This window comes from Desulfuromonas sp. KJ2020 (genome assembly GCF_024197615.1).
Classification (GTDB): Bacteria; Desulfobacterota; Desulfuromonadia; order Desulfuromonadales; family SZUA-540; genus SZUA-540.
In genome coordinates, this window is sequence record NZ_JAKUKE010000003.1 from 457,434 (window position 1) to 572,776 (window position 115,343).

A 115,343-nucleotide genomic window follows, 5' to 3' on the forward strand; every position below is an offset into this window, starting at 1 on the left:
GGAGGAGCCGCTGCTGGTCAGTGGGACGCTGGATGTGGGGGAAGATACCTGCAAGCTGATGGCCAACGAGGTTGTTTCGCTGCGCGAGGTCAAGGAACGGCAGACGAAGAAGGTGCATTTTCGCGTCAGCAGCCCCGGCCTGGAGGAAAACCAGCTCCGTGCGTTGCGCGGTATTATGGAGCGGCATCGTGGCGAGTGCGAACCCTTGGTGCATCTGGTCATCCCCAATCGCAGTGAAACGACCATTCGCCCTGTCGAGCGCCTCAAGGTGGCGGCCAGCGACCAATTGATGGAGGAGGCCGAGAAGCTTTTCGGCTATAAAGTGGTGACCTTCGAGTAGGAATCGTATTTTAGGGAAAATCCAGGTTTTTACTTGGGTTTTGGTGCCGGCGGGCGATAAGGCATTGTTATTTTGGCCTTGTTGGTATATACATAGACGCTTGCGACCCAAATGGACAAGTCAGGAGATGTGGCTATGCAATTCTACCTTGATTTTGAAAAGCCCCTTGTCGACCTGGAACAGAAGATCCGCGAGCTGCGTGATTACTCCACCGACAAGGTCGATTTTTCCAGCGACCTGAAAAAGCTGGAAAAAAAGGCCCAGAAACTGCGCGAAGAGATCTTTTCCAACCTGACCCGCTGGCAGCGCACGCAGCTGGCGCGGCATATCAACCGCCCCTTTACCCTCGACTATGTGCAGCATATTTTCACCGACTGGTTCGAGGTTCACGGCGATCGCAATTTCCGTGACGACCCGGCCCTGGTTTGCGGGTTTGCCCGTTTCGAGGGCCAGCCCTGCGCCGTCATCGGCCATCAGAAGGGGAGGGACACCAAGGAAAAGGTCTACCGCAACTTCGGCATGCCCAATCCCGAAGGTTACCGCAAGGCCCTGCGCGTCATGCAGATGGCGGAGCAGTTCGGTCTGCCGATCTTCACTTTCGTCGACACACCCGGGGCCTTTCCCGGTATCGGTGCCGAAGAGCGGGGCCAGGCCGAGGCCATTGCCCGCAACCTGAGAGAAATGGCGGCTTTGACCGTGCCGGTCATCGTCACCATTACCGGTGAAGGCGGTTCCGGCGGGGCGCTGGCCATCGCCGTCGGCAACCGGGTGCTGATGATGGAATATTCGGTTTACGCCGTTATCTCCCCCGAGGGCTGCGCCGCCATCCTGTGGAGTGATGGTACCAAGGGACCGCAGGCGGCCGAAGCGTTGAAACTGACAGCGGCGGACATCGCCGAACTCGGGTGCGTCATCGACGACGTCGTGGAAGAGCCTGTCGGCGGGGGGCACAACGATCACAAAGCCACCGCCGAGAATCTGAGGAAATATCTGAAGAAACACCTGGATGAACTTAACCAGCTTTCCCCGGAAGAGCTGGTAGAGCAGCGCTATCAGAAATTCCGTGCCATGAGCCGCGTGGCGGAATAGCCTGTCGATCCGGGCAAACTTTAGACGTTAAAAAGTACACTGAATACGCAGGGCGGTAGGCCGCAAAGGTCGCCGCCCTGTTCTTTATCGGATAGCTCTTTTGGTGAGGTTTTCATGAGCAAAAAAGTCTTTGTTGTCTTGGGCGTTTTGTCGCTGTTAGCCGGCTGTGCCGGTCAGCCGACCTACGATACCCGCGTGATCGATACCCCGCAGACCCGTGAATTGAAGGGGCACCAGAAACCCTACACGGTTAACGGGGAAAGGTATGATCCGCTGCGTTCCCATCACGGTTTTATCGAGGAAGGGTTGGCCAGCTGGTACGGCAAGGATTTTCACGGCAAAAAGACCAGCAATGGCGAAATCTACGACATGTACGCCATGACCGCGGCTCACAAAACCCTGCCCCTGGGCGTCTACGTACGGGTCCACAACAAGAATAACGGCCGACAGACGGTGGTGCGGGTCAACGATCGCGGGCCCTTTGTCAAGGGCCGGATTATCGATCTCTCCTTTGCGGCCGCCAAAGAACTGGAAGTGGTAGGGCCGGGCACGGCGCCTGTTCGGATCGAGGCACTGGGTTACCAGGTGACGGGTTCATCCGGACAGGTGACGTACCGTGAGCCGGTGAGCTATGCCCCGGCGAGCTATGCTGTGCAGTTGGGAGCCTTTACCCAGGCGGAGAACGCCCGCCGGTTCGCTGCTGAGCTGAAAAACCGCTATGGGGTGGCAACGGTGGCCGAATCGGTGGTGAACGGACAACTCTTCTACCGGGTGCGGGTCGGCCGTTACGCATCCCTGCCGGCGGCGGAGTCGGCCCAGCGGGATTTTGTGGCCCAGGGATACGGCAGTGGATTTATCGTGGCGTTTGACTGAAAAAGGGAGACATCAGGGTTAGCGTTTTTGGCGCCTGCGCAGCTCTTCCTGAACGATGGCGCGCTGAGCGGGGCTCAGGTTGGGGTTGGCCAGCAGCTGTTGGATCTCCGTCGGCCGGAGGCGGGGAAGCAGCACCGTATACCAGATGGATGGGGTTTTACGGTTCTTCATAATAGCCATCTGCAGATTGGGGCGGTGCTTCCAGCGGGGATGGCGGGCTACGCAGGAGATGGTCTCGGCGGTGGCCTTGGCGCCGTTCAGAAACTGAAAAATAGCGGCTTCCTTTAAGCGCGGATTCGTCAGACACGCATCCAGTAATCGAGTATCCCCTTCTTTGAGCAGTTCACCGACAATCAGGGCTGTTCCCCGGCGGGCCAGGGTCATTTTTTGGCCTAATGGCGTGGTGGGTAGCCGTTGCACAATCACCCGTTCCGCCGCCAATTTCTGGTCGCTGGTGGTGCCGGGCAGTACGCAGAGGTTGAGCAATTCGAAGGTAAAGAGTTGCGGCAGCAGGGTCTGCATCAGGTGCCCCGGTGTAGCCGGATTTTGGGCCAGAGCCAATTTGAGTCGGTGACTGTCGGCGCTGTGTTTGTGCTGATAAAGTGCTTTGATGAGATCTTCCGGCAGGTCGCGCCGCCTGAGCAGCGTGAGCAGATGCTCTTCCGCTAGTCGGGGATTTTTAAGGGTGGCGCGCAGCACCTCGCCATCAGCATCCTGCAGCAACGCAAAAAGCTCGTCGGCCGTGGCTGTCAGCGCTTGCCGGAGCTTTATGGCCTTGTTCGCATCCAAGCTGCTCATCCTTCCCGTTTATCCGCTCCGGTTATTCCTCGTCTTCGTTAAATCCGTACTGGCCGAGGAATTCCCGTTTGTAATCGAGGTATTCCCCATTTTCAATCGCTTTTCGGGCCCCTTCGACCATGGTCAGGTAAAAGCGGACATTGTGGATGGCCGCCAGGATCGCTGACAGAATTTCGTTGGCGTTATACAGGTGGTGCAGGTAGGCACGGGTGAAGTTGCGGCAGCAGTAGCAGTCACAGGCGCGGTCCACCGGATAGAAGTCGCGACGATAGCGGCGGTTGGTCAGGCGTATCTTGCCTCGGCTGGTGAACAGGGTGGCGCTGCGGGCGTAGCGGGTGGGAATGACGCAGTCGAACATGTCCATGCCCCGCTCGATGCTCTCCAGAATGTCCTCGGGCAGACCGACCCCCATGAGGTAGCGCGGCTTGTTTTCCGGCAAAAAGGGAGCCGTATAGTCCACGACCTTTTTCAGCAGTTCCAGCCCCTCGCCGACACTGACGCCGCCAATGGCGTAGCCGGGAAAATCCATGGCCGTCAGGGCTTTGGCGCACTCGCGGCGTAGATCCTCATAGACGCTCCCCTGTACAATGCCGAAGAGAGCCTGGTCGGCGCGACCGTGGTTCTGCAGGCACTGTTCGGCCCAGCGCAGGGTCTTCTTGATGGATCTGGCGGCATAGTCGTGGGTGGCCGGGTAGGGGATGCACTCGTCGAAAGCCATGATGATGTCGGCACCAAGGGCATTCTCGATGGCCATGGCCTCTTTGGGTCCCAGAAATATCTCATCACCTGAATATTCATGGCGAAAGAAAACGCCATCCTCGGTAATTTTTTTCTTGGGCAGGGAAAAGACCTGAAAGCCGCCGCTGTCGGTGAGAATGGGCTTGTGCCAGTTCATGAAGGTGTGCAGCCCGCCGGCTTTTTCCACTAGGCCTTCGCCAGGCTTGAGGTGCAGGTGATAGGTGTTGGACAGGATGATCTGGGCGCCGGTCTCTTCGACCTGGGCCGGGGTCATGGCCTTGAGGGCGGCGTGGGTCCCCACGGGCATAAAGATGGGCGTCTCGATGACGCCGTGAGGGGTGGTGACGCGGCCGCGTCGGGCCGCCGTCTGCTTGTCCTTGGCCAGAAGCTCAAATTGCAGCATGGTATGTGTGTTGTCCTTGGGGAATAATATTGTGTCGTGTGGGAAACAGGTCGTCGGAGTTAGTAAAAGGAGCCTGCTTCGGCTCATTTTGGGGCCAACTTTAGCAGAAGGAGGATGGTGGCGCAACCAATTGCTTTACGGTGGTTCAAGGAACACTCCTTTTGGCTTCCCCCTTGGAATGCCCGGCGGTTGCGGGTATGATTGGACATTCAGGGCCAGAGGGCTAACAGGAGATGAACCATGTTTCTACCGGAAATTCCCGCGGGATTGGAGAAGGCTGAATTCGCCCGGGCGGTATTTGTCCTGGAATTTCAGGACCCCTGCGATCTGACAATCGCCCATCTGCTTCGACTGCGTCGGGAACTTCTGCAGGCGACTGCCGTCCTTGCGGCCCTCGAGGGTTCGGCCGAACGTTTCCGTCAACTCTTTTCGCCTCATGTCAGCGCCGATGTTCAGGGGCGCCGCCGACACCAGAAACCCACTCCCCCTTTTGTCCTGCTGCCTGAGGAGACCCAGGCCTCTCTTTATGAGGCGGGTGACCTCCTGCGTCTGCCGGTGATTTTCTGGGGCAAGGGGATTGCGGCCATGGGGGATTTTCTGCGGGCGCTGCAGGAGTTGGGGCGGCAGGGGATCAGTCGGGGTGAGGGGAGTTTTGAGGTGATTGCCCTGGAGACGGCCGATCCGGCCGGCCACTTTAAAAAAATCTGGCGGGAGGGACAGCCGGTCGAACTCCTGTGTCCCGCTATTTCTTCGGCTTCCTGGGAGCTGGATCGTCATGGGGGGGTGCCGTCCCATCTCACCCTGCAATTGTTGACGCCGGCCCGGCTGCTTTCCCATGGGCGACCCCTGTTTCGGCCGGAGTTTGCCCGCCTCTTCCCTTTCGTGCTGCGGCGGGTGACCTCGGTACTCTTTTCCCACTGCGGCGTTGAACTTGAAACGGATCCCAGGGAACTGCTCGCTCAGGCCTCCCTGGTGCGAGAGTCCGAGTCCACCCTGCGCTGGGAGGATTGGCGTACGCTCGAAGGGCAGGACCATGCCATCGATCTCGGCGGCGTGGTCGGCACTACCACCCTGGCCGGCGCCCCTCTCAATCACCTTGCCTGGGTGTTGCGCCTCGGCGCCCTCATGAACATCGGCAAGAGTGCCTCCTTTGGGCAGGGTCACTACCGCCTGGGGGAGTGATGTTCCGGCGCCTCCTGCCTTGCCAAGCACTTCCCCTCGGTTATACTTTTACAAAATCCAATGATTCTGGGGGGGTGCGCTATGACAGATCTGTGGGAAGAGCGAAAAAAAGCCCTGGAGAACAGTTATTTCTACAAACACGAAAAAGAATTGATCGAAAAGATGCGCGACGAGCATCGCGAACAGCTCATTCGGGAACTGTGCCGGAATCGCTGTCCCAAATGTGGTCATGAGATTGTTCCCATGGAATTTCGCGGTGTCCCGCTTGATAAGTGCGTAAAGTGCGGCGGTGTCTGGCTGGGTCCCAAAGACTTGCAGATTCTGGCCGAAAAGGACCATCGCACCTGGTTTGAACACTGGTTCAAGTCGGAAGAAGAATAACGCGGTTGCTGCAAGGCGAAATCAGTCGTTCACCGGTCTGGAGGTGAGAGTGGCCGTACAGGCCGGATCGCGTTGACTGTCTGCCTTTTGCGTAGTCCCGGGGAACACCATGCCCAAGCTTGTCTGGCGTCAGATTCTTATCCTGGCCCTGGTAGCCTTTGCCTTCAACGCCTACCTGATCTACCGGGCGCCGGTTGTACCAGAACGGGTTGCTACCGTCAGCTACAGCCTCCTCAAGGAGGAAGCCCGCCGGAGCAATATCCAGAAGATCACCTTTCAGGATAAATCGATTGAGGGCGTTTTCAGAGAGCCCATTGCTTTGGATGCGGAAAAGACGGCCCCAGATTCTACAGTCCTCTACCCGCGGTTTTCGGCCACCCTGCCGCCTTTCGATGATCCCGAACTGCTTGAGCTTTTGCAGAAAGGCCAAACCGAGATCAACGTTCTTCCCGAGGAAGAACCCTCCGCCTGGTCTTCCGTTCTGGTGTACCTGGTTCCCTGGCTGCTCATTATCGGTTTCTGGTGGTTTATCATCAAGGGGCTGCGTAGCCGCGGCGGCGTCGGCGGCAGCGGTCTGATGGGAAACTTTTCCAAGTCGGGCGCCAAACTCTATTCGCAGGAGCATTCGCGGGTTACCTTCGATGACGTCGCCGGTTTGGACGAAGCCAAGCAGGAACTTATGGAGGTGGTGGAGTTTCTGCGCTCCCCCAAGAAATTCGCCCGCCTCGGCGGCAAGGTGCCTCGCGGCATCCTGTTGGTCGGTCCGCCGGGGACGGGCAAGACACTTATGGCCAGGGCAGTGGCTGGTGAGGCCGGGGTTCCCTTCTTCTCTATTTCGGCTTCCCAGTTTATCGAGATGTTTGTCGGCGTCGGCGCCAGCCGGGTGCGCGATCTGTTCTCCAATGCCAAGAAAAATGCGCCCAGCATTATCTTCATCGATGAACTCGACGCCGTTGGCCGGTCGCGTGGTACGGGCCTGGGGGGCGGCAATGACGAGCGGGAACAGACCCTGAATCAGCTGCTGGCCGAACTTGACGGTTTTGAGCCCCACGAGGAAGTCATCATCATGTCGGCGACCAACCGGCCCGATGTGCTTGATCCCGCCCTGCTGCGGCCGGGCCGCTTTGATCGCCAAGTCGTGGTGGAACGCCCCGACTGGCGGGCCCGTGAAGCCATCCTGAAGGTGCACACCCGCAAGGTGCCGCTGGCCGATGATGTCGACCTGCAGGTAATTGCGCGCGGGACGCCGGGAATGTGCGGAGCGGACCTGGAAAGTCTGGTCAACGAAGCGGCTCTCATTGCCGCCCGGGAGGATCGCGATCAGGTCAGCATGGCCCATCTGGAAACGGCCAAGGACAAGATTCTCATGGGGGCCGAGCGCAAACTTTTTCTCTCGGAAGAAGAGAAAAAGATTACGGCCTATCATGAAGCCGGGCATACGCTGGTGGCCAAACTGCTGCCCGGCGCCGATCCTATTCATAAGGTCACCATCATCCCGCGCGGGCATGCGCTGGGTGTTACCCAACAGTTGCCCGATGATGACCGCTATCACTATACCCGGGATTACCTGATGACGCGCATCACCGTGTTCCTTGGGGGGCGGGCGGCGGAAAAGGCCGTTTTCGGGGTGGTGTCGACGGGGGCGCAGAGCGATCTCAAGGAGGTGACGGAACTGGCCGAAAAAATGGTCTGCCAGTGGGGGATGAGCGATAAGATCGGACCGGTTACTTTCAGTCGGGGCGAAGAGCACCCTTTTCTGGGGCGCAAACTGGCGGTTGAGAAGACCTTCAGCGAACAGATGGCCTGGCTGATCGATCAGGAGATCGAAAAGATCATCAAAGAGGGAGAAAAGGGCGCCGACGAAATTATCGAAAAGCATAGGTCCGCTTTGGAACGATTGGCCGCGGCCTTGCTGGAGGAAGAGGTGCTGGAGAGGGGCCGGGTGGAGAGCATTATGAAATCGGCCGAAACGGCTGAGCAGGAAGATCCGTCAGGCTGAAATCAACGTACCGAGGAGACTTTTTCCTGAAGGGAGGCAAGACATGGGGTTGGGATTTACGGTGTTTCTGGCGGGTGTGGCTGCGGCGGGCTATCTGGGCGTGAAGAAGCTCAAGGAGATCGAACGGGAGATTCGCCAGGAGGCGCGGTCTGTCGCCGAACCCGACCAAGAGAAGCGTCCGTCGGATGTTCAGGTCGAGCCTGAACCAGTACCCCTCGCTGTCGAGACCGAAGAGGGCCTCCCCCTGGAAACCCGAATCCTCCAGTGCCTGGCCGGGCGCCAGGGGATGCTCCAGACGGAGCTTTATGATGATTTCCCCGAGCAGGATCGCAAGACCATGCAGGGGATTCTTCTGGAGATGGATCGCGGCGGCCTGCTGCGGAGGGAGAAGGAAGGGAGCACCTACCGGCTCTTCGTGCCCTGACAAATAGAGCGCGGTTCAGAGCACAAACAGAAAGGGCCCGCGCATCATGCCGCGGGCCCTTTCTGTTTTTCTAACGATCTTTCAATTATTTCTTGCGCAGATTGTAAAATACCCCTTTGCCACTGAACAGGGCGACTTCGTCAAGCTCGTCCTCGATGCGCAGCAGCTGGTTGTATTTGCAGATGCGGTCGGTGCGGCAGAGGGAGCCGGTTTTGATCTGGCCGGCGTTGGTAGCCACCGCCAGGTCGGCGATGGTGGTGTCTTCCGTCTCGCCGCTGCGGTGGGAAACGACCGCGGTGTACCCGGCCCGTTTGGCCATCTCGATGGCTTCGAGGGTTTCGGTCAGAGTGCCGATCTGGTTCACCTTGATGAGGATGGAGTTGGCGATCCCTTTCTCGATGCCCTCTTTAAGGATACGCGTGTTGGTCACGAAAAGGTCGTCGCCGACGATCTGGATGCGCTGGCCCAGGCGTTCGGTCAGCAGTTTCCAGCCGTCCCAGTCGTTTTCGGCCATGCCGTCCTCAATCGAGATGATGGGGTAGCGGTTGACCAGATCTTCGTAGAAATCGACCAGTTCGGCAGCCGTCTTGACGGGCTGCTTCTCGTTTTCGAGATGGTATTTGCCGTCCTTGAACAGCTCGGAGGAGGCGACATCCAGGGCCAGTAGGATATCCTCGCCGGCCACATAACCGGCTTCCTTGATGGCTTCCATGATGACCTGCAGGGCTTCTTCGTTGCTCTTGAGGTCAGGGGCGAAGCCGCCTTCATCGCCGACGGCCGTATTGTAGCCTTTGGCCTTGAGCACTTTTTTCAGGGCGTGGAATATTTCAGCGCCCATGCGCAGCGCCTCTTTAAAAGAGTCGGCCCCGGCGGGCATGATCATGAATTCCTGAATGTCGACGTTGTTGTCGGCATGGGCGCCGCCGTTGATAATGTTCATCATGGGCAGGGGCAGTTCTTTGGCGTTGGCGCCGCCGATGTACTGGTAAAGCGGCAGGCCTGCTTCTTCGGCCGCGGCCTTGGCGCAGGCCATGGAGACCCCGAGCAGGGCGTTGGCGCCGAGATTGCTCTTGAAATCGGTGCCGTCGAGTTCGAGCAGTTTGCGGTCGATGCCGGCCTGGTCTGAGGCCTCCCAACCGACCAGGGCTTCGGAGATGATCTCGTTGACGTTGTCGACGGCCTTGGTGACCCCTTTGCCCAGATAGCGCCCTTTGTCACCGTCCCGCAGTTCGAGGGCTTCCCGTTCCCCGGTGGAAGCGCCGCTGGGTACGGCCGCCCGCCCCATGGCGCCGCTTTCGAGGTATACTTCCACTTCAACGGTGGGATTTCCACGGGAATCGAGAATTTCCCGGGCATAGATGTCGATAATTTCACTCATGGCGTCCCCCTTGAATCAAAAGAATGAGATAGGCCGGCGTGCCGGCGACAGGGTCTTTATATAGCACAATGGGGGCAATTTGAAACCCCTTTTTCGATCGGCCCAGCGGAGGCAGGGGGTGTTGAAATGATTTGATTTTATTTTGGCCCGGTGATATTCTGCGCGTTCGAATATATGTGCCAGCAAAGGGACATTTTTTGGATACGAGCAACATGCGAAAGAGGTTCGTCGCTGAGGATCAGCGCCTGGCGAACCTCTTGTTCGGTCAACAGAATAAGAATCTGAAGCAGGTAGAGCGTTCTCTGGGGGTCCGTATTGGCTCCCGGGGGCTGGAGCTCACCATCGAAGGGGAGAGGTCTCAGGTCGACCTTGCTGTCCGGTTGATGGCGGAACTGCACGCCCTGCTGCAGGAGGATTATCCCCTGTACCCTACGGACATCGATTACGCTGTCCGCATCCTCAGCAGTGACTCCAAGGCTTCCTTGAAGTCCATCTTCCTGGATACCATTTTCGTTTCCGCCCGTAAAAAGATCATCTCCCCCAAGAGTCTGGCGCAAAAGCAGTATATTGACGCCATTCGGACCCATGACATCGTTTTCGGTATCGGTCCGGCCGGCACGGGAAAGACCTATCTGGCCATGGCTATGGCGGTCTCCTTTTTGCTCAAGAAAGAAGTCAGCCGCATCGTGCTCGTTCGCCCGGCCGTGGAAGCTGGAGAAAAGCTCGGGTTTTTGCCGGGAGATCTGGCCGAAAAAGTGAACCCCTATCTGCGCCCCCTTTACGACGCTCTTTTCGATATGATGGGGATCGACAAGGGTCAGGAACTTATCGCGCAGGGGATTGTCGAGGTGGCGCCTTTGGCTTTCATGCGGGGAAGAACCCTCAATGACGCTTTCGTCATTCTGGATGAAGCTCAAAACACGACCACCGAACAGATGAAGATGTTTCTGACCCGCCTGGGGTTCGGCAGTCGCGCGGTGGTGACCGGCGACAAGACGCAGATCGATCTTCCCGCCGGTCGTCTCTCGGGACTGGTGCAGGCCGCCGATTTCCTGCAGGGAATAGATGGTATATTCCTGCAGTATTTTTCAGACCGTGATGTCGTTCGTCATCCCATCGTCCAGAGTATTGTGCAGGCCTATGATCGGGCCACCAGGGGTGCTGTTTCTCAACGGGTCGCGGAAAAGGACTGAATTAATCTTTCTATGACTAAAAACGAACGTAAAAACGAGTCGCCCCCCCGAAAGGCGAAGGGGCTGGCCACTGGATTCCGATTTTCCCTGGAGGAGCGCTATGTCCGTATGCTGCTTCTCTTTGCGCTGGCCGTACTGCTGACCGTGGTCATTATCCCCAAGGGGGGATTCGTCCCCGATTACTACGCGCCGGGGGATATCGCTTCGCGGGATATCAAGGCGCCTCGGGACATGCTGATCCCCGACCTGGAACTGACCGAAAAAAAGCGACAGGAAGCCCATGATGCCACCCTGGCTCTGTACGACTTTGATCCCAAGGCCGGCCAGGAGATTTTTGATCGTCTCCTGCAGGCCCTGAAGGCCATTCAGGGCGCCAAGGGAAAGGCTGGTGAATTCGAGAGCCTGCTTAAGGAGGTCGAAGGGCTTGTCGGCATCAGTCTGAGCGCTGATGAAGTGCGCGCCCTGTCCGACCTTTCTCCTCTGGAGGTGTACCAGGTCCCCCTGCGTAATATCCTTATCCAGACCCTGAACCGTCAGGTAGTCGGTAATCTGCAGCTCTTTGAAGCCGACCGGGAGAAGGGAATCGTCATTCGCGACCTGATGAGCCAGAAAGAGGCGCCCGGACAGAATCTCGATCAGGTAATCGGGTTGGGTGAGGCTCAGGATTTTGCGCGTTCCAAGCTCAAAACCCTTGACGGCGTGTCGGAAAAAGACCGAACCCTGGTCTTTGCCGTTATTCAGAAACTGCTGCGTCCCAACCTCACCTTCAACAAGAGCGAGACCGAGGCGAGAAAACGCAAAGCCGCCGAGGAGGTCAAGCCCGTCCTTTTTCAGGTGAAAAAAGGCGAGATGATTGTGCGCGAGGGCGAGAAGGTTACCACCGACCAGATCAAGAAACTCAGGGCGCTGCGTGAACTGGGGGGAGATCTGAGCGTTTTTCGCATGGGCCTCGGCATGTTGGGGGGAATTGCCCTGCTCATCGTGGCCGCCCACAGCTTCGCCCAGGTCAACATTCGCAAATACCGCCCCAGAACGCGGGATTTTCTCTTTCTCACGGCGGCTTTTCTGGGTCTGTTTCTCCTGATCAAGATCGCCATCTTTATTTCCACCGCCCTGGAAACGTCTTTCCCGTACATCGAGTCGCCGACCTACTACTATGTTTTTCCTTTCGCCGTCGGCGCCATTCTGGTCCGTATCGTGCTCAACTCGGAAATCGCCCTGATTTTCACCCTGGTCTTTTCCGTGCTGATGGGCCTGCTGTTCGGCAACAGCCTCTTCATCACCATGTACACCCTGGTCGGCAGCCTTACCGGCGCGCACTGGGTGCGCCAGTGCAAACAGCGTACGACCCTCTATCGGGCCGGCCTGTGGGTCTCCATCGCCAACGCCCTGATGATTCTGGCCCTGCATTTCATGGCAGGGCGGGCCATGGATATCCAGCTCCTCTACAAACTCGGTTTCGGCCTGGCCGGCGGTTTCTTCTGCGCGGTGATCGTGACGGGCACCGTGCCGCTGGTGGAGCACCTTTTCAAATATACGACCGACATCAAGCTGCTGGAATTGGCCAACATGAATACACCGGTTCTGCGGGAGCTGATGATTCAGGCGCCGGGAACCTACCATCACTCCATCATTGTCGGCAACCTGGTGGAGGCTGCCGCCGAGGCCATCAACGCCAATCCCCTGCTGGCCCGAGTGGCCGCCTACTACCACGACATCGGCAAGATCCGCAAACCGCTCTACTTTGTGGAAAATATCGGCAATCTGGAGAACAAGCATGACAAGCTGGCCCCATCCATGAGCGCCCTGATCCTTATGGCCCATGTCAAGGACGGTGTCGAGCTGGCCCGTGAAATCAAATTGGGTGACCCGTTGGTGGATATCATCCGCCAGCATCACGGCACCGCCCTGATCAAATTCTTCTACGACAAGGCCAAGAGCAAGGAAGATCCCGGTGTGCAGCAGGTGGACGAGCGCGAATACCGCTACCCCGGGCCCAAGCCGCAGACGCGGGAAGCGGCCCTGATCATGCTGGCGGACGCGGTGGAGGCGGCCAGCCGCACCCTGACCGATCCGACACCAGCCCGTATTCAGGGGATGGTGCAGAAGATTATCAACAACATTTTCATCGACGGCCAGCTGGACGAATGCGAACTGACCCTCAAAGACCTCCACAATATCGCCAAGAGCTTCAACCGCATACTGTCCGGCATTTTTCATCATCGCATCGACTATCCCGAGCCTGCGTTCAAGGAGAGGGATAAAGATCCGAGTAAAAGGAAAAACGTTGAAGATACAGATCGAGAACCGCCAAAAGAGGCAAAAGATAAGGAAGCTGGACCTGCGAAAAGTGGCTCGGAAGATCTTAAGCGTCTCGGGATGTCCTGACGCCGAACTCTCCATCGTCATTCTCTCGGATGAAGAGATCCGCGAGGTCAACCGCGATTATCTGCACAAGGACCGCCCCACCAACGTGATCTCTTTTGCCATGCAGGAGGGGGAGGGCGCCGGGCTGAATCCCCTGTTGCTCGGCGACGTCCTCATCTCTGCCGACACGGCCGCCCGCGATGCCGCCGAGGCCGACGTGAGTTTTGAGAGCGAGCTGTATTTCCTCCTGATCCACGGGATTCTGCATCTGCTCGGCTACGATCATGAGCGTGGCACCGAGGAACAGGCCAAACTCATGGAAGCAAAAGAACGGGAAATATTCGCCGTCATCCGGAAAGAGTTCCTGGCGGCGTGAGGCGGGGGTCGGTTTGAAAGAGGAGATGAAGCCTTCCGGGTGGATTCAGAGCGTCAACTGCGCAATCGAAGGGATTATCTGGGCAGCCCGTTCCCAGCGACACATGCGCTATCACTTTGTCGCGGCGCTGGTGCTGCTCTTTCTGGCCCTGTTTTTTCAGGTGACGGCCCTTGAGTTCATCCTGCTCGCCTTTGCCGTCACCCTGGTGCTCTTCGCCGAAATGATCAATACGGCCCTGGAAGTCTTCGTCGATCTCGTCTCGCCCCAATATCATCCCCTGGCCGGCCGGGTCAAGGACGTCGCCGCCGGCGCCGTGCTTATCGCCAGTATCGGGGCGGTGGTCATGGGGTATCTGGCCTTGTCCCATTACCTCTTCCCTGTGCTGGGCCAGGGGCTGAGTCTGCTCGGACACCCTCCGGGGGAGCTGGCCGTGGTGTCCGTGCTGGTGGTCACCATTCTGGTGGTTCTGCTCAAGGCTCTGTTGGGCAAGGGAACGCCCCTGCACGGCGGCATGCCCAGCGGACATGCGGCGATCTCCTTTTCCATTGCCACCTCCATCGTGCTGGCCCAGGTCGGTCCGGTGATTGCCCTGCTGACTCTGGGGCTGGCGGTCATGGTCAGCCAGAGCCGTCTGCTTCTTAAGATTCACACGCTGCGCGAGGTGGTGGCCGGTGCCCTGCTGGGGGCCGGTGTGACCTGGCTGCTGTTCTGGCTTTTTGCCTGACCGCCCGCAGGCGGTCATAACATCATAGATTCAAGGAGAATTTCCGTGGACGATGACAGTCCCCATGACAAACCGCCTTCGTGGGTGACAGGCCTTCGCGGCCTGCTGTTCGGTCGCCGGCGGCCCATGACCGAAAAAGATCTGCAGGACATTATCGAACAGTCCGAAGAAGAAGGGCTGATCAACGAAGGGGAGGGGGACATGCTCCACTCCATCTTCGAGTTTGGCGACACCATCGTGCGCGAGGTCATGGTGCCGCGCACCGATATGGTCTGCTGCAGTCTGACGGCGAGCCTCGATGAACTGCTGGAGGCCATCATTTCCTCAGGGCATTCGCGTATTCCCATCTACGAAGGGAGCAATGATCGCATCGTCGGTATGGTTTACGCTAAAGACCTTTTACGTTTTTGGGGGCGTAGCAGCGAAGATCTCGACATTGCGCAGGTGATGCGCACACCCTTCTTCGTGCCGGAAACCAAAAACATTGAAGACCTTTTGCAGGATTTCCGCTCGCGGCGGGTCCATATTGCCATCGCCATCGATGAATACGGCGGGACCTCCGGACTGATTACCATCGAAGACCTGCTGGAAGAGATCGTTGGTGACATCCAGGACGAGTATGATCTGGAGGAGGACTGGCTGGTCGAAGAGGATGAGTCGACTGTTCTTGTTGACGGCCGCCTGAATATTGAGGAAATCGAAGAGCATTTCGATATCGAGATTCCTCGGGACAAATTCGATACCGTTGGCGGCTATGTTTTCAACCTGCTTGGGCGCATCCCGGTGCGCGGGGAGGAGTTGCGGGACGGCGATCTGCACATGACGGTGGTCGAGTGTGATTCACGCAAAATCGGCAAGGTGCGCGTTTACCGGGAGTCTTCCGAATTTCTGCAGGAAAGCGGCGAATGAGCCGGATGAAGCATCTGCTGCCCGATCGGGTGACGGTGATATCGGCGCTCTCCGGCGGTCTGCTGGCTTTGTCTTTTCCTCGTCCTTCCCTGTCTCTGCTCGCCTGGGTGGCTTTGGTGCCGCTCTTTCTGGTCATGGACAAAAGGCCCTTCCGGAGCGGTTTTGCCGCAGGAATGGCCTTTTTTGGGGTGGTTCTCTACTGGCTCAATATCGTCATGACCACCTACGGAAGGCTGGCCCCAGTTTTTTCCCTGGTCGCCTATCTGCTGCTGGTCGCCTATCTGTCCCTTTTTTTTGCGACCGTCACCTGGGCGGCCTGCCGCCTGCGCGAAAAGAGTGGTTTGTCTATCGCACTGACCCTGCCCGTGCTGTGGGTGGCGCTAGAATTTGTCCGCTCTTTTCTGCTTTCCGGCTTCCCCTGGGCCTCCCTCGGTTATTCCCAGAACCATCTGCTTGTCATGCAGTCGGCGGATCTTTTCGGACTCTATGGAATCAGCTTTCTGCTTGTTCTGAGCAATGCCCTGCTGGCGCAAACCCTGGGGCGTCGCGGCCTGGGGCTTTTTGCGGCTCTGCCCTGGCGTGCCTGGGGGGTCTTTTTTCTGTTGCTGGGGCTGAATTTGGGGTACGGCTATTTTCGTCTGCAGGCCTTTGATCGCCCCCCCGAAAAGGTACTGCGGGTCGGGCTGATTCAGGGAAATATTGACCAGTCACTTAAGTGGGACCCGGCCTATCAGGCTGAAACGGTGGCCCTGTACGGCCAGCTGTCCCGGCAGGCGGGCAAGGACGACCTCGACCTGATTATCTGGCCCGAAAGTGCCACCCCCTTCTATTTTCAGGAAGGAGAGAAGCTGGCGGCGCAGGTCGCGGCAGTGCCGGTGGACACCGAGGCTTTCCTGCTGTTCGGCAGCCCCGCCTATCAGGTTGTCAACCGCTCTTTCCGCTATCTCAACAGCGCTTTTCTGCTCGATGCGCAAGGCGAAACCCTCGGCCGCAGCGACAAGGTCCATCTGGTGCCCTTCGGCGAATATGTCCCTTTCGGCGCTTATCTGCCTTTCATCGACAAACTGGTGGTGGGTGTCGGGGATTTTTCTCCCGGCATCATCAGCCCTCTGCCCATGAACGGCGCCCGCCTTGGCACGCTCGTCTGCTTTGAGGGGATCTTTCCGGAATTGGCTCGCGACTACGTACGCCGAGGTAGTGACCTGCTGGTCAATATTACCAACGACGCCTGGTTCGGTCGCTCTTCCGCCCCTTATCAGCACCTCGCCATAACTCGTTTCCGGGCCATCGAAAACCGCGTCTGGGTGGCGCGGGCCGCTAACACCGGCATTTCAGCGGTAATCTCACCCCTCGGCGTCATCGACCGGCAGACCCCGATTTTCGAAAGGGGCTATCTCAATGCAGAGGTCGGTCTGGGCAGTACACCTACCGTCTATACCCGCTACGGCGATGTTGGTCCCGTCCTGGCCCTGATTCTTAGCGCCTTCTGGCTCTTGCGTACCCGCCGGAAGATGCGCGGTTGAGCAGTCAGAAAACGGGGAAAGAAACCTTGTGGAAATGATTATCAGCGGCTATAATCCCCCTCCTGAATTTTTAAAAGGGGTTTACCATGTTTCGTGATGAAAAAGAGGGACTCAAAGAGATCAAGCTCAAGCTCGAAGAGCTGAGGAGGTATCTTTGACGTTGACACCAAGAAAGAACGCATTGCCGAGCTGGAAGCGGAAATAGCCCAGCCCGATTTTTGGAACCGGGGAGAACAGGCCCAGGAACGCCTCAAGGAGCGCAACTCTTTGCAGAAATGGGTCGACGCCTGGGAGGAAGCGGCCCAGGAACTGGAGGATCTCCAGGTACTGGTGGAACTTGGCGAAGCCGAGGAGGACGAGGCGACCCTGCAGGAAATCAAAGGAATACTCCCCGATCTGCAGCAAAAAGTCGCCAAGATGGAATTTGCCCGCATGCTTTCTGGCGAGCATGACGCCAACAACGCCATCGTCAGCATCAATGCCGGCGCCGGCGGCACCGAAGCCCAGGATTGGGCCGAAATGCTGCTGCGCATGTACCTTCGTTACTGCGAGCGCAAAGGGTTCCGCACCGAGATCACCGATTATCAGCCCGGCGACGAAGCCGGGGTCAAAGGAGCCACTTTCAATGTCGAAGGGGAATACGCCTACGGTTACCTGCGGGCCGAAATGGGCATCCACCGCCTGGTGCGCATTTCTCCCTTTGATGCCAACGCCCGTCGTCATACCTCCTTCTGTTCGGTCTTTGTCTTTCCCGAGCTCTCCGACGATATCGAGATCGAGATCAACGAAAAAGACCTGAAGGTCGACACCTACCGGGCCAGCGGCGCGGGCGGCCAGCACGTCAACAAGACCGATTCGGCCATCCGCATCACCCACATTCCTTCCGGTATTGTGGTGGCCTGCCAGAACGAACGCTCCCAACATAAGAACCGGGCCGTCGCCCTCAAGCAGCTCAAGGCCCGTCTCTATGAGATGGAGGTGAGCAAGAAGGAAGAGGAGGCTTCGGTCATCGCCGGCGAAAAGAAGGAAATTGGCTGGGGAAGCCAGATCCGCTCCTATGTGCTCCACCCCTACCGGCTCGTCAAGGATCATCGAACCGGCTACGAGGTGGGCAATACCGACGCGATTCTGGATGGGGAGCTGGACGACTTTATCGAAGCCTATCTTTTGAGTAAAAAATAAGCCGGCTCAGGCTGAGGGTAGCGCACTTTTTAGGGAGAGTTCAGTGGTCTTTGGGCGTAATGGGTCGACGGGCCCTTGCTCCTTGACTTGAAGGCGCCCTGAGTATATCGTACCCCCTCGCCAAGCCGGGATGAAAGGTGTTGAAATCCATGGAAGAACTGAACGATCTGCTGCTTCAGCGGCGTACGAAGATAGACGACCTGCGTCAGCAGGGGGTCAACCCCTACGCCAATGATTTTCCGGTGGCCCATACCTCCGCTGACGTGATGGCCGCCCATGAAGGCCAGGATGCCGAGGCGTTGAAAGACTGCCCGCAGCATTACACGCTCGCCGGCCGCATCATGGCCCGCCGTGATTTCGGCAAGGCTGCTTTTATCCAGGTGCAGGATCGCAAAGGCCGCCTGCAGGTCTATGTCGGCCGCGATACGGTGGGGGAAGAGGCCTTTGAACAGTTTCGGCGCCTCGATATCGGCGATATCGTCGGCTTTTCCGGCAAGCCTTTCCGGACCAAGACCGGCGAGCTGTCCGTCCGCGCCGAGCAGATTCGCATCCTGACCAAATCCCTGCTGCCGTTGCCGGAAAAGTGGCATGGCCTGACTGATCTCGAGACTCGCTATCGCCAGCGCTACCTCGACCTCATGGTCAACCCCGAGGTCCGGGAGGTCTTCCAGAAACGCACGCGCATCATCCGCCTTATCCGTGAATACATGGAGCAGCACGACTTCCTCGAAGTCGAAACCCCCATGATGCAGCCCATTGCCGGCGGCGCCACGGCCAAGCCTTTCGTCACCCACCACAACACCCTCAAGATGGATCTCTTTCTGCGCATCGCTCCCGAGCTCTACCTTAAGCGACTGGTGGTCGGCGGTTTTGAGCGCGTCTTCGAGATTAACCGCAATTTCCGCAACGAGGGAATCTCCATCCAGCACAACCCCGAGTTCACCATGATGGAGTTCTATCAGGCCTATGCCACCTACCGGGAACTGATGGATTTCACCGAGAAACTCATCTGCCATGTGGCTCAGGAAGTGGTCGGCAGCCTGGTCTTCACCTACGGCGGCCGTGAGGTGAATCTGACGGCGCCCTGGGATCGTCTGACCCTGAAGGAGTCCATCGTCAAGTACGGGAAGATCGATCCGGCCATTCTTGAGGACCGCGATCGTTCCCTGGCCTATGCCAAGAGTCTGGGCCTTGAACTCGACGATCAGATCGGCTTCGGCAAGCTGTTGACCGAGATTTTCGACGAGGTCGTCGAACCCAACTTGTGGAACCCGACGTTTATCACCGAATATCCCACCGAGGTCTCGCCCCTGTCCCGGAAAAACGAGCAAAACCCGGAGGTCGTGGACCGTTTCGAACTGTTCATCGTTGGCCGGGAGCTGGCCAACGCCTTCTCCGAGCTCAACGATCCGGTCGATCAGAAGGATCGTTTCACCAAACAGCTTGCCGAAAAAGAGGCCGGCGACGAGGAGGCGCATGCCATGGATGAAGACTATGTCCGCGCCCTCGAATACGGCCTGCCGCCCACAGCCGGTGAAGGGATCGGTATTGACCGCCTGGTGATGCTGCTCACTGATTCCGCCTCGATCCGCGACGTGATCCTCTTCCCCCAACTGCGGCGGGAAAGCAAGTAATCCAGCAAGGAGCAAGGCGCGGGCAGAGGTGTGAACCTTTTCCCCGGACGCCTTGCTCCTTGCTCCTTACCCCTCACGGAATTCTTCATGGGCTACGAATGGTTTGTCAGTCTGCGTTATCTGCGGGCGAAGCGCAAACAGACCTTCATATCGGTAATTTCCTTTATCTCCATCGCCGGGGTTACGCTGGGCGTGGCGGCACTTATTGTCGTGCTGGCGGTTATGACCGGTTTCCACGACGGGGTCCGCCAGCAGATCCTGGGCAATGTTCCCCATGTGCTCATCCAGTCGCATGGTAAGGAGATTCGGGATTACGGCCAGGTCACCGAAAAAGCTCTTTCGGTCTCTCCTCACGTGGTCAGCGCGGCGCCCTTCGTGTCGAAGGAGGCCATGCTGCTGGCCCGCGGCAACGTCGCGGCCGTCAATGTCAAGGGAATCGAACCGGGCAACAAGATTTTCGTGCAGAAATTTCTCACGGTCGATGACCAGGATGTGGAAGATCTCCTCTTCCACGACGACCGCCTCATTCCCGGTATCGTCATTGGCCTCGACACCGCCACTTCCCTGGGGGTGGCCGTCGGTGATCGCCTCAACGTCATCCCGCCCATGTTTACCATCACGCCCTTCGGCATGATCCCCAAGATGAAGCCCTTTGAGATCGTCGGCATTTTCCGGCATCGCGGTGGCTTCATGGATACCTACTTCGCCTACGTCTCCCTTGGCCAGGCCCAGACCTTCTTCGATTTGCCGGAAAGTGCGAGCGGCATTGAAGTTGAGGTTGACAGTTTCGATAACGCCCGCCTGGTGGCCTCGGAGCTGCGCCAGGATTTTACCTATCCCTACATGGTGCGTTCCTGGGAGGAGCTGTTCGGCTCCTTTCTCTCGGCTCTAAAGCTGGAAAAACTAGGCCTTTTCATCGTGCTGGGAATCATCGTGCTGGTCGCGGCTTTCAATATCGCCACCACCCTGATTATGGTGGTGATGGAAAAGCATAAGGATATCGCGGTCCTGCGAGCCATGGGCGCCACCTCCCGCAGCATCATGAAGATCTTTGTCTTAGAAGGCCTCATCGTCGGGACTGTGGGCACCGCCCTGGGGACAGTGCTGGGGCTCTTTCTGGCCAAAAACGCCGATCCGATCATCAAATGGTGCGAACAGGTCTTTAAGGTGAAGATTTTCGATCAGTCGGTCTACGGCATGGACCGATTCCCATCTGTGGTCCATTCCGCCGATGTGACGGCTGTGGTCCTGGTGGCCATGACCATTTCGCTGCTGGCCGCTATTTATCCCGCCTGGCGGGCGGCCAGGATGGATCCGGCGGAGGCTCTGCGCTATGAATGATCTGCGTTCGAACGTATTGATCCAGGTCGACGGCCTGCAGAAATCGTTTCAGACCGCCAGTGGCCGGGTGGATGTTCTGCGCGGCATCGACCTGAGGATCCATCGGGGCGAAAGGGTGGCTATCGTCGGTTCCTCGGGAGCGGGCAAGACCACTTTCATGCATATTCTCGGCGGTCTCGACCAGCCGACGGCCGGACGCGTCGCTGTTGAAGGGCGCGACGTCTTTTCTCTCAAGGGCGGCGATCTCGATGCGTTCCGCAATCAGACGGCGGGATTCGTCTTTCAGTTCCACCAGCTGCTTCCCGAATTCACCGCCCTGGAAAATGTCATGATGCCGGCGCTTATCGCCCGTCGATCCAAGGCTGAAGCCAGAACCCTGGCGGCGGGGCTGCTGGAAGAGGTCGGCCTGTCTCATCGGCTGACGCACAAGCCGGGGCAGCTGTCGGGAGGGGAGCAGCAGCGGGTGGCCATTGCCCGGGCGCTGGTCATGGGCCCCCGTCTTCTACTGGCGGATGAGCCTACCGGTAATCTCGACAGTGGCACCAGTGATGAAATTTACCGGCTTCTCAATCATCTACACCAGACCAGAGGATTGACCATGATTATTGTCACCCATAGCGAGCCCCTGGCCTCGCGTCTTGACCGCGTGGTCTGCATGGAAGACGGCCGCATACGGGAATAGTTTTTGATTTACACCCTTTTTGGACTTAATCTATAATGCTCTATTTTTCGAAGGCTTTTAGTGAGGATGTGATCTGGATGACCAGAAGAGCGCTGATCGGACTTGTCCTGTTGTTTCTGTTGCCGATGGGGGCCTGGGCTGAGGATTACCAGGTTGACCAGGTCAACGTCAGCGGAAACCAGCGGGTGCAGCTCTCGACGATCACGGCCGTTCTCTCGGCCCGGGCCGGTGACACCGTTGCTGCCGAGACGATCGACCGGGACGTCAAGGCCATTTTCAAGCTGGGGCATTTCTCCGACATTACCGCGGAACTGGATCAGGAAGGGGATCGCCAGGTTCTTTCCTACCGGGTGGTCGAACGCCCCTTGGTTCGGCGCATCGTTTTTTCAGGGAACAAGAAGCTCAAAGAAGAAAAACTGCGTCCCCTGGTCACCTTTCGCTCCGCCAGCATCTTCCATCCCAAAACTCTGGAGCAAAGCGTCGAAGCCATTCGCAATGCCTACATTGAAGAGGGCTATCACGGCGTGCGCATCGAGCCCCGGGTAGAAACGGGTGAGCGCAATGAGGCCACGGTCCACTTCGAGATTACCGAAGGGCAGAAAGTTCTGGTTCGTCAAATCCAGTTGCAGGGGAACACCGTCTTTACCGACAAGGAGCTCAAGAAAGCCATCCAGACCAAAGAGAAATGGTGGCTTTCCTGGCTGACCGATCGGGGGACCTACCGCGAAGAAGTTCTGCAGATCGACCTGGAAATCATCGCCGATCAGTACTACAACAAGGGCTATGTCCAGGTGAAGGTCATGCAGCCCCAGATCACCTTCAGCGGCGACAAAGAGTACATGGACGTGCTGATCGAGATCGAGGAGGGCGAACAGTACCGGGTGGGCGAGATCAGCCTGCAGGGGGATCTCCTTCGCGAAAAAGGGGAACTTTTTTCTCTGTTCAAGCTCAAGCAGGGTGATATCTTCAGTCGCGAAATCCTGCGTGGCGACGTGACGGTGCTCAACGATCTGTACGCCAATCAGGGCTATGCCTACGTGAATGTCTCGCCCGTCACCCGACTTGATCATGAGGAGCGCCTGGTCAATATTCTCTATGATATCGAGCAGGGGATTCAGGTCACCATCGACCGCATCCGCATCACGGGCAATACCCGGACGCGGGACAAGATCATCCGGCGACAGATGCATCTGCTTGAAGGCGATCTGTACAACGCCAGCCTGATCAAGTCGAGCCGCAGCAAGGTCAACAACCTCGGGTTTTTCGAAGAGGTGAATGTCTCTACCAGTAAAGGCAAGGATGAGGCTCATCTCGATGTGGACGTGGAGGTCAAGGAGAAGCCGACGGGCACCTTCAGTATCGGTGGCGGCTACTCGTCCGTAGATGGTTTTATCGCCCAGGGCTCTGTTTCTCAGGAGAACTTTTTGGGACGGGCGCTGCGCATGAACCTCTCCGCTTCGCTGGGGGGCACGACGACCACCTATCAGTTCGGCCTCCTCGACCCCTATTTTCTTGACACGGATTTTGCTTTGGGTGGAGATGTTTATAACACCGACCGTGAATATACCGATTTCTCCAAAAAAACGACCGGGGGAGATATCAAACTCGGCATCCCACTGACCGAAAACACCCGCCTCTTTTTCGTCTATCGTTACGAAGAGAAAGAAATATACGATATCGACCCCCTTGCCAGCATCTACTGGCAGGAGCAGGCCGGCCGCTCCACCCTGTCGTCCCTCTTTTCCTCCTTTTCCCTCAATACGACGGACTACCGTCCCGATCCGACCCGCGGTCACCTCGGGGAGATTTCCTGGGAAATTGCCGGCCTGGGGGGAACGGAATATTTCAGTAAATACATCGCCGACCACCGGGTCTTCTTCCCCTGGAAATGGGGTTCCGTCTTCTCGCTCCACGGCCAGGTCGGCTATGTCCACAAGCTGCGCAGCACCGAAGAGATCCCCATCGACGAAAAGTTCTTTCTGGGCGGCATCAATACCCTGCGGGGTTTCGCGACGCGGGAAGTCGGTCCCCAGGACGAAAACGGTGACTTTATCGGCGGCGAAAAAGAGGCGTTCTTTAACGCCGAATACACCTTTCCCCTCATCCGGGACCTCGGCTTTAAGGGGCTGCTCTTTTTTGATATCGGCAACGCCTGGAGCAAGGATGAAGAGTATTTCTCCAGCATGCGCTACAGCGCCGGCTGGGGTATTCGCTGGAACAGCCCTATGGGGCCTTTGCGGCTCGAATGGGGATACAATCTGGATCCGAAAGAGGATGAGGATCGCTCACGGTTTGAGTTTTCCATTGGTCGGTTTTTCTAAGCCTATTATCTAAAAGGAGTTTTACATGAAAAGATTGCTCGTACCCCTTCTGTTGGTTTTTGCTCTGCTCGCCGCCCCCGCCTTTGCCGAGGTCAAAGTCGGCTATGTCGATCTGCAGAAAGCCCTGAATCTCTCCGAGTCCGGCAAGGCCGCCAAGGAAAAAATTGCCGCCTCGGTGAAAAACTATGAAGGGACGATCCAGATCCGCCAGGAAGAGATCAAGAAGCTCAAGGACGAACTGGAAAAACAGTCCATGGCCTTAAGTGCCGATGCTCGTTCCGCCAAGGAGCGTGACTATCAGCAGAAACTCAAGGAGTTCCAGCGTTTCACCAAAGACATCCAGGAAGAACTGCAGCAGAAGGACGCCGACTTCACCCGTCAGATCATCGAAGATCTGCTCAAGATCGTGCAGGAGATCGGCGCCAGCGAAGGGATGTCCATGGTTTTTGAGAAATCGGAAAGCTCGGTCCTTTACGCCGATAAATCGGCGGATCTGACCGACAAGGTCATTGAGCGCTACAACGCCCAGTTCAAAAAGCAGGGCGGCAAGTAATCATGGCGACGACGGCAACTCTTCGAGAGCTTGCCGATCTGGTTGGAGGCTCTGTCCTCGGGGATGAATCGATCCGGATCGGCCAGGTCGCGCCCATCGACGCCGCCCGTGAGGGCGATATCACGTTTCTCGCCAATCCCAAATACGCCGCCAAGGCCAAGGGAACCCGCGCCTCCGCGGTCATTGTGGCTCCTGGCGTCGAGGTCCCGGGACTCAATCTGCTAGTGGTCAAGAACCCCTATCTGGCCTTCGCCAAGATCCTGACCCATCTGAAGGTGGTTCGGCCGGAGCCCAAAGGGGTGATGGAAGGAGCCTGGATTCATCCGTCCGCAATCCTTGAGGAGGATGTAACCGTTTATCCCGGCTGCACCATCGGTGAAGGAGTCAGGGTCGGTCGTGGCACGATCCTTTATCCCCGCGTCACGCTCTATGACCGCGTTCAGGTTGGCGAGGAGTGTGTCCTGCATGCCGGGGCGATTGTGCGGGAAGAATGCCGTTTGGGCAATCGGGTTATCCTGCAGCCTGCCGCCGTTATTGGTTCCGATGGTTTCGGCTTTGCCCCCGACGGACCGCGATATTTCAAAATTCCCCAGGTCGGCATCGTTGTCGTGGAAGATGACGTGGAAATCGGCGCCTGCAGCTGTATTGATCGCGCTGCTATGGGAGAGACCCGCATCCGCCGTGGTGTCAAACTCGACAATATGGTGCAGATCGGCCACAACGTCACCGTCGGTGAAGATACGGTGATGGCGGCCCAGGTGGGTATCGCCGGCAGTACGGTTATCGGCAATCACTGTACTTTCGGCGGACAGGCCGGTACGGCCGGCCACCTGCGGATTGGCGACAATGTCATGATTGGCGGGCGCGGAGGGATCACCAGCCACACCGAAGGAAATCAGGTGCTTTCAGGGGCGCCGGCCATTCCCCATAAGGACTGGCTCAAAGCGTCCATGAGTTTCGCCAAATTGCCCGAAATGCGTCGTGAGCTGAGCCGACTTAAAAATCAGGTGGAAGCTCTTGAAAAGCTCTTAAAGGAGAAATAGAGACCATGGTTCTCACAACTCAGGAAATCATGAAGCTCCTTCCCCATCGCTACCCGTTCTTGCTGGTCGATCGCATTGTGGAGCTGGAGGAAGGCAAAAAGGCTGTCGGCATCAAGAATGTCACCATAAACGAGCCCTTTTTTCAGGGGCATTTCCCGGGGCATCCTATTATGCCGGGCGTGCTCATTATCGAGGCGATGGCTCAAGTGGGTGGTCTTTATGCCATGGTGGTCAACAAGATCGGCGACGACAAGGTGACCTACTTCGCCGGCATCGACAACGCCCGTTTCCGCAAACCGGTCGTTCCCGGTGACGTGTTGCGTATTGAACTGGAGATGATCAATTGCAAGCGCGGGCTTTACTGCTTTTCCGGTAAGGCCTACGTCGAGGATGTTCTGGTCGCTGAAGCTGAATTGAAGGCCACTTTTGCCCCCCGTCAGGAGGCCTGATACCGTCATGATTCATTCAACTGCCATTATCAGCCCGGGCGCCCAGCTGGATCCTACTGTTGAGGTCGGGCCTTACGCCGTCATCGGCGAATATGTCCGCATCGGTGCCGGCACTGTTATCGGCCCCCACACCGTCATCGAAGGATGGACGGAAATCGGTAAAAACAACCGGATTTTTCAGTTCGCTTCCGTGGGAGCTGTCCCCCAGGATCTCAAGTTCCATGGCGAAAAATCTTCTCTGCGTATCGGCGACGGCAATACGATCCGCGAATTTGCCACGCTGCACCGTGGTACCGAGGATGGCGGCGGCGAGACGGTCGTGGGAAATCAATGTCTGCTCATGGCCTATTCCCATGTAGCCCATGACTGCGTTGTCGGCAACCAGGTCATTCTGGCCAACGGCGCGACCCTGGCCGGGCACGTTCAGGTCGATGACCATGCCATTCTGGGTGGACTTTCCGCCGTTCATCAGTTCACCCGGGTCGGCTGCCATGTCATGGTCAGTGGCGGCTCCATGGTGGCTCAGGATATACCACCTTACACCATTGCTCAGGGCGATCGGGCCAAGACCGTCGGCCTTAACCTTATCGGTCTCAAGCGCCGCGGTTTTTCCGATGAAGCCGTTCGCGGCATCAAGCAGGCTTACAAGCTGATCTTCCGTTCCGGTTTGCGCATGGAAGACGCCTTGACGAAGATTGATCAGGATATTGCCAAAACGCCGGAGCTGCAGGTCTTTATCGACTTTATTCAGAACAGCCAGCGCGGCATCGCCCGTTGATCGGACAGGCCACTGTCGGGAGAGATTTTGAGCAGTCAGGACGGTAAGCGCAGGGCCCTTATTGTAACCGGCGAAGCATCCGGGGATCTGCATGGCGCCAACCTCATCAGGGCGGCCGCCAAGGTGGACCCCGGACTGTCTTTTTTTGGGGTGGGTGGCAAGCGCATGGCCGAAGCCGGCTGTGATATCCTGATCCCCAGTGAAGAGTTAGCGGTCATGGGGGCGGTTGAGGTGTTGGCCAATATTCGGGTCATCGCCAGAGCCATGCGTAAACTGCGTACCGTTATAGATGCAGAGTCCAAGCCAGATCTCGTTGTCCTCATTGACTACCCCGGCTTCAATCTTCGACTGGCCCGGCATGCCAAAGCGGCCGACATACCGGTTCTTTACTACATCAGCCCCAAGGTCTGGGCCTGGAAAAAGGAGAGGGTGAAGACCATCGCCCGTTTTGTTGACAGGCTGGCTCTCATTTTCCCCTTTGAAGAAGCTTATTTTCAGGGGCTTGACCTGGAAGCCGTGTACGTGGGCAATCCCTTGATGGACGAAGTGCAGGATCTGGAGAGCCGGGAACTTTTCCGTAACCGCTACGGCATCGAGACCGCTGCCCCCGTAATCGGCCTTTTCCCCGGCAGCCGCCGCAGCGAAATCCGGTACAATTTCCAGACGCTGGTGCAGAGCGCGCGCCTCATTCTCCAAGACAAGCCCTCGGCCAGATTTCTGCTGCCGGTAGCGTCATCACTTCCCCGGGCGCTGTTTGACGAGCTGCTGGCCGAAGAAGACCTGCCGGTGACCCTGGTCGAGAATGAGAGTATTTACGATTTGGCCCACGCCTGTGACGCCGTGGCCTGCGTATCCGGGACAGTGACTCTGCAGACCGCTCTGGCCGGAACCCCTATGGTGGTGGTCTACCGTATGTCGCCGGTGAGCTTTGCCATTGCCAGGCTGCTGGTCAAGGTTCCCTATGTCAGCCTGGTCAATATCGTGGCTGGCGAGGAGGTCGTCAGGGAACTCCTGCAGGAGGAGGCGAAGCCCGAGAATATTGCTGCCGAGCTTCTGCGCATTCTGGACGACAGCGGCTATAACCAGCAGATCCAGCGCGGTTTGGTCGCGGTCAAAGAAAAGATGGGCGCTCCCGGTTGTTCGATCCGGGTGGCGAAGATGGCGTCGGAAATGAGCCAGGGAAAGGTGCGGTCATGAAGAGCAAGGGAACCCAGGTCTATCTGCGGCTGCTCGGCTATACCCGCACCTGCCGATGGCGAATCATCCTCTCCATGGTGGCCTCCCTCGGGGTGGCTGGATCGGATGCGGCCGCCGCCAAGCTGATTCAGCCCTTTATCGATCGCCTCGTCGTGGCAGGAGATGTCTCTCTGGTCAAACTGGTGCCTTTTTTTGTACTCGGATTGGCCACCATCAAAGGCGTTTCCCGTTTTGTGCAGGAATACTACATCAAGACAGCCGGTCAGCTGGTCATGCAGGATCTGCGCAACGATCTGTTCGGCCACTCCCTCAACCTGGGCATGCGCTACTACTCCAAAACCTCCTCAGGGACGTTGATGTCGCGCATTCTCAACGATGTGACGGTAATGCAGGCCGCTGTCGCCGAAGTGCTGGTTGGCCTTCTGCGCGAGGGGCTCACTCTGGTTGCCCTGACCCTGGTCGCCTTCTACGGCGACTGGCAACTCACCCTGATGGCTTTTGTTGTACTCCCCCTGGCGGCCTGGCCCGCCTCGGCCATTGGCAAAAAAATCAAGCAGTACACCCGCAGTGGTCAAAGTGCCATGGGTACCCTGACCCAGGTGCTGGAACAGACCTTCTCCGGCATCAAGGTCATCAAGGCTTTCGGCACCGAAGAGAGGGAAGTCGGCCGTTTTCGGGATCGCAACCTCTTCTATTACCGCTTCCTCCGTAAAGTCATCAAATATGACGCGGCTTCCTCACCCATGATGGAAATCATGTCTTCTTTCGGCGTGGCGGCGGTGCTCTGGTTCGGTCTGCACCGGGTCATGTCCGGGGCCATGACCCAGGGGGAACTCTTTTCCGTCATTGGGGCTATCATGTTCATGTACACCCCCGCCAAACGGCTGTCTAAAATGTACAACCGGATACAGCAGGCCATCGGCGCGGCAGAGCGGGTTTTTGAACTGCTGGAGACACCCCATGAGATCGTCGACCGTCCCGGTGCCAAGACTCTGACCAATGTCCGGGGAGAGGTGCGCTTTGATCATATATCCTTTTCTTATGGCGATGAACCGATCCTGCAAGATGTCAGCCTGACCGCCCGGCAGGGGGAAGTCGTGGCCCTGGTGGGGCCCAGCGGCGCCGGCAAGTCGACCATTGTTTCCCTGCTGAATCGCTTCTACGACCCCCAGTCCGGTGCCGTGCTGATTGACGGTCAGGACATTCGAGACCTGACCCTGGACAGCCTGAAGGCCCATATCGCCATGGTGGATCAGGAAACCTTCTTGTTCAACGATTCCCTGGCGAACAACATTCGTTACGGGCGCCCCGAGGCGTCTGACCAGGAAGTGGCCGAGGCGGCTCGGCAGGCCTATGCCGATCAGTTTATCCAGACATTGCCCGAAGGGTTTGAAACAGAGATCGGCGACCGCGGCCTGCGTCTTTCCGGCGGCCAGCGGCAACGCATCTGTATCGCCCGCGCCATTCTCAAGAATGCGCCCATTCTCATTCTTGACGAAGCGACCAGCGCCCTGGATACGGAAAGCGAAGCCATGGTACAGCAGGCCCTGGCCAACCTGATGCAAAACCGCACAACCTTTGTTGTGGCTCACCGACTTTCAACCATCCTGCATGCCGATAAAATCGTGGTGCTGGAGCAAGGTCGTGTCTGCGAAGTCGGTCGCCATGAAGAGTTGCTGGCCCATGGCGGATTGTATAAAAAACTTTACGATATGCAGTTTCAGGCCTGAGCATGTTCAAGCGCGTTCTCGACAAATTATTGCTGGCCGTGGTGCCTTTTGCGGGCGCCGGGCTGATCCGCTTTCTGTATTGGTCCCTTCGCATCGATATGGTAGGCGCGGAGCATCCCCAGGGTTTCTGGGATCGAGGGGAGCAGGTTATCCTCTCCTTCTGGCACGACCAACTGCTGCTTATGGCTTGTGGCTACCATGGACCGGGGGCCAAGATCCTCATCAGCGCCTCCAAAGATGGGGAACTGATCGCCCGTACTATGGCCTATTTCGGCCAGGATGCTGTGCGAGGTTCCTCCTCCCGCGGGGGGCGGGCGGCCTTTCGGCATCTGCTGAGCCTGGCCAGGGAGCCCTTTGATCTGGTCATTACCCCCGATGGTCCGCGTGGCCCGCGCCATGAGGTAAAAGAAGGGGTCGTCCAGTTGGCCCGCCTGAGCGGTCGCCCCGTCGTCCCCATGGCCTTTGCCGCCAGTCGGGGGCATCGTTTTCGCTCCTGGGACCGTTTTCTGCTGCCTTACCCTTTTGGCCGCGGCGTCTACTCATTTGGCGAACCTCTGATTTACGAGGGTGATGAATCGATCGAAGTCTTCGGACAGCGACTGCAGGCCGCCATGGAAGAAAATGACAAAAAAGCCCGTGCCTACTTGGAGAGCTGTGGTGTATCTGCTGTATGACATCATACTGCTGCTGGCCAGCGTGGTGCTGCTTCCCTATGCGCTGCTCAAGGGGATAAGACACGGCAACAGCTGGCGTGGACTGGGGGAGCGTATCGGCTTCTACTCCCGCGAGCGTCTGGCCGATCTGCAGGGGAAGCCGCTCATCTGGGTCCATGCCGTCTCCGTGGGGGAAGTGCGGGCGGCCATGCCACTGCTGCGCCAGGTCAAGGAGGCCTATCCCCAGTCTTCTCTGATTCTGTCCACCATGACCTTCACCGGCCAGGCCATCGCCAGGGATTCCGGCCTCGCTGATCTGTGCGTCTTTTTCCCTTACGACCTTTCCTGGATTGCCCGCCGCATATTCCGGAAACTTCCTCTTGACCTGCTCGTCATCGTCGAGACGGAAATCTGGCCCAACTTCATTCACCAGGCCAAAAAAGCGGGCATCCCCATTGTTCTTGTCAACGGCCGTATCTCTGACCGTTCCTTCCCTCGCTATCAATTCATTCGACCGTTGCTGCGGCCCGTTCTCCAGAACTTTTCCTCTTTCTGCATGCAGAGCGAGACCGACGCGCAGCGTATCCGCTATCTTGGTGCGCCTTCCGAGCGTGTTGGCGTCCCCGGTAATCTCAAATTCGATATGCAGGTTGTGGCACCCGAACCAGCCCGCATCATCTCACTCAAGGAAAAATTTCGGCTACCTGAAGAGACGATGATCTGGGTGGCCGGCAGCACCCGTTCAGGCGAACACGAGATTCTTGTCGAAGCCTATCGGCAACTGGTCACTGAGGGGATTGCTGTTGTTCTGGTGCTGGTGCCACGACACGTAGAGCGGTGCAAGGTCGTGGGAGAATTGCTGGCCAGCGAAAAGATCCCCTATGTTCTGCGAAGTTCCCTGCAGAAAGATACGCGATGGGTGCAGCCCGGTGAAGTCCTGCTGGTCGATACGATGGGAGAAATGCTCGATCTTTATGCGACGGCCGACTTGGTTTTTGTGGGCGGCAGCTTGGTACCTGTTGGTGGTCACAATATTCTGGAACCTGCTCTGCTGAAAAAACCTGTGCTCTTTGGACCCTACATGCACAATTTCAAGGAAATCTCCCGTCTGCTGCTTTCCGCCAAAGGCGGCGTCCAGGTGGCGGACCGGCAGGACCTGGTTCTTCAGATCCGCAACCTTCTGAAGGACAGCCGCGCCCGCCGCGTCCTGGGGAATAATGGCAACAGCGTGCTGGCCAGCAATGCCGGCGCTACGCGCAAGACCCTCGACGTGATGAAATCCTTCCTGGAATCTTAAACGTGAAAATCGTGTTCTGGCATAGACACCTGGTGTTGCAGGGGCCTGAGGGGTTTCTTGACCGTCTTCTGCTTGGTGTGCTTATTCCCCTCGGCTGGCTCTATGGCCTGGTGGTGCTTTTTCGGGCCGCCCTATACCGGTGGGGCATTCTCCCGTCTTTTCGCGCTTCGGTACCGGTTTTGTCGGTGGGTAACATTACCGCCGGCGGTACCGGCAAGACACCGGTGGTCGATGCTCTTCTCAAGCACTTTCTCGCCCAGGGTTTGCGGGTGGCTGTCGTCAGTCGGGGGTATGGCGGTTCGCTGAGGGAAGGGGTAGGGGTAGTGAGTGCCGGCGAAGGGCCGCAACTGGCCGCCGACCTGTGTGGAGACGAACCCTTTCTGCTGGCCCGGCGAAACCCGCAAGCGCTGATTCTTGTCGCGCGCAAAAGGGCTGATGGCATCCGCACCGCCGTAGAACGCTACCAGGCTGAACTGATCATTCTTGATGACGGTTTTCAGCATCTCGCCGTGCAGCGCGATGTGGATATCCTGCTTCTTGACGGCAACAACCCCCTGGGCAACGGCCAGGTTTTACCGGCCGGTCTGCTGCGGGAGTTCCCTCCTGCTTTGAAAAGAGCCAACCTGCTGGTTTTTACCCGCTGTCCAGAAGGTACAAGTCGTCCTCAACCATCCCGCCTTTGTGCTGAAAAACCCTTTTTTTACAGCCGGCACGTGCTCGCCTCTGAGGCAATCAGTCTAGCCGGCGAAGTCGTTCCGCTGACGAGTCTGGAGACAAAAAAAGGCGTGGTCTTTGCCGGCATTGCCGATCCGGCATCCTTTTTTGAGGCGCTCGGCGCCAAGGGGCTGCGACTCGCCGAAAACCTTGCCCTGTCCGATCATGTGGTTTATGATAACCAGTTGCTGAAACGGTTAAGAAGTCTCGCCGAAGGCGCGGATTATCTAATCACCACCGAAAAGGACGCCGTGAAGTTGGGCCGGACTGATTTTTCCGTTCCTTGCTATCAGGTTCCGTTGGCGGTGCAACTTTTTGATGAGGAAGGCTTCTTCCAAAAACTCCACCAACTCATCCCCGGGAGAGATCATGACCCTGAATAAAGAACTGCTGGAACTTCTCGCCTGCCCGCAATGCAAGGGGGAGGTGCGCTATGAAGAAACCCAAAGTCGTCTGGTCTGTGAGCCTTGCCGTCTGGCTTTTCCCCTCCGGGATGACATCCCGGTGATGCTGATGGATGAGGCTGAACCTCTCTGATGGTCATCGCAAAGCCGTTCTCAGGAAGATGGCTGACCTGGACGGCGGCAGGGTCCGTTTTTCTTTTCCCCGGACTCGTGGCGACCGTTGATCACGCCGGTTCCCTTCTTTTTGTTCTCCTGCTTCTGGTTGGATTTGCTGGCTGCAAGGGAGGTTGGAGAGATCTGGGTTTTTGGGAAAAGGCCATGCTTTTGGGAATGCTGACTTTTTTCGCTGTCTGCGCCCTGAGTCTTGCGAATGCGGAAGATCTGAAGAACGGTTTCAGTCGCCTCGAAAAGGTGGCACGATTGTTGGCCCTCATTCCCATTTATCTTACACTCCGGCAGTTGAATGTCAGTCTGGTGCGCCCTTTTTTCTGGGGATGTCTTTGGGCCGGACCCTGGATGTTGGCCGTTTCTCTTTACCAGGCCGTCATTGAAACAGCTCCCCGCAGTGCTGGGGCCTATCACCCTATTGTGTTCGGTGACCAGGCCGTATTGATTGCCGGGGTGCTTGGCGCTTCGCTCTGTTTTTCTCCCCGCTCCCGCATGCTCTGGGTTTTAACACTGCTATCCCTGGGTAGCGCTCTCATCGCTTCCGGTCTCTCGGGGTCGCGCGGTGGTTGGCTGGCGTTGCCAATTTTGGTGGCGCTGTATCTCTGGTTTTTCCGTTCATCTCTGGCCCACCGGGTCCGTGTCCTCGTTCTGGCCGTTTTTTTCGTTACGGCAGCAGGCGTAATGGTCAGTCACAATCCAGTCAGGGAGAGGATAACCCACGCCTATGAAGATATCGTCAACTATCGCTCAGGAGACAAGGTAAACACCTCTCTTGGTTCACGTTTTCTCTTATGGGACCTCGCTATTGATATCTGGAAGGAACATCCGCTTATGGGAACGGGGCTTGGCGACTATTCCCACGATATCGACCAAATAATCGATGCGGGCGAAACACGGCTGAATACAGTATGGCCCCATGCCCACAGCATCTATTTCGAGCTGCTGGCGACCACCGGCCTGGTTGGTCTGCTGGCTCTGGTGGGGGGACTGTTCGTTGTCCCCTCTGCGGTGTATTTTCGGAAAATTCAAGCAGGTAAAATGAGCGCAGTGACCTTCCCCATGGCAGCGGGGTTGGGCTGTTTGCTCAGTTTTGCCGTTTTTGGACTGAGTGAGGCCTGGACAGCGCGTTCTCCTCTGCTCACCTCGTATGTGGTATGCCTGCTCGTTTTTTCATCCGGCATGTATGCAGGCCCTGATATGTCAAACAACGTTTTTGATTCTGAACCAATGAAGGAGCCTGCATGACAAAGCGCCGCCAGTCCCTTTCGGTCACGGTCATCACCAAAAATGAAGAAGACCGTCTTGGCAGCTGTCTTGATTCTGTCCAGGAGTTGGCGGATGAGATTATCGTTCTTGACAGCGGAAGCACGGATCACACCGTTGACGTCGCCCGCCGTTATACAGACCAGGTCTGGGTCACTGACTGGCCCGGCTATGGGCCGCAAAAACAGCGCGCGCTCGAAAAAGCCACGGGCGACTGGGTTCTGGCCATCGATGCTGACGAGGTACTCACGCCTGAACTCCAGCAGGAAATAGCGGCAATGCTCGATGGGGATCGGCGAGAAGTGGCTTACTGTCTGCCCTGGGCCGTCACCATCTTCGGCAAGCGCCTGGACCATGGTCGCAGCGCCCGCGCCCCTTTGCGCCTGTTTCGGCGCGAAGGGGCGCGCTTCACCGATGCCCAGGTCCATGAAACGGTGTTGTTGCCACCCGGTAAGGTCGGCACCATGAAGGGGCGACTCCTCCATTTCACTCACCGGCATTTCGGGGAGACGCTTTACAAAAATGCCCATTACGCCTGGCTGGGCGCCAGACAACGTCATGAATCTGGGAAAAAGGGTGGAGGGCTGGTCGGTGCCACCGCGAGGGGCATCCTCGTTTTTCTGCAGGTCTACATTCTGCGTGGGGGCTTTCTTGACGGGTCAGTTGGTTTTTTGATGGCGGTGATGTACAGTCAGGTAGCATTCAACAAATATGCGGGGCTCTGGACGCTGCAGCGTCAGGATCGACTGCAGGGCAAAACTCAGGACAGATGACGGGTTGCATGAATATCCTTGTTTTTACGGACTCCAGAAGTTCTCTGAACAGCATCCGTCCTGAGGCCGAGATGTTTATTCATTTTGCCAAAATGGGGCATCAGGTCACCATTCTCACCGGCAAGGACTCTGAATACGGCCGTATATACCAGTCTCATGGCATCCGGGTTGTCGATTGCCAGCCCCGCAAAAAGATTTCCTGGAGGGCCATCCAAACCGTGCGGGAGGAGCTGAAGCGTACAAGGTACGACATCCTTTATGCTACCAATTCCAAATCAATTCCCAATGGCGCTTTTGCCGCCATCGGGTCAGATGTCAAGGTCGTCACCTATCGTGGTACAACGGGTGGGCTTTACCGCCATGATCCTTCGGCCTATCTGACCCACCTGCATCCTCGCGTGGACGGTATCGTCTGTGTTTCCGAGGCGGTGCGGGAAGATATGCGGCGGCGGGTCTGGAAAAACAGAGACAAGGTGGTGGCGATCCACAAGGGACACAACCTCGCCTGGTACGATGTGCCGTCCGCCGATCTGGCAGAGTTCGGGATCACCTCACGGGATTTTGTCGTCATCTGCGCCGTAAATGCCCGCCCCAGCAAGGGGGTTCCCGTCCTGCTGCAGGCAGCCGATCAATTGGCTGACATCGCCAATCTGCACGTGCTGCTGGTGGGTAAAAATATGGAGGGTTACCGTGACCTTATTTCCCGGAGTCGCATGGTGGATCGCATCCATGTGACGGGATATCGTCAGGATGTGCCAGCTCTGATCACCGCCAGTGACGTACTCGTGCAGCCATCCATCAGCGGGGAAGGGCTGCCGCGGGCCGTCATGGAGTCCATGGGATGTGGCACGCCGCCAATCATCACCACGACGGGGGGCGGCAAAGAGGTGGTCGAAAATGGCGTGACCGGCTTTGTTGTGCCGACGCATGACCCGGAGTCCATAGCGGCTAAAGTCCGTGAGCTTTACGAGAAACCGGAATTGCTCAAGGATATGTCCAGACGATGCCGGGAAAAGATAGGAAGCGATCTCTCCTGTCAACGCACGGCGGAGCACTATCTTGCGTTCTTTCAATCACTGCTTGCGGGCCAGGCAGCTCGGTCTGAACAGTGACTTTAGTCCTCGCCGATTGGATATGAAATGGTCATGACCAAAAAACGCTACCTGATGTACGGCTCCCAACTCTACGCCTTGGCCATTCTACGGCCCCTGCAGAATGCCATTATAGAGCGTGGGGATGAGGTGGCCTGGTTCTTTGATGGACCAGGGGCTGAGCATCTGCAGGCGCACGAGCGCCACCTGCAAAGCGTGGAAGAGGTCAAAACGTTCGACCCGCAGGCGGTATTTGTGCCCGGCAACGTTGTACCTGACTTTTTTCCCGGCATCAAGGTGCAGGTCTTCCATGGCCTCGCCACAGACGATACCGGCAAAAAGGGACACTACCGTATTCGTGGCTTTTTCGACCTGTACTGCACGCGGGGGGATGAAGAAACCTGCCGTTTTCAGCAATTGGCCGAAAAATATAAACATTTTCGCGTCGCCCAGACCGGTTGGCCCAAGCTCGATCCCTTATTCTCCGAAACGCAAGACGCCGATCTGCGCACCCAAGTCGGTATCGATGTCAAACAGCCGGTGGTGCTCTACGGCTCCACCTTCAGTCCCTCGCTGACTTCAGCACCTTATCTGTATGAGACAATCCGCCAGCTTTCCCAGCAGGGGGATTTTTTCTGGCTGGTGACGCTTCATCCGAAAACAGACCCGGAGCTGGTAGCCCGCTATCGGGGGCTTGCCGGTAAAAACCTGCGCTTCTTTGAAAGTCACCAGGATATCATGCCGCTGCTACGTGCGGCGGATGTCATGCTCTGCGATACGTCCTCCATTGCCATTGAATTTCAGATGCTCGACAAACCCTTGGTTACTTTCCGGGCCAAGTGTCCAGGCCACCAGCAGATCGATGTACACGCGTGCGAAAAGGTGGAAGCGGCGCTGAAAAAGGCACTCCAGCGACCAGAAGAGCTTATGAAAGCGACGCGGGAATTTACTCAGTCGCTGCATCCTTGGAACGATGGGCGGTCGAGCCAGCGTGTTTTGGCGGCGGTCGACCAGTATCTTGCCCGCGGCAGAGCAGGGTTGAAATCGAAACCCCTCAACCTGCTGCGCAAATGGAAAATGCGCAGAAAATTGGGATATTACCGTCTATTTTGACAGACTTTTACTTTGCGAGGAGATCGTCATGCTTAATGGCAAATCCATTTTGGTTACCGGCGGAACCGGGTCTTTTGGTAAAAAATTTACCGAAACCATCCTGACCCGCTACCCGGAGATAGAGCGCATCGTGGTTTTTTCAAGGGACGAGCTCAAGCAATTCGAAATGTCCCAAGAATTTCCCCCCGATAAATATCCCCAAATTCGTTATTTTATTGGCGATGTCCGGGATCGTGATCGTTTGCAGCGCGCGATGGAAGGAATCGACATTGTTGTTCATGCTGCAGCTCTTAAGCAGGTTCCTGCCGCCGAGTACAATCCCTTTGAGTGTATAAAGACCAACGTCATGGGGGCACAGAATGTGATAGAGGCCTGTCTCTCGAGCCAGGTGAAGCGGGTTGTCGCCCTGAGCACCGACAAGGCTGCTGCTCCCATCAACCTCTACGGTGCCACCAAACTCTGCTCTGACAAGCTTTTTGTAGCCGCCAACAACATGAAGGGCAAGAGGGATTTGAAGCTTTCCGTGGTACGCTATGGCAATGTCATGGGGAGCCGGGGAAGCGTGATCCCATTTTTCCTGAACAAGCGCAGTGATGGGGTTTTGCCGATTACCGATACCGCCATGACCCGGTTCAATATCTCACTTGAAGAAGGTGTTGCGCTGGTTCTTAAGGCCCTTGAGATCATGTGGGGCGGCGAGATATTCGTGCCTAAGATTCCCAGCTACCGTATTACCGATGTGGCTGAAGCGATCGGCCCAAACTGCCGCCAGGAAATCGTTGGTATCCGCCCGGGCGAAAAGCTGCATGAAGAGATGGTTACTGAGACAGATGCGATTAATACCATCGAGTTCAAAGATTATTTTGTTATTCTTCCTGCCATGCGGCTTTGGGATGTCGATGCCTTTATCAAGTCATTCGATGGAAAGCGTTGCTTGGCCGGTTTTGCCTATAATAGCGGGACAAACACAGACTGGTTGGACGTTGGGCAGTTGCGCGAACTGATCCGCCAGCATGTCGATCCGAGTTTTGAGGTTTAGCGAAAATGAACCAGAAGCGTTTAATCCCTTATGGCCGCCAGGATATCAGCGAGGATGATATTGAGGCTGTTGTCCAGGTCTTACGTTCGGACTGGTTGACTCAAGGGCCAGCTGTGGAAAACTTCGAGAAGGCCATCGCGTCGTATTGTGGTGCACGTTACGCTGTGGCGGTATCTAACGGCACTGCGGCCCTTCATCTGGCTGCATTGGCCGCGGGTTTTGGTCCGGAAGATGAGGTGATTACCTCACCGATTACTTTCGTAGCGTCGGCTAATTGTATTGCCTATACAGGGGCAAAGCCGGTATTTGCCGACATTGACCCTCGCACCTATTGTGTCAACCCTGCGCAAGTCCGTAACAAACTGACATCAGCAACCCGTGGTATCATACCGGTTCATTTTGCTGGTCAACCCTGTGATATGGAAGCGATTTATAGCATTGGCCGTGAAAAAGACCTCGTCATTATTGAGGATGCAGCGCATGCGATAGGGGCCTGTTATGAAGTCGATGGTCATGTGTACAAAGTAGGCTCTTGCGCACATAGCGACATGACTATTTTCTCTTTTCATCCCGTCAAGCATATGACTACAGGGGAGGGGGGAGCGATTACCACAAATAGCCCGGAGCTTTATGAGAAACTTCTTCTTCTTCGAACGCACGGAATAACGAAAGATTCAGCAAAGCTTCAGAGGGACGAGGGGGCTTGGTACTATGAGCAGCAAACCCTCGGCTATAACTATCGTATCACCGACATGCAATGTGCCTTGGGTTTATCCCAGCTGAAGAGGCTTGATATTTTTGTGGAAAGGCGCAGGGAAATTGCACAGACCTATAGCAAAGCTTTCAGAATACATAGTAGCCTGATAATACCTTTTGAACGCCCCGGTAGCCATTCTTCCTGGCATCTTTACATGCTGGGGTTCAAAGGATTTGATCGTAGAGAAGTCTTTGATCAGCTTCGGGCAAAGGGACTGGGTGTAAATGTTCACTATATTCCTGTTACCTGGCAACCCTTCTATCAGGTCAATTATGGGACAGCGCTTGGCGATTGCCCTGTTGCAGATAAGTATTATGCTGGCATCGTGACCTTGCCTTTGTTTGCATCCATGACAAAAGATGATGTGGATTACGTGATTCATGCTGTTCTTGATATCGTAAAGGAACCAGTTTGATGAAAACGGTTGCCATCATTCAGGCCCGCATGGGGTCGGTCCGTTTACCGGGAAAGGTCCTGATGCCAATCCTGAATCAACCTCTTCTGAAATTGCTTATCGATCGAGTTCGATGCGTTGGAAAAATTAGCAGGATTGTTGTCGCTACTTCCCTGAATCGCTGTGACGACCAGATTGAAGAATTCGTGAAAGGCATTGAAGGGATTGTTCTTTTCAGAGGAAGCGAGAAGGATGTTCTCTCCCGTTTTGTTGGAGCCGCAAAGTTAGTAAACGCAGAAATTATAATTCGGATTACCGCTGACAATCCCTTCTTTGACTGCAAACTTGCCGACCTGGCTATTATGAAGTTCAGATCGGGGGAATTCGATTATCTTTCGACACCAGGTTATCCTCTTGGGGTCGGTATAGAGGTCTTTTCCGCGGAGGCTTTATTTGAGGCTGATAGAGAGGCCTTTGATCCCTATGACCGTGAACATGTCACCCCCTATTTTTATCGAAATCCAAGTTTATTCAAGCTTGCTGAAATGAGATGTCCCGAGGATCTTTCTCATCTCCGATTGACTGTCGATACCCCTGAAGATATGGAGCGAGCGAAGAGTTTATTCGTGCGTTTTGGGGTCGATGTGACCTTTCGTGAGGTCGTCGATGCCAAAGACTGATTTAACATTGGGTGCTGCCCAGTTGGGAATGGCTTATGGTATTGCCAACCACCGTGGGAAGATGGGCGATGATGAAGTTTTTGAATTTTTAGATGAGGTTTATCATTTAGGCATCGAAAAGATTGATACTTCTCCAGCCTATGGGGATAGCGAGCAACTCATCGGCCGCTTTTTAAAACAAAGCGGGAGGAATATCAAACTCGTAACCAAGCTGCCGCAGCTTGGTTTCTCTTCTCCTGCGAAAACGGATCAACTAGCCCCTCGCGTAAGGGCGGCACTCGAATCTTCGCTTAAAACCCTCGAAGTGGCAGCAGTTGAGGACTATCTCATTCACTCTGAAGAAGATTTTATCCTTCATGGTGAGGCCTTGGTTGAGGCGTTACGTTGCTGCAGACAAGAAGGTTTAGTGCGGCGGATCGGGGTATCTGTCTATACACCAGAGGCAGCCTTGAAAGCACTTGACCTTGGTATGGATTCGATTCAACTCCCCTGCAATATTCTGGATCGCCGATTTGACAAAGTCGATTTCTTTACAGCTGCCCTTAGTCGGTCCATGATGGTCTATGCCCGCAGTATTTATTTGCAGGGACTGCTGTTGTTGCCCCTGGAAAAAATACTTGGATGGCTTCCTGATGCCGAAAAACCCTTATGTCAATTCCGTGATCTTGCGCATGACCTTGGGCGACCTTTGGCTGAACTTGCTTTTGTTTATATGCGTGACAAGTACGGTGTCGACAGTCTTGTGGTTGGTATGGAGTCGGTAGAGCAAATCCATGCGAACCTGAAGCTTTTGGAGGCTCCCGGTTTGGATGAGGGTGTTTTGCAAGTCATCAATACAGTGTTCGCAAACGTCCCAATCCACGTCTTGAATCCTTCACTTTGGAAAAGAATATGAATTCATCACTTTTCGATCTTTCCGGCAAGGTGGTTCTTATCACCGGCGCTACGGGACATTTGGGCAAGGCTATGAGTGAGGGTCTTGCTGAATGCGGGGCTACCCTGGCAATATGTTCCACGAAACTTGAGAAAGCAGTGAATCATGCCGCTTTTCTCACGGAGAAATATTCAATAAAAGCAGAAGGATTTCAACTTGATCTTTCGGAATACGCCTCCATCTCGAAAGCAATCGAAAGTGTCGTTAAAAATCTTGGCCGTTTGGATTGTCTTGTCAATAATGCCTGCTTTGTCAAATTCAATGATATGGACTCGATTTCTCCTGAGGAGTGGAGACATGGTCTCGAAGGAGGCGTTTCCAGCCCTTTCTTTTTGATGCAGGCTTGTCTGGAGCACCTTGAAAAATCCAAAGGGAACATTATCAACGTGAGCTCCATGTACGGGATGGTGGCACCTAAGCCGCAAAATTATGCGGACACGCCTTTTGGAAGCGCCATCAACTACGGGGCCGCCAAAGCGGCATTGTTGCAAGTAACCCGATATGCCGCTGTTTATCTTGGTCCACGGGGCATTCGTGTCAATGCTGTCAGCCCCGGCCCATTCCCAACACCATCAGTTCAGGAAAACGCCCTTTTTAAGGAAAGGCTTGAGGGTAATGTTCCCTTGGGTCGGCTGGGACATCCTGATGAAATAATGGGTGCTGTTGTGTTTCTCGCGTCGAATGCGGCATCCTATGTCAATGGACACAATCTTGTTGTTGATGGCGGTTGGACCGCCTGGTAGTCATGAATTCTTCTCTATCTAAAAGAGTTGCCATTCGGGTTGATGCGTCAATTCAGATAGGCAGTGGACATGTCATGCGCTGCCTGACTCTTGCTGATACACTTAGCAGGCAAGGGGCTGCTATCGTTTTTGTCTGCCGTGAGCATGCAGGAAATCTTTGCGGATTAATCGAAAAACGGGGGTTCAAGGTCTTGAGGCTGCCGAGACGTGATGATGTCGACTCTTTTGCCTGGAATCGCCATGCTCGATGGCTCCAAACCACCCGTGAAACGGATGCTCAGGAGACCCTTGCAGCGCTACATGATTATTGTCCTTTAGATTGGCTGATCGCGGATCATTATGCTTTAGACGCCGAGTGGGAAAGGTGTTTTCGAGACGTTGTCGGTGGGATCATGGTTATTGATGACTTGGCAGACCGCCCTCATGATTGTGATCTTCTGCTCGACCAGAATTTATTTTTAGATCAGGAGAACCGATACCAGAACCTGCTTCCTGATGATACATTGAAGTTTCTGGGTCCTCGCTACGTCCTGTTGAGAGATGAATTTCGGCGAATTAAATCAAAAGTTAGGGCTCGCCCTGCACAATTCCAAAGGGTCTTGGTGTTCTTTGGGGGGATGGATCCAGGAAATCTTACCTCGCGTGTATTGCCGCCGCTTTATTCACTGGAGATCCCGGAAATCTGTGTTGACGTTGTCGTTGGCCAGACTAATCCCCACTGTGAGGAGGTCAGGTCTATGTGCAGGTCGTTACCCGGTTGCCATTTTCACTGTCAGATTGATAATATGGCAGAGTTGATGGTAAAAGCGGATCTGGCTATTGGTGCAGGAGGAACGGTTGGGTGGGAACGTTTGTTTCTCGAACTTCCTGCCATCGCAATAGCGACCGCCTTCAACCAAGTGCATGGTTTGGAAGTGGTTCATCAGCATCGAGCATTATACTATCTTGGAAAAGAGGACGAGATCTCTGATAAGGTACTCATCGCTGCACTTCAGTCGGTGCGTCGTGGAGAGATTTCGTTCAACTTTCCACCTGTCGCTGACAAGACAAATGAGGTTGTTGCAAAAATAATGAGTGAATAAAATATGCTAGTGATCACGAATTATGGCGTTACTCTTCGTGAAGTCACCGAGGGTGACCTTGAGACACTGCGCACATGGCGGAACGACCCAGAAATAAGCCGCTTCATGGTGACCCAGGATCATATAACTCCTGAAATGCAAAATAAATGGTTTGAAACAACCAGGTTAAGAGGAGATGTTAATTTTATTATAAATTACGAGGGCCTAGATATTGGATTCATAGGCCTGAAGTTGGTCGATGTAAAAGAAAAATTATATAATCCCGGTGTTTACTTTGCCAATACTAATTATCAAAACTCCCATATCCCTTTTATGGTAGCTTTTTGTTTTTGGGATTTTATTTTTGAAAATTATCCGGATATAAAAATTAAAACGACCGTTTTAATTTCAAATAAAAGAGCTATGCGCTTTAATAAGGCATTAGGTTACGAAGAAATTAAAAATAACAATGATGGTCAATTTTTAGAAATGCAATTGTGCTCTATTGATTATCAACAGGCTGCCGAAAAGATTAAAAGAGTTTTTCTGAAAAACAATTAACCCTTATCCCTTATTTATGGAGGTGTCATGAACAAAGCGGGTTTTTATGAACAGTTGGATGATGTTTTGAATCTTGAACCTGGAACCGTCGAAGGTGATGAAAAGCTTGAAGACTTTGATATGTGGGACTCTTTGGGAGTTGTTACCTTCATTGCCCTGATGGACGAACACCTTGAGGTTACTCTTAGTCCTGAAGCCATTTCAAAAGCCGAAACTGTTGCTGACCTTTTGGCATTGGTAGCCGATAAACTCGAAGATTAGTCGTTGGGATATTGAATCATGAGTGAATCTGCTTTTCAGGGCGTTCGTATTGCGGCGGTTGCTGCTGCAGTTCCAGAGCAATTGAGGAACTTGGATGATGATGCGGTACTTTTTGGTCGTGATGAAGTCGAAAAAGTCGCGGCTAGCACTGGGGTGAGGCAACGTCATTACAGTAAAAATCTCTGTACAAGTGATCTCTGTGAGGCTGCCGCTAAGAGACTTTTTCAAGAAAACAGTGCTCTGAAGGAAGAAGTCGACACCCTGGTATTTATTTCTCAAACATCTGACTACCCGTTGCCTGCTACCAGTTGTATCCTTCAGGAAAGACTCGGTTTGCCAAAAAGCTGTGCGTCTTTTGACGTTAACCTGGGTTGCTCTGGTTATGTCTATGGCCTTTGGCTAGCCTCCAGCCTTATTGCTAGTGGTGCTGCACGAAAGGTTCTTCTCCTAGTGGGCGATACGAGTTACCGACTCTGCTCTCCGCAGGATCGTTCGGTTGCCTTATTGTTTGGGGATGCAGGTACCGCCACTGTTCTGGAAAAAAGCTCGCAAGTCACTTCTAGCCACTTTGTTCTGGGTACAGACGGCAGCGGGGCTCATCATCTCAAGGTAGCTGCTGGTGGAAGCCGGCTTCCAATGGCAGACGAATGTCGCCAGCGTACCGAACATGAGGGGGGCAACTGGCGTTCTGAGGCAGATCTGTACATGAATGGGGCTGAGGTTTTTGCCTTCACGCTGAGGACTGTGCCTGCCCTCATGAAGACTCTGTTTGCCTTGTCTGGGAAAACGCCTGAGGATGTGGATGCCTATGTGTTTCACCAAGCCAATAAGTTTATGCTGGAACATTTATCCAAGCGGATGAAACTCCCGGCAGATAAAGTTGTTTTGGCTATGCAAGACTATGGAAATACCAGCTCGGCCTCTATCCCGCTGGCCATGGTAACACATCTGCGAGAGCGGCTTAGAAATGAAACCCTGGATCTTGCCTTGGCTGGCTTCGGAGTGGGCCTCTCTTGGGCTGGGGCTATTTTGCCCTGCGGCCCTATGATCATTCCGGATCTCGTTACGGTGCCTTCCGACCAACTCAAATGAACCATTATGTTAACCCTGGTGAATTCAAAAGAGTGCCTAAAGGGATTGTCCATAGGGCAAGTTGTGGAGACAACAAATGAAAGCAAAAATATCCGCTATTGAATATGCTCTTCCTTCCCAAGTGTTGACCAGTGAAGATTTGGCTCGGGAGTATCCCGATTGGTCTGTCGAAAAAATTGAGGAGAAGACGGGCATTGCGAAGCGTCATATAGCGGGTGATAAACAATGTGCTTCCGACTTGGGGGTTGAAGCAGCGAAGAAGTTGTTTGCCGAAGGAACCTGTTCGCCTGATAGCATCGATTACCTTATTTTCTGCACCCAAAGCCCCGATTATTTTCTGCCGACCACGGCATGTGTCATTCAGGATCGTCTTGGCTTGCCGACTTCAGCGGGTGCCATTGATTTTAATCAGGGGTGTTCGGGTTTTATTTATGGTCTTGGTTTAGCCAAGGGTTTGATTGAGACAGGCCAGGCAAGGCAGGTTTTGCTGATTGCTGCTGAGACCTACAGCAAGTTTATTCATCCTGGTGATAAAAGCGTCAGGACGCTTTTTGGTGATGCTGGAACGGCTACCCTCATAACTGCCGTTGATTCAAAAAAAGAGACAGTGGGTCCATTTGTTTACGGAACTGACGGACGTGGAGCAAAGAATCTTATCGTCCATAGCGGTGGGTTGAGGCTACCCAAAAATGTCGATACCGCTAAGGTGGAAGAAGACAGCCATGGAAACTTACGCTCCAAAGACAACCTTTACATGAATGGTCCTGAAATCTTCACTTTCACTCTTCTTTCAGTTCCCAGGATGGTGAATGCCCTGCTTAAAAAATGTCAAATTGACCTGGACCAGGTTGATCTGTTTGTTTTCCACCAGGCTAACCGCTTCATGTTGGAGAGTTTGAGGAAAAAGCTGAAAATTTCTGAGGAAAAATTTGTACTTGCCTATGAGGAGTTTGGAAATACGGTTTCATCGACTATTCCTATTGCTTTGCACGAGGCCCAGAAGAGGGGACAGCTGAAAGAGGGTATGCGCGTGATGCTAGTTGGTTTCGGTGTTGGTTACTCGTGGGGCGCCACCATTATCGAATGGTGATAGAAAGAAATAGATTTTTCAAAAGAGATCACTTAAAGGCAAACACTATGTATATAGGGGACAGAGAGATAGGGCAGGGAACGGCCCCATTTATTATTGCTGAAATGTCGGGGAACCATAATCAGTCTCTGGATAGAGCTCTCCAGATTGTCGAGGCTGCAGCAGCGGCTGGAGCTCATGCTCTTAAGCTTCAAACATATACTGCGGACACTATGACCCTCGATATTTCTGAAGGGGAGTTTTTTCTTGCTGATCCCAATGGCTTATGGAACGGGAGGTCTCTCTATGATTTGTATCAGGAGGCCCATACTCCCTGGGAATGGCATGGGCCAATTTTTAATCGTTGTCGCGACCTTGGTATGATCTGTTTCAGTACTCCCTTTGATGCGACATCGCTGGATTTTCTTCAATCGCTGGATGCGCCAGCTTATAAAATTGCCTCCTTTGAGAATATCGATTTGCCTTTGATCCGCAAGGTCGCGGCCACGGGGAAGCCGATTATTATGTCAACAGGTATGGCTACACTGGCTGAGTTGGATGAAGCGGTTTCTGCTGCCAGAGAAGTCGGGTGCAGGGATCTTATTCTACTGAAGTGCACCAGCAGTTATCCATCTTCGCCTGAGAACACGAACATCACAACGATCCCCCATATGCGCCAAATGTTCAGATGTGAAGTGGGGTTGTCTGATCATACCATGGGACTGGGTGTCGCTGTCGCCAGTGTTGCTCTAGGTGCCAGTGTGATAGAAAAGCATTTCACCTTAAGCCGGGCTGAAGGGGGTGTCGATGCAGCCTTCTCCCTTGAACCCGCTGAAATGAAAGCTCTGGTTGTGGAATCCGAGAGAGCGTGGAAGGCTTTGGGAGAAGTCTCATACGGACCTACCGAGCAGGAAAAAAAATCTGTGGACTACCGACGATCTTTGTATTTTACCGCCGATGTGAGATCTGGAGAGGTCCTGACGGAAGAGGTTGTTAGAGCTATTCGCCCCGGACTCGGCCTCCCCCCTAAATACTTTGACAATGTTGTGGGACGTAGGGCGGCCCGTGACATCAAGCGGGGAACCCCTGTTTCCTGGGATCTTTTAGCCTAAATTATTTCTGGGTGTCCTTTGAATTTCCGTGCTGTTGCGCTTGTTAAGTCCCCCCTTCAATTGATGAATGCGATAGAGGCCTGTTCCACGTTTAAGATGCCTCTCTGTGATTGCTTGCTTGTTCTAATGGCTGACCGCAAAAGTCTTCCGCAGCTTTGTTCTCTCATCAATCAAACCCCCGACTGGGGCGGCATTCTACCATTGGCGAACGCCGGCATAAACCCTGCATTGGCTGAGGAGCAAGGCAACTCTTTTATACGTCATCCTCTTTGGGGGAATGATCTTTTTGGAATCATTAAGTTGCGCAACCTCGCGCAGTGCCTCGGCCAATTGGATTTTGTTTTTATTGGTGACTTGGGAAACCCGATGATGAGGCATTTTTCTCAGATCGCGGAAGCGAGAGAACTCGTTGTCTTGGATGATGGTGTCGCAACTCTTCAGTTTGTACAGTGGAGAAATGCCGCTAAATGGGGGACAGACAGAAGACGCCTTAAAAAACAGGCTGGTCTTTTTTTAAAGAGACATGTACTGGGCTTAAAGGATGGCTTTCCGCAGCGACTGACTTTTTATTCCGTTTACGATGTTCATGTTCCTGAACATGATCGGTTGGTAAAAAATTCTTACGATTATCTTCGCAGCCGAGCAGAGGCAAAGACGCCTGATAATGGCATCTATTTTCTTGGAGGACCCTTAGTCGAAGCGAAGATTCTGAGTGAATATGAATATTTTTGGCATCTCAGAAAGGTTGAGGAGTATTTCTCCGGAAGTAAGATTGTTTATGTGGCCCACCGGAGGGAGTCTGCCGAGCGTGTCAATCGCATTGGCCGCTCGTTAGGGTGGGAACCCCGTCTTTTTGACTATCCGATAGAGTTTCAGTTGGCGGTAGTTGGCCAGAGACCCGAAGCGCTGGCATCTTTCATTTCTTCGGCTTTGGAAAACTGTAAAGCGATTTTCGGTTCGCTTTTGCCCATATATTCATTCCGGTTTGCACCTGAAAAATTTCTTTTAAATGGGACCCCCCGAGGGCATGGAATTCAGACACTATTTGATCGCTATGAATCTTTGTCGGATGAGTATTTCAAGGTTATTAAATTGAATTCTTAAGATGCCTGAGACTATAATTTTTCTTATATGCAGAGTATGGCTGGATAGATACTATAATGATATCAGTTGGTACCGCTGATCTTCCCTAGATTGCTTCGTCCAATCTGTGTTGAACCTCTTCTTTGCTTATACGCATCATCGCCTCCGGATTCCTGACCCGCTTGCCCCAGCGCAGCTCTTCCACGCCTTTGCCATATTCCGCTTTAATTGCCTCAGGATATCTGTTCACCGTCAGTTCGCGGTGACAATAGGGGCCGGTGCGCTCGGGGTTCGAGGTGGCGTAGAGGCCGATGACTTTCTTCCCCAGGGCGTTGGCCATGTGGGCCGGGCCGGTGTCGGGGGCGATGACGACTGCGGCTTTATCGAGCACGGCGAGCATCTGTTTGAGAGTGGTGCGGCCCACCAGATTGACGGGGGTGTGACGGCAGGCAGTGACGATAGCCTCGGCATAGGCTTTTTCGTTGACGGCCGGCCCTCCCGTCAGCACAGTGTGTAGACCATGGGTCTCAAAGGCGTGATTGATAACAGCGGCGTAGGACTCCACGCTCCAGTTGCGCCAGTTGCGGGCACGCACGCTGGAGCAGGGATTGATGACCAGAAAAGGTTCGTCAGGTAGCATCCTGTCGGCGGACTCTCTGGCTTCCGGGGGGATGGGGATATCCCAGCATAAGGTGCCGGGCTCCAACCCGAGCGCCTTGGCAAATTCCAGAAAACCGTCCAGAACATGCTGGCGTTTCAGGGGGGCAATGCGGGCGTTGGTAAAGAGCCACTGTCCGTTGGTGGCGCGGGCGCGGTCGAAGCCCAGGCGGATGTCGGCGCTGATCAACAGGCTGGCCAGGCTGGCCCGCAAGGCGGCCTGCATGTGCAACAGCACGTCGAAGCGCCTGTTTTTAAGTTTTTTGTGCAACTCCCGGTAGGCCTTCAGGCCTTGGGACTTGTCAAAAATGATAAATTCGACGCCGGGGATGTCGTTGACCAGGCTCGCTTCGGTCTTGCCAATAACCCAGGTTATGTGACATTGTGGCCAGTGCTGCTGCAGGGTTCGCAGGGTCGGCAGCACATGGGTGACATCGCCCAGGGCGGACAAACGTAAAATACAGAGGCTCTTCGGGGGAGCCGATAATGGCAGGGATAATGACATCTGAACTGGATCCTCGCATCGTCAGAAGTGGAAATCGGCACATTCTATACGATGCCGTGCGGATTGCAAAGCCTTCCGACGACATTTTCAGTCCCGAAAAGCTTGCCGCGGGCGGCTTTCTGGTTGGCAAAGCTCTCGGCCGGGGCGAAGCCTATTTTCTTCGCTTTCAAGGGCAGGATTGGGTGCTGCGGCATTACCGTCGCGGCGGTCTGGTCGCCAAACTCTTTCACGACCATTATTTGGGAGTGAACCCGGAACATTCCCGCGCCTGGCGGGAGTGGCGTCTGCTGGCGGCGCTCTACGCCCAGGGTCTCCCGGTGCCCCGCCCGGTGGCGGCGCGGGTTGTCACCGGCCTGGGCGTCTACCGGGCGGACCTGATCACCGAACGCATCGCCCAAGCCCGCACCCTGGCCGACCGGCTCAAAAATGGCCCGCAACCGGAAGCCGTCTGGCTGGCCGTCGGCCGCTGTATCCGGAAATTTCACGACGCCGGTGTCTTCCACGCCGATCTCAACGCCAACAATATCATCTTTGATGGACAAGGACAGGTCTTCCTCATCGATTTCGACCGGGGTTGCTTCCGCGCATCCGGTTCATGGCAGCAGCGCAACCTGGCTCGCCTGCAGCGTTCTCTTAAAAAAATCCAGGTCTGTCACTCCGAGTTCCAATTCAATGACAAAGATTGGCGGCTGCTCCTGCAGGGATACGCGGATACCTCTTCTTGAAAGAGGATATTCTTGTTATTTCCCTTGGAAATCGCTATAGTTAAGCGTCTTTTGCCCGTTAATTGAACCTTGACCCATGAGACCGCTGCATGCCTGAAGATCTTATCTCGACCAAAATCAACGAACACCTGAGCGGCCATATGCGCACCATGGAAAAGGTGGTGCAGCAGATGGTCCCCGATATCCGGCGCTGCGCCCTGACTCTTATCGACGCCATGCGCCGGGGCAATAAGCTGCTGGTCATGGGAAACGGCGGTTCCGCCGCCGACGCCCAGCACATGGCGGCAGAATTCGTCGGGCGTTTTCTGCGCAACCGCAAGGCCCTGCCGGCTGTCGCGCTGACCACTGACACCTCAATCCTGACCGCTGTCGGCAACGATTTTGGCTTTGACGAGGTGTTCAGCCGGCAGGTCGAAGCGCTCGCCATGCAGGGTGATGTCGTCCTCGGCATTTCCACCAGCGGTCAGTCGTCCAATGTTCTAAAAGCTCTTACTCTCGCGCGGGAGCATGGTTGTACGACGATGGCTCTGGCCGGCAAAGACGGCGGTCCCATGGCCCAGGCGGTGGATCTGGCCCTGGTTGTTCCCGCTGCTCACACCCCCTTTATTCAGGAAGCCCACCTGACCATCATTCACATCCTTTGTGACCTGGTCGAGGAGGCGCTTTGCACCCCTACGGAAAGCGCATAGAACGGCATGAACTACGGCGAAGTCGAAAAGCTGCTGGAATCCTTTGAAAATTTATCCATCCTGGTGGTCGGCGACCTGATGCTCGACGAGTATCTCTGGGGCAGATCCGACCGCATTTCACCGGAAGCGCCGGTTCCCATAGTGAACATCACAGGGGAAGACCTGCGCCTGGGCGGGGCTGGCAACGTGGCCAACAATCTGTTGTCCCTCGGCTGCCGGGTTCGCGTCGCCAGTGTTCTCGGAGAGGATGCCGATGGTCGCAGGCTGCAGGAACTGCTGCAGGCACGCCGCATCGAGGTCGATGGTCTGGTCTGGGACTCGGGCCGGACCACCAGCCGCAAAAGCCGTATCCTCGCCAGCAACCAGCAGATGCTGCGCATCGATCGCGAGGTCTGTACCCCCATCTCTGCCGCCGACGAGGAACGTCTGCTGGCGAAAGTCCGACAGATGCTGCCCGACGTGCAGGGGATTCTGCTGTCCGACTATCTCAAAGGCGTCCTCACGGAGAAGGTCGTTCAGGAAATCATCGCCCTCGGCCTAGCGGCCGCTCTTCCCGTGGTCATCGATCCTAAGGGCACCGATTACCGCAAGTACCGCGGCGCCACTTTGCTGACCCCCAATCGCAAAGAAACCCAGCTGGCCTCGGGGATTCCTATGGTCGACGAGTCGAGCCTGCGCCGGGCGGGTCGGCAGCTTTTCGACGAGCTGGAACTGGAGGCCCTGGTAGTGACCCGCAGCGAAGAGGGGATGACTCTCTTTCTTCCAAACGGTCAGGAAGAGCACTTTCCCACTCTGGCCCGCGAGGTCTTCGATGTCTCCGGGGCCGGTGACACCGTTCTCGCTTCTCTTGGTGCCTGCCTGGCCGCCGGGGTGTCCGTCAACCAGGCCGCCCGTCTGTCGAATCTGGCGGCCGGCATCGTCGTCGGCAAGGTTGGCACATCCACTGTCTCGCCCGAAGAGATTCTTGAAGAACTGTCCCACCAGCACAAGGATAGCGATCTCAAGATCCGCAGCGCCGCCTCCGTCAAGCGTCTGCTCGAAAGCGAGCGCCAGAAGGGTCGCGCCATCGTCTTCACCAACGGCTGTTTCGACCTGCTCCATGTCGGGCACGTCAAGTACCTGCAGAAAGCCAGACGCCTGGGGGATCTGCTGGTCTTGGGCCTTAACTCCGACGCCTCCATCCGCCGCCTCAAGGGTCCCAAGCGTCCCCTCATCGATCAGGACGAACGCGCCCATATCCTCGCCGCCCTCGACTGTATCGACTACGTCGTTATCTTCGATGAAGACACGCCCCTCGAACTCATCCGCGAAGTCCGTCCCCATATCCTTGTCAAAGGGGGCGACTACCAGGCCGACCAGGTCGTCGGCAAGGATGTCGTTGAAAGCTATGGCGGCCGCGTCGAACTCATTACCTTCGTTGACGGCAAGTCCACGACCAATATTGTTGAAAAAATTTTGCAGGCTTATCAGGACTAAATCATTGAACCACCAAGCCACGAAGACACCAAGTAAATTAATTCCAGAAAAGACAGATAAAATCGCTGCATCAATTGTTGATGCCGCTTTTTCTATTCACTCCAAATTGGGGCCGGGTCTTCTTGGAAATGTCTATGAAGCCTGCCTTGCTCATGAACTGCTGAAAAGAAAACTAGTTGTACAAAGGCAGGTCTCTCTTCCCGTCGTGTATGATGGAATCAGGCTCGATGCGGGTTTCAGGCTGGATATAGTAGTTGAAGATCAGATAGTCATAGAGCTGAAAGCTGTAGAAAAAATTCTTCCAGTGCATGTTTCTCAATTGCTTACCTACCTCAAGCTTTCCAGCCATAGACTGGGTTTTCTCATAAATTTCAACACCCCTTTGATAAAACATGGCATTACCCGATTGGCTCTTTAGCTTTTCTTGGTGCCTTGGCGTCTTGGTGGTGAAAAGGAATTGTTTTTATGGTAAGAGCCGTTTTTCTCGACCGTGACGGCACCATCAATGTCGAGAAGGATTATCTGCACCGCCTTGAAGACTTCGAATTTATCCCCGGGGCGATTGAGGCCATCAAACGTTTGAAGGAGTCGGGGTTTCTCATCGTGGTGGTGACCAATCAGTCGGGTATCGCCCGCGGCTACTTTACCGAGGACGACGTTAACCGGCTCCATGCCCATCTGCAAAAAGAGCTGGCCCGCTACGGCACCGGTGTCGATGCTTTCTATTTTTGCCCCCATCATCCCGACTTCGGTACGAAGGCAGGGGAGGGTGACTGCAATTGCCGCAAGGGTAAGCCGGGAATGCTGCTGCAGGCGGCAACGGACTGGAATATCGACCTGACCGCGTCTATCATGATTGGCGACAAACACGCCGACCTCGAAGCAGGTCGGGCCGCAGGTTGCTATACCATCCTGGTGCGCACGGGGTATGGCGAAGAAGAGTTGAAAAAAGGGGCCGGGAAAGTGGCTGATGAGGTGGCGGAAAACCTGTTGGTTGCCGCTCAATATGTCTTGGGGCATGGACAGTGAACTGTGAAGTATGAAGTGTGAACGAATAGATCACCCATACTCAGGAGTTTATAAATGAAACTGCTCGTCACCGGCGGGGCTGGCTTTATCGGCTCGGCGGTTATCCGTCATGTTATTCAGAATACGGACGACTCCGTCGTCAACGTCGATAAACTGACCTATGCGGGCAATCTGGAATCCCTGGTCGCTGTCAGCAGCAGCGACCGCTATGCCTTTGAGCAGGGCGACATTTGCCACCGCGCCGAACTGGACCGAATCTTTGCCCAGTACCAGCCCGACGCCGTAATGCACCTGGCGGCTGAAAGTCATGTCGACCGTTCCATCGATGGCCCAGCCGCTTTTATCGAGACCAATATTGTCGGCACCTATACCCTGCTTGAAGCGGCGCGGTCCTATTGGCTGAGTCTTGATGAAGCCCGCAAACAGGTTTTTCGCTTTCATCATATTTCCACAGATGAGGTCTATGGCGATCTGCCGCACCCGGATGAAGACCCCAACGCCAAGGCCATGTTGTTTACGGAATCCACTTCCTATGCGCCCAGCTCACCCTATTCGGCCAGCAAGGCCAGTTCCGACCATCTGGTTCGTGCCTGGCGCAGAACCTATGGACTGCCAACTCTGATTACAAACTGTTCCAACAATTACGGGCCTTACCATTTTCCTGAAAAGTTGATCCCTCATATCATTCTGAATGCTCTGCAGGGCAAGCCTCTGCCCGTGTATGGTAAGGGGGATCAGATCCGCGATTGGCTTTATGTTGAAGACCACGCACGGGCTCTTTATAAAGTGGTGACCGAAGGCAAGGTTGGTGAGACCTATAATATCGGTGGGCACAATGAAAAACAGAATCTCCAGGTCGTGCATACCCTTTGCGAAATGCTGCAAGCACTGAACCCCCGATCAGGTCAATACACGGATTTGATCACCTTTGTAAAAGACCGCCCCGGACATGATCGGCGCTATGCCATTGATGCCAGCAAGATTGAAAATGAGCTAGGCTGGAAGCCGCAAGAAACATTCGAAAGTGGCATGCGTAAAACGGTGCAATGGTATTTAGATAATGAGGCATGGTGGCAACGAGTACTTAACGGTGCCTATCGGTTGGAACGACTTGGGCATTAGATAGAGGTATTTCACTTGACTTCAGCAAAACGAAAATTGGCTCTACTTGGCGCGAATGGCATGTTAGCCACGGCGATTAAAAAACTGGCACCGATAAATTGCCAAATACAATCCTACGATTTGCCTGATTTCGACATAACCAACCGGACACAGGTTCTTGCTCTGCAGGACAGTGTCCCTGACATTATTCTCAACTGCGCCGCCTATACCAACGTTGATGGTTGTGAGACTCAACATGAATTGGCCATGCAGGTTAATGGCGAAGGGCCTGGGCTATTGGCCCAGTTGGCGTCAGCGATAGATGCCGTGTTGGTGCATGTGTCCACGGACTTTGTCTTCTCCGGGGATAAAAGGGAACCCTACCACGAAGAGGACCCCACCGGGCCCCTGTCTGTCTATGGCCAGAGCAAATTTCTTGGCGAGCAGAGAATCATCGAGTCCGGCTTGAAGAAGTATTTCATTGTCCGCACCAGTTGGTTATATGGCCTTGGCGGCAGCAATTTTGTCGAGACCATGATTCGTCTGGCTAAAGAACGTACAGAGCTCAAAGTGGTCGACGACCAGCGGGGGACTCCGACCTGGACCGATGATCTGGCCGAGGCAATCTTCACACTATTGACCTTAGTTGACGCTCCTCACGCCTCACCCCTCACCCCTCCCAGCCCCTACGGTCTTTACCATTTTTCCAACGAAGGCGCATGTAGCTGGTATCAGTTCGCGGCGGAGATTATAGCTCAAGCGTCTAAGTCCGAAAGTTTGAAAGTTGAAAACATTCTGCCAATTCCAACAGAAGAATATCCCTTGCCAGCCCATAGACCGAAGTATTCCGTACTGTCAAAAGAGAAGTATAAGGTGGCGACAGGAATGCAGGTTCCGGAGTGGCGGGAGAGTTTGCGGAAATATTTTGGGGATAGAACACATAGGGTTTAACAGGGATAAAAGAGATGAACAGGATAAAGCAAAGATCTTGTTCTGGGATTTGACCCCATCCCCTGTATCCCTCGCATCCCTGTAATAATTTTCAGGAGGTTCAGGTGACTGGAATCAAAAAAGGTATCGTGCTCGCCGGTGGGGCCGGTACACGGCTTTACCCGCTGACCCTGATCGCCAGCAAGCAGCTGCAGCCGGTTTACGACAAGCCGATGATTTATTATCCCCTGGCCACGTTGATGACGGCAGGCATCCGGGATATTCTCATCATCTCCACCCCTCTGGATACGCCGCGTTTCAGGGAACTTCTGGGCGACGGCTCCCGGTTTGGGATACGCCTGTCCTATGCGGTACAGCCCGAACCCAAGGGCATTGCCCAGGCTTTTCTGGTCGGGGAGGATTTTATCGCTGGAGACCCGGTCTGCCTGATCCTTGGAGACAATATTTTCTATGGAAAAATGGGACTGGATCGCATTGTTCAGGATTTTTCCTCAGGAGCTCGTGTATTCGGATATCCCGTGGCTGATCCTGAGCGCTATGGGGTGGTTGAATTTGATAAAGACGGCCAGGTTCTGAGCATTGAAGAGAAACCTCCAAAGCCCAAATCCCACTATGCCGTTCCCGGGCTCTATCTCTTCGATGGTAAGGTGTCCGAGCTGGTTCGTCTCCAGAAGCCCTCTACACGGGGGGAGCTTGAAATCACCGACCTCAATATGGCATACCTGCGCCGAGGCGAACTGGCCGTGGAAAAACTCGGGCGTGGTATCGCCTGGTTGGATACCGGCACCCACACGAGCCTGCTCGAAGCCAGTCATTTTATCGGCACCTTGGAAGCACGCCAGGGACTCAAGATCGCCTGCCTCGAAGAAGTCGCCTTCATGAAAGGTTTTTTGACCCGTACGGAGATGGAAAAAGTCATCGCCCAAACCCCCATGTCGAGTTATCGGGAGTATCTGGAAAGGGTGGTAAGGGACGAGTGTTAAGTGTTAAGTCCCTAAATCTTGAAACTTAAAACCTGAAACTTATGCCATGAACGTAATCCAAACCGAAATCCCCGACGTCTTAATCCTCGAACCCCAAGTCTTTGGCGACGAACGGGGGTTTTTCTATGAAAGTTACAACGAACGCGTTTTCCGCGAGGCAACGGGTTTGGAGGTTTCGTTCGTGCAGGACAACCATTCCCGCTCGGTACATGGGGTTCTGCGCGGCCTGCACTATCAATTACCTCCGGCGGCCCAGGGCAAGCTTGTGCGTTGCACCGTCGGTGAAGTGTTCGATGTGGCGGTGGATATCCGTCAAAGTTCGGCCAGCTTCGGCAAGTGGGTGGGGGTGTGTCTTTCTGCCGAGAACAGAAGGCAACTGTGGATTCCAGAGGGGTTCGCCCATGGATTTCTGGTGGTGTCCGAAGTAGCCGAGTTTCTTTATAAGACAACGAACTTTTATGCTCCTGCTCTGGAAAGAACCATTCGGTGGGATGATCCCGAACTGAAAATTGACTGGCCGTCAACTGGCACGAATCCTGTGCTGGCACCAAAAGACATGCTCGGCAAAAGTGTATCTGAGGTTGAGGTGTTTGCCTGAAAGAGAAAGCCCGCTTCTCCTTGTCCCATCAGGAAAAACCTGATTGACCCTCTCCCTCTTTTGGCCTACCATGCCCCATTCTGTAGCAAGGAGGCAGGCTTATTCGTATCGCGGTTATCCACGACTGGCTGGTCGTCAATGCCGGTGCTGAAAAGGTCCTTGAACAGATCCTCCGGATCTATCCCGAGGCGGATCTTTTCGCCACGGTTGATTTCCTGCCCCAACAAGACCGGGCTGTCATTCTTCATAAAAAGGTGCAGACCACTTTTATTCAAAAGCTCCCGCTGGCCCGCCAACATTACCGCCACTATCTGCCACTGATGCCTCTGGCCATCGAGCAGCTTGACCTCTCCGCCTACGATCTGGTGATCTCCAGTTCTCATGCTGTGGCCAAAGGGGTCATTACCGGGCCGGACCAGGTGCATGTCTGCCTCTGTTATTCTCCCATGCGCTATGCCTGGGATCTGCAGCACCAGTATCTGCGCGAAAGCGGGTTGACCACCGGGATCAGAAGCTGGGCCGTTCGCGCCATGCTGCACCGCCTGCGACAATGGGATTATCGAACCGCCCAAAACGTGGATCACTTTATTGCGATTTCCCAGTTTGTGCAGCGCCGCATCTGGAAGGCGTATCGACGTGAATCGACGGTCCTCTATCCGCCGGTGGATACCGATTATTTCACCCCCGGGGCACAGAAAGAAGATTTTTACTTCACCGCCTCGCGGCTGGTGCCCTACAAGCGCATCGACCTGATTGTGGAGGCTTTCAAGCAGTTGCCCGATAAAAAGCTGGTGGTCATCGGCGATGGGCCGGAGATGGGGAAAATCAGGGAAAAGGCCGGCCACAACGTCCAGCTCCTCGGCCATCAGCCCAAAGAGGTGCTCAAAGACCATCTCCAGCGGGCCAGGGCTTTTATCTTTGTGGCGGAAGAAGATTTCGGCATCGCCCCTTTAGAGGCGCAGGCCTGTGGTACACCGGTCATTGCCTTCGGCAAGGGCGGTACCCTGGAAACACTTCGGTGCACCGAGGCAGAGGCAGAGCGGCCGACCGCCGTCTTTTTTCAGCAGCAGGAGGCCGCTTCCCTGCTGGGGGCGCTGGAAACGTTCGAACAGAAATGCGCCGCCTTTCAGCCCGCAAATTGTCGACAAAACGCCCAGCGCTTTTCCGTCGGGTCTTTTGTTGAACAGTTTCGTAATCTTGTTATTGATATTCAACGGCGTGATGGACCCGCCTGACCGTTCAGGAATCGTATTACCCTATGTTGATGTTAAAAGCCCTGTGGGCTTATCGTGCTTTTATAACGGGCAGCGTCAAACGCGAATTTCAGTCCAAATACCGTAACTCCCTGCTCGGAGCAGCCTGGACGGTGCTCAACCCCCTGGCCATGATCATCGTCTATACGGTGATCTTCTCCCAGGTCATGCAGGCCAAACTGCCCGGCATCGATTCAACCTTTGCCTACAGCATCTATCTGTGCGCGGGTATTCTGACCTGGGGGCTTTTCGCCGACATTGTCGGACGAGGACAGAATGTCTTCCTCGAACATGCCAACCTCATCAAAAAACTAAGTTTTCCCCGCATTTCTCTACCCGTCATCGTGGTCCTCAATGCCAGCCTGAACTTCGCCATCATCTTTGGCCTGTTCACTCTCTTTCTGATCGTCAGCGGCAATTTCCCCGGCTGGGCGTACCTGGCGGTTTTTCCCGTCTTGCTCATCCAGATACTCTTCGCCATCGGGCTGGGCATCATCATCGGCGTATTGAATGTGTTTTTTCGCGATGTCGGCCACTTTTTCGGTATTTTTCTCCAGTTCTGGTTCTGGCTGACCCCCATCGTCTATCCCGCGACCATTCTCCCGGATGAGGCCAGACCCATTCTGGCTTATAACCCGATGATGACCTTCATCTCCGCCTACCAGAACATCATGGTTAACGGCACTTGGCCCCATTGGCACGATTTCATCGGCGTCACCCTGGTCAGCTTGGGACTCTGCGTATTCGGGATGCGTCTGTTTCGCAAGCGCGCCGGCGAGATGGTGGATGAGCTGTAGGGATAGCAAAGGGTGAGGAGTAAAGGGAAAGAAGGGTTTTAATGGGATCGATTCGCGTTACACAACTGGGCAAGGCCTATAAACAATATTCTACTCGCTGGTCGCGGCTGCTTGAGTGGGCGCTCCCTTTTCTAGGCGAGAGGCACCAGAAAAAGTGGGTCCTCAAGGATGTCAGTTTTACCGTCGAGCCCGGCGAGGCCGTCGGGATCATCGGAGTAAACGGCGCCGGTAAAAGCACCCTGCTCAAGATGATAACCGGAACCACGCAGCCGACATCCGGCAAGATCGAGATTACCGGGCGGGTTGCCGCCCTTCTTGAGCTCGGGATGGGGTTTCATCCCGAATTCACTGGTCGCCAGAATGTCTATATGTCCGGGCAATTGCTGGGGTTAACCGTCGAGGAAATCGCCCAGCTCATGCCCGATATCGAAGCCTTTGCCGAAATTGGCGACTACATCGATCAGCCGGTCCGGGTGTATTCCAGTGGTATGCAGGTACGTCTCGCTTTTAGTGTCGCAACTGCTATTCGCCCCGATATATTGATCGTTGATGAAGCTCTTTCCGTTGGGGATAAATATTTTTCTCAGAAATCTTTTTATCGGATTCAGACTTTCCTAGAGCAAGGGACGACCCTTTTGTTTGTCTCACATGATGCCACGGCTGTTAAAGCCCTCTGCGATAAGGCATTGTTGCTGGATAACGGCAAGGTGTGCATGTGGGCTGATCCCGAAACAGTTATCGATCGTTATAATGGTATGATTTTAGAAAATTCCAATAACTTGAAATTCACGGAAGTGAAGGGTTTAAGCACAACTGATGAGTCAGATAATTATGTGCCTGAGCTCCGGTATGTAGATGGTTTTAAGGCGATGCATGCCCAAATCGACACAGGGGAGATCCTCCTCGTTGACTTTAGGGTGTTTGATCGGAGGGGACGGCAAATAATTTCGGCCAGAACGGGGGATCGTGTTCAAATCAAATACAAAGTACAGGCCAAAACTGATCTGGAAGATTTGTACTTTGGCATTTCTCTGCGGAATAATCTTGCCATCTCTATTTTTAATACAAACTCCTATGCGTTAGGGCAACAACCGTTCTCCCTTGGGCGCAATCAATTAGCAGAAATAATCTTTGAAATGCGCATCCCCATACAACTTGGTAATTATGGGCTCTGCATGGGAGTTGCATCCGGTGGGAATATGACAGGGAGTTTCGAACGATATTTGTTGAATGTCATAAATGCCGAAGTTCTTGAGGTTACTGGTGCCGGTGTACTTAGTCGATTCGGTGGAGTCGTTGATTTAGCACCTGAATATGCTGCCATAAAAGTTTAGGATTTAGGAGCGTCGTTTTGAATTTTATAACTATAATGACAAGCAACTATGCTCTTAATGCTCAGCGACTTGTCAGGAGTTTGAAGCGGCACCACCCTGAATGTACCATAACCGTCTTTAGCGATGATGTTACTCTAAAACCCTTTTTTGCCATTTTGGGCGCACGACTGGAGTTGTTGCCTGAGATTGCAACCATGGGGGTAAAGCGCGCGAAATTTACGGCTTATAGTCGAGCTGCCCGAAAAGGCAGTTTTATCTATCTAGATGCAGACATAATAATAGTCAAACCATTAATTGCCTTGATTGCAGTCGATTGTTTCACTGCTTGTCGCGATGATCTCAGAGAATGTTCCTTTATTTCAGATCCTATGCGGCCATGGAGTTCTTCTCCACAATTATCTGGTGAAAACTATTTTAATAGTGGTGTATTTGCAGTTCCTTCAGGATTTTTTGAATTTTTTAGCGAAATAGAACAAGCCGCATGTGATAACAATGAGTGGCTTCGATACGTAGTTCCAGGCAAGCTTTATGATAATCATTTTCTTTGTGCAAAAATTGCGCAATATCAAATACCTGTAAAATTTATCTCGGAATATGAATATAATTGGCAAGGTTTCAGGAATTTTGGTGAACTCAATTGTTATTTAGATGATGAATTAAACCTGAGGAACCAACAGGGCGGGATGCTGCGTCTTGTACATTTTGCAGGTGTTCGGGATATTGATGCTTATGTTTCGTCACTACCTCTAGATATTGTTCGGGTTTTGTCCCAACAGGTTGGGGGAGCGGAAACTGGCTCTTTAGAGGTGATAACCACCGCGTTAAACTTAAGGTCTGGTCTTGAAGACCGACTTAAATTGATAATGGCCCGTTCCATGTGTCACCCTCCAGCAGAAAATATCACAAGACCCGGTGCAGAACTCTCCGTACTGACTGAGCCAGAATCCGTGGCGTCAATTGCCCTCTCTGTTCAAGAATCAGATTTTCTTTGGAATGGTTTAAAATGCGGATCGGCTTACTTCACCGCAGCGGAATACCAGAAACTTCGTGATTTCGTCGTTAAAGCGAATGTAGCCGCGGTCTTGGAGTTCGGGGCTGGTTATACCACGGTGCTTTTTGCTGACCTCGTCTCCAAACAGGTTGCGTTGGAAGGGTGGGATGGTCCTTGGCTCGAATATGCCCGCTCTAGGGGTGCTGATGCCCGGCTCGTCCCTTTCTCTGGGGAAACCGGTTTCGATGAGACTGCGATTATTGAAGGGTATAATATACTCTGTTCTATTGCTGGTAAGAGGATGATTTTCATCGATTCTCCTCAAGGCACGGCTAATCGTGCCAGGGTTGTCGAACAGATTGTATCGCATGCTCAAAATGCCGATTTTTACGTCGTCCATGACTCCATCAGAGACTCATCTATCGTTTATCGCTTGTCCTCTGCCTTAAGGTTACAGGTCATAGAACATTTCCCCTCTCTGCGTGGGTTGACCATCCTGGGGAAAGATGGGTTTATTTTGAGCACAAAGCCACAGATAGAGCAATCTCTTCGCGACCGTGCCGCACAAATGCGATTTAAAGTGGACGTCTTGGAAAGATTGAGCGATGCCAGTGGAAGGTTGCAAAAGTTTTTTGTTCATTTAGAAAATATTGGAGAGGTAACCCTTGCCGCTTCAAGCGACGGGCTCGAGTTTTCCATGCACCTCTTGGGCGGATTGGACGAAATTGTTCAATGGGATACTCCTCGTTATACTTTGCCCGTTGATCTTTCGCCGACTGACCATGTCTCTTTTTGGGTTGAAGTTCCTTCGTGCACAACCGATGTAGCCTGGGTTTTTTTCGATTTTGTCAAAGAGGGCGAGTTTTGGTGGTCCGATATTACCAGCAACCCATGCCCAAGACTCGCAATAGCGTGACTTTATTATGAAGACTATAAAGAAAAATGAATCGATGCCATTTTACCGGGCCTTTGAAGAACTGTTTCGTGGCCCGAGCGCCGTGATTAAAAAACGGCTCGAAGTCTACCTGCCTTTTGTCCAACCTCTACTCAACCATCACCAGCCGGCGAAAATCCTTGATCTGGGGTGTGGCAGGGGGGAGTGGCTGGAGTTGATGCGTGAGAACGGATTCGAAGTTGAGGGCATCGATCTGGACAATGGGATGTTGCAGGCCTGTGTTCAGCTCGAGCTGCCGGTCATTCAGGGTGATGCGATTGAGCTTCTAAAAAAAAAGGCTGACGCCTCATGTTCTGTCATAAGTGCTTTTCATGTGGTTGAGCATATTTCGTTTGAGCAGGTCAACGAACTAGTAGCGGAGGCGCTGCGAGTACTCAAGCCAGGAGGATTGCTGATTCTTGAAACCCCCAATCCCGAAAATCTGGTGGTAGCCACCTCAAACTTTTATCTTGACCCCACCCACAAGCGGCCCATCCCCCCCCAGTTGTTGGCCTTCACCCTTAAGCATGACGGGTTCAAGCGGACCAAGATTTTACGACTGCAAGAATCAGAAAAACTTTTGAATGATTCAAACCCAAGCCTGATAGAGGTTTTGTCTGGTGCTAGCCCTGATTACGCCGTCGTCGCGCAAAAAGAAGGGCCAGCTCCAATATTCGAGGCGACGAACGGCGCCTTTGCAGCCGAATACGGGTTGAGCATGGAAACACTGGCACAGCGATATGAGGAGCAGACCATAAAAAAAACCGATCAGTCCCAGGTTCGTGACGCTGAGCTGCTTGAAAAGCTGGGCCAGGCGCTGGCAACCGTACAACAGGCCCAAGCGTTGGCACAGCAAGCCGAAGTCCGCGCCTTGCAGGCTCAGAACAGGGCCGAGCAGGCCACGCTTCGGAATGAGGAAATACAGCGGCAGCTGGAAGAAGCCCTTGCGGCAGTGCAACAGGCACAAGCTCATTCCCATGCGAGTGAAGCAGAACTCGACAAGACAAAGCAGGAGCTGCATCAGGTTCATCAGGCGAACCATCACCACTTGCAACTGGCCGAAGCAAGGCAACAACAGATTGAGGCCCTGCTTAAAAGCAAGTCGTGGCGTCTCACCTGGCCTTTACGCCAGATCATGCAAGGGGTCAAATGGGCTGGCCGATTGCCTGTTCGCTTGAGTAAGGACCTGCTGCGGCTTTTGCTTAAGGTGGCAGTCCAAGGAGTGCTGCAACGGCAGACATGGCGAGTAAAACTGAAAGGTTGGTTGCAGAAGTATCCAAGACTGTACGCCCGCCTCAGACAATTTGCGCTTTATTATGGGTTAATCGATACCTCTGGGGGCGGTGATTTATCCTTTGTTTCCCCGGCATTGAAGACAACACACGAGATGCAGGCCAATTTACCATCGGGGCAGGGAAACAACTCTCAGGGGCTGGACACACTCTCGCCCCATGCCAGGCAAATTTACCATGATTTGAAAGCGGCCATGGATCAGCACCGGAAGGGGAGCAACTGATGCGTATCGTTATTGATATGCAGGGTGCGCAAACCGAAAGCCGTTTTCGCGGCATCGGCCGCTATACGATGTCGTTTGCCCAAGCCGTGGTCCGCAATCGCGGTGAGCATGAAGTTATACTGGCGCTTTCCGGATTGTTCCCCGACACCATCGAACCGATCCGCGCCGCCTTCGACGGCCTGCTGCCGCAGCACAATATTCGCGTCTGGCAGGCTCCCGGCCCGGTGCGGGAAGAACATCTCGGTAACGACAGCCGTCGAAAGGTCGCAGAACTGCTTCGTGAAGCCTTCTTGGCCAGCCTGCATCCCGATGTGATTCATATCAGCAGTCTGTTTGAAGGTTACGTAGACGATGCTGTCACCAGCATCGGTCGTTTCGACACCGCCACGCCGGTGAGTCTCATTCTCTATGACCTCATTCCGCTGCTCAATCCTGATCACTACCTCAAGCCCAATCCGCGTTACGAAAAATATTATTCGCAAAAAGTGGAGTATCTCCGTCGCGCGGCAAAGTGTCTGGCTATATCCAACTTCAGCCGGGAAGAAGGGCTTGAAGCGCTAGGTGTTGATAGCGACAGAATGATAACTATCTCCACGGCCATTGACGCGCATTTCCAGCCCCGCACGATTGAGGAAGCAACGGCTGACCAGCTTCGGCAAAAATTTGGCATCAGCCGCCCCTTTGTCCTCTATACCGGTGGCGCCGACGAACGCAAAAACCTGCCGCGCCTTATTCAAGCCTACGCCGCCCTTCCCATGGACCTGCGTACCTCTCATCAGCTCGTGTTCGCCGGCAAAATGCCCACTGGTGATGTGGTGAGGTTCCAACAGGTTGCTCGGTCTGCTGGGTTGAAAACGGACGAACTGCTCTTTACCGGCTATGTGACTGAAGACGAACTTGTTCAACTTTACAACCTCTGCCGGCTTTATGTCTTCCCCTCCTGGCACGAAGGCTTCGGCCTGCCGGCGCTGGAGGCGATGGCTTGTGGCGCCTCGGTGATTGGCGCCAATACCAGCAGCTTGCCTGAAGTGATCGGCTTGGATGAAGCGCTTTTCGATCCTTTCGATGTTGCTGACATCTCCCAGCTATTGGCTAAGGGTTTAAATGACCAAGCGTTCAGGGCCAGACTGCGTGAGCACGGCTTGCAGCAAGCCAAGAATTTTTCCTGGGATGAAACGGCCAAACGGGCTTTTGCTGCGTGGGAAACGTTGCTGCATACCCAAGCAGGACAAGCCTCCAATAGTCCGCTTCCCGGTCATAAGCCGAGACTCGCTTTCGTTTCACCGATGCCGCCCGAGCGTAGCGGCATCGCCGACTACAGTGCGGAGCTTCTGCCAGTCCTGGCCGAATATTACGACATTGAACTTGTGGTCGCACAGGAGCGAGTTGATGCCTCTTGGGGCAGCCGTCACGGCAAGATACGTGATGTATCGTGGCTGCGTAACCATGCCGGCGAGATCGATCGCGTACTCTACCAGATTGGCAACTCCCCTTTCCATAGGCATATGCTTTCCTTGCTGGTGGAAATTCCCGGAACGGTGGTACTGCACGATTTTTTCATGAGTGGCTTGATGGCTTGGATGGAACTTCATGGTAATGAAGAACACGCATGGATGAATTCACTTTATGTCTCGCACGGCTATGGTGCCATACGCGATCGTTACCAAGAAGCGGACGAAGCAAAGCGCAAATACCCGGTTAATTGGCATATTTTACAAAACGCCCAAGGGGTGATTGTCCACTCCGAATACTCCCGTAACCTGGCGCGGCAATGGTATGGAAATCATCATAAGATCGAATGGGAAATTATTCCCCTGCTTAGGTCTCCGGCGAGTGTAATTGACAAGGAGGCAGCGCGAAAGCAACTCGGCATCGGTGATCACGATTTTGTTGTGTGCAGCTTCGGCTTCCTGGATGCAACCAAGCTGAACCACAGTCTCCTCAAGGCTTGGCTGGAAAGCAAGCTGGGCAGCGATAACCAGTGTCACTTAGTTTTTGTAGGTGAAAACCAAGGTGGTGACTACGGCGCAAACCTGTTGAAAGCTATCCGCACCAGTGGTTGCTCAAACCGTATTCGCATCACGGGTTTTGCTTCACTCGATATGTACCGGCGCTATCTTGCTGCTGCCGATCTGTCAGTGCAATTACGCACCCACTCAAGGGGCGAAACCTCAGCTGCCGTTTTGGATTGCATGAATCATGCGTTGCCGCTCATCGTCAACGCCAACGGTTCGATAACGGAAGTTGATCCCGAAGCTGTGTGGATGTTGCCGGACGAATTTGACGATAGGGATCTTGTCGATGCTCTGGAAGCCTTATGGCACGATCCGGTACGTAGACGATCTCTAGGCGACCGGGCGCAAGCAATCATCCTCGACCGCCATGCTCCAGCAACATGTGCCAAACACTATGCAACCGCCATCGAACGCTTCCATAGGCACTTTGAATTTTCCACGCCTGGCCTTATTAAGGCCATCGCAAATCAGGTGTCATTTGTCCCCGATGATGGAACCCTGATCCGACTATCGCAATCCATAGCGACAACTCTACCAGTCTCCCAACCTGCCAGGAGATTATTCCTGGATGTGACTGCTACATGTAGCAATGACCTTAAGACTGGTATCGAGCGCGTCGCACGGGCTCTTTTATTGGCGTTACTGGACTCTCCCCCAACAGGCTATCGCATTGAACCCGTGTATCTCAGTAATGCTGGTGGCGAGTGGCATTATTGCCACGCGCGGGGCTACACGTTGGGGCTCTTGGGTTGTCCGGTGACCATGTTGAAGGATGAACCCATAGCACCCCAAAACGGTGACTTGTTGCTCAGTTTGGACATTTCTGGTGAGAAACTGATTCAGGCGGAACAGGCCGGGGTTTTTGAGGGTTATAGGAAAAAAGGTGTCTTAGTTTATTCTGTTGTGTTTGACTTGCTGCCGCTTCTTATGCCGCATGTTTTTCCTCCAGGGGCAGATAAAAATCATGCAAGGTGGCTACGTTCAATTTCAACGTTTGATGGCGCTATCTGTATTTCAAAAACTGTTGCGGAGAATCTCGCCGATTGGTATGTGGAAACGGGCATAGATTGGCAAGGTAGACGCCCTTTTCAAATTATGTCATGGCCTTTGGGGGCTGATGTTTCCAATTCTGCGCCCAGCACTGGGTTGCCTGATAATGCTGTTAGTTTATTCAAACAGCTAACCTCTCGCCCCAGTTTTTTGATGGTAGGGACTATTGAACCGCGTAAGGGATATTTGCAGACCATTGCGGCCTTTAGCAATCTTTGGGAAGAAGGGGCTGATATCAACCTTGTCATCGTTGGCAAGGAGGGCTGGAAAAACCTGCCTAGTGGAATGCGCCGAGACATTCCTCAAACTATTGAATGTCTCCGTTTTCATCCTGAATTGAATAAACGCTTGTTCTGGCTCGAAGGGATCAGCGATGAATATCTGGAAAAAGTCTACGCCATTTGCACATGCCTGATTGCCGCGTCTTACGGCGAAGGTTTCGGTTTACCCTTAATAGAGGCCGCCCAACACAAGCTCCCAATCATTGCAAGGGATATTCCTGTGTTCCGAGAGGTGGCTGGTGAACATGCTTTCTACTTCGCTAATGAGAAAGATTCCATCGTAATATCTAAGGCAATTATAAAGTGGTTGGATCTATACAGGACAAAAAATCAGCCCAAATCTGATAAAATGCGTTGGTTCACTTGGAAGGAAAGCGCTAGTCAATTGACAAAACTTTTTTAAGTTTGGGAATAATAAATTAGGAGGCCCAGTGGAAAAAAAAATAAAGATTGCTGACAGAGATTATATCGTGTCATCAGACGATAACTATCTTAATGCAGTGGGCAGTGTTTTTGAACCATATATGGTTAAATTGTTCCAATCTGTTGTTGGTCCTGACGATGTTGTAGCTGACATTGGCGGTAATATAGGACTAACGGCGATACTTTTTTCAACCTTGGCCAAATATGTTTATGCTTTTGAACCAAGTTCAACAACGTTTAATATTTTGAAAAATAATATAGCTCGTACTGGTTTCACAAATATTGAAGCCATCAACCTTGGGCTTGGGGTTGAAAAACAGTCTGTGACACTTACCTTTGCTAAAAACAACCGATCAGGTGGATATGTCAGTAACAAGATCATGCCCGAAGGTGGACATATCACAGAGACTGTCAATATTGAGACTCTCGACGATTATTTCGAAACCAAGCGGCCAATACCAACATTTTTAAAAATAGATGTAGAGGGTTTTGAAAAGAACGTCATAGAAGGTGGGGGGAAATTAATAAAAAAATATCAACCAACAGTTGTTATGGAAATGAATCATTTTTGCCTTGATGTGTTGCAACGTATTACTATCCCTGACTTTTTAGATTTTATGAGAGGGGTATTTCCTTATTTGTATGCTGTCGATTCGGACAATATGTCAGTCGTTAATCTTCATGTGCCTGATCAGGCATATATGGTTATGTATGAACACGTGGTTAATAGAAGATATCCAAATATTGTCGGTTTTTTTAAAAAAGAAATAAAAGAAAAGTTGAAAAAATTAGTTTTAGTTGAAGAGCGATCAATAGGTAAAAAGCTTTTTGAAACACCGGAAGTTCAGGAACCTTTAGGTTCAATTATTTCTAAAAATGTCATGAAATTACCTTTATTGCTTAACCCTGGTGAAGTATTTTTAATTGACCTTGAATTGCGCAACTCCAGTAAAGAAAAATGGTATAGCTATGGGTCTAAACCTATTTTTATCAGTTACCACTGGTATAAAACAGAAGGTGATACTGTAATTTATGATGGAGTTCGGTCTGTTTTATCAAAAGAATTTATCGCGCCATCAACTTACTCGACTGAATGTGCAAAAATTATCGCTCCAACAGAAAAAGGGGAGTACAATCTCATTGTAACCCTAGTTCAAGAGGGTGTGTCCTGGCTTGAATCAAGGGGCTTTGAACCAGTTATGATAAAAACTATTGTCAGTTAATCGTTGTTCTTTGTTAATTATTTAAATCCTTGGGGGGGGAATGCGGGTTTCTAATAGAAAAAGAGTCTTGGTGACAGGTGGCGCAGGATTTTTAGGCTCGCATCTGTGCGAGAGGCTGCTCTTGGACGGTTGCGATGTACTCTGTGTTGATAATTTTTATAGTGGAACTAAGGACAATGTCACCCATTTAATAGGAAATCCACACTTTGAATTGATGCGCCATGACGTCACCTTTCCTCTTTATATTGAGGTAGACGAAATCTACAATTTGGCCTGTCCAGCATCGCCTATCCATTATCAATGGGATCCAGTGCAGACGACCAAGACAAGTGTTCATGGGGCCATTAATATGCTGGGCCTTGCTAAGCGTACTAAGGCCAAAATTCTTCAGGCGTCGACCAGCGAGGTGTATGGCGATCCAGAGGTTCATCCTCAACAGGAGAGTTATTGGGGGCATGTCAACCCAATAGGAATACGCTCCTGCTATGACGAAGGCAAACGTTGTGCGGAGACATTATTTTTCGACTATCGTCGACAGCACGACCTAGGGATAAAGGTAGTTAGAATTTTTAACACTTACGGGCCTCGGATGCACCCTAATGACGGACGGGTTGTGAGTAACTTTATTGTTCAGGCTCTCCGTGGCGAAAATATCACTATCTATGGTGATGGTTCTCAGACCCGCAGTTTTTGCTATGTGGATGATCTTATTGAGGGTTTTGTACGGATGATGGCCACATCCCATGAAATCACCGGACCATTCAATATGGGTAACCCTGTTGAGTTCACTATCAAAGGGCTTGCAGAGACTGTGCTTAATCTAGTCGGCGGGCCTTCAAAATTAGTTTTTAAACCTTTACCTCAGGATGATCCGAAACAAAGGCAGCCTGATATTTCTTTGGTTAGAGCAAAACTGGGCTGGGAACCAAAAATACCTTTGGAAGAGGGTCTCGACCAGACTGTTAATTACTTTCGGAGATTCCTTGGGATATGAACCTGAATCATCACTCTTTAGTTATAGTTACGCCTGTTTACGAAGACGTGGAGGCCAGCACCCGCTTGTTCAGTGAATTGGCCATGCAGTTCAGGGGAAACGTTTTTGTTGTGGCTGTGGATGACGGCTCCGTCAAAGAACCGCTGGACACCTTAGGTCTGGATAAGGCTGCGGTTGACGGGGTTGTTTTGAGGCTTCGTCGTAATGTCGGGCATCAACGCGCTATCGCCATTGGTCTGGGTTATGTGTCGGAACATATACGAGAAAATCAACGAGTCGTAGTTATGGATTCGGACGGTGAGGATTTACCATCGACGATTCCTGCTTTGCTGGAACAACTCGCACCTGAGGGGATTGACGTCGTAGTTGCACAGCGTAAAAGTAGAGTTGAAACCTTTAAATTTAAGGCATTTTATACTGTGTATAAACGCTTATTCAATCTGATGACTGGACGGTCGATCAGTTTCGGTAATTTTATGGCGCTTAAGCCTGGCGCATTAAAGCGTTTAGTGGTTATGCAAGAGTTATCGACACATGTTGCCGCTTCAGTCTTGGCATCGAAGCTGCGTGTTACAGTCTGCCCCCTGGATCGCGGACCGCGCTATGCTGGTCAATCAAAAATGAACTTTGTTGGCCTTGCATTGCACGGATTCAAGGGGCTGATGGTTTTCGCTGAAGATGTTTTAGTCCGTGTAGGTATTGCGTGTGCATTAATCGCTGGGATTTCAGTAGTCGGCGCTCTAGCGGCAATTGTTCTCAAAATAATTGGCTTTTCAACGCCGGGATGGTTTTCTATAGCCTTAGGTGTGCTTGTTTTAATGTTTTTGCAAACAGGGGCCGTAACATTGATGACTTTGATGTTAACTGGGGTGGTGCGAGCTGGGTCAGTTACCACTGCGGTTGCTTATCATCAATTTGTTGAAAAGGTCTTGGTACCTGAAGGCAGCCCAGGTGAAGCATGAAACGGCATGTTTATGAACTGCTTCGCTATATTATAAATGGCCTTGCTGCAACTGCCGTTCATTTTGCTGCTCTCGCTTTTTGTTTTAGCATTTTAGGCATTCCTTCTGCGGGCCTTTCAAATCTTATCGCAGCCTTCTTTGGGATTACGACATCGTTTTTAGGTAGTCGTTATTTCGTCTTCCCTAAAACAAGTGAAGGTTTTGTTACGCAGGCACTTAAGTTCAGTGGGTTGTACGGTTTTATTGCGATTATTCATGGGGTAGTTCTGCTGATTTGGACGGACTGGATTGGGTTCGATTATCGTTTGGGTTTCTTATTGGCAACAGCTATTCAGGTTTCTCTCAGTTACCTTGGAAATAAATTTCTAGTTTTCAGGATTGCAACATGAAAGCCATTAAATTTGCAATTGCTTCCTTGATTTTTTTAATAATTTTACTCTGCGCCTATTATCTACACATAAAGTATTTTAAAGTAGATGTCGTATTTTATGCAGCGATTGTAGACGGCGTTTTTTCCGCCCTGACAGCAGCCTTGATTATTTGTTCTGTGAAAATATTCAATATTTTTTGTAAATTTGAGAAATTATTAATGGTGTTTGTTTGGTTATTGGTTGGTTACTCTTTTGCCATATCCGTACCTACAGTTATTGATAGATCTTTGTCATTTTATATCCTTGAAAAATTACAACAACGTGGTGGCGCAATCAAACAAGACGCTTTTGAGTGGATTTTTATTAATGAATATATGGTGGAGCACCGACTTATAGATGTAAGACTTACAGAACAACTCGAATCAGGGACAATTGAAATAGTCAACGGGTGTGTAATTTTGACAGAAAAAGGGCGTTCGCTAGCTGGCTTCAGCCGATATTTCAGACAGCATTGGTTGCCTAGGAAGCGTTTGCTTATGGGGGAGTACTCCGATGATTTGACTGATCCCTTTTTGAATAGCCAACAAATCGAGGATTACAAATGCCAATAAATGTTAGGCGTTTTTACTTTGCTTTTTTGTTTTTTGCATGTGTTGCCTTTATTTTTCAACTTTTTTTTCACAAGCCAAGCTTTAATTGGACAGATTTGCCAGCTTGGAAAAATGATTATACTAATTTGTTGTGTCATTGGAGTGGTACGCATAATTGTAAACCACTAAGCAAATTCCCTTTTGCATATCTCATCAATTCATTTTTTTTGTCAATAACTCCAAAAACTCATGTTATTATCACCACAACAATAAATTTAATATTTTTAATTTTTTCTGCCTTTTTTGTAGATTATGTGAGCAAGATCAATACTGTACGGAGTACTTCTTTTTTCTATATTATTGCTTTAATATTTTCAGTTATACCATCATTTTATATTAACTCCGGCGCTCTAGAGGTTCAATATGGCGTGGTTTTGGGCGTTTTCTGCTCGAGTTTTTATATTGTTTTATTCAAAAATAAAAATAAAAAGTTTATTTTTTGTGCGCTTTTTATTTCTACATTTATGTTGCCATTATACAAGGATACGAGTGCAATATTTATTGGTATTGTCTATTTAATAGGAATAATAATTAAATCAAAAAATAAAACATTAATTTCATTTTTTAAAACTTCATACGAACATCTAAATATTATTAAAATATTAATTAGCTCTTTGACTCCATCAATTCTTATCACTCTTTGGTATAATTGGCATCGATATTATAGTCTGCTCCCTATACCTTATTTGATTGAGGCTCGTGAAGCTGCGCCGCCTTATGTCATTAAGGCGCTATATTTTTTTTGGATTTTCTTTTCTCCAAACGGAGGTTTGCTTGTCTCGTGGGCTGCATCATTAATTGTGTTATTGCTCTTACTATTCTCTGTAGGACATCGGCCGAGTTTTTTCGGCCTTCTAGCTTCATTAGGGTTGATTGTTTCTAGCTCTATAATTTTGGCAAATTGGTGGACTCCTTTCGGTTGGGAAGGATGGGGTAATCGTCTGATTATTCCTTCAGCAATTGCTAGTTTGATTTTAATATCCAGCACAGCAATACCTAAGACTAAAAACCTTCAGTCTGATGGTAATTGTCTATTTTATAGAAAATCTATTTTTGCATATTTAAAGATGGGGTTAGTCGTTACAGTTTTTATTCCTTCTTTTTTATACATTGCTTTATCTTACTCTGGAAATCGATATATTTACCTTCAAGAATCTCTTTGGGGGAGTGCTGCCTGTAAAGCAGTTGAGCAACTTAGAGACAAGAGGCCAATGTGGGAGTTCAAAAAAACACCTGTTCATCTCGAGTGTCACCTCGATAGATTTAGGTATATACCCGGTATAAGTGTTGTTCAGGATATTTCTCCTTTAACTATTATTGATAATACAAAATATGAAATTGGCAGTGGTAGCGGCCCAGATATTTTTGGCCCTGGATGGTCCCACGTTGAAGAATGGGGTGTTTGGTCTGATGGGCCCAACGCAGAAATTCGTTTTATACCTGGATATAGTATTCAGAAGATAATTTTTGAATTGCAGCCATTTGTATATGGTAATGTTAAAAGTCAAAGGCTTATCATTTATCAAGACGGTGTACCTCTTTACAGTGGTACTTTAACAAAGCCTCAAAATGTCGTTATTTATTTACCAGAATGCTATGCATTCGAACCCAATGACATATTGAATCTATATTTCGAGATTCCAGATGCTATATCTCCAGCTAAAGTCGGTCTAAATCGTGATAAACGAAAACTAGGTATTGGATTGAAATCTATTGAATTTCGATGATAAATTACAAGCTATTTTAAATTATTTATCTTGGTATTTATTTATTTTTCTAAAAAACTATTCTTTTATTTTATAATAAATCAAATTTATAAGGAGATAGTTTTTGAATAAAGCAATCATCACCGGCATTACCGGCCAGGATGGCGCGTACCTGGCGGAACTTCTTCTGAACAAAGGCTATACCGTCTACGGCACTTACCGCCGCACCAGCTCCGTCAACTTCTGGCGGATCCAAGAACTGGGCATTGACCAGCACCCGAATCTGCATCTGCTCGAGTACGACCTGACCGACCTCTCTTCCAGTATCCGCCTGTTGCAGAGCACCCAAGCCACCGAAGTCTACAACCTGGCCGCGCAAAGCTTTGTCGGCGTCTCCTTTGACCAGCCCTTGACTACCGCCGACATCACCGGCCTCGGTCCGGTCAACCTGCTAGAGGCGATTCGCATTGTCAATCCGCAGATTCGCTTCTACCAGGCTTCCACTTCGGAAATGTTCGGTAAGGTGCAGGCGATTCCTCAGGTGGAAAGCACGCCTTTTTATCCCCGCAGCCCCTATGGCGTGGCCAAACTCTATGCCCACTGGATGACTGTGAACTACCGGGAAAGTTACGACATTTTCGGCACCAGCGGGATTTTGTTCAATCACGAATCCCCCCTGCGCGGTCGCGAGTTCGTCACCCGCAAAATCACCGATTCCGTCGCCAAAATCTCCCTGGGGCAACTCGATACTCTGGAGTTGGGAAATCTCGATGCTAAGCGTGACTGGGGCTTCGCCAAGGAGTATGTCGAGGGGATGTGGCGCATGCTGCAGGCCGATGAACCCGACACCTTCGTGCTCGCCACCAACCGCACCGAAACGGTCCGCGATTTTGTCACTATGGCATTCAAAGCTGTGGATATGGGCCTGGAGTGGAAGGGAACCGCTGAAAACGAGCAGGGCATCTGCACCAAAACAGGCAAGACGCTGGTGCGTGTCAACCCGAAGTTCTATCGCCCTGCCGAAGTCGAGCTGCTCATCGGCAACCCGGCCAAAGCGAAAGAAAAGCTGGGCTGGGAGCCGAAGACCACGCTCGAAGAGCTATGCGCGATGATGGTTGAGGCGGATCTGCGGCGGAATAAGGCGGGGTTTTCGTTTTAAAGGCTGTCTCGCGCAGAGGCGCAGAGAACGCGGAGAAAAGCTAAACATTACATACGGTTTGGGTCGGTTTAGAAACAAAGATTGGTTGTAATGTTTATCTCTGTGAACTCAGCGTCTCGAGTGAGCACAGCGAACGGGCGAGAAATACAAAGGTTTTATTGTGAAAAAAGCATTAATTACCGGCATTGGCGGGCAGGACGGCAGCTACCTGGCGGAACTTCTGCTGGCGAAGGGGTACGAGGTTCACGGGATCGAGCTGCCCGGTATTGCGCTGCCTAATCTTGACGGCTTTGAACACCGGCTGCAGCTGCACCGGGGCTCGCTGCTGGAGGCTGGCTGGTTGCAGGAGGTCGTGCACCAGGTGGCGCCGCAGGAGTGTTACCATCTGGCGGCGTCGAGTTTTGTCAGCTTCCGCTTTGAGGATGAAGCGAGCATTCTGCACAACAATGTAGCCAGTACCCATAATCTGCTGGCGGCACTCAAAAGCCGCGCGCCCGACTGCCGCTTTTTCTTTGCCGGCACCAGTGAAATGTTCGGTACGGTGGCGGTATCACCCCAGAATGAGGAGACGCCGTTTCGGCCGCGTTCGGTCTATGGCATCTCCAAAGTGGCCGGACATCATCTGGTTGCCTATTACCGGCAGCAGCACAGACTCTTTGCCTGTACCGGCATCCTGTACAATCATGAATCGCCGCGCCGGGGACAGGCCTTCGTCACCCGCAAGATCACCTCGACGGCGGCGAAGATCAAGCTGGGTCTGGAGTCCAGGCTGGTCCTCGGTAATCTGGAGTCCGAACGGGATTGGGGCTATGCCCCTGATTATGTCGAGGGCATGTGGCGGATGCTGCAGGCCGATACGCCTGGCGACTATGTGCTGTCGTCCGGTTGTCTGCATACGGTCGGGGAACTGGTGGCGGCGGCCTTTGCGGCTGTGGGGCTGGATTATCGCGAGTATGTGGAAATAAGCCCTGAGTTCTACCGGGAAAAGGAAACGGTCCCCTTGTGTGGCGACGCGCGGAAGATCCGGGAGAGCCTGGGTTGGCAGGCCCGCCGGTCTTTCGCCGAGATGGTGGCGGAAATGGTGGCCCAGGATCTGGACCGGCTGAAAGGGGCAGGCCGCGAGTGAGGGTTGTCATCAACACCATCCCTCTGCTGTCGCCGCTGACCGGCATTGGCAAATATACCTGGCAGATCAGCCGGGCGTTGGCGGCGGTGGCGCCGGAACATGCCTACAGTTATTATTATGGTTACTATTCCCGAAAGCTGTTTTGCGCCAACCAGGCAGACGAGAGCAAAGGGGTCAATCGGCTCAAGGATGCCCTCAAGAATATCCCCGGGTTCGGCCGCAGTTTGCGTCGGCTCAAAGGAGCCGCTGCGGTCTTGTCGCCACAACGTTTTGAGCTCTATTTTGAGCCCAATTATATTCCGATTGGGATCAGGGCGCGTAAGACCGTAGTGACGGTGCCTGATTTTTCGCCGTTTCTGCATCCCCAGTGGCACCGCCGGGAGTTGGTGGAGTATTTTCAGCGTCACTTTGCCCGCCGGATCGCCCAGGCTGAGACGATTATCACCATTTCCGATTTTATCCGGCAGCAGGCGATTGATGAATTCGGTTTTGAGGCCGCCAGGGTGAAAACCGTGCATCTGGGCTATGATCGTGAAGTTTTTTATCCCACCAACGTGGACGATTTGCTCGGCCTGCGCGAGCGACTTCACCTGCCGTCCCGCTTCGTGCTGTTCGTCGGTTCCATTGAGCCGCGCAAGAATCTGCTTCGTTTGCTGCAGGCCTATCAACTGCTCTCGGACCGGTTACGTCGCGAGGTGAAATTGGTGCTGGCGGGTTTTCGGGGCTGGGAAAACCGCGAGGTGATGGCGATTCTTAAAAAGCTGGAAGGGGATGTGCACTACCTGGGTTATGTTACGGAACAGGATCTGGCCGCTTTGTACAACCTGGCCGATCTTTTTGTTTATCCGTCACTGTACGAAGGCTTCGGACTGCCTCCGCTGGAGGCCATGGCCTGTGGTTGTCCGGTGCTGGTGTCGCGGATAGCCAGCCTGCCTGAAGTCTGCGGCGAGGCCGCCGCTTACCTTGACCCGGAAAATGTGGAAGAGATGACGGCGGAGTTGACCCGTCTGCTGGAAGATGGCACCGCTCGCGGTCAACTGGCCACAAAGGGCCTCGAACGAGCGCAGCTGTTCAGCTGGGAACGGTCCGCCCGCGAACATCTGGCGGTTTTCGCAGGTTAGTGGGCCAGTAAGGACTCCTTCGCTTCGGATGCCACAGCCCGTATTACGCTTTACGTGTGACCCATTACCGTTTTAATGGAGAAGTTGAAATGATTGTACCTGTCGTCCTTTCGGGTGGTTCGGGAAGCCGCCTCTGGCCTTTGTCGCGGGAAACGTTTCCCAAACAGTTCATCGCTCTGGTCGGCGACCAGACCATGCTGCAGAGCACGGTGACCCGCCTGGCGAATGTCGCCGATCTGTCCTCGCCCGTGGTGGTTTGCAATGAAAGGCACCAGTTCATGGTCGCCGATCAGTTGGCCGAAGTGGGCAAATCCCCCTCGGCCATCCTGCTTGAGCCGGTGGGCCGCAACACCGCGCCGGCGGTGGCCATAGCCGCTCTGGAGGCCCAGGCTGATGGCTACGATCCCGTTCTGCTGGTGCTGCCCTCTGATCATGTCATCCCTGACAGCGCGGCCTTATGTCAGGCGGTAGAAACAGGCAAGGCCCTGGCCCTGCAAGGCAAGCTGATTACCTTCGGCGTGGTGCCTTCGGCGCCGGAAACGGGCTATGGGTATATCAAGGCGGGCGAAGCGCTTGAAGGGGGCGATGATGTGACGCCTCACGCCTCGCGCCTCACGCCTTACCAGGTAGACCGCTTCGTCGAAAAGCCCGACCAGGAGACGGCGCAAGGCTATCTCGCCGCTGGCGGCTATTACTGGAACAGCGGCATGTTCATGTTCAAGGCGTCCCGTTACCTGGAAGAACTGGAGCGTTTTGCGCCTGACATGGTCTCCGCCTGTCGCGAGTCGCTGGCGTTGGCCACGAAACACCGAAATATTGTCAATCTCGAGGCGGATGCCTTTGCCGGCTGCCCCAGCGATTCCATCGATTATGCGGTCATGGAAAAAACGGCGGCGGCGGTGGTCGTTCCCCTTGAAGCCGGCTGGAACGATGTGGGCTCCTGGTCGGCGCTGTGGGAAGTCGGCGGGAAGGACGAAAACGGCAATGTCCGGGTTGGCGATGTTCTGGCCCTGAAGACACGAGATTCGTATCTCCACGCCGAAAGTCGCCTGTTGGCGGCGGTGGGCGTGGACAACCTGGTGGTCGTGGAGACCGCGGATGCCGTGCTGGTCTGCCCGAAAGACCAGGTGCAGGACGTCAAGGAGATCGTCTCACGCTTGAAAGACAGCGGGCGGGATGAAGCCGTCCTTCATAGCAAAGTGTATCGCCCCTGGGGGGCGTATGAATCCATCGACCGGGAAGAACGCTTTCAGGTCAAGCGCATCACCGTGAATCCGGGCGCCCGGCTGTCCATGCAGATGCACCATCATCGGGCGGAGCACTGGGTTGTGGTCAAAGGAACCGCTCGCATCACCAAAGGGGAGGAGGTGCTGATTCTGACCGAAAATCAGTCGACCTATATCCCTCTTGGAGTGACGCATTGTCTGGAGAACCCCGGTAGAATCCCTCTGGAACTGATCGAGGTCCAATCGGGGAGTTATCTGGGAGAAGACGATATCTTGCGTTTTGAAGATATCTATGGGCGGTGTTGAGGGCCGTGAGGCCTTATTGTGCCCTACTGGTCACGTTTTACGGATGACGACTCACCGCTCATTAAAGGGTCACTGATGACAAACAACAAGATAGAAATGACGGCCTTTAAGGCCTACGATATACGGGGAAGGCTGCCGGACGAACTGAACGAAGAGATCGCTTACCGCATCGGCCGGGCCTATGCCCACTTTCTGCAGCCACAAAAGGTGGTGGTCGGCCGGGATGTGCGCCTGAGCAGCGAAAGTCTGTGCCGTGCCCTGGCCGAGGGGCTGACGGACGGCGGCGCAGATGTCTTCGATATCGGCCTGTGCGGTACGGAGGAAATCTATTTCGCGACCTTTCATGCCCGGATGGATGGCGGCATCATGGTGACGGCCAGCCATAATCCCATGGATTACAACGGCATGAAACTGGTGCGCGAAGGCTCGCGCCCCATCAGCGGCGATACGGGCCTGCACGATATTCGTCGTCTGGCCGAAGAAAATGCCTTTGGTCCGGTTGCCCGCAAAGGAGCCGTTGTGCCGCTGGACATCAAACCGGCTTACCGCGAGCATTTGTTAGGCTATGTCGAGGTGGCGCAGCTTAAATCTCTGCGGGTGGTGGTCAATGCCGGTAACGGCTGTGCCGGACCGGCTATCGATCTTTTGGAGAGTTCCCTGCCTTTTGACTTCGTCAAGGTGCATCATGAGCCTGACGGGTCTTTCCCGCATGGCATTCCCAACCCCCTGCTGCCGGAAAACCGGGCCGCCACAGCCGAAGCTGTTGTTTCTAGTAAAACCGATGTCGGCATTGCCTGGGATGGCGACTTTGATCGTTGTTTTCTTTTTGATGAACGGGGTGAGTTCATCGAAGGCTATTATATTGTTGGACTGTTGGCCGAAAGTCTTCTGGCCAAACATCCCGGCGCCCGCATCATTCACGATCCCCGTTTGACCTGGAATACGATTGAAAAGGTAGAGGATGCCGGCGGCATTGCGGTGTTGAGCAAAACCGGACACGCCTTTATCAAGGAACGGATGCGCCGGGAAGATGCCATTTATGGCGGTGAAATGAGCGCCCACCACTACTTTCGTGATTTCGCCTATTGCGATAGCGGCATGATCCCCTGGCTGCTGGTGCTTGAGTTGATGTGTCGTTCCGGTAAACGGCTGTCCGCGTTGGTGGGGGAAGCCATGGCGCGCTTCCCCGCCAGTGGGGAGATCAACCGCCGCGTGGAAAAGGCGCCTGAGCTCATCGCGACCATTGAAAAACAGTATGCCCCTCTTGCCGAGCGCGTCGACCATACGGACGGGGTCAGCATTGAATTCAGGGATTGGCGCTTCAACCTGCGCTCTTCCAATACCGAGCCGGTTTTGCGACTTAATGTCGAGTCCCGTGGTGATGTGGATCTGATGAGGCGGAAAACCGATGAACTCCTGGCTCTCATTGACGCCTGGAGCCCTTAAAGACAGGCTATCCCCATGTTGAGACAGCAGGCGCGACTGTTTACCCGTCTTACCATGCTGACCGACGCTCTCACGCTGGCGCTGGCTTTCGCCATCGCCTATGTGATTCGCGACCGGATCGGTGTCGGACTTCAGAAGCCCATCGAGTATCTCTGGGTGTTTCTGGTGGTGGCGCCGGTGTGGTTTTATCTCCTGACCAAGCACGGGTTTTACCAGTCTATTCGGCGCCTTTCCCTGTTCGACATTATTTCCCGCGTGGCCAGCATTCACCTGATGGGCGGCATGGCCGTCGCCTCCCTGATCTATTTTCTGGATCGGGATCAATACAGCCGCAGTCTTTACCTGTTTTTTCTGCTGCTTTCCTTGGCGCTGTTCTCCGCCCAGAAGATGTTGGTCAGAACCCTTCTCGGGATTTTACGCCGTCGCCGGTTCAACATCCGCCATATTCTGGTGGTCGGGACCCAGACGAAGGCCCGCCGCTTCTGCCAGCTTGTCGAAAGCCACAAGGACTGGGGCCTGGAGATTGTCGGGTTTGTGCAGGTGGCTCCGGGGATTTTGCAGGAACGGGTGGAAGGCTATCCTGTTCTCGGTCGGGCCGACGACTTGATCCCTATTTGCAAAAAAATCCAAGTGGATGAGGTGGTGTTCTGCATCCCCAAGGATTATGTGGTGGGCGCTGAACCTTATCTGCATGACCTGGAGGAGCTGGGAATTACCGTGAGAATGGTGATGGATTTCTTTGAAGAATCTTTTTACCGCAAGGAAATCAGCCTGTTTCACAACGAACTGCCCATGCTCACCTATTATCCCAAGGCCTTCGATGCCCAGCAGCTTTTTCTCAAGCGCCTGCTGGATGTGGCGGGGGCGCTGGCCGGGCTGGCGTTTACGGCTCTCATCTTCCCTTTTGTCGCCTTGGCCATCAAGCTCGACTCCCCGGGCCCGTTGCTCTTCGGCCAGGAGAGGGTGGGGGAGGGCAACCGAATCTTTTGCTGCTGGAAATTTCGTTCCATGCACATCGACGCCGAAGAGCGTAAAAAGGAGCTGATGGCCCGGAACGAGATGAAGGGGGCCATGTTCAAGATGAGAGATGACCCGCGCGTCACGCGGGTCGGCAGGTTGTTGCGCAAGACCAGCCTCGATGAACTGCCGCAGTTCTGGAATGTGCTCAAGGGGGAGATGAGCCTGGTAGGGACCCGGCCGCCGACGCCCGCCGAGGTGGAGCAGTACGAAAACTGGCAGAGACGGCGGATCAGCATCAAGCCCGGGATGACCGGCATGTGGCAGGTCAGCGGCCGCAGCGCCATCGAGGATTTCGACGAGATTGTCCGTCTCGACCTGCACTATATCGACCACTGGAGCCTGTGGCTGGATATCCGCATCCTGTTCAAGACGATTGCCGTCGTTGTTGCCCGCAAGGGGAGTTGCTGACGTCTTTTTTGCTCACCACCATGACAGCAAGACAATCCCTTCTATGGCTAAGAATTTCTTAATGTCGTGATGTCGTGGTGGTGAAAAGAACTTTTCGCCTGAATGGCAGCAAAGCCTTGGGTTTTTATAACGAAATATGGTAAGAAAGGGCTGTTTTCCTGCTGCCCTTTTTTGTTTCCGTGAAAGGATTTAGATTATGCATATCACCGTGGTCGGAACCGGCTATGTCGGGTTGGTGACCGGAGCCTGTTTTGCCGAAATGGGCAATACGGTTACCTGTGTTGATGTCGATAGGAACAAGATTGAGCGTTTGAAGCAGGGGATCATCCCCATTTATGAGCCAGGCCTGGATGATCTGGTGGAGAGCAATGTCCGCGAAGGGCGTTTGCAGTTCACTACCGAGTTAGCCGCGGCCATGGCGGATTCTTCCGTCTATTTTATCGCCGTGGGCACGCCTCCCGGTGAGGATGGTTCGGCCGACCTGCAGTATGTGCTGGCCGTGGCCCGTGAGATTGGCCGCCATATGCAGGACTACTGCGTGGTGGTGGACAAGTCGACGGTGCCCGTGGGAACGGCGGACAAGGTGGCGGCTGCCATCCACGAAGTACTGGCGGAACGCGGGTTGTCCATTCCCTTCGACGTGGCCAGCAACCCCGAGTTTCTCAAGGAAGGTTCGGCGGTGGCTGATTTCATGCGTCCCGACCGCATTATAATCGGCACGGAGAGCGAGCGGGCCAGCGAGATGCTGCGGGAACTCTACGCGCCTTTCAACCGCAATCACGAGCGCACACTGTTCATGGGGGTGCGCGACGCCGAAATGACCAAGTATGCCGCCAACGCCATGCTGGCCACCAAGATTTCTTTCATCAACGAAATCTCCCGGCTGTGCGATGCCTTCGGGGTCGATGTGGAGAATGTGCGGCGAGGGATCGGCTCGGACAGTCGTATCGGCTACTCCTTTATCTATCCCGGCTGCGGCTATGGTGGTTCCTGCTTTCCCAAGGATGTCCGCGCCCTGATCCGCATGGCCGAAGAGGTCGACTTCGATTCCATGGTGCTGCGTTCGGTTCACAGCCGCAACGAGGCGCAGAAGCATGTGCTGTTCGGCAAGATCACCGAGCGTTTCGGCAGCGATCTTTCTCATCTGACTTTTGGCCTGTGGGGACTGGCCTTCAAACCGGAGACGGATGATATGCGGGAGGCGCCCGCCGAGGTCCTGTTGCATGAGCTGATTGGCGCCGGTGCCAAGGTGAAAGCCTATGATCCTGTGGCCATGGACATGGCCCGCAAGGTGCTGCCGGCCGACTGGTTTGAAAATGGCCGGCTCACGCTGGTGAAGAACCAGTATGAGGCTCTGGCCGGAGTGGATGCCCTGGTGCTGGTGACAGAATGGAAGCCTTTCCGCCACCCCGATTTCAACGCCATGAAGCGGGCCATGAAGCAGGCGATCATCCTTGACGGCCGTAACCAGTACGAACCGGCGATGGTGAAGAAGGCCGGTTTTGAATACAACGGCATCGGGAGACGCTAACATGGGGGTGACGGGTCAAGAGCCTGCCGGGAAACGTTTTCTGGTCACCGGTGCCGCCGGCTTCATCGGTTTTCATGTCTGTCAGGCCCTGCTGGCGCGTGGGGATGAGGTCGTCGGCCTGGACAACCTCAACGACTATTACGAGGTGCAGCTGAAGAAGGACCGTCTGGCCCAGCTCGAGGGGCGGGCCGGTTTTGCCTTTGTGCGGCTCGATGTGGCCGACCGTGCCGCTATGGCGGCGCTTTTTGCTCGGGAGCGCTTCGATCGGGTCATCCACCTGGCGGCCCAGGCCGGCGTGCGCTACAGTCTGGAAAATCCCCACGCCTACGTCGACAGCAACCTGGTCGGTTTCATGAACGTTCTGGAGGGCTGTCGCCACAGCCAGGTGGGGCATCTGGTGTACGCCTCGTCGTCCTCCGTCTATGGCGCCAATACCCGCATGCCCTTTTCAGTGCATCACAACGTCGACCACCCCGTCTCCCTCTACGCTGCCTCGAAGAAGGCCAACGAGCTGATGGCCCATACCTATGCCCATCTCTACGGGCTCCCCTGTACCGGCCTGCGCTTCTTCACCGTGTATGGCCCCTGGGGACGGCCGGATATGGCCCTTTTTCTCTTTACCCGCGCCATTTTGGCCGGGCGGCCTATCGACGTGTACAATCACGGGAAAATGCGGCGTGATTTCACCTTTATCGACGATATCGTCGAAGGGGTGGTACGTACGGCCGATCACGTGGCCCGGCCCAATCCCGCCTGGGACAGCGATCGCCCCGATCCCGGCACGAGTCGGGCGCCGTATCGGATTTACAATATTGGCAACAACCAACCGGTGGAGCTGCTCCATCTGATTGAGGTGCTGGAGAGAGCTCTCGGCAAAAAATCGGAGAAAAACCTGCTCCCCATACAGCCCGGGGATGTGCCGGCCACCTTCGCTGATGTCGAGGCTTTGGTGCAGGATGTCGGTTTCAAACCGGCGACTTCTATTGAGGACGGCGTGGAACGGTTCGTGCGCTGGTATCGCCACTACTACAACGTCTGAGGATGCAACGATGATTAAAAGCATGACCGGCTATGGCAAAGGCCAGGCCGAACAGGAGGGTTTGTCCCTGAGCGTGGAGATTAAATCGGTCAATCATCGCTACGGGGATGTGACCATCAAGGCGCCGCGCTCGATGATGTCGCTGGAGATGGAGATAAAAAAGAGCGTCAGCGAAAAGCTCAAACGTGGCAAGATCGATGTCTTCATCACGCAGGAAATCAACGGCGGGGGCGTCATGGCGCCGGCCCTGAATCGTCCTCTGGCCGCTGCCTATGTAGCCCTCTTCGAGGATTTGCGCACGGAATTTCCGGTGGATGGTGGCATCCCCCTGTCCCTGCTGGTGTCCCAGAAAGAGGTGGTCACCCTGAGGGAGGGGGATCTGCCGCCCGAGAGTCTGAAGGCCTGCCTGGACAGCGCCTTAGCCACGGCCTTGCAGGCCCTGGAGGCGATGCGAACGAGGGAAGGGGAAGCGACCCTGCGTGACATGGAGGCGCGGCTGGAAGTGGTGGAGAAGCTGCTGGCAGCGGTGGAGGAGAGGGCGCCCCTAGTCGCGACCGAATGGCAGAACAAACTGAAGGAGCGTATTGCCCGTCTGGCCGGTGAGGTCACCGTGGATGAGCAACGATTGGCCCAGGAAGTCGCCGTTTTTGCCGACCGCTGCGACATCAGTGAGGAACTGGTACGCTTTCGCAGCCATCTGAACCAGTTTCGCAGCCTCTTCAACAGCGACGAACCGGTCGGCCGTCAGATGGATTTTCTGGTGCAGGAACTCAACCGTGAGGTCAATACCATGGGCTCCAAGTCCAACGACGCCGAGTTGACCCGGCAAGTCGTGGCCATCAAAGCTGAACTGGAAAAGGTACGCGAGCAGGTGCAGAATGTCGAGTGAGTATCCGATCGAGTGCGCCGCGAAGTCCACGGCTCCCAAAGAACCGGAGGGCGCGGGCAGTCTCTTCGTTATCTCCGCTCCTTCGGGGGCTGGAAAGACCTCACTCTGCAAGGAAGTCATTGACTTTTTCCCTTTGCTGCGGCAGTCTGTTTCCTACACGACTCGCCCCATGCGGCCGGGGGAAGTAGACGGCATAGACTACCATTTTGTGACCGCCGAGGTCTTCGCCGCCATGGTGGAGCGGGGTGAATTCGCTGAATGGGCCGAGGTCCATGGCAACCGCTATGGTACGGCGCTTTCTACTTTGGCCGAGGCGATGACGCAGGGTGAGGATGTCCTGCTCGATATCGATTGTCAGGGCGCGGAGCAACTGCGTCAGACCTGCCGACAGGCGGTGTTCATTTTCATTCTGCCGCCGAGTCTCGATGAACTGATGCGACGGCTGCAGGGACGCCAGACAGACAGCGAAGAGGTTATCCGCCGGCGTCTGGCTAATGCCCGTCATGAAATCGCCCAGGTGCCGCTGTACGATTTCGTCGTGATCAACGATCAGTTCGCCACCGCCCTGGAGCAACTGAAGGCCATCATCGTGGCAGAGCGTTGCCGGGTTCGTCGGTATCCGGGACTGGTCGAGGATATACTGACTCAAGACTTTACCTAAAAAACTGTGGGATCGTCCGCGATTCCATTATTTCGCCTCAGGAGAACGTATTCATGGCTCGTATTACCGTTGAAGACTGCCTTAAAGAAATCCCGAACCGCTTTCTGCTGGTTATGATTGCGGCCAAACGCTCTAAACAGCTGTACAAAGGGGGAGCCCCCCTGATTGAAAACAAGGCCCGCAACAAGAAGGTTGTTTTGGCCTTGCGCGAGATTGCCGCCGGCAAGGTGGATTACGAAATTCCCACCCGCAAGAAAAGCTAGCTCCTTTTTCCTTCCTGACTCTACGCGCCCGACAGGCTCTGATTGCCTGCCGGGCGCATGTCGAACCTGAGCCGGGTAGAGTCGTCATGATCCAGCCAGCAGAAATCCTCAAAAAAGTACAAGCCTATCATCCCGGTGCCGATCTCGACCTGTTGCGCCGTGGCTGCGAATTCAGCACCCGCATTCATCAGGGGGTTAAGCGCCCGTCCGGAGAGCCCTCCCTGGCCCACGTCCTGGAGGTCGCGCATATTCTGGCCCAACTGCGCATGGACGTGGCGACGGTGCTGACCGGCTTGCTGCATGACACCCTCGAAAATTCCCTTGTCTCCCTGGAGACGCTGCGGGAAGAGTTTGGTGAGGAAGTGGCCACGCTGGTGGATGGTGTCACCAAAATCGGCAAAATGACCTTCCGGACCAACGAGGAGCGGCAGGCGGAGAATTTTCGCAAGATGCTGCTGGCCATGGCGCGGGATATCCGGGTCATCCTTGTTAAACTGGCTGACCGGCTGGCCAATATGCGGACGCTCGATCTCCAGCCGGAGCCAAGGCGCCGGTTGATCGCCCAGGAAACGAAGGATATCTATGTGCCTCTGGCGAATCGCCTGGGGATCAGCTGGATCAAAAGCGAGCTGGAAGATCTGTCCCTGCGCTATCTGGAGCCCAAGACCTATCGGGAGCTGGCCGCCGGCATTGACAAGCGGATCAAGGAACGGGTCAAGTATGTCAATGACGTCAAGGGCATTATCCATAGGAAACTGCAGGAGAATGGCATTGTCGGTGAGGTGAGCGGCCGCTCCAAGCATCTGGCCTCGGTGTACAACAAGATGCTGCGGCAGGGCACCGATCTCGATCAGATTTACGATCTCATTGCGTTTCGCATCATCGTGCCGTCGGTGCGGGACTGTTATGCGGTGCTCGGCATCATCCACTCGACCTGGAAGCCCATTCCCGGGCGATTCAAAGACTATATCGCCATGCCCAAGGCAAACCTCTACCAGTCGTTGCATACGACGGTCATGGGGCCTTTCGGGGAGCGCATGGAAGTGCAGATCCGCACCGAAGAGATGCACCGTATCGCCGAGGAAGGGATCGCTGCCCACTGGAAATATAAAGAAGGCGGCAGTACGCCGGCCGCCGCCCGCGAAGACCGAAAATTCGCTTGGCTGCGCCAGTTACTGGAATGGCAGCAGGAACTGGACGACAGCCGCGAATTCATGTCGACGGTCAAGATCGATCTTTTCCCCGAAGAAGTGTATGTCTTCACCCCCGACGGCGACGTCAAAGAACTCCCCCGTGGCTCTACCCCCGTCGATTTCGCCTATAGTGTACACACCGATGTCGGGCACCATTGTGTGGGCTCGCGCGTCAATGGCAAACTGGTCCCGCTGAAGACACCGCTCCACAACGGGGACATCGTCGAGGTCATCACCTCGCAGAATCAGACGCCGAGCAAGGACTGGCTGGCCTTTGTGCGCACCTCCAAGGCGCGCAACAAGATCCGGCAATGGGTCAAAACCGAACAGCGCGAGAAGAGTATTGAGCTCGGCCGCGATCTGCTCGAAAAAGAGCTGCGCAAGTATGGTTTTTCACTGAAGAAGATGGCCGTTTCGCCGGAAATGGCCCATGCCGTTGAGGAGCTGGGCTTCAAGCGGGTAGACGACCTGCTGGCCGCCCTCGGTTATGGTAAGGTTTCCCTCGGGCAGGTGATCGGCCGTGTCGTGCCCCAGGAAAAACTGCGGGAAGAACGTCCCGCCCCGGGGCGTTTCGAGAAAGTCCTGGAAAAAATCCGACGAAAGCCGTCGAGCGCCCTGAAGATCGACGGCATCGAGGATATCCTGGTGCGGTTTGCCAAGTGCTGTAATCCCCTGCCCGGTGACCCCGTCATCGGTTTCATCACCCGCGGCCGGGGCGTGACCGTGCACGCGGAAGACTGCCCCCATGCCATGGAAGGGGATCCGGAAAGGCGCGTCGTGCTGGAGTGGGATCGCAAGAAGAAGACCACCCGTCCCGTCAAGATCCGCGCCTACTGCCAGGACCAGAAGGGGATTCTCGCCGGTATCTCCGGCGCCATCAGCAATTGCGAGGCGAACATTATCACCGCCAGTGTTCATTCGACCCCGGATCACAAGGGGGTCAACACCTTTGAGGTCGACGTGCAGGATCTCGATCATTTGAATCGGGTGATGGCGGCGATTCGCAAGGTCAAGGGCGTCTACAAGGTCGAGCGCATACGAAATTAAAGCATTAAAAAGAAGGGGATGATGATGAAAAAGATTGAGACGGACAGCGCTCCGGCGGCGATCGGACCCTATTCCCAGGGGGTGGCGGCGGGTGATTTTGTCTTTTTCTCCGGCCAGATTCCGCTGGAGCCCGTGAGCGGAGAACTGGTTCCCGGCGGCATTGGCAAGCAGATGCGTCAGGTCATGGCCAATATGGGTGCGGTGCTGGCGGCGGCCGGTCTCGATTTTTTCCACGTCGTCAAGACCACGATTTATCTGACGGATCTGGGGGATTTCGCCGTGGTCAACGGGATCTATGGGGAATTCTTCTCAGGGACCTATCCGGCCCGCGCCACCGTGCAGGTGGCAGCCCTGCCCAAGGGGGCAGCCATCGAGATCGAGTGGGTGGCTTTCCGAGGCTAAAAACAGCCGGACGGATACAGAAGAGAAACAAAAAAGAGGGGCCCCTGAACCAGGGTGCCCCTCTTTTTTGATGATTTCGGCAACGGTGCAATCAGACAGGTTTGGTTACTGCTCCGGAACGGATGCAGCGGGTGCATACCTTGACGGAACGAACGGTGCCATTGCTGATGGTTTTAACCTTCTGCAGATTGGGAAGCCAGACTTTGCGCGTTTTGTTATGTGCATGGCTGACATTGTTGCCAGTAGTACGACCCTTGCCGCAAATTTCACAGACCTTAGACATGGTAATTTGACCTCCTGGAAGTTTCGAACGCCAATTGTTATCACGCCTTGCGGCGTATTGCAAGAAATTTTTGCCTCGTTATTTTGAAAAGAAAAGACGGTTTTCCGTTGCTTAAGAAGACCTGAAAGATTTGCCGCCACTGAGCCTCTCAGCTACGGCATAGCCCACCAAGATCTCGCCGGAGGGTCCGAGTGCAGGCCAGACGCCCAGGCCCTGAGCCAGCAGCAGATTGCCCTTGAGCTGGACGGGATTCACCAGGCCCGGCAGCGGGGTGGCGAAAAGCGGTTTAGGTAGGGCAGGGGTCCCCTCTGAGGAAGGGGTTTCGGTGAGAGACAAATCGATAAACGGGAAAATGGAGGTAAGCTCTTCCCGCAAGGCGCTAGGCTGGATGGCCTGGGAGGTCGGAGCGGTTACCGTTTCGATAAGGCAGGTGCGCGGGCTGGTGGCCGTCAGGGTTAGCCTCACCGTTGAAGATGCTCGCCAAATCATGCGACGAGCCAGCATGGGCGAGAGGCGGTTTATGGGACTGGTCATAAAGGACGCGGGCAGAGGTTCGGAAGTGGGCCGTTCAAAGGGTGGGGGCAGCAGCCGAGCACCGCCCAGACTGCCTATAACAAAATGGTCGGCGGAGCAGACGGCGCCATCTTTGAGGGTGAGGTTGTGCAGACGGCGACCTTCTATATTCAGCGACGCGACATTGGGCAAATCCAGAGCATCCCCGTGGAACTGATCAAAGCGGTGCAGCAGCAGTTCTTCCAGGCCGGAAGTGGAGACGGTTTCGTGTTGCCGGATCCAGCTCCAGAGCAGGGCGCCCTCCGCCAGGGATAGCCTTCCTATCGGCTGACCCGAAACCCCTTCGAATAGCGCTGTGAGCGATTCGGTTGCTGGTGTTGTTCCCAATGATTGGGTCAGGACGGCGTCGAGCGGTTTTTTAAAAAGCCTGAAAAGCCCTCTTACGCGTAGATTAGTGTGAAGAAGGCGACCCGCCAAGGCAACTTTGCGGCTTTGCCAGAGGCTGCGCTCCAGACGTTCACCTTTGCCGGCCAACTCCTTGAGCAGATTCGCGACCTGTTCATGCTGATCGGGAAATTCGCGAATGAGCTCTTCCTGTTTGGAATGACGTCCGTGGATTTCCCAGCGGGACTGAGGGGTTAGAATCTGTAGAGGGCGGGCGGCGGTGGCGCAGGAGCGACCGCCAAGGGACAGCAGCAGCTGCTGTAGATGCAGGGAAGAGAAAAGCCAGGGTGAGGGCGTATAGGATTCTCGGCAGAAGACAACCTTGTGGCCCCGGCGTGCGAGCAGTGCGGCCGCCACTCTTGCAGCCAGGCTTTCGCCCAGAATGGCAATGTCGTAGTGTTTCTGTCTCACGCCGACCTCTTACACCTTATGTCCCGGGAACCTCGACGGATGGGTTGGTCAAGGCACTGTCCGGTGGGGTGAGGGGCGGCAGGATGCGAACACGGCGGCCTTCAATATGCAATCTGCCCTGGGCGAAAAGCTGGATGGCCTGGGGGTAGATCCGGTGTTCCTGCTTCAAAATGCGGGCCGCCAGGGTCGCCTCGGTATCATCGTCCAGAACGGGTACGACGGCCTGAATGATGATCGGGCCGGTATCGACGCCATTGTCGACGAAATGGACGGTGCATCCGGAAAACCGGGCGCCGTATTCGATTGCTTTCCGTTGCACGTGAAGGCCGGGAAAAGCTGGAAGCAGAGCCGGGTGGATATTCATGATGCGAACGGGAAAGGCGTCCAGCAGAACAGGGGTGATCAGGCGCATGAAACCGGCAAGAACCACCAGGTCGACGTGCGCTTCCTGCAGGGCATCCACCAGGGCCTGGTCGTAGCTTTCGCGGGACTCGTAGTCGCGATGATTGATGCAGCGGCAGGGGAGGCCGGCCTGGCGAGCCCTTTCCAGAGCGCCAGCCTCAGGGTTATTGCTGATGACCAGGACGATTTCAGCGTCAATGGAATGATCAAGGCAACGGTCGATGATGGCCTGCAGGTTCGTCCCTCCGCCTGAAGCGAGAGCGCCTATGCGTACTTTCTGTGCCACGGTTTCCCCTGCATGTAATTGAATGGTCAAGATGTTTTAGGTTGCCGGCAACGGTTCAGGTCAGTTTCACCTGTTCGTTGCAGTCGGAGCATTTGGTAATTTCGCCGATCAGGTAGGCTTTTTCCTGCAGCCCGCCGAGACGGCCCAGAATATCCTCGGCTTCGACTGCCGGTACGATAAGGACCATGCCGATACCGTAGTTGAAGGTCCGGTACATCTCGGTTTCGTCAATGTTGCCGCCCTGGCGCAATACTTCAAAGATGGGAGGCTTGGGCCAGCTGTCTTTTTGAAGAATCGCCTGGCAGTTTTTTGGTAAAACGCGTGGGATGTTTTCGAGGACGCCGCCCCCGGTGATGTGGGCCATGCCCTTGATCTGGAAGTCGCGTATCAGATTGAGAATCGCCTTGACGTAGATGCGCGTAGGGGTGAGGAGGGCCTCTCCCAGAGAGGTCTGCAGTTCATCCAGGCGACTGTCGACCGACAGACCCATTTTGTCAAAGAATACTTTGCGGGCCAGGGAATAACCGTTGGAATGCAGGCCGCTTGAAGCAATGCCGATGATGGCGTCGCCGACGGTGATGGTGGAGCCGTCGATGATTTTGTCGTCATCGACCACGCCGACCGTAAAACCGGCCAGGTCGTATTCTCCCTCACTGTACATGCCGGGCATTTCGGCCGTTTCGCCGCCGATAAGAGCACAACCCGCCTGCACGCAGCCCTCGGAAATGCCCTTGACGATCTCCACGGCTTTTTCAGGGGAGAGCTTGCCCGTGGCCAGGTAGTCGAGGAAAAAGAGGGGTTCGGCCCCCTGGACGATGATGTCGTTGACGCACATGGCCACGAGGTCGATGCCCACCGTGTCGTGTTTGTCCATCATGAAGGCCAGTTTGAGCTTGGTTCCCACGCCATCGGTCGAGGAGACCAGCGTCGGCCTCTTGTATTTGTCGGCATGAAGAGAGAAAAGACCGCCAAAACCACCGATATCCGTTTTGACCTCGGGGCGTGTCGTGGCTTTGACGAGGGGTTTGATCATCTGTACAAAACGATTACCGGCATCGATGTCTACGCCGGCGTCCCTGTAGGTAATTTTGTCTTTCTGGCTCAATGCGGCAGGCTCCTTGATGGTGAAAAGTGGCCCCTTTGTAAATCAATGATCCCCCCTTGTCAATGGCAATCTGCCGCCCGGTGACCGGGGCCGCATTAGTTCTTTACAGGGGGTTGAGGGGTGCATTAAGATAGCGGGCCACGACATGGGGCGGTAGCGGCGGTGCTTCGGTAAATGATCTCCGCAAGGTCATCATTTTATCTTATTTTGCCTTGATGTCACGGCAATTTTTTCCTCTGTGTCATACCGTTCTGCCGGTGTGTTTTCTCCTTGCAGGGAGTATGCGATTGGACCACGTTTCTATCCGGCCCATGACGCCCCAAGATCTGGAAGAGGTTCTGCATATCGAAGGCTTGTGTCAGGCTCGCCCTTGGTCAGTTGCCTCTTTTTTGGCTGAACTAGACAACCCGCACAGCCGCATCGAGCTCCTCTTTATGGAGGATCGTCTGGCGGGTTTTCTCTGCTCCAGTCTCGTGTGCGGCGAGATGACCATCCTCAATGTGGCGACCCACCCCTCGTTTCGCCGCCGGGGAGTCGCGGCCAGACTGCTCACGCATGGGCTCGAACAGGCCAGGCAAGTCGGTCTGGAAAAGGTTTTTCTGGAGGTACGGATTAACAATGTCGGGGCCATCGCCCTTTATCGGCGTTTCGGCTTTCGGGAGATTTCCCGTCGCCCCGGCTATTATGCCGATGGCGAGGACGCCCTGGTGATGCAGCGTGATGAAATATAGTCAGAGTCCGGTTTTTTAGGAACCGCTCGGTTCCAACCGGCGATTAACAGGAGAGATGAGTAGGTATGAAGAATTACAAAACCGTAGTGCTATCCAACCAGGAAATATCCACCGGATATTACCGCATGCGCATCCTGGCGCCCGGTTTCGGCAGCAAGGCCAAGCCCGGCCAGTTCCTCATGTTCCGGGTGCAGACGTCCTTGCCGCCCCTGCTGCGGCGTCCTTTCGGCATCTTCCGCACCGGTTTTCTGCCAGCCGACTGCGATGGACAGGCTCCCAAGGAGTTTGTGGAAATTCTCTACAAAGTCGTCGGACGTGGCACGGACATCATGAGCAACCTGCAGGTGGGCAGCAAGGTGGAAGTCCTCGGTCCCTTGGGGCGCGGCTTCGATATGGGGGTTCCCGGGGAACAGAAGATTCTGGTGGGCGGCGGCATCGGTCTCGTACCGCTTTACATGCTGGCCAGGGAGTTGACCCGGAAGAGTTCTGTGCGCCTGCTGATGGGCGGGCGAACACGAGAAGATATCCTGGCCGTGACCGAATTTGAACGCTTGGGGGTCGAGACCTACGTGTCTACCGATGACGGCAGCCTGGGAGAAGAAGGCCTGGTGACCCAGGTGCTTTTGCGCAAACTCGACAAGTATCCCAACGCCTCCGTCTATGCCTGCGGACCGATGCCAATGATCGAAGCGGTGCAAGAGATCTGTGCCGCGCGCGGGGTGCCCCTGCAGGTGTCGCTCGAAGCCCTTATGGCCTGCGGAGTCGGTGCCTGTCTCGGTTGCGTGGTCAAAGGCGCCGGCCACAGCGAGGCCAGCCCGCGCTATCTGTGCTCCTGCAAGGAGGGGCCGGTCTTCCGGGCGGAACAACTGGATTGGACGAAACTGGGGCAGGAGCCCGGCTATTGTGAGGGATGCAAGATATGAGCGGAAAAGCCAGAGAAAACGGGATGAAGAACAAGCGCCCCAGCCTGGCGGTGGAGATCGCCGGCATCAAGCTAAAGAACCCGGTCATGCCGGCTTCGGGGACCTTCGGGTACGGTGAAGAATATGCGCCCTTTATTGACCTGGAGCGCCTCGGGGCCATTGTGACCAAAGGGCTGTCGCTGGCGCCCAAGGCAGGCAACCCCACGCCCCGCATCGCAGAGACCATCAGCGGCATGCTCAATGCCATCGGCCTGCAGAACGTCGGCGTGGACGCCTTCATTCAGCATAAGCTCCCCTTTCTGCGGGAGATCAATACGCCGGTCATCGTCAACTTCTTCGGCAACACCCTGGACGAATACGGCGAGGTGGCCCGGCGGCTTTCCGATATTCCCGAGGTGGCCGGGGTGGAGCTGAACATCTCCTGCCCCAACGTCAAGCAGGGCGGCATCGTCTTTGGTACCGACCCCAAGGCGGCCTCCGAGGTGGTCGGCCTGGTGCGAAAGCACCTGAAAAAGCCCCTGATCGTCAAACTGACTCCCAATGTCACTGACATTTCGGTCACGGCCCGGGCCGCGGAAGAGGCAGGGGCCGACGCTATCTGCTGCATCAACACCCTCACCGGCATGGCCGTGGACGTCAAGACCCGGCGGCCGCGCCTGGCCAACAAGACGGGTGGGCTTTCGGGGCCGGCCATCCGGCCGGTGGCGGTGCGGATGGTCCATCAGGTGGTGCAGGCCGTCAAAGTGCCCGTCATCGGTGTCGGCGGTATCATGCGTCCTATGGATGCCCTGGAATTTCTGATCGTCGGGGCTAAAGCCGTGCAGGTGGGAACCGCCAACTTTGTCGATCCAGCTGTTATGATGACCATTATTGACGGCATCGAGGCTTTCTGTGTGGAAGAGGGTATTACGGATATCCATCAGCTGATAGGCAGCTTGCAGCTCTAAGGCGCACCGGGGGAACATGGAGGTTATCACCACCCACGTCAATGCCGATTTCGACTGTCTAGGCAGCATGATCGCCGCCAGGCGTCTCTACCCGGAGGCCCATCTGATCTTTGCCGGGGCCCAGGAGCGGAATCTGCGTGAATTTCTGCAGGAAGACGGGGTGGTGGACCCGGCCCTGTTCAAGCGCGTAAAGGATATCGATCTGGACCAGGTCACCCGGCTTATCCTGGTGGACGTGCGTCAGTCCGACCGCATCGGCCCTTTCGGCGAAGTGGCCCGCCGGGAGAAGGTGGAACTCCATATCTACGATCACCATCCGGCTGGCAACGCCGATCTCAAGGGCGTGGTGGAGCACATCGAGTCGGTTGGCTCCACCGTGACGGTTCTGACCGGTATTTTTCAGCAGCGGGGTATCGTGCCAACGGCTGAGGAGGCGACCATGATGATGCTCGGCCTCTACGAAGATACCGGCAGCCTGCTCTTCAGTTCCACCACCACGGACGATTACCTGGCCGCCGCTTTTCTCCTCTCCCATGGCGCCAACCTTAACACGGTCGCCGATTTTCTCACCCAGGAACTGACCGCCGACCAGGTGGCGCTGTTGCATGATCTGATTGAGTCCCGCACGATTCTCCACATCGCCGGTGTCGAAGTGGTTGTCGCCCAGGCCTCGGCGGATCACTTTGTCGGCGATCTCGCCGTGTTGGCCCATAAGCTTATGGACATGGAAGGGACGCAGTCGCTTATCGTGGTCGCGCGTCTGGGCGGCCGGGTCTTCATGGTCGGACGCTCCCGGGCACCTGAAGTCGACATGGGACAAATTTTCTCCCGCTTTGGTGGCGGCGGCCACTCTTTTGCCGCTTCGGCGACCGTACGCGACCTGACTCTTCTGGAAATCGTCGATCGTCTGCCCGCCGTGTTGCAGCAGCATGTTCAGCCTCGCTGGGAGGCGCGCCACCTGATGTCCTCGCCCGTCAAAACCATCGCCAAAGACGCCAGTATGCGCGAGACACGGGCCATTTTCACCCGCTATAACATCAATGCTCTTCCCGTGGTGGACGATCACCGGGTGGTCGGTCTGATCACCCGCCAACTGGCGGACCGGGCCGTTCACCATGGCCTGGCTGAACAGCCGGTCAGTGACTATATGACCGGAGATTTCTTTGAGGTCGATCCTCACACCCCCATCGCCGTACTGCAGGAACAGTTGATGGAGCGCAATCAGCGCTTTGTCCCGGTGGTGGAGGAAGGCCGTCTGGTCGGCGCCATCACCCGTACCGATCTTCTGCGCCACATGATTTCCGGCGCCCGCGCCTTGCGCACCGGCACCGAGGCGATCGACACCCTCGTTGGCGGCGGTGGCCTCAAAAAACGGCGGGTGGAGCGCATGCTGGCCGATCAGTTGCCCCCACGCATTCAAGACCTTCTGCGCCGGTTCGGGCGCATCGCCGATGAACAGGGGGTCAGTATTTTCGCTGTCGGCGGCTTCGTGCGCGACCTGCTCCTGCAGCAGGAAAATCTCGATATTGATATCGTCGTCGAGGGCGATGGCATCGCCTTTGCTGAAGCCTGCGCCATTGACCAGGGCTGCCGCATCCGTTCTCACAAGAAGTTCGGCACGGCGGTGTTGATTTTCCCCGACGGCTTCAAGCTGGATGTCGCGTCGGCCCGCATGGAATATTACACCTCTCCCGGCGCCCTGCCTCAGGTCGAGCACGCCGGCATCAAGCTTGACCTTTATCGACGCGACTTCACCATCAACACCCTGGCGATCGCGCTGAATGAGGCCCATTACGGCGAACTTATCGATTTCTTCGGCGCCCAGAAAGATCTCAAGGAAAAGGCCGTGCGTGTCCTGCACAGTCTGAGCTTTGTCGAGGACCCGACGCGGATTTTCCGTGCTATCCGTTTTGAGCAGCGCCTCGGTTTTCATCTCGGTGTTCACACCCAGCAGCTGCTCCAGAGTGCCGTGCGCATGGGGTTTCTGGCCAAAGCGGGGGGGCGTCGCCTCTACAACGAATTGGTCATTATTCTCAAAGAGGCGGCGCCGTTGCCGGCTTTGCTGCGCATGGGAGAGTTCGGCCTGCTCCAGCGCCTGCAGACCGGGCTCGAGGTGAACCCTGCCATTCGCCAGCTTTTCGAGAGAGCTCCCCGCATTCTGAACTGGTACGAACTGCTCTATACTGGGGAGACCTGCGAGGCCTGGCAGGTTTATTTCCTCTGCCTGCTTTCCGAGCTTGATCATGCGGCCGTACGCGGTTTCTGTGAACGTCTGGATATCCCACCCAAGCCGCGGCAGGTGTTTATGGAGGAGCGTCGGGAAGGTCATCGTGTCCTGCAACTGCTGGAACGCCGCCACAGCCGCAAATCAAGCCCAGGACCCGTTGACTTGCACCGCTGGCTCGAACCCCTCTCCACCGAAATCCTGCTCTTTCTTATGGCCCGCGCTTCCTGCGAAGAAGTGCGTCGCTGGATCTCCCTTTTCGTCACCCAGCTGCGCGAGATCTCGCCGCTGCTCAACGGACATGACCTGCGCCGTCTCGGTATTCCGCCCGGCCCCGAGTACAAAACGATCCTCGCGGCGCTGCTCAAGGCCCGTCTTGCCGGGCGCGTGGTTACCCGCGAGGATGAACTGGCCATGGTGCGCAAGCGTTTTCTGTTACAGGATGTCGACGGCAACGAATAATCGCCTTTTCATCGGGGTCCACGGCTGACTCGGGTCGGGATTCGTTGACTTGCTCTGCCGTATCTGTTAAGAAATTTTACCCTTGCTCTCGAAACGGATCTGCCGACATGGAACAAATACTGGTCAAAATTTCGATCATGCTGGTCCCCGCCTTGCTGGCGGTTACCATGCATGAGTTGTCCCACGGCTTTTTTGCCGAAAAGTTCGGTGATCCCACCGCCCGCCTTTTGGGCCGGCTGACTCTCAACCCTCTCAAGCATCTCGACCCTATTGGTACCCTGGCCCTGCTGTTTTTCGGTTTCGGTTGGGCGCGTCCCGTCCCCGTTAATTTCAACAACCTCAGAAATCCCAAGCAGAATATGATCTGGGTGGCGCTGGCCGGTCCTCTGAGCAATTTTGCCCTGGCGTTGCTTTCGGCGCTGCTCCTGCGTGGCCTCGCTGTGGTCGCCGAGCTGAAAGTTCTGGAAGGAACCCTGCTGCAGGCGGCCTTCGAACCCATCGTGCTCATGGTGTCCTTCAGCCTGCTGATCAATGTCATTCTGGCCGTTTTCAACCTGATTCCCGTGCCTCCGCTGGATGGCGGCCGCGTCTTGACGGGCATCCTTCCCAAGAAACAGGCCGATATGCTGGCCCGACTGGAGCCTTTCGGGTTTGTTATCATCATCTTCGTGGTGTTCTTCACCGATGTCTGGCGCGTTTTTCTGTATCCCCTCATCTGGTTCGTGGTCGACAAGCTGGCCGGGCCCCAGGTGGGTGTGGTGGAATACGTCATGCGTTTCCTGTTCGGAAACTGAGGCGGCTGCTTCATGGCCTATCAGGTAAAAATCGAAAATTTCGAAGGCCCCCTCGACCTGCTTCTTCATCTCATCAAAAAGAACGAGATGGATATCTACGATATCCCCATGGCGGAGATCACCGCCCAGTATCTGGCCTTCATCGACGCCATGAAGAGTCTCAATCTCGATGTGGCCGGCGAGTTTCTGCTCATGGCGGCGACCTTGATCCATATCAAGTCCCGCCTGCTGCTGCCGGCCAGCGAGGAGGAGGATCTCGAGGAGGAAGAGGAGGACCCGCGCGCCGAACTGGTTCGCCGCCTGCTGGAATACCAGAAATACAAGGATGCGGCCGAGAGGCTCGATGCCTTTCCGCAACTGCAGCGGGATGTCTTTGTGCGGGATTTTGTCGAGCCGGAGGCCGAGCCGGCGGCGGAGACGGAGTTCGAAGCCGTGGGTATCTACGAGCTGGTCGAGGCTTTTCGGCGGTTTCTGCAGGAGCACCCCGAAGCGCCCGTGCACGAGGTCGATACGGAGCGGCTTTCCGTCACGGAGCGTATCCATGGCATTCTGGATCTCTTTAGCCAGCGGGAAAACCTGCTCTTTACCGAACTGTTCAGTCAGAAGCCCGACCGGCATGAGATCGTGGTCACCTTTCTGGCCATGCTCGAATTGGTCAAGCTGCGCCTGATTCGCCTGATGCAGAACGAAAAACATGGTCCTATCTGGCTCTATCCGTCTGAGGATGGCGGCGACCGGGCGACCTGGCCTGTGGATGAGGAGACCCTTGGATACCACTGAGATCAAGACTATCGTGGAGTGTCTTATTTTTGCCTCCGAGGCGCCCATCAAGGCGGAGAGGCTGGCGGAAGCGCTCGATGTAAGCAAAGAGGCAGTTGTGACGGCCTTGGGTGAGCTGATGCGTGACTATGAGTCCAGGCGGCGCGGCTTTTGCCTGCTGGAGGTGGCCGGCGGCTACCAGTTCCGCAGTCGTCCCGAATATGCGGAATGGGTCCGGCGCCTGCAGAAGAACCGGCCCTTCAAGTTTTCCCGGGCGGCCCTGGAGACCCTGGCCATCATCGCCTACCGGCAGCCGGTGACCCGGGCCGAGGTCGAATATCTGCGGGGTGTCGATTCGGGCGGCGTCGTCAAAACCCTCCTCGATAAACATCTCATCCGCATCCTGGGTAAAAAAGATATCGCCGGTCGGCCTCTGCTCTACGGTACCACAGCCGAGTTTCTTCAGGTATTCGGCCTGGCCGATCTCTCCAGTCTGCCTACCCTGAAGGAGTTCAGCGAACTGACCCCTGAAACGCTGGAGACGGAAGGGGCGCGCCTGGAAGACGATTCGGGGCATGGCTGGCCCGAGGACGAACTGGATGAATAAAGGGGCCGCCGAAAGGCTGCAGAAGATCATCGCCGCCGCCGGACTGGCTTCCAGAAGACAGGCGGAGAAATGGATCGAGGCGGGGAGGGTGACGGTGAATGGCCGTCCCGCCAGTCTGGGTGACACGGCCGATCTGTCCCGCGACGAAGTGTCTGTCGACGGCAAACCGCTCACCCGGCCGGACCGCCGCACCTATATCCTGCTCAACAAACCGGCCAAATACCTGACCTCCCTGCGGGATCCTCAGGGGCGCCCCCTGGTCACGGACCTGGTGCGTGAGGTGGGGGCCCGACTCTTTCCCGTCGGACGACTCGACTTCATGACCGAAGGGTTGCTCATTCTGACCAATGATGGCGACTTTGCTCAGCGTCTGGCTCATCCCCGCCATGAGGTGGACAAGACCTATCTGGTTCGCGTGCGGGGGGCGCTGACCACTTCGGCCCAAAAGCGGCTGCAGGAGGGTGTCGACCTGGAGGATGGGCGTACGGCGCCAGCCCGGGTCGAGCGGGTGCGGCAGTCCGGCAGTCACACCTGGTTTGAAATCACCATCCATGAAGGACGCAATCGACAGGTGCGGCGCATGTGCGAGGCGGTAGGGTACCCGGTCAGCCGCCTCAAGCGCACGCGCCTGGCTTTTCTCGATCTCAAGGGCATCCCTCCCGGCCAGTTTCGTCACCTCACCCCGGCCGAGGTCAGCCGTTTGAAAAAGCTCTGATCTCTGGCATACTTGAGCATTCAATTCTTGCTTCAAAACACCTGCCCATGAGGGAGCCTTTATGGAAATTCGCCTTGATTACACCAATATGATGGCTGATGCCGTGGGAGAGAAGCAGGGGATTCACGAGGCGGATCTCCACGCCCTGGAACCCAGAACTCTGGAGATCCATCGCCAACTGATGGCGGCCCGTCAACAGGGGAGTCTGCCTTTTTACGACCTTCCTTTTGACCGCCGCACGCTCGATGAAGTTGTCGCCCTGGCGGCGGATCTGCGCCGGGATTTTGACGACATTGTCGTCCTGGGCATCGGTGGATCTGCCCTCGGCACCCTGGCGCTTTTCCGGGCGCTGCGTCCTTTTCACCATAACTTGTTGTCGCCGGGTCAGCGCGGCGACTTTCCCAGACTGCATGTTCTGGACAACGTCGACCCCGCCGGGGTGGCCCAGACCCTCGATCTGCTCGATCCGGTGCGCACCGTTTTTCTGGTGATCAGCAAATCGGGCACCACCGTCGAGACCATGAGCCAGTTCGCCATTGCCCGTCAGTGGGCTTCCGAAGCCTGCGGTAATGAGGTCAACCGCCACTTCATCCTTATCACCGATCCGGACAAGGGGGTGTTGCGACGGCTGGCCGACGAACAGGGCTATCGTTCTCTGCCCATCCCCGCTGGAGTCGGTGGGCGTTTTTCCGTTTTTACGCCGGTTGGACTTCTCCCCCTGGCGGCGGTGGGTGTCGATGTGCAGGAACTTCTGGCCGGCGCGGCGGCCATGGAGAAACGGGCCACCCTGGAGGATTTCCGCAAAAATCCCGCCTATATCAACGCCGCTCTGCAGTATCTGGCCTATCGCAAGAATATGCCTATCTCCGTCATGATGCCCTATAGTGATGGTCTGCGGGACATGGCCGACTGGTATCGCCAGCTCTGGGCGGAGAGTCTGGGGAAAAAATTCGGACTGGATGGCCAGGTGATCCACGTGGGGCCCACCCCTGTCAAGGCGCTGGGAACCACCGATCAGCACAGCCAGGTGCAACTGTATATGGAGGGGCCGTTTGACAAGGTCGTCACCTTTCTGGCTCTGGACCATTATGGCGCCGACCTGACCATTCCCCCCGTCCCGGGCGCGCCCGAACTTGACTATCTGCAGGGGAAAACTCTCGCCCAACTGATTCGCAGCGAACAAAAAGCGACCGCCATGGCCCTGTCCACCAACGGGCGGCCCAACTGTACCCTGACCCTGCCCGATCTTTCTCCGCACTCCCTTGGTGCCCTGGTCTACATGCTGGAGGTGCAGACCGTCTTCGCCGGTGGGCTCTTCGGGGTCGATCCCCTCGATCAGCCCGGCGTCGAGGAAGGAAAGGAATACACCTATGCTCTGATGGGGCGGGCAGGGTATGAGCAGAAACAAGAGGCCTTTGATGACTGGTTTCGGAGCGTTAAGGAGCGATTTGTCTAGGCTTGGTCCCAACGCTGGCTGAAAAGTCCTACTCCTTTGTTTTCTAAAGATAAAATCAGTCTTCTTTGGCCTTGACAGTCCCGGTGGCGATAGTTTAGGTTAGACGGACGCGCCTTTCTCCGCGCGGATTACTTCTCCCAGGTGGCATAGAGTCTATGAAAGAAAAATTACTGGCGTCCGCGCAGAAAAATATCCAGAAAGGTCAGTTGGCCAAGGCCATCAAGGATTACCAGAAGCTGGTCAGTGTCGATGGGAAGGATATTCGTCACCGACAGAAGCTGGCTGAGCTCCTGAGCCGGGCGAAGATGATCGATGAGGCCATTACCGAATATGAAGCGGTCGCCAAGCATTTTTCCGACACCGGTTTTTATCTGAAGGCCATTGCTGTCTACAAGCAGATGCAGAAGCTTGATGCGAACCAGCCTCGATTCTATCAGCGCTTGGCCGAACTCAATGAAAAACAGGGTCTGGCCGGCAACGCCCTGGCCGAATACCGCTCCCTGGTCAGCCTTTATGAGAAGCAGAATAAACACGAAGAAGCGGTAGGCGTTCTCGAGAAGATGAAGAGACTCGACCCCGAGAACCTCTCCATCCGGGTCAAAATAGCCGAACGCTTTGTCGACAGCGGCCGCCCCGACCAAGCCCTCACCGAATTCGACGATGTCTGCAAAGTCCTCGAGGAGAAGCAGGACTGGCCCAGACTGCTGAAACTTTATGAGATCTTTCTCCCCCTGTTCCCCGAGAATGTGGCCCTGAAGGCCGGGCTTGCCCAGACCTTCATTCGCGAAGGGGAAGTCGAAAAGGGGATGCAGTGGCTTAAAGGGTTGATCAAGAGTCATCCTGACGATATTTCCATCCTTGCCACCCTGGCCCTGGCCTATAAGGAAACAGGGGATCTGGAAAATAGCCGGGTTACGCTCAATCATCTTCTTAAAATTGACCCCACCGACCTGGTCATGCAGGAAGAACACGCTCGACTCCTCTTGCAACTTGACAAGGCGTCCGCTGCTCTGGAGGCCCTCGACCCAGTTAGAGAAGCCTTCAAAAAAGCTGACAAGGCTGATGTTCTTAAAGAACTGTACGAGGGCCTGCTTGAGCTTTTGCCCAAGGATCAACGGGTTATTGAGACTCTTAAAGCGCTTTATGAAGAGGCGGGTGAGGGCGACAAGCTGTTCGACCTCATGTCTCGCGCCGGCGACGGTTCTTTTGACGAGGGGATACCCTCCGTTGCCACGCCAGAATCTCAACCCACTATTGAAGAATTGGAGGGATTGGAAGAGCCGAAGGCGGACGAGACCGATGCCCTCACTTTGAACGACATAGATGAACCTGATGAAGTGGAAACGCTGGCGGATGCTGATCTTGTCGAGGTGGTTGACGACCATGAAATCGAGATGGATCTCGAATTGGACGTCGTTGATGAAGAACTCGAGTTGGTCGCAGATGTTGAAAAAGAAGAAGACGATCTCGAAGAAGCCGTCGTCGACCTCGAACTCGACCTGGAACCTGTTGCCGACCTGGAAGAAGAGCTTGAAGAACTCGTCGATGAAGACGAGGTCGCGGTTGAGTCCGTTTCGGCGCCTACCGTCGAGTCGGAGCTTGAAGAAGCCGAATTCTATCTACAGCAGGATTTGCTCGACGAAGCAGAGCAGATCTGTCAACGCCTGCTGACCTCGGATCCGTCCCTTGAGGCCGCCCTTGAAAAACTGGGCGAAATACAGTCCCGCCGGCTTCAGGCTGCACCCGCCCCTGCTGAAGAGCCGGAAGAAGGCTACTTTGATCTTGCCGCCGAAATTATGGACGACGGTGCCCTGGACGCCACGGAAGGGATGGAGGGGATTGACGAGTCCGATCGCTTCCAGTTTGACGGTGTCTTTGCCGAGTTCAAAAAAGGGGTCGATTCCCAAATCGGCGGCGAAGACGCCGAAGCGCACTACAGCCTGGGCATTGCCTACAAGGAAATGGGTCTGTTGGATGATGCCATCACCGAATTCGAAAAGACCATGAAGAATCCGGCGCGATTTGTTGACGGCATTACCGCCAAGGGCATCTGCCTGGCCGAAAAAGGCTCTTTCGAAAACGCTGAGCACACCTTCAAGGCCGGGCTGGCCAATGATGGGCTGGACAGCGAAGAGCGCATCAGCATCTATTACGAACTGGGCCTGCTTTATGAAGTGTGGGGCAAACCCCGCGAAGCCTTCGAGTGCTTCAAACGTGTGGCCGCGGCAGATTCCTTCTTTCGGAATGTTTCGGAGAAGTTGTCCCTTCTTGGCCAGGAGTTGGGTGTCTCCGGCGCGGCGGGGAATGATGACGGCACCGGTAAATCCAAAAAAGATCGCATTTCTTTCGTTTAGCCTGTTCTGAGTTCAGGGGTATTTCATGAGTTACAGCGAACATTTCGGCCTGGAAAGAGAGCCCTTTTCCAACGCTCCAGACGCTCGCTTCTACTTCAACAGTGAACAGCACAGTCAGGCGTTGATCCGCCTGCGTTACGCCGTCGATTCCAACAAGGGGTTGGCGCTGCTGGTGGGTGGGGTTGGCACTGGCAAGACGACTCTGGCCCGCCGCATGCTCGACAGCCTTCCCGACGACAAATACGAATCCTCTCTTCTCGTTATGATCCACTCCAGCGTCACACCGGAATGGATTCTGACCCGGATTGCCATGCAGCTTGGGGTGGAAGACCCGGCGCCAGATCGTCTCACCCTGATCAAGCAGCTGTTCGAGCGCCTGCTGGAAATTGAAGCGAGCGGGCGCAAGGCCGTCGTCCTTATCGACGAGGCCCAGATGATGCAGACCCGGGAGCTCATGGAAGAATTTCGCGGCCTTCTGAATCTGGAAATTCCCGGCAAAAAACTGCTGAATATTGTTTTTTTCGGTTTGCATGAAGTCGAGGACTGCCTGCGTCTTGATGAACCTCTGGCCCAGCGGGTAGCGGTCAAATACAGCCTGAAGTCCTTCACCGTGGAGGCCACAGAAGCATATATCAAGCATCGCCTGCGAGTAGCCAAGTCCAAAAAGATGCTGTTTGAACCGGATACCGTGGCGGCGATTCATAGCTTCGCGGGCGGCGTTCCCCGCCTGATCAATACGATCTGCGACAACTGCCTGTTTGAGGCCTATCTGCAAAAACTCCCCGCCGTAAATCTGAAGGTCGTTACGAGTGTGGCGGGAGATCTGGGTCTTTTGAGCAAGCCGCTCTCCAGCGGTTCCCAAAAAGATGACCTGGCTGACTTCGACGAAATCGAAAGCATGCTCGAAAGTCTTGAGCAGAGTTCCTGAAAAGGCGGCATGCAGGATTGTGAGGCGACACGAGACGGCCGGGGATATGCGGCCGTCTTTTTTTTCCAAAAAGACCTGGCTGCCCGGGTGAAGGAATCTGATGAAGCACCGAATTCAACTGCTGCCTGAAAAACTCTGTAACCAGATTGCTGCTGGCGAAGTGGTCGAGCGGCCGTCTTCGGTGGTGAAGGAACTGGTGGAAAATTCCTTGGATGCCGGCGCTACTGAAGTGCGAGTGGAGGTTGAAAAGGGGGGCAGAAGCCTGATCCGTATCGTGGATAACGGTTGTGGCATGGGGCGGGAAGATGCCTTTTTGTCTCTGGAGCGCCACGCTACCAGCAAAATACGGACGGACGAAGATCTTTTCGCGATCCGCACCCTGGGGTTCCGAGGCGAGGCGTTGCCTTCTATTGCCGCTGTCTCCCGTCTGACTTTGCGTACCCGCGAGAAGGGCTCCCTTGAAGGGGTTGAGATCTATCTTGAAGGGGGCACCGTCCGAAGGGCGGATGCCATCGGCATGCCCTGCGGGACGACCATCGAGGTGCGCAATCTCTTCTTCAACCTGCCGGCCCGTCGGAAATTTCTCCGTCGTGAGGAGACGGAGTTGGGTCACATCGGCGACGTGGTGACCAAAATGGCGCTGGCCCGTCCGGATGTGCAGTTCAAGCTGAGCCATAACGGCCGGTCTCTGCTCGACGTTTACCGGCACGACAGTCTTCGCGAACGAACCCTTGCTCTGCTGGGGCGAACCCTGGCAAGCGATTTGGTCGTCGTCGAACGCGGCGAGGGCGATCTGAAGGTGACCGGCCTGGTCTCCCAACCGTCTTCCACCCGTTCGACGACATCGGCCATGTTTTCCTTCGTCAACGGACGTTATGTAAGGGATCGTGTGATTCAGCACGCTATTCTGGACGGCTACCGGAATCTGCTTTTTAAAGGCCGATACCCGGTTGTCGTCCTCTTTATCGAACTGGACCCTCAGTTGGTGGATGTCAATGTCCATCCGACCAAGCATGAGGTGCGCTTCCGCGAACAGTCCCTGGTGCACGATTTTATCGCGGGAAGCGTGAGGGATGCTCTGCGCCCGGCCGCCTGGTTGAAGGATGAGGCCCCTCCTGGGCCCCATCAGGATGCCTCTGCCCCGCGGGCAGAGGTCCCCCGCTCCATGTCGGCTCCATGGTCACCCATGTCACTCCCGTCGGTGCCCCCGCCAGCGCCTCGATTCGAGGCCAGGGAAGCGGCCGATCCCTTTGGCTCGCCTTCTGCGCCACCACTTTCGCTGCCCGAACAGAAAGTTTCCAGCGAGACGTCCGCCGGCTTCTTTTCTTCCCTGACCCTCATCGGACAATTCGGTCAGTCCTACCTGCTCTGTCAGGATGGTGAAGATCTCCTTCTTATTGATCAGCATGCGGCCCACGAGCGGATCGGTTTTGAGCGTCTCAAGGAACAGCTGCGCCGGGGGAACATTGAACGGCAGGCCTTGCTTTTTCCCGATGTGCTGGAATTCGATTTTCGGCAGGCGGCTCAGGTGCAGGAGCATGTGAACGACCTGTATCGCCTCGGCTTTGAGGTGGAGCCCTTTGGTGGCAACAGTTTCGTCCTCAAGGCGGTGCCGCAGCTGTTGCACAAGGCCGACCCGGTCGCCCTGCTGCGAGATGTCGCCGGAGAGCTGGCCCAGATCGGTCAGAGCGGCAAGCTGGAAGAAGCTCTGGATCAGGTTCTCATCCTCATGGCTTGTCACACCATGGTTCGGGCCAACCAGAAATTGTCCCTGCTGCAAATGCAGGCATTGCTCAACGAGATGGACACTGTTGATTTTAAAGGTCACTGCCCGCACGGTCGCCCGGTCATGCAGCGCCTGTCCCGGGGAGAGATCGAAAAGATGTTCAAGAGGACCTGATGGCGGCTGTTTTGACCCATGACGGCCCACAACCCCTGGTGGTTATCTGCGGTCCGACGGCTTCGGGAAAGACCGCTCTGGCTTTGGAGCTGGCCCAAAAATTTCCCGTGGAAATCATCTCGGCTGACTCCCGTCAGGTCTACCGGGGCATGGATATCGGCACGGCCAAGGCGACCAGAGCGGAACGGGCCGCCGTCCCCCACCACCTGATCGATGTCGTCGATCCCGACGAAGAATTCACGGCCGGCCGTTTTGTGACCCTGTCCCAAGAGGCTGTATCTTCCATCGGCCGCCGTGGTCATCATCCCCTGCTCGTGGGGGGCACCGGCCTGTATATCAAGACGCTTACGGCAGGATTGCTGGAGGCGCCCCCCGCTGACGAGGCGCTACGCCTCCGTTTGACTGATCTTGAAGAGCAGTACGGGGAGGGAACCCTCCATGCACGGCTGCAACAGGTGGATCCGGCCCTGGCCGAAAAGCTTTCCCCCCGAGACCGGGTGCGCCTTGTCAGAGCCTTGGAAGTCTTTCAATTGACAGGGCAGCGGCTGTCCGAACTGCAGGCGAGGCATGGTTTTGCCGACACCCCCTTCCGCCTGCTTAAAATCGGGGTCCGGGCCGAGCGGGACACTTTGTACCGTCGCATTGACGAGAGGGTCCACCGGATGGTGGCAGAAGGCCTGGTGGCCGAGGTCGAGGCGCTACTTGCCAAGGGATATTCGTCCCACCTCAAGTCGATGCAGACGATCGGCTACCGGGAGATTATCCGTTTTTTACATGGGGACTTTTCCCTGGATGAGGCCATCTCGCGGATTCAACAGGAGAGCCGCCGTTACGCGAAAAGGCAAATGACCTGGTTCCGACGTGATTCCTCCATTATTTGGGTTGATTCCTCAAGGGAGTCTGATAAAATCCACGAGTTGATGGAATGTTTCTATGTCGCATCATAAAGGAGAGGATATGGCCAAGACCCCGTTCAATATCCAGGATCAGTACCTCAACCAGGCTCGCAAAGAGCGGGTTAAGGTAGTCGTGATGATGATGTCCGGTGAGAAACTGACCGGATATATCAAGTCCTTCGACAGCTTTTGTCTGCTGGTTGAAAGTAGCGGCGATATTCTGCTCTACAAGCATGCCATCAGTTCTATCACCTCGGCTGATGGCTCCTTCCGTCTCCATGGAGGCAAGGACTAGCACGGCAAGCGCTCCCGACGGATCTCTCTTCCCGGCAGGGTGAAATGCCCCGCCGGGTCAACCGGCACGCCCTCGTGTCGGCACTATCCGTTGAATACAGGCCGTTATCGTGGTAAGAACAAGACCTCCTTGCAGGGGTCTTTTTCTTTTTGGGACGCATGTTGGGGAAATACGATTTATTTGCACCGACATCTTTGGCGACCATGACCGGTTCCCCGAGGTGTCCGGAAGAGGAATTTGCCGGTGGTTGAAATCATAGGGGTGGACGAGGGCAGTATCGCGGAGGAATTGGAGTTGGAGGTTGGCGACGTCCTCTTGTCGATGAACGGCCAGCCCGTCCGGGATCTGCTCGATTATCAGATTTATGTGGCAACGGAAGAGCTGCTGCTGGAAGTTCGCAAAAAAAATGGCGAACTCTGGGATCTTGAGTTTGAAAAAGACCTGGAAGATGGTCTGGGTATTCATTTGGAGCATCCGGCGCCCGTGCAGTGCGGTAACAACTGTATTTTCTGTTTCGTACATCAGTTGCCGCCCAAAATGCGACCGACCCTCTATGTCAAGGACGAGGATTACCGCTTCTCCTATCTTTATGGGTCCTATGTCACTCTGACCAATATCGAGGAGAGTGAAATTCAGCGGATTCTCGATCAGCGACTCTCACCCCTTTATGTCTCGGTGCACGCGACGGAGGAGGATCTGCGGACCCGTATGATCGGCCGCCAGGGGCCGGCTATTCTGCCCCTGCTCAAGCGCCTGTGCGACGGCGGCATCGAGCTTCATACCCAGATCGTGGTGTGCCCCGGGTACAATGACGGCGAAGAACTGGACCGCACCATTACTGACCTCTATGCGCTGCGACCGGGAGTTCTCTCCCTGGCGGTCGTGCCGGTGGGCCTGACGGGATACCGTGAACGTCTGCCGGATCTGCGCCCTCCCACGCAACAGGAAGCGACCGACCTGCTGAACCGGGTTCACGATTTTCAGCAGAAATTTCTGGAGCAGGGGGGCTCACGCTTTGTGTATGCCGCCGATGAGTTTTACCTCAAGGCGGGCCTGAATTTTCCTGCGCTGGAGGACTATGAGGAGCTGGCCCAGCTGGAAAATGGCGTCGGTCTCATTCCGCTCTTTCGCCTTGAAGCGGCAGATGTTCTGGCTGAAGCGGGCCCCCTCGGCTCAAAGACCGTATCGGTTATCACCGGGGAATCGGCCTTCCGTGAAATTGAGACCTTTGCCCAGGCCCTTGCCCGGCGCACCGGTATCACGATCCAGGTCTTTGCCATTCGTAACGATTTCTTCGGGGGACAGGTGACCGTCACCGGTTTGCTGACCGGCCGGGACGTTGTTTCGCAACTGACGGGAAAAACTCTCGGCCGCTGCCTGATCGTTCCCGATGTAGTGCTCAAGGAAGGCGACGACGTTTTTCTCGATGACTTCAGCCTGACGCAGCTTGCCGAGTCATTGGGGGTTTCCGTGTGCCGCGTGCCTGCCAGCCCCTGGGGACTCTTGGAGGCCCTGGAGTCCTTGCCGTCCAACCATTAATGAACCCTTCTTTCACATCAGGAGAGCAATGACCATGAATTCTATCGAGCAATGGCTTAACAAGGGGCGGGAAGCGATGGATGTCGGCGAGTTCCGAGAGGCCATCCGCCTCTTTCGGCAGGCACTTCAGAACGATCCGTCTTCCATCGAGGTTCAGGAGCTTCTGGGGGAGGCCCTGGCCGAGGATGCGCAGATCAACGAGGCTCTTGAGATTTATGAGCGCATTTTGAAGGAGGACCCCCATCACCTGGAAGCGCTTTACGCTCTGGGGGACCTTTATTTTGAGCAGGGGCTGAACGACAAGGCCCGCAGTGCCTATGAGCAGATTCTTGAAGTCGATCCGGACCAGTCCGATGCCTTGGTCAGTCTTGGTCTGGTGCATTTTCATCTGGAGCAGATGGAAGAGGCGGAGCGGTGCTACCGAAAAGCACTGACGGTGGAGCCTGATTCGGTCTTCGCCCTCAACAGTCTGGGCGATACCCTCTATGGCCAAGGCGAAAACGACGAAGCCCTGGCCTGCTACCAGCAAGCCGTTGAGCTGGACCCGGAAGACGCCCAGGCTCATTTCAACTTGGGCGAAATGGCCTACGATCTGGGCGATCTGCCGACGGCTGAACGGGAGTGCCGCGAGGCAGTCCGACTCGATCCGGGATTGTCTTTCGCTTACCTGACCCTGGGCAGCCTCTATCTCGATCAGGAGAAGACCCGGTTGGCTCTGCAGTATTTCCAGGAGTTTCTGCTGCATGAACGGGCCGAATCCTCGCGGGATATCCGGGAGGAAGTGGCTGCCGTTATTGCCGGCCTCAAGGAAGAGCTTTAAGCGCCTTCGACGGGAAAAGGGGGGAAGCGGTGGTCAAAGGCCTTTCTATACTGCTGGTCATGCAGTTTGTCGGTGAAATCATATCCAGGGGGCTGGATATCCCTATCCCGGGCAATGTGCTGGGAATGGGACTTCTTCTCGTCGCGCTGGGGCTGGGTATCGTGCGACTGGAATGGGTGCAGGAGGCGGCCGACCTGCTCCTTTCGCACCTGGCTCTGCTGTTTGTGCCGGCCGGAGTCGGGGTTATGGTCTACCTGGATCTCATCGCCAGACAGTGGCTGCCTATCGTCGCGGCCACGGTTATCAGCACCTTTGTGGTCATGGCGGTGACGGCCTTGACGGAATATCTCGTGGCTAGAAAAGGGGGGCGACATGTGGAATGAACTGGTCGCCTCTCCTCTGTTCGGCATCATGGTAACTCTGGGTTTTTTCGCTGTCGCCCAATGGCTTTATCGGCGCACGGGCCATCTGCTGCTCAACCCGGTCCTGGTGTCGATTCTGTCCATTATCTTTTTCCTGAAGGGGGCCGGCGTTTCCTACGAGGCCTATGCTGAAGGCGGTCGCATCATCCTCTTTTTTCTGGGGCCCGCCGTTGTGGCCCTGGCTATTCCCCTCTATGCCCGCCGTGCTGAAATTATGGCGAAAAAGGGACCTATTCTGGCTGGTGTCTTTGCCGGGGCCCTGGCCTCGGCTGCCTCAGCCTCGGGTATTGCCTGGATTCTGGGGGGGAGCACAGAGGTGGTGTTGTCGCTGGCGCCAAAGTCGGTAACGACTCCCATTGCCATCGGAATTGTAGAAAAAATCGGCGGGATAGCCCCCCTGACGGCTGCTCTCGTTGTTTTGACCGGTTGTCTGGGAGCTGTTTTCGGACCGGAATTCTGCCGACTGATTGGTATTCGTGACGAGGCGGCTATCGGTTTGGCGGTTGGAACGGCCGCCCATGGGATCGGCACCGCGCGGATGCTGGAGATCGGGCAATTGGGGGGCGCTATGGCCGGCCTGGCCATCGGGCTCAATGGTCTCGTTTCGGCCTTTTTGATTCCCCTGCTTTTTGTCCTTTTCGGTTGAGAAGGAATAAAAAAAGGCAGGCGCCGGAAGCGCCTGCCCGAGGAAATCACTGAAAGTTGAGCCGGTTTATTTCTTTTTGCCCGCGGCCTTTTTAGAAGCCTTGAGGGGATTCATCTTGGTCTCGACGCTCTGAATCTCCACTTTACGGTGCGTGGCGAAATTGCACAGGCCGCCGACCCATTTTTGCGTAGGAGAGGGCGCTACGGAGCAGACTTCACCGATGGTACCCTTGACGATGCGCTCGCAGCCCTGGCACTCTTCAACGACGTTCTGGCAGGAACCGCCCTGAAAAATACAGCCTTTTTTGGCCCAAAAGGTACACTCGGTACCGGGAAGAACAGTTTGACACTGCATGGATGTTGCCTCCTTGGTTTGCTGTTGTTCCTGATCTGAAACTGAATTCTTAACGTTTTTTTCTGTCTATGTCAACGACAAATTGGCCATCCGGTTCTTTTTCGAGGTGTGCTGCAGTATGCTTTCAGAAAGTCCGGTGGCGACCAAAGGTTTTCCCGGTTGACCTCGGCCATCGTCTCGGCTAGTCTTGGGCCGCGCCGGGGAGGAGCACTGCCAATGATGGACAAAACATCCTGGGAAGCCGTCTGCCGCCGTTGCGGCCGCTGCTGCTATGAAAAGGTCGACTACGATGGGGACATCTTCTATACGGATGAACCCTGTGAGTTTCTGGATCTCAATACCCGCCTCTGCACCGTGTACGACCGTCGCCATGAAGCCAGGCCAGGCTGTGTGCCATTAACGGCCGCGATATTCGAACAGGGGATTCTCCCTGCCGACTGTCCTTATGTGGCCGGTCACGACAATTACCGGGCGCCCACATTGTGGAGCGACGAGGACCCTTCGTAAGGCGCCGTCACGTCCTTTCATGTTCAGGCCAATCTGCTATGCTATGACTGACTGTCACACCTAATTTCAGGAAGGATTCCATCCATGAACCGTATCAGTTTCGGCACCTCCGGTTGGCGGGGGATATTCTGCGAGGATTTCACCTTTGAGAATGTGCGGGTGGTGACCCAGGCTATTGCCGATCATCTCAATGCTCAAAAAATTGGCTCCCAGGGGGTGGTGGTCGGTTACGACGCCCGTTTCATGGGGGATCGGTTCGCCCGGGAGACCGCCCGGGTGCTGGCCGGTGCCGGCATCAAGACGTTTTTGTGCGACCGGGATACGCCGACCCCTGTTATCGCTTTTGAAATCCTGCGTCGGCAGGCAGCCGGCGGCATCAACTTCACGGCCAGCCATAACCCGTACGATTACAACGGCCTGAAATTTTCTCCGGCCTGGGGGGGGCCGGCCCTGCCTGAGACGACTCGGGATATTGAAGATCGGGCCAATGCCATGCTCGGCGAGGTCTGCTATCGTCAGATGCCCCTTGACCAGGCCTTTCGCGCCGCTCTGATTGAAGAGATCGACCCCCGGTCCGATTATTTCGCCGCCGTCCGCAAACTGGTCGATCTGCCGGTCATCGGCCGCAGTGGCTTGATGCTGGCCGTCAATCCGCTCTACGGAACGGGGCGGGGCTATCTCGACACCCTGCTGCAAGAGGCCGGTGTCAAAACCGTCACTATGAATGATCATCGTGATCCCTATTTCGGCGGACTCCCGCCGGAGCCTTCGGCCAGCAGTATCGGAGATTTCATCAAAAGGGTCCGTGAAGATGAGCAGATCAGGCTGGGACTGGCTACCGACGGCGACGCTGACCGTTACGGCATTATTGATGCCGATGGCACGTTCATCGAGCCCAATTACGTGCTGGCTTTGCTCCTCGACTACCTGGTTCGCGTCAAGGGGATGAAGGGGGCGGCGGCCCGCTCCGTGGCCACCTCCCATTTCATCGATGCGGTGGCCAAACATCATGGGCTTGACGTGCTGGAAACACCGGTGGGTTTCAAGTTCATCGGCGAATTTATCCGCGATGATCGTATCCTCATCGGTGGCGAGGAGAGCGCCGGTCTGACCATCCGGGGGCATGTCCCGGACAAGGATGGCATCCTGGCCTGCCTGCTGGTGGCGGAAATGGTGGCGGTCGAAAAGAAAACCCTCACGCAATTGCTGCAGGATCTCTATCGACGCGTCGGCGAGTTTTATACCCGGCGGGTAAATATCCACCTGAGCCCCGATCTGGAAGCGTCCCTGCCGGGCAAACTCCAGAATCCGCCCAAGGCGCTGGCGGGCAAGCCGGTAGAGCAGGTCATCACCATCGATGGCTGCAAATTCCTCTTTGCCGACGGCTCCTGGGTGCTTTTCCGTAAATCGGGCACCGAGCCCGTCGTACGCGTCTATGGAGAGGCGGGAAGTCAGGACGACCTGGACGGCCTGATGAAAGCCGCCGCCAACTTCGTGCAAGGGGCTTAGAACCATAAAAAAAGGAGGATCCTCGTGGATCCTCCTTTTGATTTCAGGTGCAGCGGAAACTCCGCCGCCGTATCAGGCTCAACTGAAGCCGCCACTGCCGCAGGCGGGAGCGGAGGATGATGACGAAGGTGAGGCGGCGGTCATGGATACCTTGCGGACGGCGACACCGTCACACTTGGGGCATTTCTCATGCTCCGAAGGGGCGGAACGGATTTTTTCGAAGAGCTGCCCACAGGTTTGGCACTGGTACTCGAAGATTGGCATGATGGTCTCCTTTCCTTTATTCCGAGGGCGTATCATAAAGCACCACTCCTGAAAAAGCAATTCCCTGTCTTTAGCCGGTATCGGGTTTCAGGGGCTTGAAAATCGCTAAGTTCCTGGTATCCTTAATCAGTTTCAAGGAGAATGTGCAGATGGCGACCAGACGCTACTGGCTGATGAAATCGGAACCGGAATGTTTCTCCTTTGCCGACCTGGAAAATCGTCCCAACGGCATCGAGCATTGGGATGGTGTGCGGAATTATCAGGCCCGAAATTTTCTGCGGGATGAGATCAAGGCGGGGGATGGGGTGCTGTTTTACCACAGCAATATCAAGGAGCCGGCTATTGTCGGTCTCGCCCGGGTGGTCCGCGAAGGTTATCCCGACCATACGGCGCTCGACCCGCGCAGTGATCATTTCGATCCCCGGGCCAGCGAGGAAAATCCCCTCTGGTTTATGGTCGACGTGCAATATGTGGCCCCTCTTCCGCACCCGCTGACACGAAGTGAACTGCAGGCTCATCCGGTGCTTCGGGGGATGGATGTCCTTAAGAAAGGAAATCGGCTTAGTGTGCAGCCCGTGCGCCCGGAAGAATGGCAGGCGGTCCTGGAAATCGCTGGATTGCAGGATAGGGATCTCTGAGGATTTTTACTATTAACGGGGGAATTCATGAAAAAAGCTGCTAAATACGCCGCGATAGTCCTGGCCGTGGTGGTGGTTCTGGTCGTGACGGCTGGAGTGCTGGCCAAGGTTCTGATCACCCCGGAAAGGGTAAAAAACACCGTTCTTCCTCTGGCTGAAAAAACCCTCAACCGCAAGGTCGAGTTGGGGGATGTCCAGGTCAGTCTCTTCTCGGGGATTGGACTCAGTCAGCTGCGCATCGCTGAACCTCAAGGCGAGGAATATTTTGTGGCGGCTGAGAAACTGGTTCTGCGCTACCGTTTCTGGCCACTCCTTTTCATGAAGGTGGTGGTCGACGAAGTCCGCCTCGAAGAGCCCAGAATTCGCATTGAGCGCCTGCCGGACGGCACTTTCAATTTTAGCGATCTGATGGCTGAAAAGAACCCTCCTGCGGAAGAAAGTGTGCCCGTTCCTCAGCCTGTGGAGGACGGTAAGGATGGTGGCATCGATCTTTTGATCTCCCGGGTCGTCCTGAACGGTGGCGAAGTCCTTTTCCTTGACCGCAGTCTCGGTGGCGAAGCGCCCTACCGCTACAAGGTGAGTGGGCTCAGCCTTTCGGCCCTGGACATCTCCCTGGAAAAGGATTTCCCCTTCTCCCTGGATGCCGTGTTGGGGGAAGCGACCCTTGCCGTTGCCGGTAAGGCCAATGTGGCTGCGAGTCGTGGAGAGGCCAGCGTCAAACTTTCTCCTCTCGATATCACCCCCTTTACGCCCTATTTTCGGCAGCAGTTGCCGGGACGTCTCGATGCTCTAAGGGTCGCTCTTGATCTTACCGCTCAAGGGGACAGCAAGGGGCTTTGGTCGCGAGGCACGATCAGCCTCTCGAATCTCGATATTCTTTTGGACGCCCTCAAGGATGTTCCCATCCATGACGCCTCCCTCTCGCTTGATTATGACCTCGACATCGACCTGGCCCAGCAGGTTCTGGATATCAAACCGACCACGCTGACGGCCAACGGGATTGTGGCAAGGATGCAGGGGCGTGTATCGGACTACGCCACGGCGCCGCAGCTCGATATGACGGTTGAATTGCCCGATCTGGACATTCGCTCCGCCTTGCAGGCCGTTCCAGCCGGGCTCGTTCCCGATCTTGGCGATCTCGATCCCGCCGGTCAGGTCAGGGCCCGCCTTAATCTGGCCGGTTCGACGAACGAGCCCCTTAAACTTCTGCGTGACGGGGAAATCGTTTTGTCCGGTGTTCAGGCCAGCGTTGCCTCCCTGCGGCCGGCGCTGTCCGGCCGGCTCGCCCT

At 54.9% G+C, this 115,343-nt stretch carries 111 protein-coding genes (2 of these 111 cut by a window edge); 100 read left to right on the plus strand and 11 right to left on the minus strand.

The genetic code is table 11. From position 1 onward, the window contains the following. The 3 genes from dnaE to MJO47_RS10435 form a co-directional block, all read left to right on the plus strand. A protein-coding gene (gene dnaE / locus MJO47_RS10425) for a DNA polymerase III subunit alpha (RefSeq protein ID WP_253961065.1) crosses the window boundary here: on the plus strand, positions 1-340 show its end. The gene continues 3,134 nt to the left of window position 1, outside the view; 340 of the gene's 3,474 nt are visible here — the last part of the coding sequence; its start codon lies beyond the left edge, outside the window; its stop codon occupies positions 338-340. Between the two features lie 129 nt (positions 341-469). Further along, positions 470-1,429: an acetyl-CoA carboxylase carboxyltransferase subunit alpha gene (locus MJO47_RS10430; RefSeq protein ID WP_253961066.1), complete on the plus strand. Its 960-nt coding sequence runs from the start codon at positions 470-472 to the stop codon at positions 1,427-1,429. Positions 1,430-1,543: 114 nt separating this feature from the next. After that, on the plus strand, positions 1,544-2,302 hold the full coding sequence (locus MJO47_RS10435) for a septal ring lytic transglycosylase RlpA family protein (RefSeq protein WP_253961067.1): 759 nt from the start codon (positions 1,544-1,546) through the stop codon (positions 2,300-2,302). 18 nt (positions 2,303-2,320) lie between these two features. On the opposite strand, the gene MJO47_RS10440 is transcribed toward MJO47_RS10435, so the two are convergent. Then, a complete protein-coding gene (locus MJO47_RS10440; RefSeq protein ID WP_253961068.1) occupies positions 2,321-3,100 on the minus strand; it encodes a hypothetical protein in 780 nt (259 codons plus the stop codon). A 22-nt stretch (positions 3,101-3,122) separates the two neighbouring features. After that, positions 3,123-4,241: a tRNA guanosine(34) transglycosylase Tgt gene (gene tgt / locus MJO47_RS10445; RefSeq protein WP_305882431.1), complete on the minus strand. Its 1,119-nt coding sequence runs from the start codon at positions 4,239-4,241 to the stop codon at positions 3,123-3,125. Positions 4,242-4,481: 240 nt separating this feature from the next. Here tgt and cas6 point away from each other — a divergent pair, with 240 nt between their 5' ends. From cas6 to MJO47_RS10465, 4 genes are all read left to right on the plus strand, one after another. Beyond that, positions 4,482-5,423: a CRISPR system precrRNA processing endoribonuclease RAMP protein Cas6 gene (cas6, locus tag MJO47_RS10450; RefSeq protein ID WP_253961069.1), complete on the plus strand. Its 942-nt coding sequence runs from the start codon at positions 4,482-4,484 to the stop codon at positions 5,421-5,423. A gap of 81 nt (positions 5,424-5,504) precedes the next feature. Further along, the gene (locus tag MJO47_RS10455) at positions 5,505-5,804 is read left to right on the plus strand and encodes a zf-TFIIB domain-containing protein (RefSeq protein WP_253961070.1); all 300 of its coding nucleotides are present in this window, start codon (positions 5,505-5,507) and stop codon (positions 5,802-5,804) included. A gap of 109 nt (positions 5,805-5,913) precedes the next feature. After that, positions 5,914-7,803 (plus strand): ATP-dependent zinc metalloprotease FtsH, encoded by a 1,890-nt coding sequence (gene ftsH / locus MJO47_RS10460; protein ID WP_253961071.1) that lies wholly within the window; start codon positions 5,914-5,916, stop codon positions 7,801-7,803. Between the two features lie 43 nt (positions 7,804-7,846). Then, positions 7,847-8,227 (plus strand): hypothetical protein, encoded by a 381-nt coding sequence (locus MJO47_RS10465; RefSeq protein WP_253961072.1) that lies wholly within the window; start codon positions 7,847-7,849, stop codon positions 8,225-8,227. Positions 8,228-8,312: 85 nt separating this feature from the next. On the opposite strand, the gene eno is transcribed toward MJO47_RS10465, so the two are convergent. Then, a complete protein-coding gene (eno, locus tag MJO47_RS10470) occupies positions 8,313-9,605 on the minus strand; it encodes a phosphopyruvate hydratase (protein WP_253961073.1) in 1,293 nt (430 codons plus the stop codon). Between the two features lie 212 nt (positions 9,606-9,817). Here eno and MJO47_RS10475 point away from each other — a divergent pair, with 212 nt between their 5' ends. The 37 genes from MJO47_RS10475 (at position 9,818) to MJO47_RS10655 (ending at position 47,890) form a co-directional block, all read left to right on the plus strand. Then, on the plus strand, positions 9,818-10,798 hold the full coding sequence (locus tag MJO47_RS10475; protein ID WP_253961074.1) for a PhoH family protein: 981 nt from the start codon (positions 9,818-9,820) through the stop codon (positions 10,796-10,798). Positions 10,799-10,810: 12 nt separating this feature from the next. Further along, a complete protein-coding gene (locus MJO47_RS10480; RefSeq protein ID WP_253961075.1) occupies positions 10,811-13,186 on the plus strand; it encodes an HD family phosphohydrolase in 2,376 nt (791 codons plus the stop codon). Continuing rightward, positions 13,140-13,541 carry an rRNA maturation RNase YbeY gene (ybeY, locus tag MJO47_RS10485; protein WP_253961875.1) on the plus strand — a complete coding sequence of 134 codons (402 nt, stop codon included), beginning with the start codon at positions 13,140-13,142 and terminating at the stop codon, positions 13,539-13,541. The genes MJO47_RS10480 and ybeY overlap by 47 nt, the downstream gene beginning before the upstream one ends. 25 nt (positions 13,542-13,566) lie before the next feature. Then, complete coding sequence (locus MJO47_RS10490) at positions 13,567-14,265, plus strand: diacylglycerol kinase (protein ID WP_253961076.1); 699 nt, start codon at positions 13,567-13,569, stop codon at positions 14,263-14,265. A 45-nt stretch (positions 14,266-14,310) separates the two neighbouring features. Next, positions 14,311-15,174 carry a transporter associated domain-containing protein gene (locus MJO47_RS10495; protein WP_253961077.1) on the plus strand — a complete coding sequence of 288 codons (864 nt, stop codon included), beginning with the start codon at positions 14,311-14,313 and terminating at the stop codon, positions 15,172-15,174. Beyond that, the gene (gene lnt / locus MJO47_RS10500; protein ID WP_253961078.1) at positions 15,171-16,697 is read left to right on the plus strand and encodes an apolipoprotein N-acyltransferase; all 1,527 of its coding nucleotides are present in this window, start codon (positions 15,171-15,173) and stop codon (positions 16,695-16,697) included. The genes MJO47_RS10495 and lnt overlap by 4 nt, the downstream gene beginning before the upstream one ends. Before the next feature lie 86 nt (positions 16,698-16,783). Further along, positions 16,784-17,879, plus strand: a protein-coding gene (gene prfB / locus MJO47_RS10505; RefSeq protein WP_253961079.1) for a peptide chain release factor 2 whose coding sequence is annotated in 2 segments (ribosomal slippage) — positions 16,784-16,852 and positions 16,854-17,879 — 1,095 coding nt in all. Because the reading frame shifts where the segments join, the coding sequence is not laid out codon by codon here. 149 nt (positions 17,880-18,028) lie between these two features. Further along, complete coding sequence (gene lysS, locus MJO47_RS10510; RefSeq protein ID WP_253961080.1) at positions 18,029-19,513, plus strand: lysine--tRNA ligase; 1,485 nt, start codon at positions 18,029-18,031, stop codon at positions 19,511-19,513. Between the two features lie 87 nt (positions 19,514-19,600). Then, positions 19,601-20,854 carry a lipoprotein-releasing ABC transporter permease subunit gene (locus MJO47_RS10515; protein ID WP_253961081.1) on the plus strand — a complete coding sequence of 418 codons (1,254 nt, stop codon included), beginning with the start codon at positions 19,601-19,603 and terminating at the stop codon, positions 20,852-20,854. Beyond that, a complete protein-coding gene (locus MJO47_RS10520) occupies positions 20,847-21,536 on the plus strand; it encodes an ABC transporter ATP-binding protein (protein WP_253961082.1) in 690 nt (229 codons plus the stop codon). Before MJO47_RS10515 ends, MJO47_RS10520 begins: the two co-directional genes overlap by 8 nt. Positions 21,537-21,613: 77 nt before the next feature. After that, the gene (gene bamA, locus MJO47_RS10525) at positions 21,614-23,857 is read left to right on the plus strand and encodes an outer membrane protein assembly factor BamA (RefSeq protein WP_253961083.1); all 2,244 of its coding nucleotides are present in this window, start codon (positions 21,614-21,616) and stop codon (positions 23,855-23,857) included. Between the two features lie 25 nt (positions 23,858-23,882). Continuing rightward, complete coding sequence (locus MJO47_RS10530) at positions 23,883-24,410, plus strand: OmpH family outer membrane protein (protein ID WP_253961084.1); 528 nt, start codon at positions 23,883-23,885, stop codon at positions 24,408-24,410. Between the two features lie 2 nt (positions 24,411-24,412). After that, positions 24,413-25,453 carry a UDP-3-O-(3-hydroxymyristoyl)glucosamine N-acyltransferase gene (gene lpxD, locus MJO47_RS10535; RefSeq protein WP_253961085.1) on the plus strand — a complete coding sequence of 347 codons (1,041 nt, stop codon included), beginning with the start codon at positions 24,413-24,415 and terminating at the stop codon, positions 25,451-25,453. Further along, positions 25,450-25,902: a 3-hydroxyacyl-ACP dehydratase FabZ gene (gene fabZ, locus MJO47_RS10540; protein ID WP_371926694.1), complete on the plus strand. Its 453-nt coding sequence runs from the start codon at positions 25,450-25,452 to the stop codon at positions 25,900-25,902. Before lpxD ends, fabZ begins: the two co-directional genes overlap by 4 nt. Before the next feature lie 7 nt (positions 25,903-25,909). Further along, positions 25,910-26,680, plus strand: a complete 771-nt coding sequence (lpxA, locus tag MJO47_RS10545; protein WP_253961087.1) for an acyl-ACP--UDP-N-acetylglucosamine O-acyltransferase — start codon at positions 25,910-25,912, stop codon at positions 26,678-26,680. Between the two features lie 27 nt (positions 26,681-26,707). Beyond that, the gene (lpxB, locus tag MJO47_RS10550) at positions 26,708-27,877 is read left to right on the plus strand and encodes a lipid-A-disaccharide synthase (RefSeq protein WP_253961088.1); all 1,170 of its coding nucleotides are present in this window, start codon (positions 26,708-26,710) and stop codon (positions 27,875-27,877) included. Then, a complete protein-coding gene (gene msbA, locus MJO47_RS10555; RefSeq protein WP_253961089.1) occupies positions 27,874-29,607 on the plus strand; it encodes a lipid A export permease/ATP-binding protein MsbA in 1,734 nt (577 codons plus the stop codon). Before lpxB ends, msbA begins: the two co-directional genes overlap by 4 nt. 2 nt (positions 29,608-29,609) lie before the next feature. Further along, the gene (locus MJO47_RS10560; protein WP_253961090.1) at positions 29,610-30,281 is read left to right on the plus strand and encodes a lysophospholipid acyltransferase family protein; all 672 of its coding nucleotides are present in this window, start codon (positions 29,610-29,612) and stop codon (positions 30,279-30,281) included. Further along, a complete protein-coding gene (locus MJO47_RS10565; protein ID WP_253961091.1) occupies positions 30,265-31,557 on the plus strand; it encodes a 3-deoxy-D-manno-octulosonic acid transferase in 1,293 nt (430 codons plus the stop codon). The genes MJO47_RS10560 and MJO47_RS10565 overlap by 17 nt, the downstream gene beginning before the upstream one ends. A gap of 2 nt (positions 31,558-31,559) precedes the next feature. After that, positions 31,560-32,654, plus strand: a complete 1,095-nt coding sequence (lpxK, locus tag MJO47_RS10570) for a tetraacyldisaccharide 4'-kinase (protein WP_253961092.1) — start codon at positions 31,560-31,562, stop codon at positions 32,652-32,654. Continuing rightward, positions 32,641-32,808, plus strand: coding sequence for a Trm112 family protein (locus MJO47_RS10575; RefSeq protein WP_305882433.1), 168 nt, complete (start codon positions 32,641-32,643; stop codon positions 32,806-32,808). Before lpxK ends, MJO47_RS10575 begins: the two co-directional genes overlap by 14 nt. A gap of 185 nt (positions 32,809-32,993) precedes the next feature. Beyond that, on the plus strand, positions 32,994-34,088 hold the full coding sequence (locus MJO47_RS10580) for an O-antigen ligase (RefSeq protein ID WP_253961093.1): 1,095 nt from the start codon (positions 32,994-32,996) through the stop codon (positions 34,086-34,088). Then, on the plus strand, positions 34,085-34,879 hold the full coding sequence (locus MJO47_RS10585) for a glycosyltransferase family 2 protein (protein WP_253961094.1): 795 nt from the start codon (positions 34,085-34,087) through the stop codon (positions 34,877-34,879). The genes MJO47_RS10580 and MJO47_RS10585 overlap by 4 nt, the downstream gene beginning before the upstream one ends. An 8-nt stretch (positions 34,880-34,887) precedes the next feature. Beyond that, entirely contained in the window at positions 34,888-35,991 is a 1,104-nt protein-coding gene (locus MJO47_RS10590) for a glycosyltransferase family 4 protein (protein WP_253961095.1), read from the plus strand. Positions 35,992-36,024: 33 nt separating this feature from the next. Beyond that, entirely contained in the window at positions 36,025-37,083 is a 1,059-nt protein-coding gene (locus tag MJO47_RS10595; RefSeq protein ID WP_253961096.1) for a CDP-glycerol glycerophosphotransferase family protein, read from the plus strand. A gap of 28 nt (positions 37,084-37,111) precedes the next feature. Continuing rightward, the gene (pseB, locus tag MJO47_RS10600) at positions 37,112-38,122 is read left to right on the plus strand and encodes a UDP-N-acetylglucosamine 4,6-dehydratase (inverting) (RefSeq protein WP_253961097.1); all 1,011 of its coding nucleotides are present in this window, start codon (positions 37,112-37,114) and stop codon (positions 38,120-38,122) included. A 5-nt stretch (positions 38,123-38,127) separates the two neighbouring features. Then, complete coding sequence (gene pseC / locus MJO47_RS10605; protein ID WP_253961098.1) at positions 38,128-39,294, plus strand: UDP-4-amino-4,6-dideoxy-N-acetyl-beta-L-altrosamine transaminase; 1,167 nt, start codon at positions 38,128-38,130, stop codon at positions 39,292-39,294. Beyond that, positions 39,294-39,953 carry a glycosyltransferase family protein gene (locus tag MJO47_RS10610; RefSeq protein ID WP_253961099.1) on the plus strand — a complete coding sequence of 220 codons (660 nt, stop codon included), beginning with the start codon at positions 39,294-39,296 and terminating at the stop codon, positions 39,951-39,953. Before pseC ends, MJO47_RS10610 begins: the two co-directional genes overlap by 1 nt. Continuing rightward, a complete protein-coding gene (locus tag MJO47_RS10615; RefSeq protein ID WP_253961100.1) occupies positions 39,940-40,848 on the plus strand; it encodes an aldo/keto reductase in 909 nt (302 codons plus the stop codon). Before MJO47_RS10610 ends, MJO47_RS10615 begins: the two co-directional genes overlap by 14 nt. Continuing rightward, on the plus strand, positions 40,845-41,630 hold the full coding sequence (locus tag MJO47_RS10620) for an SDR family NAD(P)-dependent oxidoreductase (RefSeq protein WP_253961101.1): 786 nt from the start codon (positions 40,845-40,847) through the stop codon (positions 41,628-41,630). The genes MJO47_RS10615 and MJO47_RS10620 overlap by 4 nt, the downstream gene beginning before the upstream one ends. Before the next feature lie 2 nt (positions 41,631-41,632). Next, on the plus strand, positions 41,633-42,712 hold the full coding sequence (gene pseG, locus MJO47_RS10625; RefSeq protein ID WP_253961102.1) for a UDP-2,4-diacetamido-2,4,6-trideoxy-beta-L-altropyranose hydrolase: 1,080 nt from the start codon (positions 41,633-41,635) through the stop codon (positions 42,710-42,712). A gap of 3 nt (positions 42,713-42,715) precedes the next feature. Continuing rightward, on the plus strand, positions 42,716-43,252 hold the full coding sequence (locus MJO47_RS10630) for a GNAT family N-acetyltransferase (protein ID WP_253961103.1): 537 nt from the start codon (positions 42,716-42,718) through the stop codon (positions 43,250-43,252). Between the two features lie 27 nt (positions 43,253-43,279). After that, complete coding sequence (locus MJO47_RS10635) at positions 43,280-43,513, plus strand: acyl carrier protein (RefSeq protein ID WP_253961104.1); 234 nt, start codon at positions 43,280-43,282, stop codon at positions 43,511-43,513. Positions 43,514-43,531: 18 nt separating this feature from the next. After that, positions 43,532-44,605 (plus strand): 3-oxoacyl-ACP synthase III family protein, encoded by a 1,074-nt coding sequence (locus MJO47_RS10640; RefSeq protein WP_253961105.1) that lies wholly within the window; start codon positions 43,532-43,534, stop codon positions 44,603-44,605. Between the two features lie 76 nt (positions 44,606-44,681). Further along, the gene (locus MJO47_RS10645) at positions 44,682-45,695 is read left to right on the plus strand and encodes a 3-oxoacyl-ACP synthase III family protein (protein ID WP_253961106.1); all 1,014 of its coding nucleotides are present in this window, start codon (positions 44,682-44,684) and stop codon (positions 45,693-45,695) included. Between the two features lie 47 nt (positions 45,696-45,742). Then, on the plus strand, positions 45,743-46,786 hold the full coding sequence (gene pseI / locus MJO47_RS10650) for a pseudaminic acid synthase (protein WP_253961107.1): 1,044 nt from the start codon (positions 45,743-45,745) through the stop codon (positions 46,784-46,786). Between the two features lie 18 nt (positions 46,787-46,804). After that, positions 46,805-47,890 carry a hypothetical protein gene (locus tag MJO47_RS10655; protein ID WP_253961108.1) on the plus strand — a complete coding sequence of 362 codons (1,086 nt, stop codon included), beginning with the start codon at positions 46,805-46,807 and terminating at the stop codon, positions 47,888-47,890. Positions 47,891-47,975: 85 nt separating this feature from the next. Here MJO47_RS10655 and MJO47_RS10660 read toward each other — a convergent pair whose 3' ends face one another. After that, entirely contained in the window at positions 47,976-49,031 is a 1,056-nt protein-coding gene (locus MJO47_RS10660) for a glycosyltransferase family 9 protein (protein WP_253961109.1), read from the minus strand. Between MJO47_RS10660 and MJO47_RS10665 the strand changes: the two genes are divergently transcribed. The 9 genes from MJO47_RS10665 (at position 49,025) to rfbC (ending at position 56,583) form a co-directional block, all read left to right on the plus strand. Then, a complete protein-coding gene (locus tag MJO47_RS10665) occupies positions 49,025-49,756 on the plus strand; it encodes a 3-deoxy-D-manno-octulosonic acid kinase (RefSeq protein WP_253961110.1) in 732 nt (243 codons plus the stop codon). The two genes, MJO47_RS10660 and MJO47_RS10665, sit on opposite strands and share 7 nt — an antisense overlap. Before the next feature lie 104 nt (positions 49,757-49,860). Further along, positions 49,861-50,445 (plus strand): D-sedoheptulose 7-phosphate isomerase, encoded by a 585-nt coding sequence (gene gmhA, locus MJO47_RS10670; RefSeq protein ID WP_371926695.1) that lies wholly within the window; start codon positions 49,861-49,863, stop codon positions 50,443-50,445. A 6-nt stretch (positions 50,446-50,451) separates the two neighbouring features. Next, positions 50,452-51,921, plus strand: coding sequence for a bifunctional D-glycero-beta-D-manno-heptose-7-phosphate kinase/D-glycero-beta-D-manno-heptose 1-phosphate adenylyltransferase HldE (hldE, locus tag MJO47_RS10675; RefSeq protein ID WP_253961111.1), 1,470 nt, complete (start codon positions 50,452-50,454; stop codon positions 51,919-51,921). Between the two features lie 4 nt (positions 51,922-51,925). Then, positions 51,926-52,339 carry a GxxExxY protein gene (locus tag MJO47_RS10680; protein WP_253961112.1) on the plus strand — a complete coding sequence of 138 codons (414 nt, stop codon included), beginning with the start codon at positions 51,926-51,928 and terminating at the stop codon, positions 52,337-52,339. A 47-nt stretch (positions 52,340-52,386) separates the two neighbouring features. Next, the gene (gmhB, locus tag MJO47_RS10685; protein ID WP_253961113.1) at positions 52,387-52,950 is read left to right on the plus strand and encodes a D-glycero-beta-D-manno-heptose 1,7-bisphosphate 7-phosphatase; all 564 of its coding nucleotides are present in this window, start codon (positions 52,387-52,389) and stop codon (positions 52,948-52,950) included. 54 nt (positions 52,951-53,004) lie between these two features. After that, positions 53,005-54,072 (plus strand): dTDP-glucose 4,6-dehydratase, encoded by a 1,068-nt coding sequence (rfbB, locus tag MJO47_RS10690; RefSeq protein ID WP_253961114.1) that lies wholly within the window; start codon positions 53,005-53,007, stop codon positions 54,070-54,072. Positions 54,073-54,087: 15 nt separating this feature from the next. Further along, on the plus strand, positions 54,088-55,002 hold the full coding sequence (rfbD, locus tag MJO47_RS10695) for a dTDP-4-dehydrorhamnose reductase (RefSeq protein WP_253961115.1): 915 nt from the start codon (positions 54,088-54,090) through the stop codon (positions 55,000-55,002). 104 nt (positions 55,003-55,106) lie between these two features. Then, positions 55,107-55,985, plus strand: coding sequence for a glucose-1-phosphate thymidylyltransferase RfbA (gene rfbA, locus MJO47_RS10700; protein ID WP_253961116.1), 879 nt, complete (start codon positions 55,107-55,109; stop codon positions 55,983-55,985). Between the two features lie 46 nt (positions 55,986-56,031). Next, complete coding sequence (gene rfbC / locus MJO47_RS10705; protein WP_253961117.1) at positions 56,032-56,583, plus strand: dTDP-4-dehydrorhamnose 3,5-epimerase; 552 nt, start codon at positions 56,032-56,034, stop codon at positions 56,581-56,583. A gap of 65 nt (positions 56,584-56,648) precedes the next feature. Here rfbC and MJO47_RS10710 read toward each other — a convergent pair whose 3' ends face one another. Further along, complete coding sequence (locus MJO47_RS10710; RefSeq protein WP_253961118.1) at positions 56,649-56,831, minus strand: hypothetical protein; 183 nt, start codon at positions 56,829-56,831, stop codon at positions 56,649-56,651. A gap of 6 nt (positions 56,832-56,837) precedes the next feature. Here MJO47_RS10710 and MJO47_RS10715 point away from each other — a divergent pair, with 6 nt between their 5' ends. The 25 genes from MJO47_RS10715 to MJO47_RS10840 all read left to right on the plus strand — a co-directional run bounded on the left by MJO47_RS10715 (position 56,838) and on the right by MJO47_RS10840 (position 87,920). After that, positions 56,838-57,818: a glycosyltransferase gene (locus MJO47_RS10715; RefSeq protein ID WP_253961119.1), complete on the plus strand. Its 981-nt coding sequence runs from the start codon at positions 56,838-56,840 to the stop codon at positions 57,816-57,818. Between the two features lie 23 nt (positions 57,819-57,841). Next, positions 57,842-58,633, plus strand: coding sequence for an ABC transporter permease (locus tag MJO47_RS10720; RefSeq protein WP_305882435.1), 792 nt, complete (start codon positions 57,842-57,844; stop codon positions 58,631-58,633). Between the two features lie 41 nt (positions 58,634-58,674). Further along, positions 58,675-59,967 (plus strand): ABC transporter ATP-binding protein, encoded by a 1,293-nt coding sequence (locus tag MJO47_RS15550; RefSeq protein ID WP_305882436.1) that lies wholly within the window; start codon positions 58,675-58,677, stop codon positions 59,965-59,967. 17 nt (positions 59,968-59,984) lie between these two features. After that, positions 59,985-61,874, plus strand: a complete 1,890-nt coding sequence (locus tag MJO47_RS10735) for a hypothetical protein (RefSeq protein ID WP_253961120.1) — start codon at positions 59,985-59,987, stop codon at positions 61,872-61,874. 7 nt (positions 61,875-61,881) lie between these two features. Continuing rightward, positions 61,882-63,408, plus strand: coding sequence for a bifunctional 2-polyprenyl-6-hydroxyphenol methylase/3-demethylubiquinol 3-O-methyltransferase UbiG (locus MJO47_RS10740; RefSeq protein ID WP_253961121.1), 1,527 nt, complete (start codon positions 61,882-61,884; stop codon positions 63,406-63,408). After that, a complete protein-coding gene (locus MJO47_RS10745; protein ID WP_253961122.1) occupies positions 63,408-67,157 on the plus strand; it encodes a glycosyltransferase in 3,750 nt (1,249 codons plus the stop codon). Before MJO47_RS10740 ends, MJO47_RS10745 begins: the two co-directional genes overlap by 1 nt. 28 nt (positions 67,158-67,185) lie before the next feature. Next, the gene (locus MJO47_RS10750; RefSeq protein ID WP_253961123.1) at positions 67,186-68,400 is read left to right on the plus strand and encodes an FkbM family methyltransferase; all 1,215 of its coding nucleotides are present in this window, start codon (positions 67,186-67,188) and stop codon (positions 68,398-68,400) included. A 40-nt stretch (positions 68,401-68,440) separates the two neighbouring features. Next, complete coding sequence (locus tag MJO47_RS10755; protein WP_253961124.1) at positions 68,441-69,394, plus strand: UDP-glucuronic acid decarboxylase family protein; 954 nt, start codon at positions 68,441-68,443, stop codon at positions 69,392-69,394. Continuing rightward, positions 69,391-70,356 (plus strand): glycosyltransferase, encoded by a 966-nt coding sequence (locus MJO47_RS10760; RefSeq protein WP_253961125.1) that lies wholly within the window; start codon positions 69,391-69,393, stop codon positions 70,354-70,356. The genes MJO47_RS10755 and MJO47_RS10760 overlap by 4 nt, the downstream gene beginning before the upstream one ends. Then, positions 70,353-70,745 carry a GtrA family protein gene (locus MJO47_RS10765; protein WP_253961126.1) on the plus strand — a complete coding sequence of 131 codons (393 nt, stop codon included), beginning with the start codon at positions 70,353-70,355 and terminating at the stop codon, positions 70,743-70,745. Before MJO47_RS10760 ends, MJO47_RS10765 begins: the two co-directional genes overlap by 4 nt. Beyond that, entirely contained in the window at positions 70,742-71,338 is a 597-nt protein-coding gene (locus MJO47_RS10770; protein ID WP_253961127.1) for a hypothetical protein, read from the plus strand. The genes MJO47_RS10765 and MJO47_RS10770 overlap by 4 nt, the downstream gene beginning before the upstream one ends. Then, on the plus strand, positions 71,329-73,104 hold the full coding sequence (locus MJO47_RS10775) for a hypothetical protein (protein ID WP_253961128.1): 1,776 nt from the start codon (positions 71,329-71,331) through the stop codon (positions 73,102-73,104). Before MJO47_RS10770 ends, MJO47_RS10775 begins: the two co-directional genes overlap by 10 nt. Positions 73,105-73,207: 103 nt before the next feature. After that, a complete protein-coding gene (gene gmd / locus MJO47_RS10780; RefSeq protein ID WP_253961129.1) occupies positions 73,208-74,242 on the plus strand; it encodes a GDP-mannose 4,6-dehydratase in 1,035 nt (344 codons plus the stop codon). Positions 74,243-74,402: 160 nt separating this feature from the next. Beyond that, on the plus strand, positions 74,403-75,368 hold the full coding sequence (locus MJO47_RS10785) for a GDP-mannose 4,6-dehydratase (RefSeq protein ID WP_253961130.1): 966 nt from the start codon (positions 74,403-74,405) through the stop codon (positions 75,366-75,368). After that, positions 75,365-76,489, plus strand: coding sequence for a glycosyltransferase (locus tag MJO47_RS15650; protein WP_253961131.1), 1,125 nt, complete (start codon positions 75,365-75,367; stop codon positions 76,487-76,489). The genes MJO47_RS10785 and MJO47_RS15650 overlap by 4 nt, the downstream gene beginning before the upstream one ends. A gap of 89 nt (positions 76,490-76,578) precedes the next feature. After that, complete coding sequence (locus MJO47_RS10795; RefSeq protein ID WP_253961132.1) at positions 76,579-78,021, plus strand: mannose-1-phosphate guanylyltransferase/mannose-6-phosphate isomerase; 1,443 nt, start codon at positions 76,579-76,581, stop codon at positions 78,019-78,021. Between the two features lie 75 nt (positions 78,022-78,096). Continuing rightward, positions 78,097-79,467, plus strand: coding sequence for a phosphomannomutase (locus MJO47_RS10800; RefSeq protein ID WP_253961133.1), 1,371 nt, complete (start codon positions 78,097-78,099; stop codon positions 79,465-79,467). A gap of 15 nt (positions 79,468-79,482) precedes the next feature. After that, positions 79,483-80,895, plus strand: a complete 1,413-nt coding sequence (locus tag MJO47_RS10805; protein WP_253961134.1) for a sugar transferase — start codon at positions 79,483-79,485, stop codon at positions 80,893-80,895. A 196-nt stretch (positions 80,896-81,091) separates the two neighbouring features. Further along, positions 81,092-82,426, plus strand: a complete 1,335-nt coding sequence (locus MJO47_RS10810) for a UDP-glucose/GDP-mannose dehydrogenase family protein (RefSeq protein WP_253961135.1) — start codon at positions 81,092-81,094, stop codon at positions 82,424-82,426. A 1-nt stretch (position 82,427) separates the two neighbouring features. Continuing rightward, positions 82,428-83,465 (plus strand): NAD-dependent epimerase, encoded by a 1,038-nt coding sequence (locus MJO47_RS10815; protein ID WP_253961136.1) that lies wholly within the window; start codon positions 82,428-82,430, stop codon positions 83,463-83,465. Between the two features lie 10 nt (positions 83,466-83,475). Continuing rightward, the gene (locus MJO47_RS10820; protein WP_253961137.1) at positions 83,476-84,354 is read left to right on the plus strand and encodes a YicC/YloC family endoribonuclease; all 879 of its coding nucleotides are present in this window, start codon (positions 83,476-83,478) and stop codon (positions 84,352-84,354) included. Continuing rightward, positions 84,344-85,015 carry a guanylate kinase gene (gmk, locus tag MJO47_RS10825; RefSeq protein WP_253961138.1) on the plus strand — a complete coding sequence of 224 codons (672 nt, stop codon included), beginning with the start codon at positions 84,344-84,346 and terminating at the stop codon, positions 85,013-85,015. The genes MJO47_RS10820 and gmk overlap by 11 nt, the downstream gene beginning before the upstream one ends. Before the next feature lie 53 nt (positions 85,016-85,068). Then, positions 85,069-85,278, plus strand: a complete 210-nt coding sequence (gene rpoZ / locus MJO47_RS10830; protein WP_253961139.1) for a DNA-directed RNA polymerase subunit omega — start codon at positions 85,069-85,071, stop codon at positions 85,276-85,278. Positions 85,279-85,364: 86 nt separating this feature from the next. After that, positions 85,365-87,518, plus strand: coding sequence for a bifunctional (p)ppGpp synthetase/guanosine-3',5'-bis(diphosphate) 3'-pyrophosphohydrolase (locus tag MJO47_RS10835; protein ID WP_253961140.1), 2,154 nt, complete (start codon positions 85,365-85,367; stop codon positions 87,516-87,518). A gap of 18 nt (positions 87,519-87,536) precedes the next feature. Next, the gene (locus tag MJO47_RS10840) at positions 87,537-87,920 is read left to right on the plus strand and encodes a RidA family protein (protein WP_371926668.1); all 384 of its coding nucleotides are present in this window, start codon (positions 87,537-87,539) and stop codon (positions 87,918-87,920) included. Positions 87,921-88,011: 91 nt separating this feature from the next. On the opposite strand, the gene rpmB is transcribed toward MJO47_RS10840, so the two are convergent. The 4 genes from rpmB to purM all read right to left on the minus strand — a co-directional run bounded on the left by rpmB (position 88,012) and on the right by purM (position 91,364). Then, on the minus strand, positions 88,012-88,203 hold the full coding sequence (gene rpmB, locus MJO47_RS10845) for a 50S ribosomal protein L28 (protein ID WP_253961142.1): 192 nt from the start codon (positions 88,201-88,203) through the stop codon (positions 88,012-88,014). Positions 88,204-88,314: 111 nt separating this feature from the next. Beyond that, the gene (locus MJO47_RS10850) at positions 88,315-89,571 is read right to left on the minus strand and encodes a hypothetical protein (RefSeq protein WP_253961143.1); all 1,257 of its coding nucleotides are present in this window, start codon (positions 89,569-89,571) and stop codon (positions 88,315-88,317) included. Between the two features lie 16 nt (positions 89,572-89,587). Continuing rightward, positions 89,588-90,259: a phosphoribosylglycinamide formyltransferase gene (gene purN, locus MJO47_RS10855; RefSeq protein WP_253961144.1), complete on the minus strand. Its 672-nt coding sequence runs from the start codon at positions 90,257-90,259 to the stop codon at positions 89,588-89,590. A 55-nt stretch (positions 90,260-90,314) separates the two neighbouring features. Next, positions 90,315-91,364 carry a phosphoribosylformylglycinamidine cyclo-ligase gene (gene purM / locus MJO47_RS10860; RefSeq protein WP_256502616.1) on the minus strand — a complete coding sequence of 350 codons (1,050 nt, stop codon included), beginning with the start codon at positions 91,362-91,364 and terminating at the stop codon, positions 90,315-90,317. Between the two features lie 287 nt (positions 91,365-91,651). Here purM and rimI point away from each other — a divergent pair, with 287 nt between their 5' ends. From rimI to MJO47_RS10950, 18 genes are all read left to right on the plus strand, one after another. Then, on the plus strand, positions 91,652-92,095 hold the full coding sequence (gene rimI, locus MJO47_RS10865) for a ribosomal protein S18-alanine N-acetyltransferase (protein WP_253961145.1): 444 nt from the start codon (positions 91,652-91,654) through the stop codon (positions 92,093-92,095). A 65-nt stretch (positions 92,096-92,160) separates the two neighbouring features. Further along, positions 92,161-93,018, plus strand: a complete 858-nt coding sequence (locus tag MJO47_RS10870; RefSeq protein WP_253961146.1) for a dihydroorotate dehydrogenase electron transfer subunit — start codon at positions 92,161-92,163, stop codon at positions 93,016-93,018. A gap of 23 nt (positions 93,019-93,041) precedes the next feature. Continuing rightward, positions 93,042-93,965 carry a dihydroorotate dehydrogenase gene (locus MJO47_RS10875; protein ID WP_253961881.1) on the plus strand — a complete coding sequence of 308 codons (924 nt, stop codon included), beginning with the start codon at positions 93,042-93,044 and terminating at the stop codon, positions 93,963-93,965. A gap of 16 nt (positions 93,966-93,981) precedes the next feature. Then, positions 93,982-96,651 (plus strand): CBS domain-containing protein, encoded by a 2,670-nt coding sequence (locus MJO47_RS10880; RefSeq protein ID WP_253961147.1) that lies wholly within the window; start codon positions 93,982-93,984, stop codon positions 96,649-96,651. A gap of 107 nt (positions 96,652-96,758) precedes the next feature. Next, positions 96,759-97,445, plus strand: a complete 687-nt coding sequence (locus MJO47_RS10885) for a site-2 protease family protein (RefSeq protein WP_253961148.1) — start codon at positions 96,759-96,761, stop codon at positions 97,443-97,445. Between the two features lie 12 nt (positions 97,446-97,457). Next, positions 97,458-98,225, plus strand: coding sequence for a ScpA family protein (locus tag MJO47_RS10890; RefSeq protein WP_253961149.1), 768 nt, complete (start codon positions 97,458-97,460; stop codon positions 98,223-98,225). Then, positions 98,212-98,811 carry an SMC-Scp complex subunit ScpB gene (gene scpB / locus MJO47_RS10895; RefSeq protein ID WP_253961150.1) on the plus strand — a complete coding sequence of 200 codons (600 nt, stop codon included), beginning with the start codon at positions 98,212-98,214 and terminating at the stop codon, positions 98,809-98,811. Before MJO47_RS10890 ends, scpB begins: the two co-directional genes overlap by 14 nt. Then, entirely contained in the window at positions 98,804-99,526 is a 723-nt protein-coding gene (locus MJO47_RS10900) for a pseudouridine synthase (RefSeq protein WP_253961151.1), read from the plus strand. Before scpB ends, MJO47_RS10900 begins: the two co-directional genes overlap by 8 nt. Before the next feature lie 61 nt (positions 99,527-99,587). Beyond that, positions 99,588-100,982, plus strand: coding sequence for a glucose-6-phosphate isomerase (locus MJO47_RS10905; RefSeq protein WP_253961152.1), 1,395 nt, complete (start codon positions 99,588-99,590; stop codon positions 100,980-100,982). Between the two features lie 155 nt (positions 100,983-101,137). After that, positions 101,138-103,336, plus strand: coding sequence for a lipopolysaccharide assembly protein LapB (locus MJO47_RS10910; RefSeq protein ID WP_253961153.1), 2,199 nt, complete (start codon positions 101,138-101,140; stop codon positions 103,334-103,336). Positions 103,337-103,361: 25 nt separating this feature from the next. Further along, a complete protein-coding gene (locus MJO47_RS10915) occupies positions 103,362-104,264 on the plus strand; it encodes an ExeA family protein (protein ID WP_253961154.1) in 903 nt (300 codons plus the stop codon). A 100-nt stretch (positions 104,265-104,364) separates the two neighbouring features. Then, the gene (gene mutL / locus MJO47_RS10920; protein WP_253961155.1) at positions 104,365-106,164 is read left to right on the plus strand and encodes a DNA mismatch repair endonuclease MutL; all 1,800 of its coding nucleotides are present in this window, start codon (positions 104,365-104,367) and stop codon (positions 106,162-106,164) included. After that, positions 106,164-107,111, plus strand: coding sequence for a tRNA (adenosine(37)-N6)-dimethylallyltransferase MiaA (gene miaA / locus MJO47_RS10925; RefSeq protein WP_253961156.1), 948 nt, complete (start codon positions 106,164-106,166; stop codon positions 107,109-107,111). Before mutL ends, miaA begins: the two co-directional genes overlap by 1 nt. A 10-nt stretch (positions 107,112-107,121) precedes the next feature. After that, positions 107,122-107,355, plus strand: a complete 234-nt coding sequence (gene hfq, locus MJO47_RS10930; RefSeq protein ID WP_253961157.1) for an RNA chaperone Hfq — start codon at positions 107,122-107,124, stop codon at positions 107,353-107,355. A 243-nt stretch (positions 107,356-107,598) separates the two neighbouring features. Then, on the plus strand, positions 107,599-108,894 hold the full coding sequence (locus tag MJO47_RS10935; protein WP_253961158.1) for a DUF512 domain-containing protein: 1,296 nt from the start codon (positions 107,599-107,601) through the stop codon (positions 108,892-108,894). Between the two features lie 34 nt (positions 108,895-108,928). Beyond that, positions 108,929-109,714, plus strand: coding sequence for a lipopolysaccharide assembly protein LapB (locus MJO47_RS10940; RefSeq protein ID WP_253961159.1), 786 nt, complete (start codon positions 108,929-108,931; stop codon positions 109,712-109,714). 29 nt (positions 109,715-109,743) lie between these two features. After that, on the plus strand, positions 109,744-110,097 hold the full coding sequence (locus MJO47_RS10945) for a CidA/LrgA family protein (RefSeq protein ID WP_253961160.1): 354 nt from the start codon (positions 109,744-109,746) through the stop codon (positions 110,095-110,097). Further along, on the plus strand, positions 110,087-110,782 hold the full coding sequence (locus tag MJO47_RS10950) for an LrgB family protein (RefSeq protein ID WP_253961161.1): 696 nt from the start codon (positions 110,087-110,089) through the stop codon (positions 110,780-110,782). The genes MJO47_RS10945 and MJO47_RS10950 overlap by 11 nt, the downstream gene beginning before the upstream one ends. 66 nt (positions 110,783-110,848) lie before the next feature. On the opposite strand, the gene MJO47_RS10955 is transcribed toward MJO47_RS10950, so the two are convergent. Then, on the minus strand, positions 110,849-111,136 hold the full coding sequence (locus tag MJO47_RS10955) for a PxxKW family cysteine-rich protein (RefSeq protein WP_253961162.1): 288 nt from the start codon (positions 111,134-111,136) through the stop codon (positions 110,849-110,851). A 216-nt stretch (positions 111,137-111,352) separates the two neighbouring features. On the opposite strand from MJO47_RS10955, the gene MJO47_RS10960 reads away from it, so the two are divergent. Next, on the plus strand, positions 111,353-111,643 hold the full coding sequence (locus MJO47_RS10960; RefSeq protein ID WP_253961163.1) for a hypothetical protein: 291 nt from the start codon (positions 111,353-111,355) through the stop codon (positions 111,641-111,643). Between the two features lie 84 nt (positions 111,644-111,727). Continuing rightward, positions 111,728-113,152 (plus strand): phosphoglucomutase/phosphomannomutase family protein, encoded by a 1,425-nt coding sequence (locus MJO47_RS10965; RefSeq protein WP_253961164.1) that lies wholly within the window; start codon positions 111,728-111,730, stop codon positions 113,150-113,152. 78 nt (positions 113,153-113,230) lie between these two features. Here the strand turns inward: MJO47_RS10965 and MJO47_RS10970 are convergent, their stop codons facing one another. Continuing rightward, complete coding sequence (locus MJO47_RS10970; RefSeq protein WP_253961165.1) at positions 113,231-113,416, minus strand: zinc ribbon domain-containing protein; 186 nt, start codon at positions 113,414-113,416, stop codon at positions 113,231-113,233. Between the two features lie 149 nt (positions 113,417-113,565). Here MJO47_RS10970 and MJO47_RS10975 point away from each other — a divergent pair, with 149 nt between their 5' ends. Beyond that, positions 113,566-114,054, plus strand: a complete 489-nt coding sequence (locus MJO47_RS10975; RefSeq protein ID WP_253961166.1) for an EVE domain-containing protein — start codon at positions 113,566-113,568, stop codon at positions 114,052-114,054. A 27-nt stretch (positions 114,055-114,081) separates the two neighbouring features. Further along, positions 114,082-115,343 carry the 5' portion of an AsmA family protein gene (locus MJO47_RS10980; protein WP_253961167.1) on the plus strand. 1,138 nt of this gene lie beyond the right edge of the window, so the window shows 1,262 of its 2,400 coding nt (coding positions 1-1,262); it begins with the start codon at positions 114,082-114,084; its stop codon lies off the right edge, out of view.

What these genes read in the sequence shown, in the direction of transcription:
- MJO47_RS10900 (WP_253961151.1), top strand. Translation starts at nt 98,804, where the DNA reads ATGAATAAAGGGGCCGCCGAAAGGCTGCAGAAGATCATCGCCGCCGCC.
- gmhB (WP_253961113.1), top strand. Translation starts at nt 52,387, where the DNA reads ATGGTAAGAGCCGTTTTTCTCGACCGTGACGGCACCATCAATGTCGAG.
- MJO47_RS10765 (WP_253961126.1), top strand. Translation starts at nt 70,353, where the DNA reads ATGAAACGGCATGTTTATGAACTGCTTCGCTATATTATAAATGGCCTT.
- MJO47_RS10905 (WP_253961152.1), top strand. Translation starts at nt 99,588, where the DNA reads ATGGAAATTCGCCTTGATTACACCAATATGATGGCTGATGCCGTGGGA.
- MJO47_RS10590 (WP_253961095.1), top strand. Translation starts at nt 34,888, where the DNA reads ATGAATATCCTTGTTTTTACGGACTCCAGAAGTTCTCTGAACAGCATC.
- MJO47_RS10745 (WP_253961122.1), top strand. Translation starts at nt 63,408, where the DNA reads ATGCGTATCGTTATTGATATGCAGGGTGCGCAAACCGAAAGCCGTTTT.
- mutL (WP_253961155.1), top strand. Translation starts at nt 104,365, where the DNA reads ATGAAGCACCGAATTCAACTGCTGCCTGAAAAACTCTGTAACCAGATT.
- MJO47_RS10615 (WP_253961100.1), top strand. Translation starts at nt 39,940, where the DNA reads ATGCCAAAGACTGATTTAACATTGGGTGCTGCCCAGTTGGGAATGGCT.
- MJO47_RS10480 (WP_253961075.1), top strand. Translation starts at nt 10,811, where the DNA reads ATGACTAAAAACGAACGTAAAAACGAGTCGCCCCCCCGAAAGGCGAAG.
- MJO47_RS10620 (WP_253961101.1), top strand. Translation starts at nt 40,845, where the DNA reads ATGAATTCATCACTTTTCGATCTTTCCGGCAAGGTGGTTCTTATCACC.
- MJO47_RS10520 (WP_253961082.1), top strand. Translation starts at nt 20,847, where the DNA reads ATGAATGATCTGCGTTCGAACGTATTGATCCAGGTCGACGGCCTGCAG.
- lnt (WP_253961078.1), top strand. Translation starts at nt 15,171, where the DNA reads ATGAGCCGGATGAAGCATCTGCTGCCCGATCGGGTGACGGTGATATCG.
- MJO47_RS10640 (WP_253961105.1), top strand. Translation starts at nt 43,532, where the DNA reads ATGAGTGAATCTGCTTTTCAGGGCGTTCGTATTGCGGCGGTTGCTGCT.
- hldE (WP_253961111.1), top strand. Translation starts at nt 50,452, where the DNA reads ATGAACTACGGCGAAGTCGAAAAGCTGCTGGAATCCTTTGAAAATTTA.
- pseB (WP_253961097.1), top strand. Translation starts at nt 37,112, where the DNA reads ATGCTTAATGGCAAATCCATTTTGGTTACCGGCGGAACCGGGTCTTTT.
- lysS (WP_253961080.1), top strand. Translation starts at nt 18,029, where the DNA reads ATGGAAGAACTGAACGATCTGCTGCTTCAGCGGCGTACGAAGATAGAC.
- MJO47_RS10880 (WP_253961147.1), top strand. Translation starts at nt 93,982, where the DNA reads ATGGAGGTTATCACCACCCACGTCAATGCCGATTTCGACTGTCTAGGC.
- lpxA (WP_253961087.1), top strand. Translation starts at nt 25,910, where the DNA reads ATGATTCATTCAACTGCCATTATCAGCCCGGGCGCCCAGCTGGATCCT.
- MJO47_RS10665 (WP_253961110.1), top strand. Translation starts at nt 49,025, where the DNA reads ATGACATCTGAACTGGATCCTCGCATCGTCAGAAGTGGAAATCGGCAC.
- MJO47_RS10770 (WP_253961127.1), top strand. Translation starts at nt 70,742, where the DNA reads ATGAAAGCCATTAAATTTGCAATTGCTTCCTTGATTTTTTTAATAATT.
- MJO47_RS10710 (WP_253961118.1), bottom strand. Translation starts at nt 56,831, where the DNA reads ATGAAGAATGACAGCCCGGTCTTGTTGGGGCAGGAAATCAACCGTGGC.
- MJO47_RS10630 (WP_253961103.1), top strand. Translation starts at nt 42,716, where the DNA reads ATGCTAGTGATCACGAATTATGGCGTTACTCTTCGTGAAGTCACCGAG.
- MJO47_RS10575 (WP_305882433.1), top strand. Translation starts at nt 32,641, where the DNA reads ATGACCCTGAATAAAGAACTGCTGGAACTTCTCGCCTGCCCGCAATGC.
- MJO47_RS10795 (WP_253961132.1), top strand. Translation starts at nt 76,579, where the DNA reads ATGATTGTACCTGTCGTCCTTTCGGGTGGTTCGGGAAGCCGCCTCTGG.
- MJO47_RS10435 (WP_253961067.1), top strand. Translation starts at nt 1,544, where the DNA reads ATGAGCAAAAAAGTCTTTGTTGTCTTGGGCGTTTTGTCGCTGTTAGCC.
- MJO47_RS10870 (WP_253961146.1), top strand. Translation starts at nt 92,161, where the DNA reads ATGAAGAATTACAAAACCGTAGTGCTATCCAACCAGGAAATATCCACC.
- rfbB (WP_253961114.1), top strand. Translation starts at nt 53,005, where the DNA reads ATGAAACTGCTCGTCACCGGCGGGGCTGGCTTTATCGGCTCGGCGGTT.
- pseG (WP_253961102.1), top strand. Translation starts at nt 41,633, where the DNA reads ATGAATTCTTCTCTATCTAAAAGAGTTGCCATTCGGGTTGATGCGTCA.
- MJO47_RS10610 (WP_253961099.1), top strand. Translation starts at nt 39,294, where the DNA reads ATGAAAACGGTTGCCATCATTCAGGCCCGCATGGGGTCGGTCCGTTTA.
- lpxD (WP_253961085.1), top strand. Translation starts at nt 24,413, where the DNA reads ATGGCGACGACGGCAACTCTTCGAGAGCTTGCCGATCTGGTTGGAGGC.
- MJO47_RS10815 (WP_253961136.1), top strand. Translation starts at nt 82,428, where the DNA reads ATGGGGGTGACGGGTCAAGAGCCTGCCGGGAAACGTTTTCTGGTCACC.
- MJO47_RS10465 (WP_253961072.1), top strand. Translation starts at nt 7,847, where the DNA reads ATGGGGTTGGGATTTACGGTGTTTCTGGCGGGTGTGGCTGCGGCGGGC.
- MJO47_RS10585 (WP_253961094.1), top strand. Translation starts at nt 34,085, where the DNA reads ATGACAAAGCGCCGCCAGTCCCTTTCGGTCACGGTCATCACCAAAAAT.
- MJO47_RS10840 (WP_371926668.1), top strand. Translation starts at nt 87,537, where the DNA reads ATGATGATGAAAAAGATTGAGACGGACAGCGCTCCGGCGGCGATCGGA.
- MJO47_RS10475 (WP_253961074.1), top strand. Translation starts at nt 9,818, where the DNA reads ATGCGAAAGAGGTTCGTCGCTGAGGATCAGCGCCTGGCGAACCTCTTG.
- MJO47_RS10965 (WP_253961164.1), top strand. Translation starts at nt 111,728, where the DNA reads ATGAACCGTATCAGTTTCGGCACCTCCGGTTGGCGGGGGATATTCTGC.
- MJO47_RS10660 (WP_253961109.1), bottom strand. Translation starts at nt 49,031, where the DNA reads ATGTCATTATCCCTGCCATTATCGGCTCCCCCGAAGAGCCTCTGTATT.
- MJO47_RS10915 (WP_253961154.1), top strand. Translation starts at nt 103,362, where the DNA reads ATGAGTTACAGCGAACATTTCGGCCTGGAAAGAGAGCCCTTTTCCAAC.
- MJO47_RS10810 (WP_253961135.1), top strand. Translation starts at nt 81,092, where the DNA reads ATGCATATCACCGTGGTCGGAACCGGCTATGTCGGGTTGGTGACCGGA.
- MJO47_RS10950 (WP_253961161.1), top strand. Translation starts at nt 110,087, where the DNA reads ATGTGGAATGAACTGGTCGCCTCTCCTCTGTTCGGCATCATGGTAACT.
- hfq (WP_253961157.1), top strand. Translation starts at nt 107,122, where the DNA reads ATGGCCAAGACCCCGTTCAATATCCAGGATCAGTACCTCAACCAGGCT.
- MJO47_RS10800 (WP_253961133.1), top strand. Translation starts at nt 78,097, where the DNA reads ATGACAAACAACAAGATAGAAATGACGGCCTTTAAGGCCTACGATATA.
- gmk (WP_253961138.1), top strand. Translation starts at nt 84,344, where the DNA reads ATGTCGAGTGAGTATCCGATCGAGTGCGCCGCGAAGTCCACGGCTCCC.
- MJO47_RS10885 (WP_253961148.1), top strand. Translation starts at nt 96,759, where the DNA reads ATGGAACAAATACTGGTCAAAATTTCGATCATGCTGGTCCCCGCCTTG.
- MJO47_RS10635 (WP_253961104.1), top strand. Translation starts at nt 43,280, where the DNA reads ATGAACAAAGCGGGTTTTTATGAACAGTTGGATGATGTTTTGAATCTT.
- ftsH (WP_253961071.1), top strand. Translation starts at nt 5,914, where the DNA reads ATGCCCAAGCTTGTCTGGCGTCAGATTCTTATCCTGGCCCTGGTAGCC.
- MJO47_RS10760 (WP_253961125.1), top strand. Translation starts at nt 69,391, where the DNA reads ATGAACCTGAATCATCACTCTTTAGTTATAGTTACGCCTGTTTACGAA.
- MJO47_RS10440 (WP_253961068.1), bottom strand. Translation starts at nt 3,100, where the DNA reads ATGAGCAGCTTGGATGCGAACAAGGCCATAAAGCTCCGGCAAGCGCTG.
- MJO47_RS10805 (WP_253961134.1), top strand. Translation starts at nt 79,483, where the DNA reads ATGTTGAGACAGCAGGCGCGACTGTTTACCCGTCTTACCATGCTGACC.
- MJO47_RS10955 (WP_253961162.1), bottom strand. Translation starts at nt 111,136, where the DNA reads ATGCAGTGTCAAACTGTTCTTCCCGGTACCGAGTGTACCTTTTGGGCC.
- MJO47_RS10820 (WP_253961137.1), top strand. Translation starts at nt 83,476, where the DNA reads ATGATTAAAAGCATGACCGGCTATGGCAAAGGCCAGGCCGAACAGGAG.
- rfbC (WP_253961117.1), top strand. Translation starts at nt 56,032, where the DNA reads ATGAACGTAATCCAAACCGAAATCCCCGACGTCTTAATCCTCGAACCC.
- MJO47_RS10975 (WP_253961166.1), top strand. Translation starts at nt 113,566, where the DNA reads ATGGCGACCAGACGCTACTGGCTGATGAAATCGGAACCGGAATGTTTC.
- MJO47_RS10835 (WP_253961140.1), top strand. Translation starts at nt 85,365, where the DNA reads ATGATCCAGCCAGCAGAAATCCTCAAAAAAGTACAAGCCTATCATCCC.
- MJO47_RS10455 (WP_253961070.1), top strand. Translation starts at nt 5,505, where the DNA reads ATGACAGATCTGTGGGAAGAGCGAAAAAAAGCCCTGGAGAACAGTTAT.
- MJO47_RS10960 (WP_253961163.1), top strand. Translation starts at nt 111,353, where the DNA reads ATGATGGACAAAACATCCTGGGAAGCCGTCTGCCGCCGTTGCGGCCGC.
- MJO47_RS10775 (WP_253961128.1), top strand. Translation starts at nt 71,329, where the DNA reads ATGCCAATAAATGTTAGGCGTTTTTACTTTGCTTTTTTGTTTTTTGCA.
- pseC (WP_253961098.1), top strand. Translation starts at nt 38,128, where the DNA reads ATGAACCAGAAGCGTTTAATCCCTTATGGCCGCCAGGATATCAGCGAG.
- MJO47_RS10595 (WP_253961096.1), top strand. Translation starts at nt 36,025, where the DNA reads ATGACCAAAAAACGCTACCTGATGTACGGCTCCCAACTCTACGCCTTG.
- tgt (WP_305882431.1), bottom strand. Translation starts at nt 4,241, where the DNA reads ATGCTGCAATTTGAGCTTCTGGCCAAGGACAAGCAGACGGCGGCCCGA.
- MJO47_RS10875 (WP_253961881.1), top strand. Translation starts at nt 93,042, where the DNA reads ATGAAGAACAAGCGCCCCAGCCTGGCGGTGGAGATCGCCGGCATCAAG.
- MJO47_RS10740 (WP_253961121.1), top strand. Translation starts at nt 61,882, where the DNA reads ATGAAGACTATAAAGAAAAATGAATCGATGCCATTTTACCGGGCCTTT.
- eno (WP_253961073.1), bottom strand. Translation starts at nt 9,605, where the DNA reads ATGAGTGAAATTATCGACATCTATGCCCGGGAAATTCTCGATTCCCGT.
- MJO47_RS10560 (WP_253961090.1), top strand. Translation starts at nt 29,610, where the DNA reads ATGTTCAAGCGCGTTCTCGACAAATTATTGCTGGCCGTGGTGCCTTTT.
- cas6 (WP_253961069.1), top strand. Translation starts at nt 4,482, where the DNA reads ATGTTTCTACCGGAAATTCCCGCGGGATTGGAGAAGGCTGAATTCGCC.
- msbA (WP_253961089.1), top strand. Translation starts at nt 27,874, where the DNA reads ATGAAGAGCAAGGGAACCCAGGTCTATCTGCGGCTGCTCGGCTATACC.
- bamA (WP_253961083.1), top strand. Translation starts at nt 21,614, where the DNA reads ATGACCAGAAGAGCGCTGATCGGACTTGTCCTGTTGTTTCTGTTGCCG.
- rpmB (WP_253961142.1), bottom strand. Translation starts at nt 88,203, where the DNA reads ATGTCTAAGGTCTGTGAAATTTGCGGCAAGGGTCGTACTACTGGCAAC.
- MJO47_RS15550 (WP_305882436.1), top strand. Translation starts at nt 58,675, where the DNA reads ATGGGATCGATTCGCGTTACACAACTGGGCAAGGCCTATAAACAATAT.
- MJO47_RS10890 (WP_253961149.1), top strand. Translation starts at nt 97,458, where the DNA reads ATGGCCTATCAGGTAAAAATCGAAAATTTCGAAGGCCCCCTCGACCTG.
- MJO47_RS10940 (WP_253961159.1), top strand. Translation starts at nt 108,929, where the DNA reads ATGAATTCTATCGAGCAATGGCTTAACAAGGGGCGGGAAGCGATGGAT.
- MJO47_RS10755 (WP_253961124.1), top strand. Translation starts at nt 68,441, where the DNA reads ATGCGGGTTTCTAATAGAAAAAGAGTCTTGGTGACAGGTGGCGCAGGA.
- miaA (WP_253961156.1), top strand. Translation starts at nt 106,164, where the DNA reads ATGGCGGCTGTTTTGACCCATGACGGCCCACAACCCCTGGTGGTTATC.
- MJO47_RS10530 (WP_253961084.1), top strand. Translation starts at nt 23,883, where the DNA reads ATGAAAAGATTGCTCGTACCCCTTCTGTTGGTTTTTGCTCTGCTCGCC.
- MJO47_RS10490 (WP_253961076.1), top strand. Translation starts at nt 13,567, where the DNA reads ATGAAGCCTTCCGGGTGGATTCAGAGCGTCAACTGCGCAATCGAAGGG.
- MJO47_RS10645 (WP_253961106.1), top strand. Translation starts at nt 44,682, where the DNA reads ATGAAAGCAAAAATATCCGCTATTGAATATGCTCTTCCTTCCCAAGTG.
- MJO47_RS10580 (WP_253961093.1), top strand. Translation starts at nt 32,994, where the DNA reads ATGCTTTTGGGAATGCTGACTTTTTTCGCTGTCTGCGCCCTGAGTCTT.
- pseI (WP_253961107.1), top strand. Translation starts at nt 45,743, where the DNA reads ATGTATATAGGGGACAGAGAGATAGGGCAGGGAACGGCCCCATTTATT.
- rpoZ (WP_253961139.1), top strand. Translation starts at nt 85,069, where the DNA reads ATGGCTCGTATTACCGTTGAAGACTGCCTTAAAGAAATCCCGAACCGC.
- MJO47_RS10910 (WP_253961153.1), top strand. Translation starts at nt 101,138, where the DNA reads ATGAAAGAAAAATTACTGGCGTCCGCGCAGAAAAATATCCAGAAAGGT.
- MJO47_RS10515 (WP_253961081.1), top strand. Translation starts at nt 19,601, where the DNA reads ATGGGCTACGAATGGTTTGTCAGTCTGCGTTATCTGCGGGCGAAGCGC.
- MJO47_RS10970 (WP_253961165.1), bottom strand. Translation starts at nt 113,416, where the DNA reads ATGCCAATCTTCGAGTACCAGTGCCAAACCTGTGGGCAGCTCTTCGAA.
- MJO47_RS10720 (WP_305882435.1), top strand. Translation starts at nt 57,842, where the DNA reads ATGTTGATGTTAAAAGCCCTGTGGGCTTATCGTGCTTTTATAACGGGC.